Below are 112,050 nucleotides of genomic sequence, written 5' to 3' on the forward strand. Positions count from 1 at the left end.
GGCAGGGAGGCGTTCTGCGTGGCCCATTTCGTCTTCAGCCGGATGCCTACGGCAGCTGGACGTTGCTGGAGCAAGTTCCGCTTGAGCGTTATTTAGAGGGGGTGGTTCCCCACGAAATCGGCGCTGGATCCCCTAGGGCAGCACTTGAGGCTCAGGCGGTGTTGGCGAGAACCTGGGCCCTGGCGAATAGTCATCGGTTTGCAATCGATGGCTATCACCTCTGCAGTGATACGCAGTGCCAGGTGTACAGCGATCCCCGTCAAGCCAGTGCTGCGGTGCGTCAGGCGATTCGTGCGACGGCTGGACAGGTTTTGGCTTGGAATGGTGAGCCGATTCAAGCCTGGTATCACGCCAGTAACGGTGGGGTGATGGCTGGAGGAGACGAGGCCTGGGCGATGGACTCACTTCCATATGTTCAGGCTCGTGCCGATGGATCAAAAGCATGGATCAACGGAACGGTGTTGCCGCTGCAGGACGTCTCCTCCGTGCGTGGCTTGCTGGCGCGCGGCGAGGGTGCCTATGGCACGAATCACCCCCGTTTTCGTTGGTCGCGGACGTACAGCGCTGGCCAAGTGGCCCAGGCTCTACGGGCTGCTGGCTTGTCTAGTGGTGTCCCCAGTGCCCTAAGCGTGCAGAAGAGGGGAGCCAGTGGAAGGGTGCTGGCCCTCGACATCGAGATGGCGGCTGAAGGGCAGGCGGTCATGTTGCGACTGGATGGCATCCGTCGCACCCTGCGCCGCCTGCCCAGCACCTTGTTTGTGATTGAGACACTTGGGCCCGATCGATGGCGTTTTAACGGTGGAGGATTTGGCCATGGAGTGGGCCTCTCGCAAGCCGGCGCCATCGATTTGGCGGCTCGTGGTTGGAGCTTTGAACGGATCCTCAGTCACTACTATCCAGGTACAACACTGACTACGGTCCAGCCGTCTTCAAGCTCTGAACCTGGTCAGGCCCCTTAAAGTCCGATGAATTCGAACGGTGACAGGGTGTTAGCCGCAGGGACAGGCGATCGCCGACGCGGTAAGACAGCCCTGTTTTTGGTGGCTTGCGGTTGCGCTGGAGCAGCACCCCATTGGCTTGACCCCTCCAGGAGTCTCATCCCCTCACTCACGCTTGCGCTCGTGCTCGGTGGGTACTCGCTCAGCACAACGCTACGAGGATCTAACGCGAGCGCCATGCCCGCGAACAGCATCCCTTCAAAAGATGGGGATGGGACCTCAAGTCCTGAGGCGTCCCTGGCCGCCGACCCCGCCGTCATCGAGAGCCTTGCCTCTTGGCCCAATGTGGATGTGGTGGTGGCGGCTAGGGATGAAGAGGCCGTGGTGGCACGGTTGATGGAACGCCTGGGAGCGCTTCGCTATCCAGCTAACCAACTCACCACCTGGATCGTTGATGACGGCAGCGAAGACAAAACACCAGATCTGCTCGATGAACTGAAGCCTCAGTACCCCAACCTGAACGTGATTCGCCGGCAGCGCAATGCAGGCGGAGGGAAATCTGGTGCGTTGAATGCTGCTTTGGCTCAAAGCAGTGGGGAGTGGATTCTCGTGCTGGATGCCGATGGTCAGATCAGTGATGACCAGTTGGAACGCTTGATTCCTATTGCCGTGATGGGCGATTGGTCTGGGGTGCAGATGCGCAAAGCAGTGACAAACGCCGATACCAACCTGCTAACACGCGTCCAGGCGATGGAGATGGCATTTGATGCGCTGATTCAGCAGGGTCGCCTGTTGGGTGGAGGGGTGTCTGAACTTCGTGGCAACGGGCAGTTGCTGCGTCGTGATGTGCTGGAAGCCTGCGGTGGCTTCAACGAAGACACGGTTACGGACGACCTGGACCTTAGTTTTCGTTTTTTACTCCATGGTGCTCGCACAACGCTGCTATGGAATCCACCGGTGCGAGAAGAAGCGGTGGAGACCATTTCGGCGCTTTTGAAGCAGCGACAACGTTGGGCAGAAGGAGGGTTGCAGCGCTTCTTTGATTACTGGCCGGGGTTGCTATCCAATCGCTTAACGGTTGGTCAGCGCCGAGACCTGGCTTGTTTTTTCTTGCTTCAGTACGCCCTCCCTGTGCTCTCGTTTGCCGACTTGGTCACCAGTGCTTTAACGCGAACCTCACCGGTGTACTGGCCCTTGTCGATCGTGGCGTTTGGCGTGTCAGGGGTGGCGTATTGGAGAGGGTGCCGCCGCTGCAGTGAAGGCCCTGCCTTACCTCAACCCGATCCATTCTCATTGCTGTTGGGTATTGCCTACCTAAGCCATTGGTTCTTTGTGATTCCCTGGGTCACGCTGCGGATGGCGGTGCTTCCCAAGAGCTTGGTTTGGGCAAAAACCAGCCATCGTGGGACTGAGGAGACGGTCAAAGCCTGAGCGTTGATGGTTGAAATGGTCTAGTCATTGTCGAGTTCCACATCCAAGATCTGACCATTAAAAAAGTCGGCAAAGCGCTTCACCTTTTCATCCATGATCGAAGGCGGACTCACCTCCGCTGAAACGACGCTGGGCGGTTTCGAGCTTGCGGGATTTGAACTTGTTGTGGGCGCTGCCACCGGAGTGATGGGTGGTGTTTGCACATCAGCTATCACCACTGGCGATGGAGGTGCTGGCTTCGGTTGCGACGACGTCGGTAGAGACGGCGTTGGATCTGTGCTGGGGGTGGATGGTGTTGATTTCGGTGCGGGCGCGGCGGCTGGCGTTGAGGCCATCGGGGCTGCGCCACCGTGGTTTTCCAAAACCAGTTGTCGGTTCCCGCCGATGGAACGTTTGATGGCTTGCTCCAGCAAGCTGGCCCGGCTTTGCACCATCCCCATCCAGTTTCCAGCCACCTGCACCACAGCGCGATGGGGATCGAGTCGCACCAGTTGCGCCTGCTGTGACAGGAGCATGCGGGTGGAGGGGAGCTCGAGGCTGGCGAGAATTTGTTGCCACAGTTCAGGCAGGTTGTTGCTGTCAGGTGCAGGCTCTTGCGCTGATGGTGGCGTTGGAGCGGGTTCTGAGCTGACGACCGGTTGTGGACTCGTGTTGGGAAGGCTGACGGCTGGTGCTGGTGTTTCAGCGACTGGGGCTGGACCTGGAGCTGTGCTGGTGACCGCCGGTGTGCTGATGGCTGGTGCGCTGCTCAATGGCCTGCTGGCCGGTGCTGCAGAACTGGGTTTTGCAACGGCGATCTCGGCGTCAGCAAGGAGGCCAAGCAGCAATACTTCAAGCCACAACCTTGGTTGGACGCTTTGACGCAGTTGCTGTTCGCTGCCCTTCAGTTGTGCCTGCCAGTGCAGAAGTCGCTGACGGCCAAGGCGTTGCGCGAGTGGAGGCAACTGCTCTCGAAATTGTGGTGAGACCCCGGTGAGCTCTGGACGGTCCGGTGCAACGGCCATCAACACCAGGTCGCGCAAAATACCTGCCAAACCCTGCAGTACAGCACCGGGATCCCGGCCACGATCCAGCAGGCGTCGGCTCGCCTCGAGCAGCGTGAGCGGTTCTCCCTCTGCAAGCGCTTCAGCAAGATTGAGAAGTTCTTGCTCTGGAACCGCTCCTAACAGGTCCCAGACCGCATCCGCTTTGATCGGTCCCGGCAGGAGGCTGAGCTGATCGAGAAGGCTTTCCGCATCGCGCAACCCTCCTTGGGCGCGCTGGGCCACCACATGCAGCGCCTCTGGTTGGATTGGAATCGACTCCTGCTCGGCAATCCAGGCCAAGTGCGCGTTCAAAGCCTCGAGTGGAATGCGCCTGAAGTCAAAGCGCTGGCAGCGGCTCAGGATCGTGGGCAGCACCCGTTGGGGATCGGTCGTGGCTAACACGAACACCACCTGAGGCGGTGGCTCTTCCAGGGTTTTGAGCAGCGCGTTAAACGCGGCTGTGGAGAGCATGTGGCACTCATCCACCACATACACCTTCCAGCGCGCCTGCACAGGGGCAAACCGGGAGCGTTCGATTAGATCGCGAATGTTGTCGACACCGGTGTTGGAGGCGGCATCGATCTCGATGACATCGAGTGCGGTGCCTCGCGCAATCGTGGTGCAGAGCTCACAAGTCCCGCAGGGCTGGGGCGTTGGGCCGTCGTGGCTGAGGCAATTGAGTGAGCGCGCCAGGATCCTGGCGCTGGAGGTTTTGCCGGTTCCGCGCGGGCCGCTGAATAGATAGGCCGGGGCAATGCGTCCGGAGGTGAGGGCATGGCCGAGTGTGGCGGCAATCGCCTCCTGACCCACCAGCTGATCAAACCGTTGAGGACGGTATTTGTGATGCAGCGGCTGATAGGCCTGACTCATGCACTACCCGCAAGACCTTGAGGCTACTCAGCTTGATCGCTGATGGAACGCCCATGTTGCTCGTTGAGCAAATCGCTGATGCGCTGCTCGAGTTCTTCCACGGCTGCGAGTTCATCGGCGAGGCTTTGGCCCGCTTTGAGTAGTTTTCTGCCCTGTCCTCCGTAGCGATCGCTGGCGCCATTGTTTGGACCGCCGCGGATCCAGCCCTCTGCCTGTTCAAGCGTGCCTTCCAGTTGGTCGAGCAAGCTCTGGCGGAGTTTTTTTAGCTGCAAAAGGCCGCGGCGTGCGCGATCTCGGGATTGTTCATTCACCAAACCCCGCTTGAGGAGCAATCGCAGCCCTGTGAGAAGCGCTGCAGGCATCAGCTGGCCGATGGCCAAAGCGCCGAGGCTGGTGGTGTGCAGGAAGCTCTCCACTTGGCCGCTCTGATGCCGGCCGGTTTTGCACCAGCTGGCGAAATGTTCGCAGTTGTTGAACAGCAGGTTGTAGCGCTGTTCGCCGATGCGGCTCATCGCTCGCCGCAGCGTGACCCCTGCTGGAGATGGACGGTCATGTTCGACAACGCTGGTCTCTAACCCGCGTTTGAACTCCTCCAACGGACTGCGCAGAATCTCTCGTCCTTCGAGGTAATGGGCGATGGTGCCATCGCCCAGATCGATGCCGTGATGCAGAAACAGACCGTGCTGACGGGGGACTGAAAGATGGTCAGCGGCGGCCATTCAGGGTGACGCTCAAGCCGATTCCTTGTGCTGCTTGGTGTCGGGGAGGGGCAGCACTTTGCCACCGGTGTGTTCTTCCACCATGGCTTTGGTGATCGTGAAGGATGTCACGGTCTGATCGGAGGGCAGCTCATACATCAGATCAAGCATCAACTCCTCCACGATTCCGCGCAGGGCTCGAGCGCCGGTTTTGCGGCGATGCGCTTCTTTGGCAATCGCCTCAACGGCCTGGGCTTCGAAGTCCAGTTGCACGTTGTCCATGCTTAAGAGCGTGCTGAATTGCTTCACCAAGGCGTCGCGTGGCTCGGTGAGGATCGATTCGAGTGCGCTCTCGTCTAAGGGCTCGAGCACGGCGCTCACAGGCATGCGCCCAATGAACTCTGGGATGAGGCCGTACTTGACCAGATCATCGGGTTCGAGATGACGGAGCACCTGAGCGGCTTTGATATCGCGGGTGGCGCGGTTGCGGCCCCGGCCATCGTTCGGCACAAAGCCGATGGCATTGCGGCCCATGCGCTTCTGCACCACGTCATCCAGGCCGACGAAGGCTCCACCGCAAATGAACAGGATTTGGCTCGTATCGATCTGGATGCAGTCCTGATAGGGATGCTTGCGGCCGCCCTGAGGAGGCACGTTGGCCACGGTGCCCTCCAGCATTTTTAGAAGGGCCTGTTGAACGCCTTCCCCAGACACGTCACGCGTGATCGACGGGTTTTCGCTTTTGCGCGCAATTTTGTCGATTTCGTCGATGTAAATGATGCCCCGCTGGGCCTGCTCCACATCCATATCGGCTTTCTGGAGCAGCCTCAACAGGATGTTTTCAACGTCTTCTCCGACATAGCCAGCCTCCGTGAGGGTGGTGGCATCGGCAACGGCGAAGGGCACATCGAGCATTTCCGCCAGGGTCTGAGCCAGCAGTGTTTTGCCGCAGCCCGTTGGACCAATCAGCAGAATGTTGCTCTTGTGCAGGCGGGTGGCCGTTTGGGCGGCTTCTCCTTGGCCATCACCCTGCCATGCCAGGCGTTTGTAGTGGTTGTAAACGGCAACGGACATCACCTTCTTGGCCGCTTCTTGACCAACGACTTGTTCGTCTAAAAAGCCCTTGATTTCGTGAGGTTTGGGAATTGTGGCCAGCGTTGGAGCGGGCTTGCTGGTTTTGCGTGTGCCACCTACAGCAGTTTTTTTGGAGGGTTCGGCGCCGTGACGTGGATTGCCTTGAGCGTCGATCAGCTCTTCGTCAAGGATCTCGTTGCAGAGATCGATGCACTCATCACAGATGTAGACACCAGGCCCGGCGATCAGTTTGCGCACTTGCTCCTGGGACTTTCCGCAGAAAGAGCACTTCAGATGGGCGTCAAATTTGGCCATCGGGCTCTGGACACATCAAACGGAAAGGCAGAACCGGTCGGGGTGGGATCGGACTGGATACGTAGGATCGCGGGGGAAGTGGGCTGTGTCAGCCCCCCGTAATGATTCCTTCGCCTCCGAGGTTGTCCACAACGCGATCGATCAATCCGTATTCAACCGCTTCTGCTGGAGAAAGAAAGTAGTCCCGCTCGGTGTCTTCGGTGATTTTGGCGAGCGGCTGGCCGGTATGTTCCGCCATCAGACCGTTCAGGGTTTCCTTAAGAAATAAAATCTCCTGAGCCATGATTTCAATGTCCACGGCCTGACCTTGGGCCCCACCAAGAGGTTGGTGAATCATGATCCGGGCGTTGGGGAGAGCTAAGCGTTTGCCTTTGCAGCCTCCGCTCAGCAAAAAAGCTCCCATTGAGGCAGCGAGGCCGTAGCAGATGGTGACGACGTCTGGAGCCACCTGCTGCATGGTGTCGTAGATCGCCAAACCTGCCGTAATCGAGCCACCCGGTGAATTGATGTACACCTGAATGTCTTTTTCAGGGTCTTCCGCTTCTAGAAAAAGAAGTTGAGCAACCAGGGCATCCGCCACTTGGTCGTTCACGTCGGTGCCGAGAAAGATGATTCTCTCCCGGAGCAATCGGGAATAGATATCAAAGGAGCGTTCACCCCGCCCGGACTGCTCCACCACCGTGGGAACCCCTGGAGAGGCAAACGGGGTGTGAGCCGAGACGGGAAGAGTTCCTCGCCAGCGGTTTTCGATTGGGTGGTGGCTGCGGGCGTTGATCACGCGGCGGCGGGCGTTAGGACTAATGAATGCAATCTATGGGCGCCGCTCAGGCATCGGTGGCGCTCGGCTTGTCTTCCTCAGGTGCCTTTTCGCTCACGGTGCTGTTTTCTTCCAGCCAGCCGAGCAGTTTTTCTTGGAGGAGATCCTCGATCACCGCTTGACGCAGACGGTTGGGGTCGATGTCACGCTCACCAGAGAGTTGGGTTGTGACCTCCTTCACTTTGGCGTCAATCTCTGGGTCCTCAAGCTTGAGGCTTTCTGCTTCCGCAAGGGCCGAGAGGGCAAGACTGCGGCGCAAGCGCTCCTCCGCTTCCGGGCGTGAGGTCTCCATCAAGTTGCGGACGAGCTCAGGAGTGAACAGGGATTTCACATCCATCCCCTGTTGCGAGAATTGAGCTGCGGTTTGCTCCACCAGGTTGCGCACTTCCTGTTGAACCAAGGTTTCGGGGAGTTCCACCTCAAGTTGCTCAACGAGAGCAGCGAGCAGGGCATCGCGTCGATTGCTGGTGGTACGGCGTTCCGCGTCATCCTTCAAACGCTTTTCAAGGTCAGAGCGGAGCTCTGCCAACGTTTCCTGTTCGCTGGCTTGTTTGGCGAAGTCGTCATCCAAGTCGGGAAGTTCTCTGGTTTTGAGATCCTTCAGTTCGATCTCGAAGCTGGCCTTGCGTCCGCGTGCATCTTCCTTGGGGTAGTCGTCAGGAAAATTGCAGGCCACGGTTTTGCTGTCACCAACGGCCATGCCCACAACGCCTTCAATGAAGCCGGGGATCATGCGGCCATGCTCGAGGTCCACGTCCATCGACTCTGCGCTGCCGCCTTCGATCTCGCTGCCGTCGTCGCTGTAGGTGCCTTTAAAACCAACCACAGCGATGTCACCTTCTGTAGCCTTGCGGCCTTCCACCGGAACCACGGTGGCGAGCTGACGACGGGACTGCTCGAGCATGTCGTCCACTTTTGCGGCATCGAAGCTGACGCTCTCCGCTTCTGCTTTCAGCCCCTTGGTGGTTTTCAGGGTTGGGGTAGGAGCCACATCGGCTTCAAAGGTGACGGAAAGGGGCTTTCCGGGTTCAAAGGCCTCCAGCAAGGCTTCGTAGCCGCCATCCACTTCGGGTTGGCCTAGGGCTTCAATCGTTTCCTGCTTGATGGTGTCCCGCCAGATGCCATCCACGAGGTTCTCGAGTGCGGTTGCGCGAATGCGCAGTCCGCCAAGTTGTTGCACGAGAACGGAGCGAGGCACCTTGCCTTTGCGGAATCCAGGCAGATTCACGCTGCGGCTGAGCTGTGAGATCGCCGCTTCGTAACTGGCTTGGCTGCGTTCGGCTGGAATCGCTACTTCAACGGCCAGACGGCTGCCGGGGCGGGCTTTGGAGGTGACCTTCAGGCTGGCGGCACTCATCGGCGGCGTTTAAGAGCAGACCCATCACCTTAATTAAGTGCGAGTCCTTTGCCATCCGCGTAAGCTGATCGGAACGCTTTAGCAATTCCCTGCGGCGTCACAACGTCAGGGATCGATGCAGTGAGTGGCAAGTAGCCACGTTTAAAACCAGATTTTTGTTCCAGTTTCATTCGTTTGATTTCCGCCGCGCCATTCCCCAACCGTCCACTCACCGTTGCAGTGTTGGGTGCCAGTGGTGCCGTTGGTCAAGAGCTTCTCCAGCTTCTTGAGGAACGCAATTTTCCAGTTGCTGAACTGCGCCTTTTGGCGTCCACTCGCTCTGCTGGGAGTCGCTGTTCATGGAAGGGGCAGGATCTCGTGGTTCAAGAGACCACAGCCAAAGCCTTCCAGGGGGTTGATTTGGTGCTCGCTTCGGCAGGCGGCTCGGTGTCCAAGGCTTGGCGCGAGGCGATCGTGGCGTCGGGAGCCGTGATGGTGGACAACTCCAGCGCCTTCCGGATGGAAGACGGCGTGCCTCTTGTGGTTCCCGAGGTGAATCCAAATGCTGCGCAGCAGCATCAAGGCGTGATCGCGAATCCCAACTGCACCACCATCCTGTTGAGCTTGGCGTTAGCGCCGCTGGCGTCGCGCCGACCTTTGCGTCGCGTGGTGGTGAGCACCTATCAATCGGCCAGTGGTGCCGGTGCCCGAGCGATGGATGAGCTTCGTGATCTCTCCAGGGTGGTTCTTGATGGAGGCACCCCCACCAGCGAGGTGTTGCCCCATTCGCTTGCGTTCAATCTTTTTTTGCATAATTCACCGCTTCAGCCCAATGGGTACTGCGAAGAGGAGCTGAAGATGGTGCATGAAACCCGCAAAATCATGGGCCTCCCCAACTTGCGCTTTACAGCAACGTGCGTGCGGGTTCCTGTGTTGCGCGCTCATTCAGAAGCGGTCAATGTGGAATTCGATGAGCCGTTCCCTGTAGAGGAGGCTCGTTCACTCTTAGCTGCTGCTCCTGGTGTTGAGCTACTCGACGATTCCGCTCACAACCGTTTCCCCATGCCAACCGATGTAACCGGTCGTGATCCGGTGATGGTGGGGCGAATTCGTCAGGACATCAGTGAGCCAAACGCTCTTGAGTTTTGGCTATGCGGTGATCAGATTCGCAAAGGTGCCGCTCTGAATGCCATTCAAATTGCCGAACTGCTTCTCCCTTCTGTTTGATCCTTATGAGTACCGCTGCTGAACTTTCTCCCACCCCGTTTGGCCGACTGTTGACGGCAATGGTGACCCCCTTCGATGCTGAGGGCAGCGTGGATTTGGCCTTGGCAGGTCGTTTGGCCCGTCATCTCGTCGAGGAAGGTTCAGAGGGGCTTGTTGTTTGTGGCACCACGGGTGAATCACCAACCCTGAGCTGGCAGGAGCAAGTCAAGATGTTGGAAGCGGTCCGCCAAGCCGTTGGACCTGGTGTGAAGGTGCTTGCCGGTACTGGAAGCAACAGCACAAGTGAAGCGGTGAAGGCGACTCGAGAAGCGGCGGCGGCTGGCGCTGATGGTGCTCTTTTGGTTGTGCCTTATTACAACAAGCCTCCCCAAGAGGGCTTGGAAGCGCATTTTCGAGCGATTGCGACAGCGGCTCCCGAGCTACCACTGATGCTTTACAACGTGCCTGGACGCACTGGCACGAGCATGGCTCCGGCCACGGCAGCTCAACTCATGGATTGCGCCAACGTGGTGAGCTTCAAGGCAGCCAGCGGTTCGATTGAAGAAGTCACCGAGCTGCGTTTGGCCTGTGGACCTCGCCTCGCCGTGTACAGCGGTGATGACGGCTTGCTCTTGCCGATGTTGTCCGCTGGTGCTGTCGGTGTGGTGAGTGTGGCCAGTCATGTTGTGGGCAGGCGTTTGCGCCACATGATTGATGCATTCCTCAGCGGTCAGAACGCTGTTGCCCTTGGTCAACACGAGCAGTTAACGCCGCTCTTTCAGGCCCTCTTTGCCACCTCAAACCCCATCCCTGTGAAAGCTGCTCTCGAGCTGAGTGGATGGCCAGTGGGTGCTCCTCGTCTTCCTTTATTACCCCTTAATTCAGCCATGCGCGATTCCTTAGCCCACCTTCTTACTGCCCTGCGTCAGACCTGACGCTCCGGCTGCCGATTCAGATTTTTCGTTTTTTAACGTCCCTTGCGTTCTTATTCATGACATCCACTCTCTCTAAAACCAAGCAGGCCTGTCTCCGTGTGATTCCACTGGGTGGATTGCATGAGATCGGCAAGAACACCTGCGTGTTCGAGTACGGCGACGATCTGATGCTTGTGGATGCCGGTTTGGCATTCCCCAGTGACGGTATGCACGGGGTGAATGTGGTGATGCCCGACACCAGCTTCCTGCGTGAAAACCAGAGTCGGATCCGCGGCATGATCGTGACCCATGGTCATGAAGATCACATCGGTGGAATTGCACACCATCTCAAGAATTTCGACATCCCAGTGATTTATGGGCCTCGTTTGGCCTTGTCCATGCTCACTGGAAAAATGGACGAGGCTGGTGTTACTGACCGCACCACCCTCCAAACGGTGGGTCCCAGAGACGTTGTGAAGGTGGGTCAGCACTTCTCGGTGGAGTTCATTCGCAATACCCACTCGATGGCCGACAGCTTTTCGCTGGCGATCACGACCCCAGTGGGCACTGTGATTTTCACGGGTGATTTCAAGTTTGATCACACCCCTGTGGATGGTGAGCACTTCGACCTGGCCCGTCTTGCCCATTACGGCGATCAGGGTGTGCTGTGTCTATTCAGTGATTCCACGAATGCGGAGGTCCCTGGCTACTGCCCACCTGAACGTTCCGTGTTCCCCAACTTGGACCGACATATCGCTGAGGCGGAAGGACGGGTGATCATCACCACCTTTGCCAGCTCGATTCATCGTGTCTCGATGATTCTTGAGCTGGCGCTTAAAAACGGACGCAAGGTGGGTCTACTTGGGCGATCCATGCTGAATGTGATCGCTAAGGCCCGGGAACTCGGCTACATGCGTGCACCGGATGAGCTGTTTGTGCCGATCAAGCAGATCAATGATGTGCCAGACCGCGAGACGCTGTTGCTGATGACCGGCAGCCAGGGCGAGCCACTGGCAGCGTTGAGCCGGATCTCCCGTGGTGATCATCCTCAAGTGAGGGTGAAGAGCTCCGACACGATCATTTTCTCGGCAAGCCCGATTCCAGGAAACACCATTTCAGTGGTGAACACCATCGACAAATTGATGATCTTGGGAGCCAAGGTGGTGTACGGCAAGGGTGAAGGCATTCACGTGTCTGGCCACGGCTTCCAGGAAGATCAAAAGCTGATGCTGGCCCTCACGCGTCCGAAATACTTCGTGCCCGTGCACGGCGAGCACCGCATGCTCGTGAAGCATGCCCGCACCGGTCATTCGATGGGTGTGCCAGAAGACAACACGCTGATCATCAACAACGGTGATGTGGTTGAGCTCACTCCGGATTCAATGCGCAAAGGCGATCCCGTGAAGGCTGGCATTGAGCTGCTCGATCAGTCTCGCAACGGAATCGTGGATGCACGAGTGCTTAAGGAGCGTCAACAGCTTGCGGTTGACGGAATCGTGACGATCCTGGCTGCGATCAGCACCGATGGGGCGATGGTGGCTCCGCCTCGCGTGAATTTGCGCGGTGTGGTCACCACAGCGGATGCGCGCAAGATGTCGTTGTGGACGGAACGCGAAATCAAATGGGTGCTTGAAAATCGCTGGAAACAGCTCTGCCGCACTGTGGACGGGGCTTCTCCTGAAGTGGATTGGATGGGCGTCCAGCGCGAAGTGGAAGTGGGCTTAGGCCGGCGCATGCGCCGCGAGATGCAGGTGGAGCCCTTGATCCTTTGTTTGGTTCAGCCGGCCCCTGGTGGCACACCGGTCTATAAAGGCCGCGCTGATGCAGAGCCTGATACCCGTCCGGCAGCCCGTGGGCGTGGCGGTCGTCATGGTGGTCCCGGCCGCGACAGCGGGAATGGCCATGGTCGGCGTGATCCCAATGCGGCCCCGGCTCGGGTTGTGCCCTCGCGTGTGATTGGATCACCGGCCCCTGCAGCAGCAGTGGCTGCTCCAGTAGCAGCAGCGATGCCAGCGTCCACTCCAGCCCCGGTGAAAGAGCCTGTTGCAGCGACGGTGGTTGTGACCCGCGATCCGGAGCCGGAGATGCCAGCAGGACGCACCCGTCGTCGTCGTTCAGCGGCGGCGTAGGGAACGCCAGGCCAACGCCAATCGGTTCTGTAAGGACCTTGATGTTGGTTGGTCGCCATCAGCTGCCTGTGCTGATGGCGATCCGAGTTGGGACAGGTGCTTCAAGTTGACGCGCAGCAGGCCGGCCTCCAAGCGCTTGGGGTCGGTATCAAAGGTGCGTGCGAGCGATGGAGTGGACGCCTGCTCAGGAGCGTGATCCAAGTTCACTGGATGTTCAGCCTTTTCTTGAGAGCTGTTCAATTCTCTTGGCTGTTCCAATCCAACCTGCTGTTCCAATCCAAGCTCCTGTTGCGACACCTTGGGCTGATCCATCTCAGCCTTCAGCCAGGGCATGGCCGTTTCGATCGTTTCAGTTGCGGGATTGTCTGCTGCTGTGCGCTTGGCTTTCGCTGTGCGTGTTGAGGTGGCGTTCAAAAACGGATCACGGATGAGATCGCTACTGGCTGGCACGCTCGTCACCTTGCCAAATGGAATGGATGCCAGCTCTTCTGCAGCAGGGGCAGACACAGCAACATCAATGACAGGTGAGCGCTCCAGCGCTTCGCTGAGGCCTTGTTGAGCAAGTTCCCGCAGAGTGTCTGGCGGTTCGCTGGCGAGCACGAGCCGGTAAAACTCTGCGCTCTGGCTTGCATCATCCTTTCCATAGAGGTGGATGTGGCCGAGCAAGAGGGCTACAAAGGCTCTCCAGGCCAGCGTTGCGTCACGTTCCGCTCCTGAGGCGGGGAGGGGTTCCAGTTGTTCCAGCAGTGGACGCGCTAAATCGTCGGCTTTGTCGAACTCACTCGCGCTGTAGGCCTGCTCAGCGGCGACGTATTGCTCCTGAAAATCAGCGTCCAAGCGAGGTTGTTATGGCTTGCTCACTAGTTGTACCGAGTCGCGGGTCCATTGCAGAGTCTTTTGCTCTGGCAAGGAGCGGCTTCCGGGGGGGCGACCAGGGCCAATCGCCACACTCAGGCTGTCGAGTTGGCTGGCGGAGAGGGTGCCAACGCCTTGTTCTTGCAGCCAATGATGGAGCAACAGTCGACGGGCGGCTTCTGGTAAATCCTTGAGTGGGGTGCGTTGCAAGCCGCCTTCACAACGCAGTTGTTCAATGGCCAAGGTGGCAAGGGTGCGTTGGCTGTCCTCCACTTGAGACACCCGCTCGCTGAGTTGGGCGATGCGTTGGCTGCATCCTGGATGCAATGCTTCCAGCACCGGAAGCACCTCGTTGCGGATGCGGTTGCGGCTGAAGGCCGGAGTGGCATTCGACGGATCAAGCCAAATGGGCAGGTGTAAGTCCTGACAGATCTGGGCGGTGTTGTCTCGACTGAAGCTCAAAAGGGGGCGCACCAGCCGAGGGCCGGTTGGGTCATTGTTTTGTAGTGGTCTGATCGGCCGCAAGCTGCCAAGGCCAGCTAGATCCGTTCCTCGGGCCAACTGCAGAAGCAATGTTTCTGCCCGGTCGCTCGCGGTGTGAGCGGTCAGAACAGTGCGGCAGCACAGCTGCTGGCTCAGTACGGCCAGTTCTTGGTAACGCCAGGATCGAGCGCTGGCCTCTGTTCCTGTGTTTTCCCTCGTGGTGCGACTGATCTGAAGATCCAGCTTCTGGTCTTGGCACCACGCGTTGAGTTCGGAGGCAATGGTTGCTGATTGAACGTGCCAACCATGGTCGCCGTGCCAGAGCTGGAAATGCCAATGGTGTAGATGCTGAAGCCCCAGGAGCAGGCCGAGTAAGGCCATGGAGTCTTGACCGCCGGAGAGAGCGACCAGCAGTGTTGTCCCCTTGGGAAGCAGGTTCGGTTGCCTGAGCAGTTGGCGGTGCAGCGTGTCGTGCCAAGGCAACCAGGATTGGGAGGCTGCCATGGTTTGGCGAGCGAGTGGAACAACAGAGAATTGATCTTGCCTGTTCTCGGGCGGGATCACACCCGCGGTGTGAGAATGATGGAACCTGATTTCGCTGGGATGACCCGCCTTTCTCTGCTGCCCGCTGAGCTTCGCCGCAGCCTGGAGCAGCGAACCGCACTCAAGGTGATCGCCGGTTTGATGAACTTCGATCGCTCCAACGTGGCGATGGTGGCGGCTGCCGCGGGCCGCGGCGGTGCTGATTTGATCGATGTGGCCTGTGATTCAGAGCTGGTCACGTTGGCGATCGAGGCCTCCGCTGGTGTGCCTGTCTGTGTGTCTGCGGTGGATCCTGAGCTGTTTCCGGCCGCTGTGGCTGCCGGCGCGGCGATGGTGGAGATTGGCAATTACGACGCCTTTTATCCCCAAGGCCGGATCTTTGATGCCGCTGAAGTGTTGGCGATCACGCGCCAAACCCGCCAGCTGCTTCCCGATGTGGTGATGAGCGTCACGGTGCCTCACGTGCTGCCGCTGGATCAGCAAGAGCAGTTGGCTGTGGATTTGGTGGCAGCCGGTGCTGATCTGATTCAAACCGAAGGCGGCACCAGCGCAAAGCCGTTCAGCCCTGGAAGCCTTGGATTGATTGAGAAAGCAGCTCCTACTTTGGCCGCTTCCCACAGCATCAGCACTGCGCTACATCAGGCCGAGTGCGCTGTGCCCGTACTCTGTGCCTCTGGATTGTCTGCCGTCACCGTGCCGATGGCGATTGCGTCTGGCGCTGCTGGTGTGGGAGTGGGATCGGCGGTGAATCGCCTTAACGATGAACTGGCGATGATCGCTGTGGTGCGTGGGCTTCGTGAGGCTTTGGCTCGTCCAGTGATCAGCCGCGTCTGATTCCGCTGCCTAGCCCCATCGCTGGTTTGGGCGGTTTCGCTAAAGATTCCTAGCTTGCGATCAGTGATGGTTTGCCTGTGATGGGAACGCTTGGCTGGTTGCTGCAATGGCCGATTCGAGCCCTCGTGCTGCTTGTCGTGGCAGCGCTTCCGCTTGGTGTGGAACTGGCCAGCTTCGGTACGGCGCTGTGGGCAGCGGTGTTGATTGGCCTATTGGGCACGCTGCTGATCCTGCCGCTCAAAGTGGTGATGGGTCCGGTTTGGGCCATTACCTCGCTAGGCGGGTTGATTTCGCCGGTGTCGTTTCTCTTCAACTGGATGATTACGGTCATCTTGTTTGGCTTGGCCGCTTGGCTGATCCAAGGCTTTCGCCTCAAGAACGGTCTGATCAGTGCCATCTGTGGCGCAGTGGTGTACAGCGTGATCAGTGCCATGGTTCTGCGTGCCCTTGGCCTTGCCGATGTGGACTTCACCAGGGCCGCTCTGATCGGATCGTTGGCGTTTGGTGCTGAGTAAGACGCCGATGCTTTGGCAATCGCCGTAGCCTGATCAGCCTTCCTCCAGGCTCGACGCCACCGGATCATGCCCGCTTACGAGCTATCGGCGCCTTACACCCCGAAAGGAGATCAACCCACGGCGATCGCCAAATTGGTGGAGGGTGTGAATGGAGGAGAGCGTTATCAAACGCTTCTCGGAGCCACGGGTACGGGCAAGACGTTCACGATGGCGAATGTGATCGCCCAAACCGGACGTCCTGCTTTGGTGTTGGCCCACAACAAAACCCTGGCGGCCCAGCTTTGCAACGAGCTGCGGGAGTTTTTTCCGCACAACGCTGTGGAATATTTCATCTCCTATTACGACTATTACCAACCGGAAGCCTATGTGCCGGTAAGTGATACCTATATCGCTAAAACTGCATCAATTAACGAAGAAATTGATATGTTGCGTCACTCCGCGACGCGATCGTTGTTTGAGCGCCGTGATGTGATTGTGGTGGCCTCAATTAGTTGCATCTATGGGCTTGGAATTCCAAGTGAATACCTTAAAGCTGCTGTACCATTCAAGGTGGGTGAAACTTTAGATTTGCGTGGATCTTTACGCGATCTGGTGAACAATCAGTACAGCCGCAATGACACAGAGGCGGGGCGTGGACGTTTTCGTGTGAAGGGCGATGTTCTGGAGATCGGTCCTGCCTATGACGACCGGTTAGTGCGTGTTGAGCTCTTCGGTGATGACGTCGAAGCGATTCGCTATGTGGATCCAACCACTGGCGAAATCCTCCAAAGTTTGGACGCGATCAGCATCTATCCAGCCAAGCACTTTGTGACACCAAAAGAGCGTCTCAATGATGCCGTTAAGGAGATTCGTGCGGAGCTGAAAGATCGCCTTGAATTTTTGAATGGTGAAGGGAAGTTGCTTGAGGCGCAGCGTTTAGAGCAACGCGCTACCTATGACCTGGAGATGTTGCAACAAATTGGGTATTGCAATGGCGTAGAAAATTATGCGCGTCATCTGGCTGGTCGTGAGCCTGGATCGGCTCCGGAATGCCTGATTGATTACTTCCCAGATGATTGGTTGTTAATCGTGGATGAAAGCCATGTGACCTGCTCTCAGCTTTTGGCGATGTACAACGGCGATCAGGCCCGCAAAAAGGTGCTGATTGACCATGGCTTCCGTTTGCCGAGTGCTGCTGATAATCGACCGCTGAAGTCGGAGGAATTTTGGAACAAGGCCAAGCAGACCGTTTTCGTGAGCGCAACTCCTGGTAACTGGGAGATGGAGATTAGTGAAGGTCAGATTGCGGAACAGGTGATTCGTCCCACTGGGGTGCTGGATCCGATTGTTGAGGTGCGGCCCACCACCGGACAAGTGGATGACTTGTTGGGAGAGATTCGTGATCGTGCCTCCAAAAATCAGCGGGTGTTGGTGACCACGCTCACCAAGCGGATGGCAGAAGACCTCACGGATTACCTCGCGGAAAATAAAGTTCGTGTGCGCTACTTGCACTCCGAAATCCACTCCATTGAGCGGATCGAGATCATTCAGGATTTACGTCTGGGTGAATACGACGTGCTCGTTGGCGTGAATTTGTTGCGGGAAGGATTAGATCTGCCCGAGGTTTCGCTTGTGGCGATTCTTGATGCCGATAAGGAAGGTTTTCTGCGGGCCCAGCGCTCTTTAATTCAGACGATTGGACGTGCGGCACGGCATGTAGAAGGTAAGGCTTTGCTCTATGCCGAGAACATGACGGAGTCCATGGCCAAGGCGATTGAAGAAACCGAACGCAGGCGCAAGATCCAGCACACTTATAACGAAAAGCACGGCATCACGCCCACGCCTGCTGGCAAGAAGGCCACAAATTCAATTCTTAGTTTTCTCGAACTGTCTCGGAAACTCAAGGCCGATGGCCCCGATGCAGATCTGGTCAAAGTGGCTGGTAAAGCGGTTCAGGCTTTGGAGGAAGACAGCGCTGGATTGGCTCTCGATGCTCTGCCTGAACTCATCGATCAACTTGAGCTGAAGATGAAAGAGTCAGCCAAGAAGCTCGACTTTGAGGAGGCGGCCAACTTGCGTGATCGGATCAAGAAGTTGCGCCAGAAGCTGGTGGGAAGCAGCAGATGAGTGGGCTTTCGTGAGTTAAGCCTCAAGCGGTGACTCTGTGCCCTGCGCTTGATGGCATTCAGATCCACCGAGTTGGAAGCCAGCATGAACGGCCTCTAAGGCCTTGATGCCATCGGATTCGGCCACCACGCAGCTGGTCCGGATTTCGCTGGTGGCAATCAATTCGATGTTCACACCAGCTTCAGCGAGGAAGCGGAACATGCGCCCTGCCGTTCCTGCGGTGGCAGGCATCCCAGCGCCGATCGCGCTGACGCGGGCAATGGCAGGCCCATCTTCAAGAACGGCCCCAGGCCATTGGGCAAGGAGCGGCGCGAGGGCTTGATCCGAGGCTGCTCGGTCCTCGCGTTTCACGATGAAGCTGATGTCACGGCTGCCATCGCGGTGCTGCCGTTCGGATTGAACGATCGCATCAAGGCTGATGCCGGCGTCCGCGAGTGCTGAGCAGAGGGCCCCTGCCATCCCCGGTCGGTCGGGCACATGACGAACGCTCATTTGCGCTTGATCGCGATCGAGGGCGACGCCTCTCACCTCCGGTTCACCTTCTCCGCTGGCCGGAGGGTTGATGTGTTGCTGCTGTGTGCTCAGCTCAAAGGCCTGTTGCGCGGCTTGCAAAGCCTTGCCTCCCATGGAGGCGTCCACCACGCAGCTCACCTTCACTTCACTGGTGGCGATTAAACGCAGGTTGATTCCCTCTCTCGAGAGCGTGTCGAACAAGCCAGCGGCGATGCCAGGGCGGCCCATGATCCCAGCGCCCCTGATGCTCAGCTTGCTCATGCCGCCGTCTGAGCTGAGGTTGCCGCCAAGGCTGTCCACCAGCGTGGTGCAGATGCTGCGCGCCTGGTCGAGATCTGCTTCCGCCACGGTGAAGGTGATGTCGTTGCTGCTGCCCTCATGGGTGGCCTGAATGATCAGATCCACGTTCACGCCTCCTGCAGACAGGCTTTCGAACAAGCGGGCAGCAACCCCTGGCTGATCAGGCACGTGGGAGAGGGCCAGCACGGCTTGATCTTCGAGGAGTTCCACACCATCCACAGGACGGCCAAGTTCTAAGCCATCGCGGCCGATCGGTCTGGCATTGCGACTGGTGAGTGTGGTGCCTGGTGCATCGCTCCAGCTGGAGCGCACCACCATGTTCACGCCGTAGTTGCGGGCGATCTCAACGGCACGGGGGTGGAGGACCGCGGCGCCCAGGCTGGCGAGTTCGAGCATTTCATCGCAGCTCACTTGCGGCATCAGTTGGGCGTTAGCCACCTTGCGCGGATCGGTGGTGAGCACCCCTGGCACATCGGTATAAATCTCGCAGGCATCCGCACCTAGAGCTGCGGCTAAGGCAACGGCTGATGTGTCAGAACCTCCGCGGCCGAGGGTGGTGATTTCGGCGGTTCCGCCGCGGCTGAGGCTGGTGCCTTGGAAGCCAGCCACCACCACCACTTGCCCTTCTGCCAGCCGGGCGCGTAGCCGGTCGGTGCGCACATCGAGGATGCGGGCCCGGCCATGGGCGGATTCGGTCACGATCCCCACTTGGGCTCCGGTCATCGAAACAGCTGGCACGCCTAGTTCATGCAGGGCCATCGAGAGCAGGGCGATCGAGACCTGTTCGCCGGTGGAGAGCAGCATGTCCATCTCCCGCTGCGGCGGTGCGGCGCTGATCGCTTTGGCTTTGGCGGTGAGCTCGTCTGTGGTGTGACCCATCGCCGACACCACAATCACCAGATCATTGCCCTCTTCTTTGCAGTCGGCGATGCGCCTGGCGACGGCCTGCAGGCGTTCCACGCTGCCGACGGACGTGCCGCCGAACTTCTGCACCAGCAGGGCCATCAACGCCGTCCATTCAACATTTGATTATTTCAGCTCATCTGAGTTGTGCTTAGCCGAGTAGTCCATCGCGAAAAGCATCACCAGGTTGTGCTCCGCGTTTGAGGGCTGCTTCCACGTTCAGTAATCGGCCCAACAAGCTGAGGCAGCGCTGCGAGCTGCGGCCTTGCAATTGCTTGCGCATCACATAGATCCGTTTGGGATTACCGATGCCGGCCGCTTTGGCAATCACGGCCACATCGCGTTCTCCTTGCTGTTCAAGCAGCAGCACCCACAGCCAGCCACGGATTTGTCCGGTGAGGGTGGCAACGATGCGTAGGGCGGGTTCACCCGCATCGATCAGGGCATCGAGAAGACCAATGGCGCCGCCAGCATCGCCTTCCAGCAAGGCATCTCCCACAGCCAAGGCGTTGGTGGCTTGGCCTTCAGTCAGGGTGTGCACGGCTTCAGCGCTGATGCGCTCATGTCCATGGCTTTCGGCGTGGAGCGCCAGCTTTTGCAATTCCATGCTGAGGCGTGCACTGTCGTTGCCGATGGCATCCACAAGGGCGGAGACGGCCTCCGCTTCCATGCTCAGGTTGAGATCCGCAGCTGTCCGCTCCACCAGTTGGCGTTGGCCGGCTCCATCCCAGATCGCCGGAAGTTGGAACTTCTGTTCGCTGGCGAGCCCTTGCTTCACCCGTTTTTGTAGAGCTTTTGTGGTGCGTAAGCGTCCGTCTGGCTTGGCTGGGTTTGTGAGCACTAGCTGGGTGCTGTCGGGGATGAGCTCGAGCGCCGCTTCAAAGCGATCGGCCAGTTCGCTTGGGCAGGCATTGCAAAAGGGGGAGCGTTGCAGCAACACCACCCGCATCCCTGCCCCAAAGGGAGGGGTGCGTGCTTCCTCTAAGGCCTGTTGGGCTTGGCCGGCTTCATTGCCATCGAGGCGGCTGAGATTGATGCTGCTCCAGTTGGGATCAATCGCCTCCTCAATCAGGGTTGCGACGGCTCGGTCGCGGGCAGCACTGTCGTCTCCCCAGAGCAGATGGATTGGCATGGAGAAGCGGAGAGAACTGGGGGCGGCTTTGCGTCGATGATGCCGGAGTTGCGTCTTGATTCCTCTGAACCGCGATCATCCGATCTTTACCGAAAGCATTCGCCGCATTCGGGCCCTGCTGGGAGACACCGGTTTGGACCCCCTGTCACAAGACGTGCTGGAACGGCTGGTGCACAGCAGCGGGGATCCCTCTTTGGCGGTCCTGCTGCAGTTCAGCCCTGGTGCCTGTGATGCCGGACTTCAGGCCCTCAAGGCGGGAGCTCTGATTCTCACGGATACAGCGATGGCGGCAGCGGCGGTGCGGCCGATGGCGGCGCGCACCTCTGGGAATGAGGTGCGCTGCCTGCTCGATTGGGCCCCGGCTCAGTCGCCGCAAGGATCCACCCGGTCGGCGGCGGCGATGGTTCGCGCCTGGCCGGAGCTGATCGAGGCCGCTGAGGTTGCAAGTCAGCCCATGCCGCTGGTGCTCATCGGTAGTGCTCCAACGGCCTTGGAGCAACTCATGGATCAACTGGATGCGGGAGCACCCGCTCCAAGCCTGATTGTTGGCATGCCGGTGGGGTTTGTGGGTGTGCCGGAAAGCAAGCGTCGCTTGGCGCAAACCACCCTGGATCAGATCCGCTTGGACGGCACCCGTGGCGGGGCCGGTCTGGTGGCAGCAGCCGTGAACGCCTTGCTGCGTCAGGTGGCCAGTTGATCCAACACCTGGCGTGCGCGCTGCACCACGGAGGTTGGCACCCCCGCTAAGCGGGCGGCTTCGATGCCGTAGCTGCGGCTGGCGCCACCAGCAGCCACGCGATGGAGGAACACCAGATCGCTGCCAGTTTCTTCCACCAGCACCTGGCAGTTGGCCACGTTGGTGCGCTCGCCGGCCAGGGCATTCAGCTCGTGATAATGGGTGGCAAACACAGTGCGGGCCTGGAGATCACCGGCCAGATGTTCGCTTACGGCCCAAGCGATCGAGAGTCCATCAAAGGTGGCGGTACCGCGCCCGATTTCGTCGAGCAACACGAGTGAGCGGTCGCTGGCGTGATGCAGGATGTTGGCGGTCTCCGCCATCTCCACCATGAAGGTGGACTGGCCCGCGGCGAGGTCATCGACCGCGCCGACGCGCGTGAAAATGCGATCGGCGATTCCGACTCGTGCCGTTTGCGCTGGAACCCAGCTGCCGATCTGGGCCAGCAGCTGGATCAAGCCGATCTGACGCAGGTAGCAGCTTTTGCCGCTGGCATTCGGTCCGGTGAGCACCACCAAATCGATGCCTGTCCCTAAGTCGCTGTCATTTGGGGTGAAGGTCGTCTCCACGAGCAGTTGCTCAACCACTGGATGGCGGCCCTGTTCGATCACCAGGCTGCGATCCGCTGTGATCTCAGGAGCACACCAACCTCCCGTGGCCGCGGCTTCCGCCAGGCTGGTGAGGGCATCAAGGCCTGCGATCGCCCGGGCGGATCTGCGGATTGCTTCAGCGTGATGGCCGATCTCTGTTCGCAATGCACAGAACAATTCGTACTCGCGTTGGGCGGCACGGGCGCGCATCTGAAAGATCTGGCCTTCTCTGGCTTTGAGGTCGGGGGTGATGAAGCGTTCCTCATTCGCCAGGGTTTGGCGGCGAATCCAGTGGTCTGGTACGGCGCCTGAGCGGGCCCGGCTCACCGATAGGAAATAGCCAAAGGTGCGGTGATATTGCAGCTTGAGATTGTTGTTGTTGCTGCGCTGACGTTCGTGTTGCTCCTGTTCCGCCAGCCACTTGTCTTGGTCATCGAGCTGATTGCGTAAGCCATCTAAGAGTGGGTCGACCCCGTCGTGGATCAGCCCTCCCTCGCTGAGACTTAGCGGTGGGCTGTCCACGAGTTGACGCCGGATGCTCTCCCCGAGCGCGGCGAGGGCTGGATCCGGTTCCAGCACATCGGAGAGCCAAGAGGGGCCGCCCTTGAGCTGACTGGCGATCAGGTTGGCGAGCTGAGGTAGGCGCCCTAAGCCATCGGCGATGGCCACGAGATCTCGGGCTCCAGCGTGGCCTGCACCGGCCCGTCCGGCGAGTCGTTCCAGGTCACCCATGGGCCGCAGCAAGCGCCGCAGGGCTTGCCGCAATGGTCGCTTGCTTACCAATTGGCTCACGCTTGCTTGGCGGGTGCGAATGCTGGAGGGGTCCATCAGTGGGGCCTCAATCCAGCGGCGCAGACAACGGGCGCCCATGGCGGTGAGTGTGCGATCGATCGCCCAGAGCAGCGAGCCCTGGAATTGGTTGTCACGCTGGGTGGCGGTGAGCTCGAGATTGCGGCGGGTTTGGGCATCGAGCACCAGCGCGTCCCCTGGGAAGCAGGTGATCGGTCGCTCCAAGGGCGGCGGTGTGATGCCGTCGTCGTCTAAGGGGCAGGTCTCGCCGAGATAGGCGAGCAGTGCGCCGGCGGCGCGCATGGCGAGCGGAACGTTTTGCAGCCCAAGCCCGTCGAGAGATTGTAAGTGGAACCGCTCCAAGAGCAGTGCTTCTGCTTCCGGTTGGCTGAAGGCTGTGTTGCCGATGTCGCAGCGTTGCAGGCGCTCTGGGCACCAGCTGGGTGCCATGTTGTTGTGGCTGTGGTGGATCAGTTCCGCTGGATCGAGCCGCGCGAGCTCTTGATGCAGCGCAGCGCTGTTGTCTTGTTCGCGGACGAGGAATTCGCCCGTGCTCACATCGGCGCAGGCCAGCCCCCAGCGAAAGGGCTGCCGGCCTTGCGCGGGTTCAACCATTACCGCCGCCAGCCAGTTATTGCGGCGCGCGCTGAGCAGGCCTTCTTCCAGAACCGTGCCCGGAGTCAGCACCCTGGTGATGTCTCGGCGCAGCAAGGTTCCTTTGGCGGATCCACTGGCAGGGGCGGCTTCCAGTTGGTCGCAGAGTGCCACGCTGAGGCCGCGGCGAATCAGCTCGGAGCAGTAGCGCTCAGCGGCGTGATGGGGAATGCCAGCCATCGGCACCCGTCCAATCTGTTTGCCTGCCTCTTTCCCGGTGAGGGTGAGTTCGAGCAGGCGAGACAAGTTGATGGCGTCTTCGAAGAAGCATTCAAAAAAGTCACCGAGCCGATAGAGCAACACCCGCTCGGGATGGGCGGCTTTGAGTTCCACGTAGTGGCGGAGCATCGGGGTGAGCTGCTCCGGGGTGACCTGGCTGTGGTGCGACCAGGGCGGGAGATCGTCGTCGCTGTTGTTGTGGTCGTTGTCTGCGGCCTCGCTCTGGCTGCTCGTGGAGAGCTCGGAATGCTGTTGTTGGCCTTGGCCTTGGCGCTGAAGTTGGCGTTGACGGGGGCGCTGTTTGGCATCTTGCGTGAGCTCGAGATCATCGAGCTGATCGAGCGCACCTTCTTTTTGCTGATCCTTGTTTGGCGGCGAACTGGCCGGTTCCGCATCCCCAAAAAGGTTGCCCTGCAGGGCCAGGTCCGGTTGGGGCACGGGTGGCGTAGCGATCCATGGATCGTAAGACTCACAGCAGTGGACGAGGTCTTTCGATCACCACAAGCTGTGAAGCTTGATTCCAAGGTGGGCCAGGGTTCCAGGTGCATGTGAGAATCTTTCGCACCGCTCTGGCGTCGACAAAACTCCATGCAGATCCTCAACACCCTCACCGTGCTGGCCCTGGTGGTGATGTCGTTTGCCCTCATCGTGGCGGTTCCTGTGCTGTATGCCTCGAATGAGGACAGCGGACGTTCCAACCGCTTGATCCTGCTGGGTGGGATCGCCTGGGTGGCCCTGGTGCTGCTCAACTGGGGCGTGAGCTACTTCGTGGTCTGAAGCCCACTTCAGACCGGGTTACGCCTTGATGGGAGCATGGTCTTACTTGCTCCTGCCTTTTCATGGCCACGTTTGAAGGACGTTTCACTGATTTAGGCCAGGTTCGTATCGCCGTTGTGGTGGCCCGTTTCAACGATTTGGTGACGGCAAAGCTGCTGAGCGGTTGCTTGGATTGTCTGTCTCGCCATGGAGTGGATACGACTGCTGAGAGTGCCCAGCTCGATGTGGCCTGGGTGCCGGGGTCGTTTGAGCTGCCTGTGGTGTCTCAAAATCTGGCCCGCAGTGGGCGCTACCAGGTGGTGATCACCCTGGGTGCGGTGATTCGCGGTGATACCCCACATTTCGATGTGGTGGTCGCGGAAGCGAGCAAGGGAATTGCCGCTGTGGCGCGTGACACGGGCGTGCCCGTGATCTTCGGGGTGTTGACCACCGACACGATGCAGCAGGCCCTGGAGCGTGCCGGGATCAAGAGCAATCTCGGCTGGAGCTACGGCTTGGAGGCTTTAGAGATGGCTTCCTTGATGAAGGCACTGCCGGGGCATTGACCAACGGCCCCTTTGTGTTGCATGCTGCCCAGGTCGTAGCGAACCCAGCGTTCAACACGGCTTTGCGGATGTAGCTCAGTGGTAGAGCATCTCCTTGCCAAGGAGAGGGTCGAGAGTTCGAATCTCTTCATCCGCTTTTCGTTTAGGCGGGCTTTCAGTGAGCAGCCAACCTTTTAAGCACACCTTTGTTGAAAGTCTTCGGTCTTCAAAGAGGTTTGAAATCCAGTTTTTTTTTGATTTTTCTGATTTATTGGTTGCGAATGAGCAATTGCTGAGGGCTGGCCGGTTCAAACCCCAGCTGTTGGTAGAACCCAGAGCTGTTGGTGGTCATCAGATATACCCGCTCAGCGTTGCGAATCGCCTTGGCGCTGAGTAGGGCCTCCACCACACGTCGCCCGAGTCCGCGGCCTTGAAGGTCTCCGGCAACGACCACATCCCAAAGCACGGCGCGGTGGATTCCATCGCTGGTGGCCCGTCCGAACCCCACCATCCGCTTGCCGCGCCAAAGGCTCACGACAACCGTGCTGCCGGCCAGCATCCGTTTGAGATCTGCTGTGTTGCGCTGTTGGGCCCAAAACGCGTGTTTGTGCAGCAAGCGACGCAGCTTGAGCAGGCCGCGGCTCGGCTTGAGATCAGGGCCGAGTCCAAACCAGCGCAGGCCTGGGGCGCCAGGAGCATGTTGAACGAGTCGGATGCGGGCCATGGCGGGTTGATTAGGACTCCATCATCGACACGTGTGGAACAGCAAGAGACCTGCGCTTGGCTGAGATGATGAAAAAAACGTTCTAATCCCGTGAACGCTGCGATTCCTGGTCGTTTGTCTGCTCATGATCAGGTTGGTGGGTGATGGACTCTCCTGCTCAACTCATGCGCGAATGGCCTCCAGGCTATGGAGGCGTGGAGAGGGTGGCCCATGCATTAGCGAGTGAGTGGGGTGCAACGGTGTTCAGCTTTGATGCGCAATCTCGTAGCGCTGATGAGCTAGATGCCTTGCCGGTTTCCTATCCCCGTGTGGTGTTGCCAGCCAGTCCACCCCTCGGCCGTTTGTTGCTTCCCTTGCCATCTCGTGCGCTTTGGAGCCTCTTGCTCTCACGCCGACCTCTTTATGGGCATTTGCCATCGCCAGGGGTGCTGTTGGTTTTGCTACTAGCGCGTCTTCTGCATCCCCGTCGGCCAGTGTTCGCCCATTGGCACTGCTTTGTTGCTCCGGAGCCAGGCTCGAAGAATCGGCTTTTTGCTGCATATCAGTGGCTGGCCCTTCGTGTCGTCCCACATTTAACCAAAGTCATTACGACCTCTCCCGTACTGGCGAAAGAGTTGATTCGTTGTGGATGCCAGCCCGCTCGTGTGGCTGTTCTGCCCTGTTGTCTGAATCCAGAGCAAGAAAAGGCGCTATTGGAGTTGCCCTCGCGTTCAGCAAAAGCAATGCCCTTGCGGGTGTTGTTTATTGGAAGGCTTGATAGTTACAAGCGCTTGGACTGGTTGTTGGAAGCTCTTGCCTTAGTGAAGGAGCCTTGGTCATTAACGGTCGTCGGAGATGGCCCACGCCGGCGTGCCTTTGAAGCGCTCAGTACGACGTTGTTTGGCGCGAGCTCTGCTGTGACTTTTCTGGGCTGTTTAGATGAGGCGGAGAAGTTGGCAGAACTCGCCCTTGCAGACGTTTTGGTGCTTCCTTCGGATCGCTCCACAGAAGCCTTCGGGATCGTGCAGTTAGAGGCAATGGCGGCAGGGATTCCGTCACTCGCTTTTCAAAACAAGCGCTCTGGGATGGGCTGGGTGGGACAACTGTCTGGATTGTCTTGGTCCCAACAGCCTGAAGAGTTGTCGTTGGTTCTCCATCAGTTGGCGACTTCGCCTGCACTACGAAAGGCGCTAAGCCTTGAAGCGCGGGACAGATATCTCGATTTGTTTGCTCGCAAGGTTTGGTTGCAAGTTCTTGATTCGCTTTTTTCCTGATGGTGAGGATCGAGCGATTACACAGCCTGAATTTCTCCTCGTTATTGCCATGCCATCCAGTGGGCCTCAGTAGGCTGTTGCGCAGTCGATTTGGCGATTTCCATGCTCAAGCTCCTGCTGGGTGACCCCAACGCCCGCAAGCTGAAGCGTTATCAGCCGATCGTTTCAGACATCAATCTGCTCGAGGAGGAGATTGCGCCGCTAAGCGACGACGACCTGCGCCGTCGCACGGCTGAGTTTCGCCAGCGCTTAGAGGCTGCTGGGTCTTTAGAGAAACAAAGACCCGTATTGGACGACTTGTTGCCAGACGCCTTCGCGGTGGTCCGTGAAGCCGGCAAGCGGGTGCTGGGCATGCGCCATTTCGACGTGCAAATGATCGGTGGCATGGTGCTGCACGAGGGCCAGATCGCCGAGATGAAAACCGGTGAGGGCAAAACGCTTGTGGCTACCCTCCCCAGCTATCTCAATGCGCTTACCGGCCGTGGAGTGCACGTGGTCACGGTGAACGACTATTTGGCGCGCCGCGATGCGGAATGGATGGGTCAGGTGCATCGCTTCCTCGGTCTTTCGGTGGGCTTGATTCAGCAGGACATGTCGCCGGCTGAACGCCGGATTAATTACGGCTGCGATATCACCTATGCCACCAATTCAGAGCTTGGATTTGATTATCTGCGCGACAACATGGCTGCTGACATCAATGAGGTAGTGCAGCGCGAGTTTCAGTTTTGCGTGATCGACGAAGTCGACTCCATCCTGATTGATGAAGCACGCACGCCTTTGATCATTTCCGGGCAGGTGGAACGCCCTCAAGAGAAATATGAGAAGGCCGTAGAGGTGGCGAATGCCCTGGAGCGGGCCGCCGAAATGGGCAAAGACGGCATCGACCCTGAAGGTGATTACGAGGTGGATGAAAAGCAGCGCAGTTCCACACTCACCGATGAGGGATTCGCCAAGGCGGAGGCCTTAATTGGTGTTGAAGATCTCTACAACCCACAGGATCCTTGGGCGCATTACATCACCAACGCCCTCAAGGCCAAAGAGCTGTTTGTGCGTGATGTGAACTACATCGTTCGCGATGGTGAGGCGGTGATCGTGGATGAGTTCACGGGCCGGGTGATGCCAGGCAGGCGTTGGAGTGATGGACAGCACCAGGCGATTGAGGCCAAAGAGGGCTTGGCGATTCAGCCAGAAACGCAAACCTTGGCGTCGATTACCTATCAGAATTTCTTTCTGCTCTATCCCCGTTTGGCCGGGATGACCGGTACGGCCAAAACAGAGGAAGTGGAATTCGAAAAGACTTACTCCTTGCAAACCGCCATCGTGCCGACGAACCGGGTGCGCGCCCGCCAAGACTGGGTGGATCAGGTGTACAAAACCGAAACAGCGAAATGGCGAGCGGTGGCCAAAGAAACCGCTGAGGTGCACAAGCAGGGTCGCCCCGTTTTGGTGGGCACCACCAGCGTGGAGAAAAGTGAGCTGCTCAGTGCCTTGCTTGCGGAGGAAAACATCCCCCACAACCTGCTCAACGCCAAACCAGAAAACGTGGAGCGGGAGGCAGAAATCGTTGCTCAGGCCGGTCGGGCCGGCTCGGTGACCATCGCCACCAACATGGCGGGCCGTGGCACCGACATCATCCTTGGCGGAAACAGCGATTACATGGCTCGCCTCAAGTTGCGTGAGGTGTTGCTTCCCCGGTTGGTGCGTCCAGAGGATGGTCATCGCCCCCCCGTGCCTCTTCAGCGCAGTGAGGAAGGCGGTGGTGGTTTCTCGGCGCCAGCCCCTAGTGGTCCCCACGGCAATGCGCCGAGTGAAGCCAAGGCAATTGGCAACTTGTATCCCTGCCAGCTCACAGAAGACACGGATCAGGCGCTGGTGGAGCTGGCCAAGCAGTTGGTCAAGGCTTGGGGTGATCGCGCTCTGAGTGTGATCGAGCTGGAAGACCGCATTGCGACGGCAGCAGAAAAAGCTCCCACAGAGGATCCTGAGATTGCCCAATTGCGTGCTGCCATTGCCCAGGTGAAAGGCGAATACGACGCCGTGGTGAAACAGGAGGAGATGGGCGTGCGTGAGGCTGGAGGCCTGCACGTGATTGGCACGGAGCGTCACGAGTCACGCCGCGTTGATAACCAGCTGCGCGGCCGTGCTGGCCGTCAGGGTGACCCTGGCAGCACAAGGTTCTTCTTGTCGTTGGGCGACAACCTTCTGCGCATCTTTGGTGGTGAGCGTGTGGCGGGCTTGATGAATGCCTTCCGGGTGGAGGAGGACATGCCGATTGAATCGGGCATGCTCACCCGCTCACTCGAGGGCGCCCAAAAGAAGGTGGAAACGTATTACTACGACATCCGTAAGCAGGTGTTTGAGTACGACGAAGTGATGAACAATCAACGCAGAGCGGTGTATACCGAGAGACGGCGTGTGCTCGATGGCCGTGAACTCAAAAAGCAGGTGATTGGCTATGGCGAGCGCACCATGAATGAGATCGTTGAGGCGTATGTGAACCCAGATCTTCCACCCGAGGAATGGGACGTGTCGCAATTAGTGAGCAAGGTGAAAGAGTTTGTTTATTTGCTGGATGATCTGCAGCCCGATCAACTCCAGGGCCTCTCAATGGATGATCTCAAGGCTTTCCTCCAAGAGCAATTGCGCAATGCCTATGACCTTAAAGAAGGCCAGATTGAGGAGTTGCGTCCAGGGCTAATGCGCGAGGCTGAACGCTTCTTCATCCTTCAGCAGATTGATACGCTCTGGCGTGAACATCTTCAGGCGATGGATGCCCTGCGCGAGTCGGTGGGACTGCGAGGTTATGGACAGAAAGATCCGCTGATTGAATATAAAAATGAGGGCTACGATATGTTCCTGGAGATGATGACGAATATGCGCCGCAATGTGATTTATTCGATGTTTATGTTCCAGCCCGCCCCGCCTGCTGGGCAAACAGCTGCTTAGTTGATGTCCCTGCAAGTGATATTGAGTGATTGTGCAAGACTGTCATTTGATATTTGATGCAGATGGAATCCATCCCGCGTAAAGGAATCATCCTTGCCGGTGGCAGTGGTACCCGTTTGCATCCAATGACGCAGGCGGTCAGCAAGCAGCTGCTTCCTGTTTATGACAAGCCGATGATTTATTACCCGCTCAGCACTTTGATGCTGGCGGGAATTCGTGAGGTGTTGATTATCACCACACCTCAAGACCAGCAATCCTTTGAGCGCTTGCTGGGGGATGGCAGTCGTTGGGGCATGATCATTGAATATGCCGTTCAACCCTCTCCAGACGGATTGGCACAAGCATTTTTGATTGGGGCTGACTTCCTGTGTGGAGCCCCTGCAGCTCTTGTGTTGGGAGACAACTTGTTTCACGGTCATGACTTAGTGCCGCAACTGCTGGGGAGCAATGAAAATCAAACTGGTGCGACCGTGTTTGCCTATCCGGTGAGTGATCCGGAGCGCTATGGAGTAGCGGAGTTTGATGCGACTGGCAAGGTGTTGTCTCTTGAGGAAAAACCTCAGCACCCGAAAAGTCGTTATGCCGTGACGGGGCTTTACTTTTACGACAACACAGTTGTGGAGAGGGCTCGAAGGGTGAAACCTTCCTCCCGCGGTGAGCTGGAGATCACGGATCTCAACCAGATGTATCTCGATGAGGGGCTGTTAAGGGTTGAATTGATGGGTCGAGGAATGGCATGGCTGGATACCGGAACGTGCGACTCTTTGCATGAGGCTTGTGGATACATCCGAACGCTGGAGCATCGCCAGGGCCTAAAGGTGGGATGTCCAGAGGAAGTGGCCTGGCGCCAGGGCTGGATTGACAACAATCAGCTGCAGCATTTGGCGCATCCCTTGCTCAAAAGTGGCTACGGCATTTATCTGAATCAGTTGCTGCAAGAGTCGGTTTCTGATCATTCCGCTTTGCAACGCACTCTCGAGGTGAACCATGCAAGTTGAACAGCTCGTTTCAACCAGAGGTGGCGGTTTGGTTCAAGGCCCATTGCTGTTAAAGCCTCGGGTTTTTGGTGACGATCGTGGTTTTTTCTTTGAAAGCTGGAATCAGCGGGCTTTTGTTGCAGCACTTGTGGAGGGTGGTTGGAGCGAAGCTGATGCCAAACAGGTTGAGTTCCGTCAGGACAATCATTCACGCTCCAGTCGCGGCGTGTTGCGCGGTCTTCACTACCAGCTGGAACCAGAGCCCCAAGGGAAGCTTGTGCGCTGCACCGTTGGTGCGATTTTTGATGTAGCCGTTGATTTACGGCGCAGTTCAGACACCTTCGGGCATTGGGTGGCGGCGGAGCTCACTGCTGAAAATCATCAGCAGCTTTGGGTTCCTGTTGGTTTTGGGCATGGTTTCCTCACCCTGAGTGATCAGGCTGAAGTGCTTTATAAGGCCAGCGGCTTTTGGAACCGCGATTGTGAGAGGAGTCTGCGCTGGGATGCCCCGCAGCTAGCCATCGATTGGCCGCTTGAGAGCGCTTGTGTGAAGCAGCCTCTTCTGGCCCAGAAGGATGCCGCAGCTCCGTCGCTTTCAGTTGCTGAATCCATGGGAGACCTGTTCTGATGAAGGTGCTGCTCACAGGTGCAAAGGGCCAGTTGGGTCAAGCGCTTTTGGCCTCCAAGTCGAAGGAGCTTGAAGTGATTGCCACCAGTCGGAGCGGTGGCGAGGGAATCCAAGCGCTCGACCTTGCTGATCATCAGGCTTGCCGCGAAGCTGTGCTGTTTCACAGGCCTGATTGGGTCTTGAATGCCGGTGCCTATACAGCTGTGGATCGCGCTGAAAGCGAATCGGAATTAGCTCATGCGGTGAATGCTGGAGCACCGAGGGCTTTCGCTGAAGCGTTGCTTGAAACAGGCGGTTCATTGCTCCAGCTGAGCACTGATTTTGTCTTTAGTGGGCAGCAAGGTTTTCCCTACCGCGTTGATCAACAGAGAGATCCACTTGGCGTCTACGGCAGCAGCAAGGCAGAAGGAGAACAGGCCGTGGAGCAGGTTCTTGCTGCCGAGGGTCGGGGCATTGTGTTGCGCACGAGTTGGGTCTACGGACCGGTGGGTCGCAACTTCATGCTCACCATGCTCAGGTTGCATCGGGAGCTGGAACAGCTGAACGTGGTTGCCGATCAAGTGGGTTGCCCAACGAGTACCAGAACCCTCGCAGCTGTCTGCTGGGCCGTGATTGATCTTCAGCAAAAGGAAAAGCTTCCGCCTGTTTTGCACTGGAGTGATGCCGGTGCGGCGAGTTGGTATGACTTCGCAGTGGCGATCGGTGAGCTAGCCGTATTAAAGGGTTTGCTGGCGCGGGCAGCGCTGGTCAATCCGATACTCGCAGCTGAGTACCCCACTCCTGCACAGCGGCCCAGCTACTCCTTGCTGGATTGCACAGAAACCCGGGAAGTGCTCGGATTAGGGGCTTGCCACTGGCGTTCGGCGTTGGATCAGGTGATGGCAGATGTGGATAGCTAGTCCACGCAGGCTGCTGCTGATTGCTGCCATGTTGGATGTTGTGGGCCAACTGCTTCTATTTTTTGTTCTTGTTTGTTTTCCGATCCTTACAGGGCTATCTCTTGTTGAACTGAGCGTTGAAGGCCAGTGGGGTTGGCTAATAGGATCAGTAATTCTGTATTTAATGTTTAGTTGGTTATTGGGAAGTTATACGGTTTTGCATTGGCGTCGCGTGCCATTAGTCCATCTTTTTCAGCGTGTTCTTTTGGCGATTTTGGCCACGGTTGCTGCTCTGGCGGTTTGCAGATGGTTGCTGAATCCGGATGAGGAGATTTGGTTGGTTTTTAGACGCGTTCAATTGGCCTGGATGGTCCCACTAGCCCTTTGGTCGGTTTTCGTACGAGTTGGTTTGCGAAAAGGTTTGCTAATCCCTGAGTTGCCTGCTCTCCTGGTGGTTGGTTCGGAATTAGAAACTTGCTCTGTTTTGAAGGCCTGGGAAGCAGTTGCTGTACGCCAGCGATTGCAGGTGGTGACTATGTCTGCTCTGTGGCAGCGCTTGCGAGTTGATAACAACCAGCAAATTGTTTTGGCGATGACGCTATCTCAGCGGATTGCTGCTCAGTCAGCGGACCTGATCGAGCGGCTCGAATCTTGCGATCCACGAAAGATCTCCTTGATATCTCCCCTGCGTTTGATTGAGCTTCATCAAGAGCGTTTGCCGACAGACTTATTACCAGACTCTTGGCTGAGTTATGGAGAGATCCCTTGGACCTCGGCGTTCAATGTTCAGTCGCAATTGAAGCGCGCAGCTGATCTTTTGGCAGCAGCCTTGTTGCTCATCATTACTGCGCCCTTTCTTTTGCTAGCTGCTTTGTTGATCTGGCTTCAGGATCGTGGACCTGTGATGTACGTTCAGAAACGTAGTGGTTGGCTTGGACAGCCTTTTTTGGTGTACAAGTTGCGCACCATGAATGTTGGTTTGGCTAGCGATCAGGCCCGGTGGACCGAAGTAGGTGATCAGAGAATCACGCCGATTGGCTGGTGGTTACGCCGCGTTCGCCTCGATGAACTCCCTCAGCTCTGGAATGTACTCAATGGCAGCATGAGTTTAATTGGTCCGCGCCCGGAGAGGCCCGAGCACGAGCATGAGCTTGAGACTCGAATCCCGCATTACCGCAAGCGACATTGGATGCGCCCTGGGCTTAGCGGTTGGGCGCAAGTGAATGCGCCCTATGCCGCCAGTGTGGAAGATTCCGAGTTGAAGCTTTCTTATGACCTCTATTACCTCAAGCACTTCAGCACTTGGCTTGACCTCTTGATCTTGATGAAAACGATCAAAACGGTGCTCAAGGCGGGAGGGCGTTAAGGCTTGACTTAAAATAATGACTTAAATGAGTCAATCTGTGACGTCAGCTCTCCTGCCTGAAGGGATCAATAGGGTTCTTGTTACTGGTGGAGCTGGCTTCATCGGTAGTGCGCTGGTACGGCGTTTGCTGGTTGAAAGTGAGGCTGAGGTTTTTAATCTAGACAAGTTTGGTTATGCAAGCGATCTAACGAGTGTTGGTGAGCATCCCCGTCATCATTTTTTGAAGACAGATCTTGTTGATGCTGCGGCTACCGCTGAAGCTGTTGGCATGGCGGATCCAGATCTTGTCATGCATCTAGCGGCCGAAAGCCATGTGGATCGATCAATTGATGGGCCTGGTGCCTTTATTGAAAGCAATGTGAGTGGAACATTTCATCTCTTGCAGGCGGTGCGGTGTCATTGGGAGAAGCTGCCTGATGAACGCAGGGACCATTTTCGCTTCCATCACATCAGTACCGATGAAGTATTTGGCTCCCTCGGTACTAAGGGTCGCTTTTCTGAAACAACTCCCTATGACCCTCGATCACCCTATTCAGCGAGTAAAGCTGCAAGTGATCATCTTGTGAGTGCGTGGCATCACACCTATGGCTTACCTGTCGTGCTCACAAACTGTTCGAATAATTATGGCCCTTGGCAATTCCCTGAGAAGCTGATCCCAGTTGTGATTCTCAAGGCGGTGGAAGGAGATCCGATTCCTCTATATGGAGACGGCGCCAATGTGAGGGATTGGCTTTATGTGGAAGATCATGTAGAGGCGCTGCTCTTGGCAGCGACTCGAGGAAAGCTAGGTGAGAGCTATTGCGTGGGAGGTGCTGGCGATCATGGCTGCCCCAGTGAGCGGACGAATCGAGATGTAGTTGAGTCGATCTGCAGGTTGATGGATGAGTTTCATCCGATCAGTTCTCCTCACTCACATTTGATTACCCGGGTAGGTGATCGCCCGGGCCACGATCGTCGTTACGCGATTGATGCAGGCAAGATCACAGAGGAGCTGGGATGGAGGCCGCGCCATAGTTTTGAGGAGGGATTGGAGGCAACGGTTCGCTGGTATTTAGGCCATCTTGATTGGTGTCAATCCGTGCGCAGTAATGCCGGCTATAAGGGTGAGCGAATTGGTGTTTCGGGTGAGACAAGGTAGGGGTGGGATTGACAATCTTAAATAAAAAAATCTGATGCCTGAAACTCAAATTAAGCGCGATCTAGTACTTTTGCTTGTTTCTTATCATACTCCAATCCGTGAGGTTGACAAACTAGAGGCCTGTCTTGCTCTTTTGCCGGAAAATATTGGATTTGCAGTTGTGGTTAATGATCATCGGTTTGGAGAGCCTATTGAGCGGCTATCTAAAAAAGCTGATTGTTTCTTGTTTAATTCTGACAATCCAGGTTATGGAGTTGCTGCCAACCGACTTGTGGGTGAGTTAAAAGACTTGCCGAATTATATTGGTATTCTTAATACCGATTTGTCTTGGAAGCCTGGAACTTTTAATACCCTCTTTAGATGGCTTTCACTTAACAAAGACGTTGTGTTGGCTGTTCCGCAAATTCTAAATCTAAGTGGAGAGATTCAATTTTTATGCAAACAGAATCCGACAGTATTGGGACTCTTTAGTCGAAGATTCATTCCTGAACGTATCAAGCCTGAGTTTTTGAGACGTTATGATAAATGGTATGTAATGGCTAATAGGAATTATCAGGAACCATTTGAGGTTGATTATTTGAGTGGATGCTGTATGTTAATACGCACTGATTCGTTTGTAAAAATAGGTGGGTTTGATTCCGGCTTTTTTCTTTATCTGGAGGATGCAGACATCACTCGATCCTTGGCCAAGGAGGGACGCTGCATTCATTTGCCAATCGCATCAGTAATTCATAATTGGGGAAAAGGAAATTATGCACGGATTGGCCTCATTATTGTTAATCTAGCAAGTGCTTGGCACTATTTTTGGAAGTGGGGATGGTCCTTATGGTGAAAGATATTAATACCAATATCTCACCAGTAATAGATGTTGTTCTTGCTTCTTTTAATGGGGTACACTATTTGTCTGACCAGGTTAAATCGATTTTTAATCAAACTCTTAGGCCGCGAAATCTTATTGTTAGAGACGATGGCTCGATTGATGGAACAGTTGCTTTAATAGAAAAGCTTTCGCGCCAATATGGCGACTGGCTGATAGTAGTTCCATCTGATAAGTGTCTAGGCTGCAATAAAAATTTCGAGACTCTCCTTCAGTGTACGAATGCAGATTATGTAGCATTGTCAGATCAAGATGATGAGTGGATGCCTGATAAGTTGATGGTATCTTTGATGCTTATTCGGAAGCTCGAGGCTATTCATGGAGAAGATAATCCGGTGACAATGTTTTCAGATCTCGCGTTGATTGATGGATTTGGTAAATTAATTGGCCCTTCCTTTTTGCGTCATCAATGCCTGGATCCTTCGAGAACAAATGTAGATGATCTTTCGCTGCAGAATGTGGCAACAGGTTGCACCATGCTTTTAAATAGAGCCTTGATTAATTCTGCATTGCCTTTCCCTGATGATATGATTCAGCATGATTGGTGGTTAGCTCTTGTAGCCGCAAGGCTTGGTGTGATTGCATTCGAGCCTAAATCTCTGGTTTTGTATAGGCAGCATTCGAATAATGTAATTGGTGCTAAGGGAATTGGGTTCATTTATTTTGTAGACCGCTTTGGAAAGTTTATCGTTCAATCGCTAAAGGGTGAATTTGAAGGAGGCTCGTGTTATCGACAATCGTATGCACTCTATAAAAGATTTTCTGGCAGGCCATCTGGTTTGGTTGAATTTGCAGATTCGATGCCGCTGCAGCGTTTGCGGTTGATCTTTGGAGGAAGACTTAAGAAGCATGGTTTTTTGCGACAGATGTTCTTTGTTGTTTTGATGGTGCCACGAGTACTAGTAGGCTTTGGGAAACGTCCTCTTCCAGCAGAAGTTCCGAGTTCTTCTAAATAAGATCAAATATGCCTAGCATCAACGACTCCTCTAGTCAGCATGAATTAGAGCTACTGCAAGCAGCTCTGGATTTTGCGGAAGAAGAAAATGATATTACCAGCGAGATGTTAGCTCTTGCCGAAGAAGAGAATGAAATGTATAGAGAAACGCTTAGCTGGAAGGCCACTGCTCCATTAAGAAGGGCTAAAACTATTTCAAGCCTGGCTTCTTATTGTGTTAGTGAAAGTACTCATTCCATTTTAAGTAGAAAAGGTATACGGAGCACTTTTCAGGATCTGATGCAATTGATTAGTCAGGAGTTGAAGACTGGCTTTGAGGGGGTTGCGCTTGCATCAAAGCAATCAGGAGTGTCTCGTGAAACTTCTTATATGGATTGGTGGAGGTTGTATGGCAACGACCAGCCTGAAGATCTTTCGGCAGCTTCTGCAAATCTTCATTCTTTCAGACATCAACCACTAATTTCAGTTGTCGTGCCTTGCTACAACCCAAAACCATTATGGCTGCAAGCCGCAATCGATTCTGTTAGGAGTCAGGTCTACCCAAATTGGCAACTGTGTATAGCCGACGATGCATCTACCGATAGCGCAGTTATTGAACTTCTTCGTTCGACACAGAGTGAATCCAGGGGTGCCATCGATGTTGTGTTTAAGGAGACAAACGAGCATATAAGTGCAACATCAAATTGTGCACTTAAGCTTGCTAAAGGTGAATGGATTGTTCTCTTAGACCATGACGATGTCTTGCATCCCCTAGCGCTTTATTATTTAGTTGAATTGATTAATAACAGGCCTGATGCTCAGCTTGTTTATAGCGATGAAGATAAAATTGATTCCAAAGGTAGGCTGTTTGACCCATACTTTAAGCCTGCTTGGAATCAAGAATTGATACGATCTCAGAACTTTTTTTCTCATCTAGGTTGTTATAGGCGTGAATTAGTCTCTCAAGTTGGTGGTTTTAGAGAGGGTTATGAGGGCTCTCAAGATTATGATTTGCTTTTGCGTTGTTGGGATGTTGTAGGGGATAAAGCCATCGCTCACATTCCACGTGTGCTTTATCATTGGCGAGCACATTCTCAAAGCACTGCAGCTGCTGCTTCTTCCAAGCCCTATGCCCTTAATGCAGCTTTAAAAGCACTCGAGGATCATCTTGAACGTAAGGGAGTGATCGCAAATGTTCACTCTGGCTCTCATGGATATCACATTATTAATTACGCTATACCCGTACATCCTCCTCTTGTTTCTATTGTTGTACCAACCAGGGACTCTCCAGATCTTCTGAGAAAGTGCTTGGCCACTGTTATCAATGAAACTAAGTATCCCAATTGGGAAATGCTGATAGTAGACAATGGGACGATTAATGCTGATGCTCTCGATATTCTTAGGTCTTTTTCGGATGATCCTCGTATATGTGTAATCAATGAGCCTGGTGAATTTAATTATTCTGCACTTAACAATAAGGCTGTTAATAAGGCGAAAGGAGAATGGCTATGCCTTTTGAATAATGATATTGAGGTTTTGGATGAAGACTGGCTCAATAAAATGGTCTCTTCTGCGGTACAGCCTGGTGTTTCAGCTGTCGGTGCAAGACTCTTGTATCCGAATAAGACTATTCAGCATGTTGGAGTTATTCTTGGCTTAGGTGGCGTGGCAGGGCATTGCCATACAGGGTTATCTCTGAATTCAGGAGGATACTTTTGTCGCTCACTTGTTGCTCATGATGTTGAAGCGTCAACCGCTGCTTGTCTACTTGTTAATGCCGATTCTTATCGTCAAGTCGGTGGTTTTGATGATGAATACTTGAAAGTAGCCTTTAATGATGTTGATTTGTGTATAAAGCTGCGTCAACTTGGTGGACGTATCGTTTTGAATCCGAATGTCTCGTTAATTCATCATGAATCTGCCAGTCGAGGTTCTGATTTAAGCCCTGATAAAAAGCGTCGTTTTCGTAGAGAAGTTGCTGTGATGAAGCACCGCTGGAGAAACCGTCTTCTTAATGACCACTCTTATAATCCAAACCTGAGCCTTTCCAATGACTTCCAACTTTCATCGCCACCTAGGGATAGGACTTGTCGCTAATTTGTATATTAACTGACTGAAATTTAATCCCTACAAGTCCCCAGCGTACCTTGTCGGAGTGGAAGTTGAGAATTAGGGCTTCGTGGAGGTATTCGTGTTGTATATGGTCGTTTAAGCTTCCGTTTGCTACTGAAATTGTGACCGCATACTCTCCATTAGGGAGCATAGGCATCTTAAATTGAAAAGATGCAGTAATGAACTCCCCTTTTTTTGCCGTATTCTCTGCGAGTTTTTCAATCGTGTTGAGAGTATTCTCCCCAAACAAATCTTGTCCTAGTCTATCCCTAACCATAAAACCAAGAATTGGATTCCTTAACTCTGCATTAGCAACAGCCGTGATCTCCAATTTAACATCTTCTCCTCCTTCGAGGCCTGATAGTTGAGCTCCTGCTGGGTCAAGTAGTACTGCATCGACAATTGTTGCTTGGTCTGTAGTCCATCCAGATGATCTAGATATATTATTCTTAATATGATCTTTATCCTCCCTTTGCTGCAGACTAGAATATTGATTCCCTTGAACTTTTCTTAACTTTATCTTTTCACCATAGATGTTTTGAAGGGTGGATTGCAAATAGTTCCGGCATACATCGCGAGAATTTCCATCCTCTTTAATAGTGCCATTCTCGAGCCAAATGGCTCGTTTGCATAAATTCTGTACCATTGCAGGATCGTGACTTACGAACAACAGTGTTCCTCTTTTACTAAACTCTCTGATGAATCGCATGCATTTTTGCGTGAAAACAGCATCTCCTACAGCGAGTGCTTCATCAACAACTAAAATGTCAGCATCAACATGGGCTATGACTGCAAAAGCCAGGCGGAGCTGCATCCCACTTGAATAGGTTTTTGTTGGCTGATCTATAAAGTCTCCTATGTCGGCAAATGCAAGAATCTTGTTCATTCTTTCCATTACGTCCCTTCTACTTAGCCCATAGATTGCAGCATTCAGGAGTACATTCTCCCTACCGGTGAATTCGGGATTAAAGCCACTTCCTAGTTCCAAAAGAGCTGCAATTTTCCCATTAATCGCTACTGATCCTTCTGTTGGCTGAAGAATTTTGCTTATGAGCTGTAGAAGAGTACTTTTTCCTGAGCCATTACGACCAATTAAAGCCAATGATTCACCCACCTCAATATTAGCATTGATATCTTTCAGTGCAAAAAACTTTTTATGAAATGATCTTTGATTATAGAAAATAATGTCTTTAATTCGATCTAACGGATTTGAGTAGATCTTAAAGGTCTTGCTCGCATTAACGATCGTAATTGAGTTGTTCTTCATAATACGTCCGCGAAATTCGGCTTGCATCGAAGGAAGAATCTGAGAGATAGCTCTGCTACTACTAGGGATAATAATGGAGCTATAAGTATATATATTGAGTTTGGCATTTGATGATTAATGATCACGAGTCTTGTTTGATCTACAATTGCGGCAAGTGGATTGAGCCCTAATACTGCCTGTAACTTCGAAGGTAATACCGATATCGGATAAAACACTGGCGTTACAAAGAGTAGGATTGATAAGAACAGAGAAATGATTTGCCCTATGTCCCGAATGAATACTCCAACCGATGAGATAAGCCAGGAGGCGCCTGCACTTAAAAGAATCAATGGAAGCCAAATCCACGGGAGCCAGAGTACTTGAGCTGAGAACCCTAAAGTTAGCCATGAGGCAATAATCAGAATTGTCATACCTGCACATGCATTGATAGTAGCAGTGCTAACAACTGAAATTGGAAGTATCTCAACAGGAAAAATTACTTTCTTAACGTAGTTGGTGTTGCTAATGATGAGGTCAGATGACCTGCTTATTGATTCGCCGAATAAGTTTACGACTAGCAGGCCTGCGAATAAATTTAAGGCAAAAAAGTATATATTATCTTGTTGCGCATTTATACTTGTGCCCCATCTTGCTTTAAATACCACTGAAAAAATAAATGTATAGACAGCAAGCATAGACAATGGCTGAAGAAGACTCCAAATTAGTCCCAATGTGGAGCCTCGATAGCGCCGTTTAAGATCTCGCTCACAGAATGGGAGGATTAGATTTAAGTTTTTAGTCAATGCTATTAAGTTGCTTTTCATCGAATAATTTGTGTGAATACAAGAAGATTGGGAGTTGATATGATATTAGTGAATCCTGCTCTTTTGAGGTTGTGCTCGTTTAGCTTTGCCAATGATAGATCTTGGTAAGAGGATACCAGGTCTGCTTGCCACTGTCTGCTATTTAATCCGATTTCACTTGTATAGTTTTGATGAGATTTCCTCAATACTATTGTCCCAATCGATTTATCTTCCAGCCATTGTTTTAAACTACTTTCATCAGCCATGGCCTCTTTTAGCCCTGCGTAATACATGCTCTCTGCCGATTCTAGGCTCAGAGAAGTATAGTTTCTGTTGGCCAATGGCCTTGGACATTCTGATCTATAGGTCAGAATCTCTCCTATGAATGGATCCGATAAGGTAAAACTATTCGGAGACAGTTTTTTGCATAATCTATTTAAAAGGTTTAAGTCACGTTGTATCAAACTGCCATCTGCCATTGATGATGTTTCTAATGGGCTTAGTAGGTGAGGGACTTTGGAGTTCAAAATGTTTGACTCCAGACCGTTGTGTATTGGTATTCCTAATGCAACCAAAAAAATTGCAAGAGAAGCTTTCAAATAATTATTAATATTGACAAATCTTGATTCTAGGAATTTGCTAATTGCTTGGAGCAAAACTGGAATTGATATCCAGAAAAGGGTTGTCCATGCAATGCGGTACGCAACTTCGGGGCTTATCAGTTTAAATGTTAAATCATTAATGCCAGGTACCACCCATTCAGCCAGAACAATAAATGGGAGAATGCTTAGTGCAAGGGAGCTATTTTTCACCGCTCCTTCGCTTATGTATTTGCAGTATATCACTACAATCGAAAGGACTATGCATGCTATAAATGTAATTTCAATAGTAGAGTTAGGGAGGGCAGGCCAAAAAATCTGAAAGTCGTATTTTAAAAACTTAAATCTATGAACAATTTTCATGTATTCCGGATATTTGGCAACACTCACGAAATTTGGGTGTAATTCCATTTTGTTAAGAACTGCTAGCCCGGCAGCGCTGAGTATCAGTGAAAGCCCTCGCATTATCCTTTTTTTGTTAAAGGTGAAACATGTTACTGTCCATGATGCGATTAATATATTTGCTGTAAAATACGCGGTTACTGCATGTGCTTTGTAACTGATTGTGCCCGCACATATGAGTAGTAATGATCCTAATACTATGTCTTTTTGTTTGGAATCTGATTTGTTTAATGAGAGAAGTAATGGTGTTGCTGAAGCAAGGATTGCTGCTATTCCTATAAGGGTTCCATTTAATGAAATTTGGTGCGCAAAGCTAAAGTTTTGGTGTCCAAAGCCGATAAGGAAGAGTAGTGTGCACAGCCATGAAAGCTCCCATCGCTTAGTTAATGCCCAGGTAAGGTTCGCGCTTGCTAGTAGAGCTGTGAATGCATTTAACGCGGCTATTTTGCCAGAAGTGTTTATTGAGTATGTATTTTGTAGATTCCATAGAAAGTGTTGCATTGAGTAATGCCAGTTGAATCTACTGTTGTATAAAAATTCCCTTCCTGCCTGGGATAGTAGTTGGTCCTGGGATAAATTTCTATTATGGTAAATGAACATGTCTGTGGGGAATTCAATGTTTGCTCCTCTCAGTGCAAGGAATAAGCCTGCTGTAAGCGATGGCGCCAATACTGCACAATGCCACTTTAAGGCTAATTTATTTTTCGAGAATTTGCAACCTTTGAATACAAATAAGCATATCGCACAGAAGGCGACAATGCTTTCGACTAATAGAACGAGGCTGAATGCTTGTTTTATACTTATGAGGTCACTATTTCTTGCTGCCCAATCGGCTATTCCCCACGGAAGGATCCCAATCATGATCATTGACCATGCTGGAATGCTAAACCCCATTCCTATTAACCATGGGCAGATGATGGCCAGTATCAGCTTTGCGCTCATTCTTCAGCTTTCCTATTGATTGTTAGACGTTATCATGTGAATATAACTGCCTGCATTTTTTGTCGCATTGTTTGTTGCGAGTGTAGTGTTTGTATTGCTCTGGAATAAATTTTTTGTTAGGTTGTTTTTGTAATGACTTTATATTGATGCATTGATTAGTCACCGAGAAATTCAATGATTTCGCGATCTTTGAGGCTCTGCGATTCGCCAGAGTTTACTGAGGGATTGAATTTTATATTACTTGTTGATTCCATTAGTTTTTGGATAATCCTTAGTTGATCTTCCAGTTGATCAATCCGCTCCATCAGGTTGCGGATCACATTCGCTTCTGCATCCGGTAAGGCCGAGTGCGCCAAGGGATTGATGCGCACGCCGCTCTGGTGAATCACCCGCCCGGGGATCCCCACAACCGTGCAGTTCTGCTCAACGCTGCGCACGACCACGGAGCCAGCACCAATTCTGGTGTTAGCGCCCACCTCAATGGCCCCCAGCACCTTGGCGCCGGCTCCCACCACCACGTTGTTGGCGAGCGTTGGGTGACGCTTGCCGCTGTCTTTGCCCGTACCGCCCAGGGTGACGCCTTGATAGAGCAGGCAGCGATCACCAATTTCGCTGGTTTCACCAATCACCACCCCCATGCCGTGATCGATGAACACGCTGCGGCCGATTGTGGCGCCGGGGTGGATCTCGATCCCGGTAATTCCTCGCCCCAGCTGGCTGAGCAGGCGTGCCGGCAGTTTCAGGGGTAGGCGCGAACGCCAGAGCCGATGGCTCAGCCTGTGCAGGCTGATCGCTTGAAAGCCCGGATAGCAGAGCAGGATCTCGAGAGGCCCGCGCGCTGCGGGATCCCGTTCGCGGATGATCGCAAAGTCGGCCCGAATTTGATCAAGCATGGCCTAGCTGCTAACCAAGCCAATTTCCTTGCGGAGGAGCTCGATCGTGTCACCACTGAGGTAGCTCTCGGCGCAGTGCACTTGGGGCATGCGCATTAGTTGGGAGCGGTTTTGACGCAGGCTTTGCTCTACCAGCGGCATGCTGGGGCGATCACACAGCACGTGGCTAGAGGCGCGCAGAAGGGCCAGCAGCCTGCTGCCGATGTCTGGAGTTGCCGTCATCAGCAGCAGGTCATTGCCGCGCATGCTGTGCAGGATCACCTCGGCAGCGCGCAGGATGCCAGGGCTGATGCTCACCAGGCCAACGCAGCTGCCTTGGCGGAGCTCTTTGAGCATCCCCAATTCCGCCTTGAAGTCATTGAGATCCACCGCCACAGCGCGCACACCGTGCTTTTTGGCCAGTTCTTCGATGGGTTGAAGGAAGTACCTGCTGGTGACCACCGTTCCATTGCTGGCGTTCTCAAGCACGCTCTCGAGCTCTTCCATTGGCACCACTTCCACGGGAACGTTGATGTTGGGTTCGAGTTCTTCTGCGATCAGCATCGAAGCGCCAATGTCTTCTCGCGGGGTGCTCACGAGCACCCGGGCGCCGCAGCGCAGGCGCCAATCGATTTCACGCGTGAGTAGTTCTCGCGTTTGCTGCAGGGTGCAACCCGCGTTGAGCAGTCCATCCACGCATTTGCGCACCTCTCGATCGAGATCGGTGACGCCACGATTGCGGATATGGGGCGGCGTTCGGATTTCCCGTGGCTTCTGTTGATCGCGGACATAGATCCCTGAACCTGCCATCGCTTCCACCACCCCATCGGTTTCGAGCTGGCGGTACACCTTGCTGATGGTGTTGCGATGCAAGCCGGTCTGCATCGCCAGCTGTCTCGTACTCGGAAGACGATGACCAGGCGGGTAGTGCCTGGCGGCAATAGCGAAACAGATCTGGTTGTAGAGCTGGGTCGATGCCGGTATGTCGCTTTCCTGTTGGATGTGGAATCGCACGCCGGTGGACCGGATTGATGTGGCCACCTTAAGGACTGGACGGCTTGGTGACAATTGCTGAGCTGATCCTTGCCTCGATCTAGGGACTTATCTTCACGCGCTGATGTCTAATTCCTCCCTTTTTCCGCCCGTGCTTCCTGAGATCTTTGGCCTTAATGCTTGGGTGCGGGGTGTGGCCGATCGCCTTTCGGCGGCTGGCGTTCCGGCTTTGGCGATGCCGCTGTTTGCGCGCACGGCCCCAGAGCTGGAGTTGGGGTATGACCCTGAGTCCACCAAGGAAGGTCGGCGCCATAAGGAGGCCACGAGCACCGAGGGGATCATGGCGGACGTTCAAGCCTCGATTGATTGGTTGCGGGAGGCGCTTGAAACCCGTGATCAGCCCCTGCGCATCACGGTGGTGGGGTTCTGTTTTGGCGGGCATGCCGCTCTTCTGGCCGCCACCCTCACTGACGTAGTTGTGAGCTTGGATTTTTATGGGGCTGGGGTGAGCCGTGGGAGGCCCGGTGGAGGAGCCCCCAGCTTGGAGCTGCTGCCCGGAGTGCAAGGAGAGCTGCATTGCTTGTGCGGCAGCATCGATCCCCTGATTCCAAGCTCAGAGCAACAGGCGATTCAGGCTGCACTGCAAAGGGTGGATCCCACAGGCCTGCGCTTGCGCTACAGCGCCTTTGAGGGCGCTGATCACGGCTTTATGTGCGAAGCCCGTGATCAGTATCACCAGGCCTCAGCGCAGGAGGGCTGGAGGCTGCTTCTAGAAGCAGCTCACTCCTGAGTGATGATCCGACGCGCCGGTGAAGGAATCGTGCGCACCGCGTTGTTCCCCGCACCCTCTTCCTTGTCTTTCTTCAACAGAGGAGCTTTGCGGGGTGTGAGAAACATGATCATGTTGCGGCCTTCGCGCTTCGGAGGCTGTTGCACCTCGGCGGGCTCTTCCAGGTCTTTGGCCATCCGGCGCAGCAACACCTCGGCCAAGGCGGTGTGCTGAATTTCCCGGCCTCGGAAAATCACCGTGCACTTCACCTTGTCGCCGGCTTTAAGGAAGCGCTGTGCTTGACCAATACGAACGTCGTAATCGTGAGAATCGATTTTGTAACGCATCTTGACCTCCTTGACTTCGGTCTGATGCGACTTCTTCTTGGCTTCCTTGGCTTTCTTTTCTTGCTCGAATTTGAATTTGCCGTAGTCCATGATCCGGCAAACCGGCGGATCGGCTTTCTCGCTCACCAGTACGAGATCGAGCTCGCGTTCACGCGCAACTTCTAGTGCTTTTTCCCGGTCGATCACCCCCAGCTGCTCTCCGTCTGCGTCAACAACCCTGAGCTGTGGGTAGCTGATGCGGTCATTGATGTTGGGGAGCTCCCGGACGGGGGCGCGACGGTCAAAGCGAGGACGTGGGGGCATTCAGTGTTGTGAAGGGCTGCTGATTGAAAGCGGTGCTCAGCAGAGATTGCTCTTCAGTCTAGACACGCTTCGATCAGGCCTATCGCTTCGCTAAGCGCAGCCTGACCTGTGAGCCAGTGGGGGCTGTGTTGACGGCGGAACCAGGTGCGTTGTCGCTTGGCGAACTGCTGGGTGCGCCTGGTGGTGGTGGCGATGGCCTGCGCTTCGCTTCGCTCTCCCTGCAGTACCTCGAGCGCTTCGCCGTAGCCGATCGTTTTCAGCATGGGGAGGTCAGATCCATAGCGCTGGCTCAGTTGCCGCGTTTCTTCAAGCAACCCTTCCCGGTAAATCTGCTGAGTGCGTTGGGCGATGCGTGAGCGCAGCTCCACGGGATTGAGTCCGAGCTCCAGCACGCGCCAGGGCGGAGGATTGGCCGATTGTTGCTCACTCATCGGTTTTCCGCTGGAGTACAGCACCTCAAGCGCGCGTTGGGTGCGAACTGCGTCTGCAGGGGCGATCTTGGCGGCCGCTAGGGGATCGGCCTGTTGGAGCAGTTGATGGCAGTTCGCTTGACCAAGAGTGCTCAGTTGGCGGCGTAGCTCGGCTTGAGGAGGTACCGCCGGAGGCTGCAATCCTTGGGTGAGGGCTTTGAGGTAGAGGCCGCTGCCTCCGGCCAAAAAAGCCACACCTCGGACCTTGAGCACCTGGCTCACGGCTGCAGCGGCTTCTTGCTGAAATTCCTGAAGCGTGATCGGTTGATCAGGGGAGCGCAGGTCGAGGAGGTGATGGGTGACGCGCTGTTGTTGCTCGGGCGTGGGTTTGGCCGTGCCGATATCCATCTCTCGGTAGAGCTGGCGAGAATCGATGTTGAGGATCTCCAACTGGAAGTGCTCAGCAAGCTCAAGCGCAAGCGCGGTTTTGCCACTCGCCGTCGGGCCCACCAGTGCCACCACAAGGGGCGCCTCTGCATCGGGTTTTGCCTTGGCTGTGGTCCCGAATTCAGGGCTGATCTGATTCATCGAAGAAACGATGGGGTGCATCCCCTTTAAAAATGACGCGTCAGAGGGTTCTACGGGCGCCTCTGGGATACCGGTGGTAAGTTGTAGACGAAAAGGGCTGGGCCGACGACGAGCGCATGAGCGAAGCCTCAAAAGTTCAAGCCGCCTACGGTGCCGAACAGATTCAAGTCCTTGAAGGACTCGAACCGGTGCGCAAGCGCCCGGGGATGTACATCGGTACAACCGGGCCTCGTGGCCTCCACCATCTCGTTTACGAGGTGGTGGACAATGCCGTGGATGAGGCCCTGGCTGGGCATTGCAACGAGATTACGGTTGTTCTCGGAGAAGACGGCTCCGCGTTTGTGAGTGATAACGGCCGCGGCATCCCAACGGATGTGCATCCCCGTACGGGCAAAAGCGCCCTGGAAACGGTGCTCACGGTGTTGCACGCTGGCGGCAAGTTTGGAGCTGGTGGCTACAAGGTTTCGGGTGGTTTGCACGGCGTTGGTGTTTCCGTCGTGAACGCCTTGAGTGAGTGGGTGGAAGTCACCGTTCGCCGTCAAGGCCAGGTGCATCGCCAGCGCTTTGAACGCGGTGCTGCGATCGGCAGCCTTGCTTCAGAGCCGCAGCCCGCGGAGGAGAATGGGCTTACTGGCACCAGCGTTTGCTTTAAGCCCGATCATCAGATTTTCACGGTTGGAATTGAGTTTGATTACGCCACGCTTTCCGCCCGTTTGCGAGAGCTGGCTTATCTGAATGGTGGTGTGCGCATCGTGTTCCGCGATGAGCGAGAGGCTGCCCGGGATAAAGAGGGCCAGCCCCGCGAGGAGCTGTATTTCTATGAAGGTGGCATCAAGGAATACGTTGCCTATATGAATGCGGAGAAAGATCCTCTGCATCCAGAAATTATCTATGTAAATGCTGAAAAAGATGGCGTGACCGTGGAAGCGGCATTGCAGTGGTGCGTTGATGCCTATTCCGACAGCATTCTTGGCTTTGCTAACAACATCCGCACGGTGGATGGTGGCACTCATATTGAAGGCTTGAAAACGGTTTTGACCCGTACCCTTAATACGTTTGCGAAGAAACGAGGCAAACGCAAGGAGGCTGATTCAAATTTGGCGGGCGAAAACATTCGCGAAGGCCTTACCGCCGTGCTTTCGGTGAAAGTTCCTGAGCCAGAATTTGAAGGTCAAACAAAAACGAAGCTTGGTAATACCGAGGTTCGCGGCATTGTTGACAACTTGGTTGGAGAATCACTCAGCCAATACCTGGAGTTCAATCCAGGGGTGATCGACATGATCCTGGAGAAGGCGATCCAGGCCTTTAACGCTGCGGAAGCAGCTCGCCGGGCGCGCGAGTTGGTGCGCCGCAAAAGCGTGCTGGAAAGTTCAACACTGCCTGGCAAGTTGGCTGATTGCAGCACCAGAGATCCCTCAGAATCTGAGATCTACATCGTGGAGGGAGACTCCGCTGGAGGCTCCGCCAAGCAAGGACGCGATCGTCGTTTTCAAGCGATTCTTCCTTTGCGCGGAAAAATTCTCAACATCGAGAAAACCGACGACGCCAAGATTTATAAAAACACTGAGATCCAAGCGCTGATTACGGCCCTTGGCTTGGGGATTAAAGGAGAGGATTTCAATGTTAAAAATCTCCGTTATCACCGTGTGGTGATCATGACGGATGCGGACGTGGATGGTGCGCACATTCGGACGCTGATTCTTACCTTCTTCTATCGCTATCAGAAAGAATTGGTTGAAGGTGGATATATCTACATCGCTTGTCCGCCGCTTTACAAGGTTGAGCGCGGAAAAAATCACACCTATTGCTACAACGAGCAGCAATTGCAAAAAACCTTGGCTGGATTTGGCGAGAAAGCCAACTACAACATTCAGCGATTTAAGGGTCTCGGTGAAATGATGCCCAAGCAGTTGTGGGAAACCACCATGGATCCCTCTACGCGCATGATGAAACGGGTGGAAGTGCAGGATGCGCTGGAGGCTGATCGCATCTTCACGATCCTGATGGGCGACAAAGTGGCGCCACGGCGGGAATTCATCGAAACCCACAGCGCCGACCTGGACATGGCGTCTCTCGACATCTGATGCGGATGTCAACTGGGGTTGTGTTGCGTTGGGGCTGGCTTCTTGGTGTGGCCTTGATGGCACCAGCGGCACTTCCCGCTGGTGGTGCTCAGCGACGGCTTCCCCCCTTGCGCCGGCAGGAGGGCAAAAGCCCATTGCTCAGTGGTGAGTGCTGTGTCTTGCGCTCCAGCCCGCTGGTTGAGGCCCCTGCCCTACGCCGCTTGGAGTTAGGCACTCCACTCCAGATGTTGCGTCATTGGCGTGGAGACGATGGCCGCGACTGGATTCAAGTGCAGGTGTCTTCAGGCCAGGGCTTGCCAGCGAGCTTTCAGTCTGTGCGTGGTTGGGTGAATGGCTGATTCCTTCACGGCTGGTCAGGTCGTGCTGGTAGGGATTGGTGCCATTCCTGGAGCCTGGCTTCGGCTGCGGATCGTGAATCACTTCGAGCCGATGGTTCCCCGCAAGCATTGGGGAACCTTTGCGGTCAATCTCGTTGCCGCCTTTGCCCTCGGTCTGGTGCTTGGCCTCCAAAACAATGATCCCTGCACAACATCTCAAGCTCTTTCGGGGCTGACCTTGTTGATAGCTGTGGGCTTTTTTGGCAGCCTCAGTACGTTTTCTACGTTTGCCGTTGAGTTGCTCAACACCCTGAAGCAAAGGAATTGGCGTGAATCGCTGCTCCTAAGCGTGGGCTCGATCCTCGGTGGCTTGGTTGCGGCTGGTTTGGGCTACGGGCTTGGCTTGGCCGAGGGGATCGCCTGATGCCGCAGTCTTCTTCCACTGCAAACCAGTTCAGCCTTCGTCAAGACCTGAGCGAATTGGCTCTTGTGGCGCTTGGTGCTGTTCCTGGCGCTGTGATGCGTTGGCAAATAGGGTCCCATCTGCATGACAACAACGTGATTGTGAACGTGCTCGGCGCGTTCGTTTTGGGCTGGTTGGTGGGTCTTCCCCTCCGTCCGAAACGTCAGTTGCTGGTTGGGATTGGTTTCTGTGGTTCGCTCACCACATTCAGCAGCTGGATGGTGGACTGCGTGACCTTCATCGCTCAAGGCGACTGGCTGGCTGCCTTGGGGTTAATCGGCCTCACCCTGGGGCTGGGGCTGGGTGCCGCAGCCCTGGGTGTTGTCGTGGGCCGGAGCTTGGTTAAGCGTTAAGAGCAGACTCAATCGCAGTCTTCAGCTCATCGGAGTCGGGCTCAACGCCGCTTTTGAAGCGTGCGATCACCGTGCCGTCTTTGCCCACGAGGAACTTCTCAAAGTTCCAAGCCACATCGCCGGAAGGCTCTGTTGTGTTGAGGGTGGTGTAAGGCTCCGTGGTGCTTCCAGTGGCATGCACTTTGTCGAACAGCTCAAAGCTGGCGTTGTAGGTGGTGGAACAGAAGCTTTTGATCTCCTCCAAAGAGCCTGGCTCCTGGCCGCCAAAGTCGTTGCAGGGGAAGCCCAAAACCTGAAGACCTTGAGCGCCGTAGCTGTCTTGTAGCGCTTGCAAGCCGCTGTACTGACGCGTGAAGCCGCAGCGGCTCGCCACGTTCACGATTAACAGCACCTTGCCTGAGTAAGAGCCGAGTGATTTGTTGGCGCCGTCGGGGGTGTTGACGGACACGCTGCTGATGTTGGGGGCCATAACTATTGGAAGTGCAATCGGCGCTGACGATAACCGGCGACCGCCCCACTTACACTGGAAGGGGCCGGGCGGAGAGCATGGAAGAAGCCCACGGCCGCAGCGGTGTGAGCGTCACGAATGATCTGGTCGCTGAGGTTGTTGCTCAGCAATTGGAATCGATGTTGTCGGTTGGCAATTACGACGGTGTCAAGTTGCTCTTGGCGCCGGTTCAGCCTGTGGATGTGGCGGAAGCGGTGGGTTGCCTTCCGCGAACTCTTCAGGCCCTTGCCTTTCGCTTGCTCGGCAAGGACGAAGCGATTGAGGTGTACGAATACCTTGAGCCAGCCATTCAGCAAAGCTTGTTGGAACGGCTGCGCTCCAGTGAAGTGTTGGAGCTTGTGGAAGAGATGTCGCCCGATGACCGGGTGCGCCTGCTCGATGAACTCCCGGCCAAAGTGGTGCGCCGTCTTTTGGTGGAGCTCAGTCCTTCCGAGCGGCGGGTGACCGCACAATTACTCGGTTATGCCCCCGAAACGGCTGGCCGTTTGATGACAACGGAATACATCGATCTCAAGGAATTTCATAGTGCTGCACAAGCTCTCACCATCGTTCGCCGGCGCGCAAGAGAGACCGAAACGATTTACAGCCTTTATGTAACAGATGGGCAGCGCCATCTCACCGGCATCTTGTCTTTGCGTGATTTGGTCACGGCCGACCCCAGCGATTGCATTGGTGATGTGATGACGCGAGAGGTTGTGAGCGTTGGCACCGATACCGATCAGGAGGAGGTGGCCCGTGCGATTCAGCGCTACGACTTTCTTGCTGTGCCTGTTGTGGACCGGGAACGTCGTCTTGTCGGGATCGTTACGGTGGACGACGTGATCGACGTGATCGAGCAGGAAGCCACCCGTGACCTTTATGCCGCTGGTGCGGTGGAGGCTGGTGATGAGGATGACTACTTCCAGAGCAATCTGTTCACCGTTGCGCGCCGCCGCGTGGTGTGGCTTTCGGTGTTGGTGGTTGCCAATGGCTTCACCACCCAGGTGATCGCGATGAACGATGCCGTGCTGCGTGAGGTTGTGATGCTTGCCGCATTCATTCCTTTGTTGATTGGCACTGGTGGAAATGTGGGTGCGCAGAGTTCCACGGTGGTGATTCGTGGATTGAGCACCCAGCGCATCCAACCTTTGGGCCCCTGGCGTGCTGTTGTCCGAGAGTCGCTCGCCGGCGCTCTATTGGGCGTGCTGATGCTTTTTGTTGTGGTGCCATTTGCTTGGTGGCGTGGTGACGGCCCACTTGTAGGGATGGCGGTCGGGATCAGTTTGCTTGCGATTACCACCCTGGCCGCCACGGCGGGTGCTGCGTTGCCCTTGCTGTTTAACCGCATGGGCCTCGATCCAGCCCTGATGTCAGCGCCCTTTATCACCACCGCTACAGACGTGGCGGGCGTGTTCATCTATCTGAAAACGGCGGAGTGGTTGCTGCTGCATGCGCCCCAGCTGCTCGAGACCACGAGTATTTCTACTCATCTAGCCACTTCTTTCGCTTTCTGAGAGTTCGTTTACGTTTCTTAGGGTTACTCTTTACACAACTCAATGAAGCGTCATGGCTCCTGCTGCTGCTGTTGCTTCCCGCCCCGCATCTGCCTCCACCGGTCGCGCCTCTGGCGCTGAAGTCGATTTAGTACGTTCGTACCTGCGAGACATCGGCCGTGTGCCGTTGTTGAGTCACCAACAGGAGATCACGCTAGGCCGTCAGGTTCAGGAGTTGATGGATTTAGAGGCGCTAGAAGCAGAACTCAAGGATCAGCGCGGCGGAGAAGAGGTCGCCAGGGAAGAATGGGCCAAAGCTGCTGGTGTGAGTGCAGCGCAACTGAAGCGCAAGCTGCAGGCAGGTCGCCGCGCCAAGGAGCGCATGGTTGCTGCCAACTTGCGGTTGGTGGTGAGCGTCGCCAAGAAATACACCAAGCGGAATATGGAACTGCTGGATTTAATCCAGGAGGGAACGATCGGTTTGGTGCGTGGTGTGGAGAAATTTGATCCCACCCGAGGCTACAAATTCAGTACCTATGCGTACTGGTGGATTCGCCAAGGGATTACCCGTGCGATTGCGGAAAAGAGCCGCACGATTCGCCTACCGATTCACATCACCGAGATGTTGAACAAGCTGAAAAAGGGTCAACGGGAATTAAGCCAAGAGCTGGGCCGCACCCCATCGGTGACGGAATTGGCGTCATTTGTGGAGCTACCAGAAGATGAGGTGAAGGATTTGATGTGCCGGGCTCGCCAGCCTGTGAGCTTGGAGATGAAGGTGGGCGATGGAGATGACACCGAACTGCTGGAGCTGCTAGCTGGTGATGGAGAGCTGCCATCCGAACAGGTGGAAGGGGAATGCCTGAAGGGAGACCTGCGCGATCTGCTGAGCCAGCTGCCTGAATTGCAGGGGAAAGTGTTGAGGATGCGCTATGGGATGGACGGAGAGGAGCCGATGAGCCTCACGGGTATTGGCCGCATCATTGGTATCAGCCGTGATCGTGTGCGCAATCTCGAGCGAGATGGCTTAGCTGGTTTGCGTCGCCTGAGTGATCAGGTTGAGGCCTACGTTGCCTGCTGATTGAGGATCAGCAGTAAACGTTCGTTAACAGCCTTTGGAGATTCGTCGTGTGGGCAATGTCCTGCACGGGGAATCACCAAGATTGATTGAATGCAATCAAATTCCAGTTGCCAGTTTTTGGCTTCCTTAACGGGTTCCCAGGGATCATCTTCCCCCCAAATTAGATGCACTGGTTGTTTAAGCTCCGCGAGCAGGTTGGGAGCTAAATGGTCATTGAACAAGTTGATAAAGCCGCGAAAGGCTTCTGCAGCTCCTTTGCGTTGACTTGGCCCTAAGAGAAGGGCAACCAAGTCATCATCCACATTGCATCCACTGGGGTAGGCCTGTTTGAGCACGCTCCGAATTAATGCTGGCCGCGCCGCATTGCGGAACAAGGCTGTACTCAGCCAGCGCTGACTGACCAGGGTTTTGAGGAGAGGGCGGATCCAAGCCATCCAGGCTGGCTGGGTTGCCAATTGTTTGTCATCCATTAGCCGCTGCGCGCAGTCGATCAGCACCACTCCCTCACAGGGAATCCTCTGGCTTTGCTCTTTTAAAAGTTGTGCAGCTCTTAGGGCTACAACGCCACCGATTGAGTTGCCAACAAGCACCACGGGACGATCAATCACGTTGATGCAAAAATCGACAACCTGTTGAGCCCATAGATCAAAACAATAGTGAACTGATTTGTTTGTGCTGGGTTCATCTTTGAGCTGTGCTTGTGGCTGATCACTCCTGCCGAAACCCAGCAGATCGATGGCATAGGTGGGAACGTGCTCGGCGAGGACGGGTTGGTTGAAGCGCCAATGATTCGTATTCGCTCCGAAGCCATGAATCAGTAGAACCGCTGTTGGTGCCGTTTGATCCCCCATGACGGACCAGCCAATCTCATGGGATTTCCAGGTCCAAGGCGCCTGGATTGGAGCAAAAGAAGCGTTCATTTGCTGGGTGACATGAGTCTGCTTTCAAGGTCCTTAACAAGCACATAAACAGGGGGGACAACCCCTATGGAGAGAACGGTGGCAACGATTAATCCACCAAAAATGACAGTTCCAAGAGATTGTTGTGCACTCGCTCCTGCACCGTTGGCGACTACGAGAGGCAAGAAACCGGCAAGCGCGGCCGTCGCTGTCATCAGGATGGGACGAAGCCGCGATTCGGCTGATTCGATCACGGCGATCACGCTACTTTTCCCCTCCTTGAGTTTTTGTTCGGCGACCTCCACGATCAAAATTCCATTCTTGGCTGCTAAACCGATCAAGGTAACCAGGCCAATTTGTGCATAGATGTTCAAATCGATGGAGCGAATCGCAAGAAAGGCGAGGGCACCAAGCATGGCCAGCGGCACCGTTGCCAGGATGATGATTGGTGTGATGTAACTCTCATATTGGGCTGAGAGCACCAGATACACAATCAGCACCCCAAGTCCAAACACCAGGATGCTCGCGTTCCCCGCGGAGAGCTGCAGCGCTGCCAGACCGGTAAAGGCAGAACCAATGTTGGTGTAAGTCTCAGCTTTAAACAATTGCTGGATTTTGCTCAGGGCCTGACCGCTGCTTTTTCCGATCGCTTCCGCGCCCTGAATCAGCACGGTGCGGCTCAAGTTGTAGTGGCTGATCACAGGCGGAGCACTGCTGAGCTCGGCTTCAGCAAATTGCGACACCTGGACTAGTTCGCCATCGTTTGATCGAACGTAATAACTAAGGATGTCATCGATAGTTTCCCGTTGATTTGGCGTTCCCTGCACGTAGATGCTGCGGACTTGGCCGCTCTCGTAGGTGAGTCCGGAGTAGCTACTGCCAGCTAGCGCAGAAATCGTGTCCATCGCCTCTTTGAAGTCGACGTTGAGAGCCCCCATCACCTCGCGATTGAGGTTGAGGCCGATCGCTGGAGCGCTTGGGGTGAACTGCGTGTAAACGCTGGAAAAGTCTCCGCTTGCATCAGCCTTCTTGATCAGTTGGCCCGCCAAATCGGAGAGTTCGTTGAAGCTGTAGGCACCGTTGCTGAGGTCGTTGAATTGGAAGTAGAACCCTCCTTGGGCGGAGAAGCCAGGCACCGCTGGTGGGCCTGAAGCCCTAGCGAGGCCGTCGCTTAATGCGATCAACTTGGCATTCAGCCGCTTGACGATGGCATCGGAACTGTGTTCAGCGCCTTTGCGTTCTTCCAAGGGCTGGAGGCCAAAGAAAAAGACACCTTGATCGGGACTGGAGCCATTGAAGCCATAGCCGTTGATGATTGAGGCATTGGCGACATCGTCTTCTTCACTGAGGACCTTGGCGATTTGGTTGCCAAGCTTTTTGGTTTCCACCAGGGAAGCCCCATTTTGAAGTTGGAAAATTCCCACTCCATAGCCTTGGTCTTCATCGGGGATGAAGGCTGTTGGCAGGGTCGTGAAAGCGAAGCCTGTCGCCACGATTCCAATAACCAATCCAGCCAGCACGATCCGGCGGGCTTGGATCATCCGTTTGAGAAGCCTGGAGTAGGTGTTTTCAAGACGCTCGAAATTGCGGTTGAATACCTTGAAGATCAGCGGCAGGTTCGATCCAGCGAGGGCACCGATCACGATGCCGGCGATGTAAGTCCAGTTGCCAAAGGAAGCAGCACTGAAGCGGCCAAAGGCCAAGCCCACGATCACGCCCACCACAATCCAACTGCGACCCTTCGCTTCCGGTGGTTTTTTCTGAGAAAGGATCAAACCCGAGAGCATCGGTGAAAACGTCAGTGCATTAAATGCAGAGATGGCAACCGAAAAGGCGATCGTGAGTGCGAACTGTTTGTAGATGATCCCGATCCCACCTGGATAAAAGGCAACGGGAACAAACACCGCCATCAGTACGAGGGCGGTGGCAAGCAGCGCGCCGAAGAGCTCGCCCATGCAAGCGAGTGCTGCTTCGCGAGGCTTCATTCCTTGGTCGATGTTGGTGGAGACCGCTTCGATCACAACGATGGCGTCATCCACAACAAGGCCTGTAGCCAGCACAAGGCCCAGCAATGTGAGTTGATTGATCGAAAACCCGAAGACGTTGAGGAAGGCGAATGTTCCCACCAGAGAAATCGGAATCGCCAGGCTGGGCACCACGGTGGCGCGCCAGTTCTGGAGAAAAAGAAACAGGATGATTAAGACCAATACGATCGCCAGTCCGAGCGCGTCGATGACGCCATTAACGGAGGATTCGATGAACTGGCCGATGTCATAAATCTGATTAATCGTGACGCCAGGAGGCACTGTGCTTTTGAACTGGTTGATTTGATCAATAACGCCTTCTGATACATCGAGAGCATTGCTCGAAGGAGTTTGGAAAACAGCAATCGTGAGCGCTTCCATTTCGTTTTTATCTACGACCTGTATTGAGTAGGAGTTGCTGCCGTAGCGGACTTCGCCAACATCCTTCAGTTTGAGCAGATTGCCGGAGGGCGAGCGGCTGAGGATCAGGTTGTTGAAGTCATCGATCGAGATCAGGTTGCCGTTGTTCTCCACCACAATCGGATAGGTGTAGGCCTGGTCGCCTGAGGCTGGAGGTCCTCCAACAAGGCCACCAACAGCCACGCTGTTTTGAGACTGCACTGCATTGAGTACGTCTTCTGAAGTGAGTTTGTTGGCGGCAAGTTTGCTTGGATCAACAAACAGCCAGAAGGCAGGATTGGCACCTCCCAAGATCGTGACGTTGGCAACGCCTTCCACCCGCGAAAGCGGGTAATAGAGCTGTTCGTAGACGAGTCCGTTTAAAAAAGCAGCATCAAATTGCCCTTCGCTGGAACTGATCTCATAGGCAAGAAGGATGGAGGGGTTGCTTTGCGTTACGGAAACCCCTGTTTCTTTCACCTGGTCTGGGAGTTGGGGATTGGCCAGAGACACACGGTTCTGAACATTCACCTGATCGATATCAATGTCTGTTGTTTGGTCGAAATAGACATTGATGGTGCTGTTGCCCGTCATGTCGGTGTTCGAGGAGATGTAGCTCACTCCGGGAACGCCATTGATCTGTTGCTCCAAGGGATTGGTCACCGCTTGCTCGGTAACCTCCGCGTTGGCGCCTCCATAGGTTGCACTGACCAGGATCAGAGGATTGGCAATGTTTGGCAGGTTGGCAATGGGCAGAATCGGGATCGAGATCAGCCCGACGAGCACAATCAAAATGCTGCAGACCGTGGTCAGGACCGGTCGCTTGATGAAATTGTCGGAGAAAGCCATCGGCTTAGTTGGCTCCTGCTGAAACGTTCACAGGCATGCCACTGCGCAGCCGACTTGTGTTGCTAATCGCCACTTTGGCCCCGGCTTTGAGTCCGGAGATCACGGGATAGAGGTTGTTTTCCAGATCCCCAAGTTGCACCTTCGTTTGCAGCACGATCGGGGTGTTGCCTGGGAGCTTTTCCAGTTTTTTCAACGCTTTGGCTGTTGTATTAGGTGAGCGTTTGATGGTCGGTAGCGCCTTGCTGATGGGTACGACTTCATAAACGAACGGCTGCTGCGCTTGCATCATCACGGCCTGCACCGGTACCGCTAACTGCTCACTCGATTCGGTAATGATTTCGGAGGAAACATATTGACCTGTTTTTAATTGTCCAGTGAGGTTGGGGAACACCGCCTTCACCATTAACGTGTTTGGAGGATTGCCGGCTTTTGGAATCGCATAGTAAGGCGATACAAAGGTGATTGTTCCTTCACCAGTAACCGGTGGGGTGGATTGAGATGCAAGCTGCACAGGTTGCCCCACTTTGACCTGGGATCCCTGCGATGCTGGAATTTCCATCAAGGTCCAGAGAGTGGAGTTGTCCACAATTCCTGTAATGACATCCCCAGTTTTGACGTAATCACCGATCTTTACGGTGTCTAAATCACCAATTACTCCATTGATTGGAGAGCGCACAAACTTATAGTTAAGGTTGGCTTTGTCGGCGATGGCTTGATCTCTTGATGTGATCGCTTTTGTTGCGTAGGCATCACGACGTTTCGCTGATGCGGCTCCTTGTTCGTAAAGAAATTGGTATCTTTCAGCATTAACTTTGTCATAACGAGCTTGTGATTTAGAGGCGTCGAGCTGGGCGCTCTGTTGCGTGTTGTCGAGCACAAGAATCACCTGGCCTGCTTGAACTTGATCTCCTTCTTTGACAAGTTTTTTGATCACCCGGCCATCTGTTTCAGGGCTGAGCGTCACGTTGGTGGTGGATTCAAGCGGGCTAATCGCTTTGATGCTGGGTTTGAAGCTGCCCTGGGAGATTGTTGCGGTGTTGATGGATAAAAAGATCGTGCCGGATGTCTTGCTCTGCCCGCATGCTGCAAGGGCAACGGTGAGAGTCAGTCCAACAGCAAGGGGGGCCCGCACAATGCAACCGATGAGTTGCGCGGACCATACCTGTTATTGACCACGATGACGCCTTGAACTCTCATTCAGCTTGGATGGTGCGCAGATCGGCGAAGTATGGGCGGATGCTTTCTGCTTGCCCTGAGATCCTGTGCGCTGATCAACGCGGGAACTCAGTGCTTTGACACCTGAACTGAGCGGCCCCTTGTTGTCTTGGTGGGAGGTGCATGGTCGCAGGGATCCTGAGCAGAAACCATGGATGTTCACTGCGGATCGAGCCTGGCCACAGCCTGACGACGTGTTGTCGCCCTTCGGTATTTGGATTGCCGAGGTGATGTTGCAGCAAACCCAGTTGCAGGTGGTGTTGCCGTACTGGGAGCGCTGGATGGAGGTTTTCCCCACGCTGGAGCGACTGGCTGAGGCGCGAGAACACGATGTGTTGCTGCTTTGGCAGGGGCTTGGTTATTACTCGCGAGCCCGCCGTCTTCTGGCAGGAGCCAAGCAACTGATGGGTCAGATCGCTCCTGCCTCAAGCACGACGCTGTCCGCTTGGCCAATGGATCTGGACTGTTGGCTGCTCCTCCCTGGGATTGGCCGCACCACCGCTGGGGGCATCCTCTCGTCTGCCTTCAACAGCCCGCTGGCGATTCTTGATGGCAATGTGCGCCGGGTCTTGGCTCGGCTTCAAGCTCATCCCAAACCTCCAGCGCGTGATCAAGCCTTGTGTTGGCAATGGAGTGAGGCTCTTGTTGCGGCTGCGCCTGGCCGTGCTCGTGATCTCAATCAGGCCCTGATGGACCTCGGTGCCACCGTCTGCACTCCCCGTTCACCGAATTGCGCGTGCTGTCCTTGGCAGATGCATTGCGCTGCTTACGCTGCTGGCGATGTGGAGCGCTACCCCGTGAAAGACACCCCTCGAGCTGTGCCCTTTCAAGTGATTGGTGTGGGAGTGGTGCTGAATGAAGCTGGAGAGGTGTTGATTGATCAACGCCTGAATGAGGGGTTGTTGGGCGGGCTATGGGAATTTCCAGGCGGGAAGCAGGAGCCGGGCGAGGCCATTGTTCAGACCATCGCTCGCGAATTGCAGGAAGAATTGGCGATTGAAGTGTCTGTGGGAGAGGAGCTGATCAGCCTTGACCATGCCTACAGCCACAAAAAGCTGCGTTTTGTGGTGCACCTTTGCCAATGGCAAAAGGGCGAACCGCAGCCATTGGCGAGCCAGCAGGTGCGCTGGGTGCGTCCGGAGTCGTTGGCCGACTATCCCTTCCCTGCTGCCAATGCGCGCATCATTGCTGCGTTGTTGGACCACGTTTCCTGAATTGGGGCACGTTGGTTGGCATCAGGCTCAGCCGCAGCCAGCCTTAAGGCATCCGACTTGCTGTCATGGCCGATCTGTCTGCGTTGGCTCCTCGCGTGTTGTGCCTGGGTGAGGCCTTGGTGGATCGGCTTGGCCCGCTTGGAGGGGATCCCGCTACTGCTGCGCTCGATTCTTGTGATGACCGCTTGGGTGGTGCACCCGCCAACGTGGCCTGTGCTCTCGCTCGGCTTGGCACACCCGTTGGACTCGTTGGTCGACTTGGTGAAGATGCCATCGGTGCTGCATTCCTCGAGCTTTTCAAGGGCCGGGGTGTTGATGTGCGGGCGCTTCAACGTGATGCAAGTCACCCGAGTCGGGTGGTGTTGGTTCGCCGCCATGCCAATGGGGAACGCGTGTTTCAGGGATTTGCTGGAGATCACATCCTGGGTTTCGCGGATCAACTGCTGGATCGTGGCTGTTTGGAAGCGGTCTGGCCGGGCTTGGCCGAGCAGGCTCGCTGGCTCTTAGTCGGCACGATTCCCTTGGCCTCGATGGCTTCTGCCGGCGCTTTGCAATGGGTGTTGGCTCAGGCCAAGGCTGCTGGTCTTGCCTTGGCTGTGGATGTGAACTGGCGCCCCACCTTCTGGAATCCCGAGGCAGACCCAGTGGCGGGTCCTACCGCTGATGCATTGGCGGTGATCAAGCCTGTGTTGGAGCAGGCCTCCCTGATCAAATTGGCCCGAGAGGAGGCGTTGTGGTTTTTCGGAAGTGATGATCCTGCTGCTATCGCGGCGGAGTTGCCGCAGCAGCCCGATGTGGTGGTGACCGATGGAGCCGCGCCCGTTCGCTGGTTCATCGCCAAGGAAGCCGGGAGTATGCCGGTGTTTCCGCCCGCTCAGGTGATCGACACCACAGGGGCAGGGGATGCCTTCACCGCCGGTCTGTTGCACTGTTGGGATCGCCCTGTCACGGAGCGGGTGCGCTTCGCATCAGCTTGCGGTGCCCTGGTTTGTGGCGGAGCTGGAGCGATCGACCCACAGCCACGAGAGCAAGACGTATCAGCTTTCCTCAAGGAGTGCACTTAATGGGTGTGATGCCACGTCGCTGGCCCTGGTTGGCCGTGTTCGCTGCCGTTGTTTTGGCCTTAGTGGTGCATGGTCAGGCGGAATCGGCCTTGCCGTTTTGGTTTGGTCTGCCTGTTTGGGTGTTGGTGTTCATCGGCCTGCAGGCAGTACTCACCTTTGCCGCTGCTTGGATCGCCCGCCCATGAGCACCACTCTGATTTCAGCGTTCCTCGCTCTCGTTGTTTACCTGCTGGCGTTGCTCTGGCTCGGGACTCAGAGTCTCGGGGGCCAAACCAACAGCGCCGACTCCTATTTCCTGGCCGATCGAAGGCTGCGTGCCGGCGTGCTGTTCTTCACGCTGATCGCGACCAACTTCAGCGCCTTCTTTTTTCTTGGTTTTGCGGGTGCGGGCTATCGCATCGGGATTGCCTATTACCCAATGATGGCGTTTGGAACAGGGTTGGCTGCCCTCAGTTTCGGCAGCCTGGGCTGCCGGGTCCGCAGGCTCAGTGCTGACCACGGCCTCATCACTCCGTCTGAATTGATCGGCCATCTCTTGCCAGGGGAGGGACTGCGCCTGTTGGTGCTTGCGGTGATGGTGCTGTTCACCCTTCCTTATTTGGCCCTGCAACCTCTTGGTGCCGGTTATTTGCTCGAGAGCCTCACGGGAGGAGCGGTTCCTTTTGAGGTTGGAGCTGTCCTGCTCACCGTCGTGATCGTGCTGTACGTGGTGGGCGGCGGCATGCGAGCTGTGGCGCGAACCGACGTGCTTCAGGGGGTGCTGATGTTTTCGCTGATGCTGATGGCCTTTGTGGCGGTCGCCAAAGGTGTCGGTGGCGTCGAGATGGCCAATCGCACCCTGTTTGTCCAACGTCCTGAGCTGTTCAGTGCGGCAGGACTGGGCAATTTTTTTACGCCGCGAATGCTGGCCAGCTATCTGCTGCTTTGGCCGTTGTGCCTGCCGATGTTTCCGCAGATGCTGATGCGTTTTTTTGCTGCCGGGGATGACCGCTCGTTGAAGCAGTCGATGGTGCTTTACCCAGTCGTAGCGGGAGTGCTGTTCATTTGTCCTGTGATGATCGGGATGTGGGGGCATCTGGCCTTCCCTGATCTTTTGGGTCGCGCGTCCGATCAGATCATGCCGTTGATGTTGGGGCGCTACAGCCCGGAATGGTTGACGGGAATCGTGATGGTGGGGGCCTTGGCTGCTTTTATGTCCACCCTGGATTCGCAGCTGTTGGCCCTGTCTTCGATGCTCACTCGCGACCTCTATAGAAGGTATTGGCGACCGCAGGCTTCTTTGGCTGAGCAAGTGCGTGTTGGGCAGCTCGTGGTGATCGCTCTTGCAGTCGCTGGTCTTGCCATCGCCCTGCGTCCGCCGGAGGCCATTCTGTCGCTTGCAACCCATGCCTTTTCGGGTCTCGCACTGCTGTTCCCGATGCTGGTGGGGGCGGTCTATGGCCTGCGCTGGTCCGTTGTTGGCGCCATGTTGTCGGTGATCGCAGGGGAAGCCGTTCTGCTGGGTTTCGCCATGGGCGTGATTCCGGAGGCTTTTCAGGGGGGCTGTCTGCCTTTGATCCCTGCACTCGTTGTGGCCTGCACGGTTTTGGGAGTGGATCAGCTCATCGCTCGCTGGTCGTCGTCAGGTTTGCGGGCCTGACGTTTGGCGGCTGGAGCGAGACGGTGCGTCCGCTGGCAACTGCATAGTTGAGATCCAAGAGCCAGGCGTCTGGAAGAGAGAGGCTGAGCCGCTCCGGCCACTCCACTACGAGCAAAGCCCCCATGGCGTTTGCCTCTTCCTCCTCTTGAAGGAAAAGGTCATCAGCTGCGATGGCTTGCTCGAGCCGGTACAGGTCGAGATGGACGAGAGGGGGGGTCCCTTCCGGGTAGTGCTGAGCGAGCGCGAAGGTTGGGCTGGTGATCGGTTCTTGGATTCCTAGGGCGTCAGCCAGCCCTTGGACGAGAGAGGTTTTGCCTGCACCGAGCGGTCCTCGTAGTAGCAGGATGTCGTGCGCTTTGAGGCGCGCTGCCAACATCCGGCCAAGCTCTTTTGTGGCCTCGAGATCGTCAAGGATCCTTGTCTCATCTGTAGATTGGCTGTCAAGGGAGCCCGAAGCCTCGGCGTCTCCGAAGTATTTATCGTTCACATCCTCCCCAGGGAGCTTTTCAATATGGTGGCAACAGCCGCGGCAACGACCGAACTTCAGGTCGCAAAGGAATACGTCATTGCGGATATCGGTTTAGCCGATTTTGGACGCAAGGAACTCAATATTGCTGAGACCGAGATGCCCGGTCTGATGGCATTGCGTGCCAAGTACGGCAAGGAGAAGCCCTTGAAAGGGGCCCGGATCGCCGGCTCTTTGCACATGACGATTCAGACCGCTGTTCTGATCGAAACCCTGATCGAGCTTGGTGCCGATGTGCGCTGGGCCTCCTGCAACATTTTCTCCACCCAAGACCACGCCGCCGCTTCGATGGCTGCTGCTGGAGTTCCCGTCTTTGCTGTTAAGGGTGAAACCCTTGAGGAGTACTGGGATTACACCCACAGCATTCTCGAATGGGGCGATGGTGGAGCGCCCAACATGATCCTGGACGACGGTGGCGATGCCACCGGTCTGGTGATGTTGGGTAGCAAGGCTGAGCAGGACATCACCGTGCTCGACAACCCTTCCAACGAAGAGGAGACCTTCCTGTTCGCCTCGATCAAGAAGAAACTGGCGACGGATTCCAGCTTCTATAGCCGCATCAAGGCTGAGATTCAGGGCGTCACTGAGGAGACCACCACTGGAGTGGCACGTCTCTACAAAATGCAGAAGAGCGGAGAGCTTCCCTTCCCTGCGATCAACGTGAACGACTCGGTCACCAAGAGCAAGTTCGACAACCTCTATGGCTGTCGTGAATCGCTGGTGGACAGCATCAAGCGCGCAACCGACGTGATGGTGGCTGGCAAGCAGGCCCTCGTGGTTGGCTACGGCGATGTGGGCAAAGGTTCAGCCCAGTCATTGCGTGGTCTTGGCGCCACCGTCTGCATTGCTGAAGTGGATCCCATTTGCGCCTTGCAGGCTGCGATGGAGGGTTACCGGGTGGTCCGCCTCGAGGATGTGGTGGATCAGATGGACATCTTTGTGACCGCCACCGGTAACTACCAGGTGATCCGCAATGAGCATCTGGTGAAGATGAAGGACGAAGCGATCGTCTGCAACATCGGACACTTCGATAACGAGATCGATGTGGCTTCGCTCAAGTCCTATGAGTGGGACAACATCAAGCCTCAGGTGGATCACATCACCTTGCCAAGTGGCAACAAGATCATTCTTCTTGCCGAGGGTCGTCTCGTGAATCTGGGTTGCGCCACCGGTCACCCCAGTTTCGTGATGAGCAATTCGTTCACGAACCAGGTGTTGGCTCAGATTGAGTTGTTCACCAAGGGCAGCGAATATGGCAAAGAGGTCTATGTGCTGCCTAAGCATCTCGATGAGATGGTGGCTCGCCTCCATCTTGAGAAGATCGGTTGCAAACTCACCGAGTTGAGCAAAGATCAAGCTGATTACATCAACGTTCCTGTAGAAGGTCCCTACAAGCCTGATCACTACCGTTATTGATCGCTTTTTAGGTTGATTGAGGGCTGCTAACGCAGCCCTTTTTTTATGGCCTTGTTGCTTTTAAAGATTGCCTTGCAATCAATGAACTGTTCTCAGTCCCCTTGGTTTTTGTTTTGAAGAATGGTTCCCATGTCTACTTTTGTATAACATAAATTTTTTGCTGCTCTTTTGCAATTGAGCTTGTCGGGATTTAATGGCTTTAGGCATTGATTCTTTGCGAATTAAGTATCGTGTCGCTTTTCTGAGTAGAAAATACTTGCAATGTGATTGTAAATCTTATTTTTCTTGCGAGAAAAGCTAAAACAGTACTGTTTCGTCTCGTGGGTTGCCCTTGCTCGAGAGTTTGGCAGTGGCTCAGACTTTGCGTTTCAAATGATTCTTTTCTGGCTCTGCGGCATAAATATTTCTGCTTTTCCAAAGGCTGATTCTGCTGTGTGAATCGCCTCCTTGACGAGGATGCCGCTTGACCAAACAGTATGAAACACTAGCTATTCATTGTCATCGTTGTTGATGGGTCTGTCTGAACTGATTACCCAGCTTCCAGAGCTGATTGGACAGGCCGTCGAGGCGAATCAGTGGTTGGGGTATGGCGCCATTTTTGCGGCCATGTTTCTGGAAAATTTGTTTCCGCCCATCCCCTCAGAGCTGATCATGCCTTTGGGTGGTTTTTATGTGCAGCAAGGGCAATTGCAATTCATCCCGGTTGTTCTTGCCGGTTTGATCGGAACGGTATTGGGGGCGTTGCCTTGGTATGGCATCGGCCGCTTGATCAATGAACAACGCATTGAGCAATGGCTGGAAAAGCATGGCCGATGGATCGGTATCAGTCCTGAGGAGCTCGCGCGAAGTCGCCGTTGGTTCAGCCGCTACGGCACAGCTCTCGTGTTTTGGGGACGGTTGGTGCCAGGCATTCGCACCTTGATTTCGGTTCCTGCGGGAATCGAGCTGATGCCGATGGCGCCATTCTTGATTTGGACCACGGCTGGCAGCCTGATCTGGACGCTGTTGCTCACCATCGCTGGCATGGTGCTGGGTGAGGGCTACAACAACGTGGAGGTCTGGATCGACCCCGTTTCCAAAGTGATCAAGGTGGGCTTGGTCGTTGCCGTTTTGGCTGGTGGGATCTGGCTTGCCCTCAGGATTTGGCGTCGCCGTCAGTCGTCTGACTAACCAGAACCAGCTGATACAAGCCAGCAACCGGCTGTTGTGAGCCCCTCAATCAAAGGGAGCAGCCGGTCGCTACAGCGGGCCTGATTCAGAAGGGAACTTCTTCGTCGCTCGGGCTCCCTCCCCCGAATCCGCCTGATCCAGCTTCGCTGTCGCGTTTGGAACCCAGGAGTTCGAGGCGATCAACGCGAACAACAGGCTTGCTGCGCTCTTCGCCGCTATTGCGATCGGTCCAGCGATCCAATTTGAAGCTGCCGATGATGCCGAGAAGTGATCCTTTTTTCACGTAATCGGCTGCAACCTGGGCCTGTTTGCCCCAGATCTCAAGGTTGAACCAATCCGGTTCATCGTCGCGGCTGCGGCGATTCACGGCAATGGTGAGGTTGGCCACCATGCTTCCCGATTCGAAGTAACGAACTTCGGGATCTCGGCCGGCTCGGCCGACCAGGGTTACGGAGTTGACACCCATAAAGGATTAGTTCTGCGTGGATCAATGATGCGCCACGGTTGTCGTGGCTGCTTTTAAGGAGTTCCACCCTCAGCGCTGGATGTATCAGCCGGTGCATGACGCCCCACCTAAGATTTGGCGACTTGTGCCACAACCAGTGCTTTTTCGTCGATTTCAGCTCTCCCGTGACATCGGTATCGACCTCGGCACTGCCAACACCCTGATTTACGTCTCCGGCAAGGGAATTGTGTTGCAAGAGCCTTCAGTGGTGGCGATTGATCTGGAGAGGGGGGTGCCCCTGGCGGTCGGTGATGAAGCGAAGCTGATGCTCGGCCGTACGCCAGGGAACATTCGTGCGGTGCGTCCCCTGCGCGATGGCGTGATCGCTGATTTTGATGCGGCTGAGCAGATGCTCAAAAGCTTCATTCAAAAAGGCAATGAGGGGCGCGGAATCATTGCCCCACGTTTAGTGGTTGGGATCCCCAGCGGTGTGACCGGTGTGGAGCGCCGCGCCGTGCGTGAGGCTGGCCTTGCCGGTGCCAGGGAAGTGCATCTCATCGATGAGCCCGTGGCCGCGGCGATTGGTGCTGGTTTGCCGGTCACGGAGCCCGTTGGCACGATGATTGTGGATATCGGCGGTGGAACCACCGAAGTGGCGGTGCTCAGTCTTGGTGGCACTGTGCTGAGTGAATCCGTTCGCGTTGCCGGTGATGAAATCAGCGATTCGATCGGTGTCCATCTCAAAAAGGTTCACAACCTGGTGGTGGGTGAGCGCACCGCAGAAGACATCAAGATTCGAATCGGTTCCGCATTCCCAGACAACGACTTCGATCAGACGGTGATGGATGTGCGTGGCTTGCACCTGCTGTCTGGTTTGCCGCGCACGATTCAGCTCCAAGCCGGGGATCTTCGTGAGGCCATCGCTGAGCCCCTCAACGTGATTGTTGAGGCGGTGAAGCGCACGCTCGAACGCACCCCCCCCGAACTGGCAGCCGACATCGTTGATCGCGGCATCATGCTGGCCGGCGGTGGGGCCTTGGTGAGGGGGATTAGCGACCTCATTAGCCATGAAACGGGAATCTTCACCCACGTTGCGGAAGATCCGCTCCTGTGCGTGGTGAATGGCTGTGGTCAGGTGCTCGAGGATTACAAACGCCTGCAGCGCGTGCTGGATACCCCCGAATTTGTTCGTTCTGCTTCGAGCCTGTAATCGCGATGGGCTCCTCGCCGTGGCCGCAGGGAACGCGTTCCCGGAGCCTGAAACGAATCTGGCCTTGGCTGGCTCTTCTTGGAGTGCTGGGGATGGTGCGTTGGAGCAAGGGCGCAGGCTTTGCCGATGCCTATGCCTTGCTCACGCGTCCGTTTTGGCCTGGTTCAGCTCAGAAACAGTGGATCCAGTCAGCGCAGCAGCAGAACGATGCCACGCGTTTGCAGCTGCTCGAGGTGGATAACGCCCGTTTGAGAGGGTTGCTTTCGCTGGATGGTCAAGGGGCCAACAACGCGATTTCTGCTGCTGTGATCTCCCGAACGCCTGAGGGCTGGTGGCAGCAGATTGTGCTTGGGAAGGGAGTGCTGGATGGCATCCAACAAGGTGATGCGGTGATCGGTCCAGGAGGATTGATTGGCCGCGTTCAAAGTGCCACGCCAGCGACAAGCCTGGTGCGTTTGCTCACCGCCCCGGGAAGTCGCGTCGGCGTTTGGGTGCCGCGCACCCGTCAACATGCCCTGCTGGTGGGAATGGGAACATCCCGTCCTGAATTGAAATTCATCGATAAAGACGTGAAGGTCCGACCTGGTGATTTGGTGAGCACCTCCCCAGCCAGCACCCTGCTGCCTGCCAACTTGCCGGTGGCCGTTGTGCAGTCCTTGAACTCCAGGGCGGTGCCCGCTCCTACGGCTTTGGTTCAGTTGATTGCGCCTCCGGATGCGATCGATTGGGTGCAGGTGAGTAGGCGCTGATCGATGGCTCGTCTTCATCGCCAACCGATCTGCGTTGCCTCTGGATTGTTGGTGCCCTTGATCAGCTTGGCTGCACCGTCATGGCTGAGCTTGGGCGGTGTCTTGCCGAGCTGGGCCGTGTTGTGGCTGCTGCCTTGGGCCCTGGTGGATGGACCGGTATCAGGCGTGATGGCAGGTGCGGCGATGGGGCTGATCCTGGATGGTCTCAATGTGGGAGATGCCAGCCAGGTGCCCGCTTTGATGCTGTTGGGCTGGTGGTGGGGACGGCTTGGGCGGCGGGGACGACCGATTCAACGCAGTCTCAATTTGGGGTTGCTGGCTTGGATCGGCACGATGCTGCTTGGCCTGAGTCTTTGGGCGCAGCTGTTGGTTCTGGGTGTGGATGCTCCTCTGGCCCAAGCCTTTGCATTGCAGACCTGTTTGGCTCAAGGGCTGATCACGGGCCTGATGGCCCCGATGATTGGGTCTTGGCAACTTCTGATCTGGCGACGGCGCACTCCCGCATGATTCAGCACACTTCCCATCGCGATCGATCCTTTCGCCGCAGATGGCTCGCTTTGGCTCTTGTCAGCACGTCGTTGCTGATCGGGGGATGCCGGCGTGCCGCAGCTCCAGAGGGTGCTCTCCAGCTTTGGACGCTGCAATTAGCGCCCAAGTTCAACTCCTATATGGAACAGGTGATTGATCGCTGGGACGCTGACCATCCCGATGCACCAGTGCGTTGGACCGATTTGCCTTGGGGCTCGGTGGAGCGGAAGCTCCTGGCTGCAGTGTTTGCGCGAACCGCTCCGGATGTGGTGAATCTCAATCCCCCCTTTGCGGCCAACTTGGCAAGCAAGGGTGGGTTGACGGATCTCAGGCCGCTGTTGCCGCCCGATGCCGCTCAGCGCTATTTGCCTTCGGTGTGGCGTGCGGCAGGCGATCCAAAGGCAGGCCAGATTGCCGTTCCTTGGTATCTCACGGTGCGCCTCAGCTTGGTGAACCAGCAGTTGCTTCAACAGGCTGGCGTCAGCTCGCCCCCCCGTCGTTGGGAGGATGTGCCTGCCTTTGCCCGTCAAGTGCGAGAGCGAACAGGGCGTTATGGCTTGTTTGTTACGGCCGTGCCCGACGATTCCGCCGAATTGCTGGAGTCGATGGTGCAGATGGGGGTCGTGTTGCTGGATGACAAACAGCGAGCGGGTTTCGATTCGCCCGAGGGGCGCAAGGCGTTTGCGTTTTGGACCGATTTGTATCGGGAGGGGCTTCTCCCTCGAGAAGTGGTCAGTCAGGGGCAACGCCGGGCGATTGAGCTCTACCAAAGCGGTGAGCTCGCCCTGCTGGCCAGTGGGGCTGAATTTTTACGCAGTATCCAGACCAATGCCCCTGGAGTGGCGTCCGTGACCTCCCCGCAACCGCCGCTCACCGGCGGCGATGGCACCGCCAACGTGGCTTTGATGACGCTCGCAGTCCCTCGCCAGAGTGAGCGACCGCGAGAAGCGTTGTCGTTTGCACTGGATCTCACGAACGGGCCGAACCAGGCGCGCTTTGCGCGCGAGGCCAGGGTGTTGCCCTCCTCCTTGGAGGCTCTCAGGCAGGTGCGCGCTGAGCTTGAAGCCGAGCGACCTGCAACCTCCGAGCAAGCTCAAATTCGAGAGGCAAGACTCCTCTCTGCCAAGACGCTTGAGCGGGCGAGGGTGCTTGTGCCTGCAACGCCCGGGGTGAAGCGTCTTCAAAGCATCGTGTACACCCAACTTCAGCGGGCGATGTTGGGTCAGATCAGCAGTGAGGAGGCGGTGCGTACGGCGGCTGAGCAATGGAACCGTTATTCAGAGGCGCGATGGCCCTAAGCAGCCAATCACGGCGTTTATGACTCGCGTTGAAGTGAAAACATAAAAACAATCGAAAGCCTGAGTTCTTAGCTTTTAGTTGCTCACGAACTGTTCACGCTGACCGGTAGAGTTGTTTCTCTTCACAATGTGTTGCGATGCCCACAGATGGGCCTTCTGTAAAAGGAACCATTCTTGTGGTGGACGACGAGCCAGCAGTTAGGCGGGTTCTGTTGATGCGTCTGCAATTAGCTGGTTACAACGTCGTCTCCGCTGAAGATGGCGAGGAAGCGCTGGAAAAATTTCACAGCGAATCACCGGATCTCGTCGTTCTCGACGTGATGCTTCCAAAGATGGATGGTTTTGCTGTCTGCCGGCGCTTACGCGCAGAATCTTGCGTTCCAATCATTTTTCTTTCGGCCCTGGAGTCCATCTCTGAGCGGGTGGCTGGCCTTGACCTGGGGGCTGACGACTATCTTCCGAAGCCCTTTAGCCCGAAGGAGCTTGAAGCCCGCATTTCCACGATCCTGAGACGGGTTGGGTCCGGTGCTGCCACTGTTGAGCCCCGCGAAATTCCCAGTGGCCAAGGGGTGATGCGGGTTGGAGATTTAGTGGTGGATACCAATCGCCGACAGGTGAATCGTGGGACGGAGCGGATCGCCCTTACTTACACAGAATTCAGCCTTCTTGAATTGCTATTTCGCGATCCAGGACATGTGGTCCCGAGGGCCGAAATCCTTGAGCAGCTATGGGGTTATCCGCCTCGGCGTGCGGCTGATCTGAGGGTTGTTGATGTGTACGTTGCCCGCCTTAGAGGCAAGCTCGAGCCTGACCCCCGTAACCCTGAGCTGATTCTCACGGTGAGAGGCATTGGCTACGCGTCCCAACGCATGGGCGAGCCCGCAGGAACACCTGCAGCGGTTTGATGAATCTCTGGTGATCTGTGCGCTCTCGTGCCCTCCGCGGGGCAGGATGGCGCCCGACTGCTTCTTCTCTCTTGTCTGAACTTCGTGAGACCCGCTTGGAGAAGGCGAATGCTCTCAAGGAGCAGGGCCAAGAACCATACGCGTTGCGTTTTGATCTCAGCGATCGCATGGCTCGCTTGCAAGCCGATCATGCTGATCTTGCGAACGGCACCGAGCGAGACCTGAAGGTTTCGGTTGCTGGTCGGGTGATGACGCGGCGGGTGATGGGCAAGCTTGCCTTTTTCACGCTGGCGGACGAAACGGGAACGATCCAGTTGTTCCTCGAGAAAGCAACGCTGGGAGACAGCTTTGCTCAACTCAGTTCCTTGGTGGATGCAGGCGACCTCATCGGGGTTCATGGCATCTTGCGTCGCACCGATCGGGGTGAATTGTCTGTGAAGGTGAGCGAATGGCAGATGCTCACCAAATCACTGCAGCCTCTCCCAGATAAATGGCATGGCCTGGCGGATGTGGAGAAGCGCTACCGCCAGCGCTATCTCGATTTGATCGTCACACCGCAGTCGCGTGAAACGTTCCGGCGTCGGGCGATGGCCGTGAGTGCGATCCGCCGTTGGTTGGATGAACGCGACTTTCTAGAGATCGAAACACCGGTCCTGCAGTCCGAAGCCGGTGGTGCTGAGGCGCGACCGTTCATCACGCATCACAACACCCTCGATCTGCCTCTCTACTTGCGGATTGCCACAGAGCTCCATCTCAAACGGCTCGTGGTGGGTGGATTTGAACGGGTGTATGAGCTCGGGCGGATTTTTCGCAACGAAGGGGTGAGCACGCGCCACAACCCTGAATTCACGTCGGTGGAGGTGTATCAGGCCTATGCCGATTACAACGACATGATGACGCTCACCGAACAGCTGATCGCTTCGGTGTGTGAGCAGGTGTGCGGCACAACCCGCATCAGCTATCAGGGCGTGGATGTGGACCTGACGCCGTCCTGGAGGCGCGCCACGATGCATGAACTCGTGCAGGAGTCCACTGGCCTTGATTTCAGCTCGTTCCAGACCCGTGAGGCGGCTGTGGAGGCGATGCGAGCCGCCAATCTGCCAACACCGGATAAGGCCGACACCGTTGGTCGGCTCTTGAACGAAGCGTTTGAGCATGCTGTGGAACCGAATCTGATCCAGCCCACCTTTGTGCTCGATTACCCGCAGGAAATTTCACCCCTGGCCCGTAAACATCGCAGCAAGCCAGGGCTTGTGGAGCGGTTTGAGTTGTTCATCGTGGGCCGTGAAACGGCCAATGCCTTTAGTGAGCTCACCGATCCCTTGGATCAACGAGGCCGCATGGAGCTTCAGCAGGAACGTCGTGCTGCTGGAGATGTGGAAGCCAGCGGAGTGGATGAGGATTTCATTCAGGCCCTAGAAGTGGGGATGCCCCCCACTGGTGGCCTGGGAATCGGGATTGACCGCTTGGTGATGTTGCTCACCGATAGCCCCTCCATTCGCGATGTCATTGCCTTTCCATTGATGCGACCAGAGGGGTGACCTGTCAGCATGGATAATTAAACCCAGTGGCAGGGTCCAATTCCCATGAGTGGTGAGCGCGTAGGTTTCCGCTTCAAACACGCCGATGCGGTGGTCAAGCGCAATCCGCAGGGACGTTCCCGTCGCGGATGGGTGATGGAGCCCGTGGAGCAGACCACGAGCCGAGGCACCAAGATGCCCGCCTATCGCATCCGCTGGCGTGACAGTGAGCGTCCTGAGATTGTGCTTCAGCACATGCTGATCGCTGATCCAGACCCCACCCCTCCGCCTGAAAATGTGAGCCTCGAGCCACCCGCACCGAAGGCTTGATCGAGAGCGATCTCAAGCTTGATTAGCTGAGGCCTTTGTCGCGTCGCAGCTCTTCCAACTCTTGTTGTGCTTCAAATAGGGCCCAATCCTCATCAAGGCTTCGCCTGGATGAGGATTGCTGCTCTTGCGTTTTAAGGCTGTTGAGCTGCTCTTCGAGTTCGGCGAACTGAAGACCGAGGGCTTCGAACTCCTCCCAGAGTTTGCGACCTTGCTGCATCAGACCAGCAACATGCTGATCCGCCCGTTGCGCCAGTTCAAGGGCACCAGCCCTACGTGCTTTCTCGCCCCGTTTTGTCCAGGCCTGGACCTGTTCGGCGAGCGTGAGCAGTTGGCGGCGTAATTCCCTCGCTTGAAGTTGCTGCTGCCCGCGACGAGTGTGAAGATCCCTTTGGCGGTCTTGAAGATGCTGTTCCCGCAGCAGTTGATCTTGGCTGGGATTGCTGCTTAAAAACTGTTCAAGCCGTTCTTCCAGGCTGCGTTCGAGGTTGTCCAGCCAGGTGGGGCTCATGGGATTGGATCCGGTGCGCGTGTGATTAATGGAGCTTCGATTTCTTGCTCGAGCGGATTGATGGCACCTTCCCGTGAACGGAGCAACAGTTGGGTGAGACGAGCCACTGATCCCTCTCCGAGCTCAAGGGCACCCAAGCGATCGAAGGCGTTGCGGTACACCGTTTCCAGCTCTTCGATCAGGGTTTCTCGTTGTAGGCGGACGGTGGCCCGTTGCTCGTCGCGACTCATGGCTCAGCGGGGTTGAAGGTCTGGATCTCAGTCTGTGGGCTCTAAGAGATGCAAGGAGAGATCATCCTCTGGATCATGCCAGCGACGCAGCCAGCGCCACCCGGCCCGTTGCGCTAACGCAACAGCGCGTTCAGGGCTGTACTTGAGGCTGTATTCGGTGATCAGTGGCTCATCGCACTTGAAGGTCCAACGGTTATCCGCGATTCTGACCACTTGGTCGCAGCTGCTGATCAAGGCCATCTGCACCCGCTGTTGTTCGTCTTGCCAACGCGCTTGGTATTGAAAGCATTGGGGGTCAAAATTCGCTCCCAAATCGGCATTGAGGCGATGCAGCAAGTTGCGTGCAAAGGCAGCTGAGATGCCAGCGGCATCGTTGTAGGCCGCTTCGAGGCGGACCTTGCTCTTGGGTTGGTCCAGACCAAGAAGCAGAGGTCCTCCCTTCAGCAACTGCTTGAACTGGCGCAGCACGCGGACGGCATCGTCCTGTTCAAAATTGCCGAGCGAGCTGCCAGGAAAGAAACCGATGCGGCGTTGGTTGCTCAGCAATGGGTGCTCAGGCACTGTCGTCAGTGTGCTGTGATCGCAGCAAATCCCAAGCATCGGCACCTCCGGATGGCGTTGCTGCAGAGCTGCGGTGGCCTTGCCTAGATGCTCCGCACTGATGTCGAGGGCTACGTAGGCGGCGGGATGGATCGCGTTGAGAAGGGGCCCTACTTTTTGGGCGCTGCCAGCCCCGAATTCAACGATCACACCTCCACCGATGGCTGACGCAATCTCGGGGGCAGCCAACTCGAGCAGAGCAATTTCGGTGCGCGTGAGGCTGTATTCGGGTTGCTCACAGATGCGATCGAACAGGCGTGAGCCCTCCTCGTCATAGAGAAACCAAGCCGGGAGTTGGCGGGGACAACGGTTGAGCCCGATCCGCACGAGCTGCTCCATATCCGCTGCTGGCGGATGGAGGTCGATCAGTTCGGGTTTTTGATCGGTCTGGTGAAAGGTCTGTTGAGAGGTGGTGGTCATCGGGCCAAGCGCAGGCCAGCCGCCATCCAGCGGCTAGAGGGAGCAAAAAAATTGCGGTAGGTGTTGCGGGCATGTCCCTCTGGAGTGAGGTGGCTGCTGCCCCGCAACACGAATTGGGAGGTCATGAACTTGCCGTTGTACTCGCCAACGGCTCCTTGGGCAGGCTGAAATCCGGGATAAGGCCGGTAGGGACTGGCGGTCCATTGCCAAAGCTCAGCATGACTTTGCTTGAGCTGCAGCCCCTGCTCCTGGGCGGCCATCTCCCATTCGGCCTCCGTTGGTAAGCGGGCTTCAGCCCAGCGTGCATAGGCATCGGCTTCAAACCAGCTGAGATGACGCACCGGGCGATGGTCGTCTAACGGGCAGCGTCCGGCAAGGGTGAACTCCCAAGCCCAAGCTTGCTGTTCACCACTCTGTGCTTGGCGCCAGTAACGCGGGGCTTTCCACTGCCGCTCTGTGCGCATGGCCCAGCCTTCACTCATCCAAAGTTCGGGGCGCGCGTATCCGCCGTTCTCGATAAAAGCTCTGTAGTCGCCGTTGCTCACCAAGCGATCGGCCAGGGCATAGGATTCGAGCCACACGCGATGCCGTGGTTCCTCATTGTCGAAATGGAAGGGATGGGTGTGGTTGGTGCCGCCGTGCTGTTGCGTGTCTTGGCCGATCTCCACCAGGCCTCCCGCACACGGCAGCCAAACTGGAGGTGTCCCGTCATGGGAAGCCGCTTCGGGCTCCTGCCAATCCGTTCGATACGCCGGTTCCAAGGGCTGACGGCTGAAGGCATCGAGGAGATCCATCAACATCAACTCCTGATGCTGTTGCTCGTGCTGAAGACCCAGTTCCACGAGTTCCACCCAGGGGGATTCGCCATTGCCTTGGAGCAGGTCTGCCAGGGCCTGGGTCACCTTGTGCCGCCAAGCGATCACCTCCGCTATCGATGGCCTGCTCAGTAAGCCCCGTTGCGGTCTGGGTTGCCGCGGGCCAACCGCGTCGTAATAGGAGTTGAACAGATAGGTCCAACGGGGATCCGCCCCTTCGTAACCAGGGCAATGGGGGATCAGAACAAAGGTTTCAAAAAACCAGGTGGTATGGGCGAGATGCCATTTAGGGGGGCTCGCATCAGCCATGCCCTGGAGGCAGAGATCTTCGGCTTCCAGCGGCTCAATTAAAACTTCGCTGCGGCGGCGCACGTCCATCAGCCGGCTGAGCAGCGTGCCGGAGTCCATGGAAGGTTGAAGCTCGGGACAGTGACCTTAGTGAGGCCAAGCTGTAGGTGCTTTCCAACAAGTCCCCCTAGCATCAGCCCATTTAGGCAATGCCCTTGTGATCGGCACGCTGCTGGCTGAGCGCTACCGCTTGGATCAATGTCTGACGGCAGACACCTCCGCACCCCAGGGGCAGCTTTGGCGTGGCACCGATGTGTTGGCCTCCGATGCGCCAGTGGCACTGCGGCAGCTTCAAGATCCTGAGGCGCAAGAGCGGTTTCGCCAGCTGTGGCCGGCGATGCAATCGGTGCTTCACCCGCTGATCCCACGCTTCGGAGGCCTGCTGGAGGAATTGGATTCGCTTTGGCTGGTGAGGGAGTGGCAGGAAGGATCCAGCTTTGGGCAGATTCAGCAGCAGCGGCGCGAGCGTCAGCTGGTGTTTGGTGGCGGCGAAGTGCTGCTGTTGTTGCGTCAGCTCCTCCCCGTGTTGGGCGTTCTCCATGGCAAGGGACTGGTCCATGGCGATATCAACCCGAGCAATCTTCTGCGCCGTGATCAGGATGGATTGCCGGTTTTGCTGGATTTTGGCCTGCTGCAAAAACTCGGCACCGCCCCGCTCCTCGGAGCCACGGCTAGTTATGCCCCGAGGGGACAAGGCCGGGGCGAGATGGCCGCGCCATGGATGGATTTGCATGCTCTGGGTGTGACGGCCTTGACATTGCTGAGCGGACGGGCACCGGAGGCCTTGCTGCCGGCCGATGCCAGCGAATGGCCATGTCCCTCAGGCCTCGAGATCCATGAAGGCTTCCGCGAGGTGCTGGAACGCTTGCTCAGTGAGCTTCCAGGTCGCCGTTTTGAGCAGGCCGGGGAGGTTTTGCAGGCCTTGAAAGCGGTTCCCATGCCTGAATCGACCGGACCGATGCCGAGTTCAGAGCGCACGGTCGTGCTCGCGCCTGCCGTGCTGGCCTCCGCTGAACTCCCTGCCGCCCTTCCGCAGGCTGTTGTCTCGCCTTCCCCTCAGCCTCGCCGGCGTCAGCGCGCCGATGAGCGCCAAGTGGCGGCGGAAGGCCGGTTATGGCCCGTGGCGATTGCCCTGTTGTTATCAGCGGTCGTAGGTACGGCGATTGGCTGGTTCCTGCTCAGCCGCGGCAATGCTCCAGCTGGTGTGCCTTCCACGGATCGAGATGTGGTGGGTCGCTCGCCGACGGCCAGCCTTCCGCCCGCAGAGGTGGATCAGCGTCAACAACTGCTCAGTCGATTAAGGGCTCTGCAGGTCGACCGCAGCTGGTTCTTGGAGCTCGTGGATGCCAGCTTGTTGGCCCAATTCCCGGAGCGAAGTGGTCGTTTGCCCAGTGATTCCCTGGAGGATGCGCCCCTGCGCCAGGTTTGGAACGAGCTAGCCAATGAGTGGTTGGCAAGGGTGGAGCAGTTGCCTCCAGGCTTGCGTCGCCGACTGGGGTCACTGGATCCCAAGGATTGGCAGACCCAGCGTGAGGCCCTTGTCGGACAAGGGGTGAATGACAGGGTGGTGGAGCAGCTGGTCTCCGTGGCTGCCAACACCCTGTTGCCGGGGGTGGCCTCAGGAACCAAGCCACCCGAACCGTTCCGGCAGCTTTGGTTTGCGGCTGCCTTGCGCAGTCTGGAAGAGGTCAAGATTGAAAAAGTGAAGGCCGGAGCTGAGATGGCCACCGTGTTGTCCAGTCGGGTACCCGCCGATAGCGCCCGTTTGATTTCGATTCAGGTTCCGGCCAATCGCCGGTTGGTGCTCGGCATTAATGGAACGCCGTTAATGCAGATGACTGTCTACGCCGCTGACGGCTCCATTGCTGCCGAACGGGGCCCTTTGCGAGTGGTCACCCTGGCGGCTGATGTGGGCACGCCTGTGCAGGTGCTCGTGACCAATGAAGGTGTCGCTTCCGGTTTGCTGACCCTGTCTTGTCGCGCTGACCTGCAGATCACCAATCCTGCACCAAAAGCACTGTCAAAACCGCTGCCAAGGGTGGATCGCAATCCGATTGCCGATCCGGCGACGGGAGCGCAGGGACCGGTGGAGGCGCTGCCAGAACCCCCTGGCCCGAAGCCAGCAGGCGTGAAAGAGGACGTCTCCCCGGAGCCAGCGGCCCAAGAGCCGTCCGCTGAGCCAGAAGCGGGTCTGCTGAATCAATAGCGGGCGATCGCGTCCCGGGTTTCTTTTTTGACCTGCTTGTCTTTTGCAGCGGCCCGCTTGTCATGGAGCTTGCGTCCCTTGCCCAGGCCGATGGTCACCTTGATCCATGACCCCTGCAGGTGCAGGTTGAGGGGAATCAGGGTGAGCCCTTTTTGTTCCAGATGACCCCGTAATTTGTCGATTTCTCGGCGATGGGCGAGGAGCCGCCTCACTCGCAGTGGCTCGTGATTGAAATAGCGACTGGCGTGGGTGTGCGGGGAGATGTGAACGTTGTGGAGGTGCAGTTCTCCGCGCCTGATCAGGCAGAAGCCATCGCGAAGATTGGCTTGCCCCGCGCGCACCGATTTCACCTCGGTCCCCAGGAGTTCGATTCCCGTTTCTAGGGTTTCAAGGATTTCGTACTGGTGTCTTGCCAGTCGATTGTCGGCCAGCAGGCGATTGGCCGCTGCTCTTGCCGCTGCACTCTTCTTGCCGCCTCCCTTGCCCATCTCGCGTCAGGCCCCACGGCCGATCGGTCTCCCGACCTTATCCAGCTATCGGTACCCTGCGACCATGGCGATTGTCTCTTCCAACGCTGGATCCTCCAAGGGAGCTCCCCGACCGAAGCCGTCGCGGGTGGTGGATGCAACGCGTCAACAGGATGAATCCGCCGAGCTGAGCCCCACGAAGGAAGACGGTCTTAGGCCGCGGCGTCTCGACGATTACATCGGTCAGCGCGAACTCAAACAGGTGTTGGGGATTGCGATTCAGGCGGCGATGGGTCGGGGTGAGGCCCTCGACCATGTGTTGCTCTATGGCCCTCCCGGCCTGGGTAAAACCACCATGGCCATGGTGCTTGCTGAAGAATTAGGGGTCACCTGCCGGATCACCAGCGCCCCGGCCCTGGAGCGCCCTCGCGACATTGTTGGCTTGCTCGTGAATTTGCAGCCCAAGGAGGTGCTTTTCATTGATGAGATTCATCGACTCACCCGCGTTGCCGAAGAGCTGCTTTATCCGGCGATGGAAGACCGGCGCCTTGATCTCACCGTTGGCAAGGGCAGTACGGCGCGAACGCGAGCCCTGGAATTGCCGCCCTTCACCCTGGTGGGCGCCACCACAAGAGCCGGTGCACTGAGTTCTCCCCTGCGCGATCGCTTTGGATTGATTCAGCGCCTGGAGTTTTACGGCCAAGACGATCTACAAGCGATCGTGATGCGGGCGGCGGGTCTGCTGAAGCTGCAGCTTTCGCCTGAGGCATGCGCCGAGATTGCCCGCCGCTGTCGGGGCACCCCCAGGATTGCCAATCGGCTGTTGCGCCGGGTGCGGGATGTGGCCTGCGTGCGTGAGGTTTCGGGCTGCATTGATGTGCAATTGGTGGATGAAGCACTCACGCTGCATCGTGTGGATGGCAAGGGCCTTGATGCCAGTGACCGTCGCCTGTTGGAGCTGTTGCTTCAGTCCCATGGAGGCGGTCCGGTTGGTCTCGATACGTTGGCCGCGGCGCTTGGCGAGGATCCCACCACCCTGGAAGCCGTGGTGGAGCCCTATTTGCTTCAGCTCGGGTTTCTGCAGCGCACCCCCCGTGGACGGGTTGTTACCCCCGCTGGCCGAGGCCACCTGGGCTGGCCTGCGGATGAGGGAGATGCGGCATGAACGTTGATTTCAAGCGTTGGTTCTCCGTCTTGTTGGTTGCCTTCGGGGTTGTGGTGTTGCTTGGGGCTGATCCAGCTTTTGCTGAATCGCTTCCCAAGGATCAGCACCGTCAATTGTTTGAACAGGCCCTGCGCTTCAGCCGTCAGGGCGACCCGCAGCAGGCCCTCGAGGGATGGGATCAGGTGCTGGAGCTGGCTCCCGATGATGCGGCGGCCTGGAGCAACCGCGGCAATGTGCGTTTGGTCTTAGGCGATACCGAGGGGGCGATCGCCGATCAAACCAAGGCGATTGAGCTCGCTCCAGAGGAAGCTGATCCCCACCTCAATCGGGGTACGGCTGAGGAGGCCTTGCAGGATTGGACGGCAGCCGAGCAGGATTACAACTGGATTTTGAAGCGGGATCCACAAGATGCTTCGGCGCTCTACAACCTCGGCAACGTGCGCGGTTCGGAAGGTGATTGGGAATCCGCTGAAGCCCTCTATGGGCGCGCTTCTGAAGCCCGTCCTGGGTTTGCAATGGCGCGCTCCAGCCGGGCTTTGGCCCTTTACCAACTCGAAGCTTTTGACGAAGCTGAGCGGGAGATGCGCAACTTGATCCGTCGTTATCCGATGTTTGCTGATGCGCGGGCTGGATTAAGTGCTTTGCTTTGGATCCGCGGTTCTAAGGGCGAGGCCGAAAGCAACTGGGCCGCGGCTTCTGGTTTGGATCCCAGTTATCGCGAAGCGGATTGGTTGCTCCAGGTGCGTCGCTGGCCGCCCCGCCCTGTGGCTGATTTACAGCGTTTGCTGGCTCTGGAGAGCTCATGACCACCACCACTCCCTCTCTTCAGCAGCGGCTTGAGGCGATCTTGCCCGAGTTGATCGAGCTTCGTCGCCATCTTCATGCCCATCCGGAACTGAGTGGGGAAGAGCACCAGACCGCGGCCCTGATTTCCGGAGAGTTGCGTCAGTGCGGCTGGCGTGTTCGTGAAGGGGTGGGGCGCACCGGAGTGATGGCGGAGCTTGGGCCTCAGAGCGGGCCCCAGGTGGGGCTGCGCGTGGATATGGATGCGTTACCGGTGGAGGAGCGCACGGGTTTGCCCTATGCCTCCCTGCGCCAAGGGGTGATGCACGCCTGCGGCCACGACTTGCACAGTTGTATCGGCTTGGGGGTGGCGCGCTTGTTGGCGCAGGAGCCGTCCTTGCCAGTGGGGATGCGCCTGCTGTTTCAGCCTGCTGAGGAGCTTGCCCAAGGTGCCCGCTGGATGCGTGCTGACGGCGCCACCGATGGTCTCAGCGCTCTATTTGGCGTGCATGTGTTTCCTTCGTTGCCGGTGGGCACGATCGGGGTGCGCAGCGGCAGTTTGACGGCTGCTGCTGGTGAATTGGAAATCGAAGTGATCGGTGAAGGCGGTCATGGCGCGCGGCCCCATCAATCTGTTGATGCGATTTGGATTGCAGCCCGGGTGGTGTCGGGATTGCAGGAGGCGATTAGTCGTCGCTTGGATGCCCTGCATCCGGTGGTGGTGAGCTTTGGAAAAATCGAAGGGGGCAAGGCTTTCAACGTGATTGCCGATCGGGTCACCTTGCTGGGCACGGTTCGCTGCCTCTGCGCCGACCTCCATGAACGCTTGCCAGCTTGGATTGAGGAGACGGTGCAAGCCATTTGCGGGAGCTTTGGTGCCAGCGCCCGGGTTCGCTATCGCTGCATTGCACCTCCCGTTCGCAATGATCCCGCCCTTACCGCCTTGCTAGAGCGCAGTGCCGTTGAACAACTTGGGGCAGATCAAGTGCAACGCCTAGAGCAGCCCTCGCTTGGTGCTGAGGATTTTGCTGAACTGTTGCAGGACGTTCCAGGCAGCATGTTCCGCCTGGGGGTGGCCGGTGCTGATGGATGTGCAGCGCTTCACAACGGTCATTTCAACCCTGAGGAAGGGGCTTTGGGTGTGGGCGTGCAGGTCTTGACGGCTGCGATGTTGGCTTGGAGTCAAACGCCATGAGCCGTCAAACCCGCACCAGGATCCATATTGTGTTGTCTCTGGCGGCACCGCTGATGGTGCTGCTCGGGGTGTCGGCGATGCTGCAGCGCGAAGGGCCCGACCGCTGGCAAGCTCTTCCTGCCATCCTTGTGGGATCTGGATTGGTGGTCCATGCCGTGGTGGGCCGTCGTCATCGCCGCCATCAGCTGTTGATCGCCTTGCGCACCACCCGTTCTCAGGAGGATTGAGATGGCCAGCACCCCCGAACAGACCGCACCCAACCCTGAGGAGCTGCGCGCAGCGATCGCGTCGGGTGACCCGGTGCAAGCGATGCCAGCGCTTGCCAAATTGCGAGCGCTGCCCGATTCAGACAACGACAGTGTGGTGATTCCCCTGCTGATCCTGGGCAGTAATCAACAGGCGTTTTTAGTGCGCTCCCTGAGCTGCAGTGGCCTGGGATACCGGCGCAATGAACAGGCTTGGCAGGTGCTGACGCGTCTGGTCTCGACAGACGACGATCCCAATGTGCGCGCTGAAGCGGCGAATGCTCTAGCGAGCTACGGGGTGGAGCGGGCCTGGCCCCTGTTGCGTGAAAGCTTCGCGAAGGATGGCGCTTGGCTGGTGCGTTGCAGCATTCTTTCCGCTCTCGCAGAGCAGCCCGATATCAACCCGGAGTGGTTGCTGGATCTCGGCAGGCAAGCGATCGCCGATGCAGACGGCACCGTGCGGGTGAGTGGAGCGGAAATCTTGGCCCGGGTTGTGCGTGAGCAGTCCGGAGATGCAAATGGATCAGAAGCCAGGGCGTTGCTTCAGCCGTTGCAGCAGGACGCGGATCACCGTGTGGTGGCGGCTGCCTTGAATGGCTTGCAGCCCTAAATGCAGATGTGGGTCAGACCGGAAAAGCGTTGCTAGCTTTCAAAGACCACTAGGGGTGCCCCGGCTTTCTTTGCGATCGCTGGGGCTGAGATCACACCCTCTGAACTTGATCCGGGTCATGCCGGCGCAGGGAAGTGAATGATGTGATCTTCGGCTGTTTGGCTGGCTCCTGGCAATTCCGCTGCTGCCAAGACCATGCGTACTGAATGGGTTTCCGCTCGTAAGGGCCAGGCCAATGTGTCTCAGATGCATTACGCCCGTAAGGGTGTGGTGACGGAGGAGATGGCCTATGTGGCCACGATCGAGAACCTTCCGGAATCGCTTGTGATGGAAGAGGTGGCGCGGGGTCGGATGATCATTCCCGCCAATGTGAATCACACCAATCTGGAGCCGATGGCGATTGGCATCGCCAGCAAATGCAAGGTGAACGCCAACATTGGTGCGTCTCCCAATGCATCGGATGCAGCGGAGGAGGTGAACAAGCTGAAGTTGGCCGTGAAATATGGCGCTGACACCGTGATGGATTTGTCCACTGGTGGCGTGAACCTGGATGAGGTAAGGACGTCGATTATTGGTGCCTCATCGGTTCCGATTGGCACGGTGCCTGTGTATCAGGCCTTGGAAAGTGTGCATGGCTCGATCGAGAAACTCGATGAAGATGACTTCCTGCACATCATCGAGAAGCATTGCCAACAGGGCGTTGATTACCAGACGATTCACGCTGGCCTGTTGATTGAACATCTCCCCAAAGTGAAGGGACGTCTCACTGGAATTGTGAGCCGCGGCGGCGGGATTTTGGCCCAGTGGATGTTGTATCACCACCGTCAAAATCCTTTGTTCACGCGTTTTGACGATATTTGCGAGATTTTTAAGCGCTACGACTGCACCTTCTCCCTAGGAGATTCCCTGCGTCCCGGCTGTCAGCACGATGCCTCCGATGCGGCCCAGCTTGCTGAACTGAAAACGCTTGGAGAACTCACCCGCCGGGCTTGGAAGCATGACGTGCAAGTGATGGTGGAGGGTCCAGGCCATGTGCCGCTGGATCAAATTGAATTCAACGTGAAAAAGCAGATGGAAGAGTGCAATGAGGCGCCCTTCTATGTGCTCGGCCCGTTGGTGACCGATATTGCTCCTGGCTATGACCACATCACTTCAGCAATTGGTGCGGCAATGGCCGGTTGGCACGGCACAGCGATGCTTTGCTACGTGACGCCAAAAGAGCACCTGGGTCTTCCCAATGCAGAGGATGTGCGCGAAGGGCTGATTGCATACAAGATTGCAGCCCACGCTGCTGATATTGCCCGTCATCGTCCTGGTGCCCGTGACCGTGATGATGAGTTGAGTAAGGCTCGTTACAACTTCGACTGGAACAAGCAGTTTGAATTGTCCTTAGACCCTGAGCGTGCGAAGGAGTATCACGATGAAACCCTGCCAGCAGATATCTATAAGCAAGCTGAGTTCTGTTCGATGTGTGGTCCCAAGCATTGCCCGATGCAAACCAAGATCACGGATGAGGATCTTGCTGGCCTTGAGGACGTTCTCAAGGCCAAAGGTGGTGCAGGTGAACTGGCTGGAGTGAAGTTGGATAAAGAGTTTTGAACAACTATGACTGAAACTAAGCGGCGATTCGTTTCAATATTTAATTTTATATGAGGCTTCTGTTGGGATTATGTGTAGAAAGCAAGCTTGAGCAGTTCTCTTGTGAGAATTGCAGAGGGCTTTCGTTTAATAATTGTAATTTGATTTGCTCTTTTCGGATCAAAGAGCTCATTGCCTCTTCAGCTCTAAGGGTTAGAGGCGTTCTTATATTGATTGAAAAATTTCCTTTAATATGTCCGAAATGCCTCTAGCCTTCGAAAAGATGAGCTGACCAGTGGCAGGATGAAATCTGGCTCAAACAACAGATTGAATGGTTACTAGGCCCAAAACTGGCTTATGAGTATAGTAACTACTGGTAAAGCAAAAAGATGTTTTTGTTTTGGGGTAGGGGGTTGAAGGCTCTATCGTCTTGGCTCAGGCCTGATGGCCTGCGTCTTGACAGCAAACAAATTCACGTGTGTAGATGAAAGCAGTAATTCTTGCGGGAGGTCTTGGCACTCGTATTAGCGAGGAGACAAGCATTAAGCCAAAGCCAATGGTTGAAATTGGTGGTCGCCCAATACTATGGCATATTTTAAAAATATTCAGTTCGTATGGTATTAATGAATTTATTATTTGTTGTGGCTACAAGGGGTATGTGATTAAAGAGTACTTTGCAAATTATTTTCTGCATATGAGTGATGTAACCATAGATATGCGAGTAAATTCCATGAAAGTTCATCATAGAAAAGCAGAGCCCTGGGAGGTGACACTTGTTGATACAGGTGACCAAAGTATGACGGGTGGAAGATTGAAGCGTGTAAGAGACTATGTATTGGGCGAAACATTTTGCTTTACTTATGGGGATGGAGTGGCAGATGTAGATATCACTTCTCTTGTTACTTTTCACAAATCACAGCACCGACAGGCCACTGTTACAGCTGTTCAACCACCAGGTAGGTTTGGTGTTTTGCAGATCGAAGCAAATAACTCTGTTAGTGGATTTCAGGAAAAGCCAGTTGGTGAAGGGGGCTGGATTAATGGTGGATTTTTTGTTCTCGAACCTGAAGTTATTAATCTCATCGAGGGAGACTCCACTGTTTGGGAAAAGGAGCCATTGCGCCACCTAGCTGAAGCAGGCCAATTGAGTGCATACCATCACAATGGTTTTTGGCAGCCAATGGATACTCTCAGGGATAAAAATTATCTCGAGCATTTATGGGCCCAATCAAATGCTCCGTGGAAGATTTGGTGATGTTGAATAACGAGTTCTGGCGAGGCAGGCGCGTCCTGATTACAGGCCATACTGGTTTCAAAGGCAGTTGGCTTTTGCTATGGTTGCATCATCTTGGTGCTGAAGTGTGGGGATATTCATTGGCTCCTAAATCAGATCCGAATCTATTTAATCAACTGGCTAAGGACATTTTTCCCGGAAATAGATGGCACCATTGTATTGGAGATGTAGCTGATTTGGATGCCCTAAATAAGCTAATTAAAGACGCTCAGCCTGAGGTGGTTTTTCATTTAGCAGCTCAACCATTGGTTCGTGAGAGTTATTTAGATCCAATTGGAACATGGTCGACTAATGTTATTGGTAGTTTGCATCTGTTGGAATCGCTTCGCCAGCTACAGCACAAATGTGCAGTTGTAATGGTGACGACAGATAAAGTTTATGAAAATCGAGAATGGTCATATGGTTATCGCGAGACTGATAATTTAGGTGGCCATGATCCTTACAGCTCGAGTAAAGCTGCTGCTGAGATTGGAATAGCCAGCTGGCGTTCAAGCTTTTGTGGGCCTCACCAGCATCAAACCCCATATCTACTAATTGCTACCGCGAGAGCCGGTAATGTTATAGGTGGGGGTGATTGGGCTGCTGACAGAATATTTCCTGATGCAATGCGGTCACTATCCAATCATCAACCGATTCCTATTCGCAATGCTCTTGCTACGAGGCCTTGGCAGCATGTTATCGAGCCATTATCTGGATATCTGCGATTAGCCGAGGAGTTAATGCTTTCGCTAAATCCACCATGCGAAGCATTTAATTTTGGCCCAACGTTGTCTAGTAATCGCACTGTTGGCGAATTAGTTAGCACAATACTTGATCATTGGCCAGGTACTTGGATTGATAATACTGATCCGAGTGCACCGCACGAAGCAACCCTGCTTCATTTACAGATTGATAAAGCCTATCGTCTTTTAGGATGGTCCCCTCGCTGGAGCTACACAACTACAGTAAAACGTACAGTAGATTGGTACCGATCTAATCATGATGGAAGAAGCGCTTTTGAATGTTGCCATGAAGACTTAAGTGCTTTCTCTCAAAATTAGGAATTTTTTTATTTGAAATCATGCCATGAGTGACATTAAAGCCCTAAAGGATGAAATATTGAGACTTACTCGTGAGTACTCAAGGCAAGTCCATTCTTGCTTCAGGCCTGCGGACGACCCCATTCGTGAACCTTGGAAGTCGGGTTCTCCTATTCCATATGCTGGGCGCGTTTTTACAGAAGATGAGGTTGCAGCAGCAGTAGGAAGTACGCTTGATTTTTGGTTGACATTGGGGAATGAAGGTGAATCTTTCCAGAATGAGTTAGCGGAATTCATGGGAGTTCGCAAATCCCTCCTCGTCAACTCTGGCTCTAGTGCCAATTTGGTTGCTATTTCAGCGCTCACTTCTTATAAGCTTCCAGAAAATCGAAGAATCAAGCCTGGAGACGAAGTGATTACTGTGGCAGCTGGTTTCCCAACCACAGTCGCTCCTATTGTTCAGATTGGCGCAGTCCCAGTCTTTATTGATGCTGATCCGATTACTGGTAATGCACAATGTGACCAACTGCAATCTGCGTATACGCCTGGCGTGACCAAAGCAGTAATGATGGCCCATGCCTTAGGTAATCCTTTTGATTTGGCAACTACATTATCCTTCTGTCGTAAGTATGATCTTTGGCTGATTGAGGATAATTGTGATGCATTAGGTTGCAGCTATTCGATGCCACGACCGCAAGCAGAAAGCTTGGGCTTTTCTCAAAATAGTCCAGGTTTAGATGAAGGACCTGATAGAGTTATTAGATGGACGGGTACATGGGGTGATATAAGTACGCAAAGTTTTTATCCTCCTCATCATCTAACGATGGGAGAGGGCGGTGCTGTGAATATAGTTTCTGATCAAAAGCTCAAAGTTATTGCTGAAAGTTTTAGAGACTGGGGACGTGATTGTTGGTGCCCAAGCGGAATAGACAATACCTGCAATAAGAGATTTGATTGGCAACTTGGCGAACTTCCGGCTGGTTATGATCATAAGTATACATATAGTCACCTTGGGTATAACCTTAAGCCGCTTGATCCGCAGGCTGCAATTGGTCGTATTCAGTTAAATCGTCTTCCTGAATTCATAGAAGCCAGAAAGAAAAATTGGGAAACTCTCCGTAAAGGTTTGTCTGGGAGTAGTGAATTCATTGAATTTTCTTTGCCTACTCATGCAACTGACTGGAGCGAAAGTTGTGGGTTCTCGTGGGATAAAAGTGGTTGTCGTACTGATTGCTCTTGGTTTGGATTTAAAATTGCAGTCAGAGAATCTGCAGATTTTAGTCGTACTGATTTAGCCCGTGAACTTGACGAGCACAAAATTGGGAATAGGATGCTGTTTGGGGGCAACTTATTGCGGCAACCGGCATTTGTTCAGCTTCGTAGCGATCGTCCTGAGTCAATTCGTGTTGTTGGAGATATGTGCGGCTCAGATGAAATCATGAACACTACCTTGTTTCTTGGTACTTTCCCAGGGCTTACATCTACTCAGCTTAAATTTGAGATTGATGTTATTAACAACTTTATTTCGGAGAGGAGGATTGAGAAATGAAGAAAGTGGCAATACTGGGCTCTGGAAATATTGGTTGTGATTTACTGGTTAAGTGCCAAGAAGCAAAAGGACTCGAAGTCGTGTCCTTCGCTGGTCGGCACCCATATTCTAAGGGTCTAGAGTTTGCTAGAAATCGTGGGGTCTTTATCACCGATAGAAGCATTGAGGGAGTTCTGGAACATCCGGAAAAACCAGACATTTTGATAGATTGTACAAGTGCTTCACATCATCATTACAACTATTCACTTTGTAAGAAAAATAATATTCGTGTTATTGATATGACTCCTGCAATGCTTGGAGTTGCCTGTTGTCCTGTTGTTAACCTAGACCACTGTCTTGATTCAGATAATATAAATATGATCTCCTGTGGAGGGCAAGCATCTATGCCCATATGTTTCGCATTAAAAGAAGCAAATCCTGAGATTAAATACCTTGAGATTGTCTCTACGATATCCTCAGCATCAGCTGGTCCCGGCACACGTAAAAATATTTCTCAATACATCAGCACAACGCAAAAGTCAATTAGTGATATGCTTGACATAGAGAAAGTTAAAGTAATTATCAACATTACACCTGCCGTACCGCCTATTCACATGAAAACTTCAGTATTAATCCAGTCTGACCATATCAAAAACTTTTCTGATACTCAAGAAACCATTCGTAAGATTGTATCGATGACTTCTTGCTATGTGCCAGGCTATTGCTTGTCTGTAGATCTTAAGCAGCTTGGGGCTAAATCAATGTGTCAAGTGCAAGTGACTGGAAGTGGCCATTATCTTCCCCCTTTCGCTGGTAATCTTGATATCATAAATTGTGCCGCACTTGAAGTTGTTAAGCGACTATGACACATCCTCTTGTTTATGACGTCACACTTAGGGACGGCTCTCATGCAAATAAGCATTCATTTTCTTCAGGTTTTTGTGCTAGTTATATAGATCAAGCGTATCAATCAGGATTGCGTCATATTGAGATTGGTCACGGAAATGGTTTAGGTGGAAGCAGCTTACACATTGGTCTATTAGATGAGCCTAATCTTCTGGATGTTGCTTACGAAAAACTTACCATATACAAAGACCTGAAGATAGGTGTTCATGTTATTCCCGGTTTGGCCACTTTTGGCGATGTCGATTATGCCGTTCATAGGGGAGTTTCTATTTTTCGTGTTGCCAGTCATTGTACTGAGGCAGATACAACAGAGACTTATATTAATCATGTGGCACAATCTGGACGAGATGTATGGGGTCTTCTAATGATGTGTCATATGGTAAAACCTGATTACTTGGCACGTGAAGCAAAGAAAATGGAAAGTTATGGGGCATCTCGTATTGTTTTTCTGGATTCAGCGGGTGCATTGACTCCGACAATGGTTAGTTCTATCACGCAGGAACTTCGAGCTGTTGTTGATTTACCAATTGGTTTTCATGCACATAATAATCTTCATGCAGCTATAGCTAATTCTCTTGCGGCACTTTCATCTGGTTGTGATTCAGTCGATGCTTGTACCAGAGGTTATGGTGCTGGTGCTGGCAACCTATCACTAGAGTCTCTTGTTGCATTGTTAGAAAGAGATCACAATCATACTGGGCTTAATTTGGATAAACTGATTTCACTTTCTCAGTTTGTAGAGTCAAATTTCTCAAACAGTCTCCCTATAGTTGACAGCCTTTCTACAGCAACTGGTTTTTATGGTGTATTCTCAGGTTTCAAACCAAAGATTTTAGAAGCTGCACGAATCTTTGATGTTGATCCTCAGGATATAATCAAGGAATTAGGCAGAATGCAAGTGATTGCTGGGCAAGAAGATCAAATAATCGCAACCGCTTCTTCTCTTTCATGCAATGGTGTTTCTAAGTGATGAAAATTGTATTGCATCTATTAGGTGGTGCTGGACGAATTGGAACCGCCCTTATTCAATCACTAGTTGATAATCCGATTAGTAATTTGGATTCAATATATGTCTATTGCGATTCTACGAAGGCTAACGGGGTGGAACGGCTTTATGCTAATACCAAGGCTCCTTTTGTAAGGGCTTTGGGTTACTCGGGCTTTGTTGAGTTTTTCGGGTCTGAAGAGCATAGTATTTTTTCTAGTGAAAATACTCGACATGTAGTCTTTAATTTGCGGGGAATTAATAAGAAGCAACAATGGTTGAATCAACCACTTGATTCTATGGGAGTGCAGATTAATTCGTGTAGGACTATTGTTGATGCAAATCTATGGCTCCAATCGAATGTTGAAATCATTCATTTTAGCTCTCTGCTTTGTGATTTAATCGAGAGCTCCCTTTCTTTGGATCAAATCTGTGAAGGACAGGAAAGTTATCGTCGTCCATATATGGTCAGTAGGCTTCATCAAGAAACAATGCTTGCTGCTAATGCATTTCAGCATTCTATTTCTACCTGCTTTCTTAGGCTCCCGGCAGTTTATGGTTTTTCCGATGACGCCCAGAGTCCTTGGGTCCTAAATGTTTTTTGTAAGTGCCGCAAGAAAAAAGAACTTGTTTTATCACGCAATCCATTTCAAAAAGTTTATCTTACTCATTGTGCTTTTTTAATCCAAGCTCTTCGCTTGCTTATCTCTTCAAATTATGATGTGCGATCTAGCAAAACAGTTAGTTATATGCGTCCACCAATGTTAGGCATGCCAGTTGGTGCACTCGCTAATATTGTCGAGAACTATCCCATTGATAGCGCTGACATGCAATGGAGTGATCTTGGAATTGAATTTTTAGATGAATCTAACCTCGGGCGCGGTGATAATATTGATGCTCATATGCTGCAGCTATTGTCTGCGATCGATACCCTCATTAAGCCATGAGTAAGTTGAAGCTTTCTGTCGCCATTGCCAATTTACTTGCTTCGCAAGGAATACGCCAAGTATTTGGGATTATCGGTTCAGCTAATGCGCACTTGTTTGATGCTGTTTATCAACACCCTGAAATTCAGTTAACCTGCTTGCATCATGAGCAAGCTTGTGTAATGGCTGCTCACGGGTATTACATGCAATCTGGCCAAATAGCAGCCGTATTTGTTACCGCTGGAGCTGGAATTACGAATGCTCTTACAGGTGTTGTGGGTGCATGGGCAGATAGTGTACCTGTTTTAATTCTTAGTGGTCAGGAGGCTACTAAGCAGTTCGCTAGTAATAATCTTTCTCGTATGATCGGGATTCAAGGTGTTTATACAGAGTCGATTTATGAATCCTGTACAAAAAGTGTTGTCACATGCAAGGATTCAGAGAGCGTTGTAATTGCTATTGCTAGTGCTGTGAGACTAGCCAGGGAAGGTCGTCCGGGTCCTTGCATTGTGGATATACCAATTGATTTACAATCTAACGAAATGGAAATTAATAAAATTAATGCATTGATAAATGAGAATCTTGTAATAAAGGGGTTTCAAAGCTTTGGTCTGTCAGATCAGGATTTATCTCATTTATTAATTTCGCTTAAGTCTGCAAATGCACCATTGCTATGGTTAGGCAATGGATTAAGAAAATATAGCTCTTCAGTGATTTCCTCGATTGTTCGTGATCTTGGTATTCCTTATCTTACGTCTTGGACAGCAACGGATCTGTTTGAGCCTATTGATGATCTTTATGCTGGACATGCTGGTACTTACGGCGGAAGAGCTGGCAATTTAATATTGCAATCTTGCGATGTGCTTTTAACTTTAGGCACTCGCTTGGCGATACCTCAAAAGGGTTATGTCGATCATCAACTGGCTAGGCGAGCAAAAATATTTGTGATTGATTGTGATCAGATCGAGCTAGATAAATTAAGCGAACGTTTTGATAATAAATACTTGGCAGATGCTTCTGTTGCGCTTTCGCAAATACATCAATCGTTGGGAAATACACTGCATTCTAGTATGAATGAATGGCTTAGCCATGTAGGTCTTATTCGTAATGAATTCTCGCTTGTAGAACCTTGTCATCTTAAAAAAGATGCAGTTGACTCATATCAATTTATTTCCGATCTCGGTAAGTTGTCGTCCTCTAATACTACTTTTGTGACTGATATGGGGACAGCTCTGATTAGTGGTTTTCAAGTTCTTGAACCGAAAAATGGTCAACGTTTATTCACTAGTCAAGGGCTTGGTGAAATGGGTTATGGACTTCCTGGCGCCATTGGTGCTTGGTTCGCAGATCCGACTCGGCAGGTGATCTGTTTAAATTGCGATGGTGGCTTGATGATGAATTTGCAGGATCTTCATTCTGTAATTAGCCATCAAATCCCCCTTAAACTAGTGATATTTAATAATGATGGATATTTAATGATTAAGCACACTCAAAATGCAATTGTTGGTGGAAGACGTGCCGGTACTGATAGAGCTAGCGGTTTGACTTGCCCTGAGTATAAACCACTTGTAAAAGCCCTAGGCTTTGACTATTTTTCCCTTTCATATCTTGATCAGCAAGATCAGGTTATTACAGAATTTCTTGAACATGACGGAGCTTCTGTATTGGAGGTCTTTATGGCTGCTGATCAATTGTTAGTTCCTAAGCTTTCAGTTAGTGTTTCCGCAGATGGAACGTTGGTTTCTCCCCCTCTTGAAGATCTCAGCCCATTAATACCCCTAGAGCAAATAGAACGGCTTATGCTTGTGGATGTTCATCCGAATTCTATTTCATTGGAAAGGGATGAAGTCGTTGCTAAGGGTGATGCTATTTATTGATTCCAATGGCTCAAACAATCTTTTTTGAAAATCAGATTTTTCTTGATGATATTAGTTCGTTGGTTTCGACATTCAAGGATTGGGAGTTTTTTAGAGATCAATCGGTCTTAGTGACTGGTGGTGCGGGCTTAGTCCCTTCTTATCTTGTGAATACCCTTTTGTATGCCAACCATGTGTTAAGCCTGAACCTGAATATTACCTGCTTAGTACGCTCGGAACAAAGCAATTTATTTCGTCTTGCTTCATGGATAAATAACAGCTCACTCCATTTAATCTATGGAACTGCTGAGGAATATCCATACTCTTTACTTGAGCCACACTCAATTATTGTGCATGCTGCTAGTGCAGCCAGTCCTAAAATTTATGCTCAGGATCCTGTTGGCGTTATTTTGCCAAATAGCACAGGAACGATGCGGCTTTGTGATCAAGGTCGTTTATGGCAGATCAAACGTCTATTATATTTTAGTACAGGTGAAGTATATGGTATTAATAGCAAGGAATACTTCAATGAACTTGATTTTGGTTATTTAGATCCTAATTCTCTCAGAAGCTGTTACGCTGAAAGCAAAAGAGTTGGAGAATCGATTTGTAAGGCGTATTCGCATCAATATTCCTTGCCAGCCACCAGTGCACGAATATTCCATACATATGGTCCACAAATGTTGCTTGATGATGGGAGAGTCTTTGCTGATTTTGTAAGAGATGCTCTTAATCGGAAGCCCATTGTGCTTGCAAGCTCTGGTAGCGCACGTCGTTGTTTTTGCTATTTGAAGGATGCTACAAGTGCTTTCCTTACCCTTTTGGTTAATGGTCTCAGTGGAGAGGCTTATAATTTAGCCAATCCAAATGCCGAAATCTCCATTCTTGAACTTGCTCACCTGGTGGCAAATCTAGTAGATCCTAAACTCGAGGTTAGTATTCAAGACTCATTCGCTAAGAAGCCTGGTTATGTTCCCAGCGCTGTTCCGCGATCTTTGCCCTCTGTGTTAAAGTTGGAGGCTTTGGGCTGGAGAGCTAGTATAGGGCTAGAGGAAGGCTTTTCTAGGACCTTACTTTCTTATTCTAATTTTCACCATGCATAACCGTCTAGAACACCTTAAACAGGATTTTACTTCTGGAAATGTTAGCAAGCATGACTTTATAAATCGAGCCCACGCAGAATTCCACTCTGTCTTACATGAGTTTTCTTCTACACTGTCAAATACAGATATTTCAAAAATAGAAATTCTTGATAATAAGGTCTTAATGACGAATAAGTCCGATGGGATTGTTGTTGAAGTTGATTCCTGTGATGAACGAACTGCACCTGTAGAAGCTTTCAACTTCGGTTCTTACGAACCAGGCGAATCTTCAGTTATTAGAAAGCTCGCAGCATCTATTGATACAATGTTGGATATTGGTTCTAATATTGGTTGGTATTCACTTGTGGTAGCCAAGCTTAATCCTTCAGCAAAAATTCTTGCTTTTGAGCCAATTCCGCAAACTTTTGCTAAATTGAAAAATAATTGCAAACTCAATCGTCTTTCTAATATAGATTATAGGAATTATGCTCTATCTGATTCTGAGGGTTCCTTTCCTTTTTATTTTTATCCCGAAGGCAGTGGAAATGCTTCTATGAAAAATTTAGCACTAAGAGATGATGTACTTGAGATTGAATGTCATCTTCGTACTTTAGATAGTCATGAGGATGAGATCTTAGACTCTCAAACAATAGATTTCGTTAAAATTGATGTTGAAGGCGCAGAACTTTTTTCTGTGAGGGGTGGAATTAATTTACTTCAAAAGCATAAGCCAATATTGTTAGTCGAATTGCTCAGAAAGTGGTCTGCACCATTTGGTTATCATCCCAATGAAGTCATTGAGATACTTGCCTCTATAGGGTATGTAGCTTATACGCTCTCAAATGAGTATAAGCTTTCAAGATTCACCCTCATTGATAGTGAAACTGTGGACACTAACTTCTTCTTTGTCCATCCTAATTCTCGGCTATTTTCTGAACTTACATTTCATTAAGTACATGATTATTGATATTCTTGTCCCTGCTTATAACGAAGCAGCTTCTCTGCCAGAGCTGATTGATAGAATAATAGTTTCAATATCTTTAGCTCAATCTGATTCTGGGATTTTAGATAAATCGCTAGATTTTGATTATAAGATTTACATAGGTGACAACTATAGCTCTGATAACACCTTGGAAGTTGTTCAGATGCTTCAATCAAAATATCCTGGCAAAATATATCTTGTTCAGAATCATAGAAACTATGGTTACGAACATTCCGCCTGGAATCTTTTTAGGTTATCTAGAGGTAATGCTGCTGTTCATATTCTGTCTGATCTTGAGGATCCTCCAGAGCTTGTTGGTGAGCTTATTGTTGGTTGGTTACTCCGTGATGTCTCAATAGATTCAATCTTTGCATCTAAACTGACTAATAAAACTGAATTGTATTTTTATCAATTCTTTAGACGACTTTTCTATCTGCTTTCTCGAATATTTTTACGTATTAAGTTACCTGTCGGTTATCATGGCGTTGGTATTTATAGTGATTTTGTGATTAAGGATGCTGTTTGGCTTTTTAGTCGTTCCTCACTTAATATTAGATCTTGCTTAGTAAGCTGTTCGGATTCTTTTGCTTCTATACATTATAAGAAAATGCTAAGAAAGCATGGTAAATCATCTTTGAACTTTCGACGAAATGCAGCAATCGCAGTTGAAAGTATTTTCAAGCAAGATCGCTCTTATCATACTTTAATTGCCATTATGTGCATCTTTAGCTTTATCTTTTTCCTTTTTTGTACAATTTTCGCACTCTTCAACCAAATATTATTTAAGGTCTACCCAAGTGGTACTTTGACGCTATCTACTATCATTGGTGCATTTGCGATTACCACAAGTCTTTCAATTTATTTGTTGTCTTCTCAGATTTCTTCTATACCTAAAACAAGGAGAACACTTAAAGTCCGTTACACTATTAAATAACAATATTTTTTATTATGCCCTTTTCATTCTTTAAGTCTGCAGGGAGACGTCTTACTCTGCCTGTTGTCTACGCTTTGTCGGGTGTTTTTTTCACTCTTTTTGGTGCGACGATATATTGGACTCTTTACCCCCTTGGTCCATTTCTATCGATCTTAATTACTGAAGCTACAGTTCATACAGTTAGATATCTTACTTTTAGATATCTAGTTTTTACTAGTTATAGAGGCTTTGTTGTGAATCCATTTAGATATATTATTGTGGTTATGCCTGCATCTTTGGTAGCTTTTATTTCTGTAATTCTTTTTTCGCCTCTTCTTGGAAGAGCTGCATCTACTGTTTTTGTTGTATCTATTTCTTTTGTTGTTGGATTTTTCTGGGGCAAAAGAGTGTTTACTGATAGCCAATAAATAGTACCTTCCCTTCCATCTCGGACATGCTTTTATGTTGTATTGGTTGGTTCCCACTACTTCTATATTGGATGCACTTTTAATGCTTATATCCTCATGTTACCTAGCAGTAGTTTCCTTAGTATTTATACCTTGATTATTCTCTGGTTGTCTTGTTTTTTATTTTGTTCGATCAAAAACTTTTTCTTTCTATTTCATAGAGGCATCTTGGTTGATTGCATTCTGTGACTATGTGGTGAATTTCTCTTATGGGTAAGAAGTATTGATTTCAGAGTCCCTTATATTTGCTTATGAAATTTTCAAAGTTTTAACAGGTTTTACTACTGCTCTATTATCTTAAATTGTTTGTTTCTGACTTGTTATGTCCTGGAATCTATATACTGAGTTATCGTTTGTCTCTGTCTCCTGATTTGCTCCTACTCTTCCAAGTTGCAACTTTTCCATTGATGTTTCCCTTTGATTCACTTAATACATAAATTGCTATCTTTTGGCTTTCTTGATTGTTGCTACCTGGTGTTTCGTCGTTAATTAATATTCTATATTTTTTTCCCGATTTGAGCCTGCCTAGTCCCTTTATTTGAATTGTCTTTATTGTGTTGTCTTTAATATTTTCTTTTGCTATCTTGCCTGAACAATATCTTTTGTTTTCTTTGATAATACATATTTGAATGTTACCTTTATTCTCTCTATTATAAGTGGCTAATGTTACCGATATGCTGTCCAAGTCGCTTTCTTCCTTTGTCTGAATTGTTGAGGTTGTTCTTTTATTAGTTCGTATTGGTAATGGCTTGAGATCGTCGCTTTTTATGGCTAAACCTTTGTTCCAATTCTCTTTCACGGTCAGGTGAGTGTATTCCTGTTTTGAACTTACTTGCATTACTTCTTTGATATGCTCCTTTAACACGTATATTCCTGATACTGGATTTAAATACTTTTTGTTTTGTTTTTCTATCAAGCATTGTCCATAGATGTTGGAATCTGTGCCTGCTATGATCCATCTTCTATATAAGATTATGTCTGGATCCTTTATATTTGGATTGTTGCATATATGATACTTCTTTAAATTTTCATCTTTTTCGACTGCCTCCATGTACCAAATATATCCAGTCACTGGATATGAAGATGTTCTGTTATGCCAGGTATTCTTGAATGGTAAAAATGGCCAAACAAATAGTTCTACCTTTCTTCCATTCTTTGTCTCTATGTTTCTTATCAGATCTTCAGTAAACGTATCAACATCTGAGCTGTTTTGCCCAAGAAATTTTGAGACCGTTAAATGAAGCTCTTTATTTACCTTAATTCCAATCTTTCCAGCAGTTCTTGTTTGTTGCACTATTATGCCCGGCGCAATTGCAAGTATTGCTGCAGAAGTTCCTAGCGCAATACGCATAATTTTGCTTACTTTTTTGTCAGAAAGTACTACTTTCGCGTAATCCGTGCTGGAGACAATGCATAAGAGGCAGGCTGGTATTATGTAAGGTAATGAATGAAAATCGTTTAGTGAGGTGAGTCCTGTTCGGTATCCAAGGCTCAAAACTGACGCTGACATTGTTAAGCTTGCGCATGCATTTCTCCAGCTATATAGTCCTTTTTGATGCATTAGTGTTAATGGCATAATGATTACTCCCGCTGCAAGTAATAAATTTATTACTTGATAAGTATTCCCTGGTTTGCTTAATACTGTAATGCCACCTTTCATACCTCCAAATATCTCTAAGTTGAAGTAGATATGGCCTAGGTAAATTGCTTCTATTGTTATTACTCCTGCCAATGCGGAAAGTGCTAAAAGCACCACTGGTGAAATGGCTACTGTTTCAGCCACATATCTATAGAAACTCGTTTTTTTTTGGTTTCCCAGTTCGCTTTTTATGATTTTTCCTTTCTGGTCATTCTTTGTGTTTGTTGACGTTATTAGCCAGGAAGCTGCTGATAATATGATGAATGGTACAAATGTTGCTGATGTTGTCAAAAGTAGCCCTGATAGGCATACAAGTGTTATTAGTGACCTGTTCCGTGCTTTTTCGCCTGAGATTCGTGGATATGTTATTGCGAATATAATTATGCTTGAGACTAATCCGCCTACCCCATGATAAATCCCCATCCTTATGGTTCCGTCGGACCAGATAGTTGCTATAAATATGCTTGCTGCTAAAGCTTGTACTGAATTTAATGGTTTCTCTCTGTTATCGCTCAGATTTTGTATGCACCAGATTAGAGTCAATGCGCATAGCAAAGGAGTAATTCTGAGCGCTATAAAGCTCGTAAAAGTTCCGTTAATTGCGTAGCCAGCTATGGCTATAAAGTACATTAATGGTCCATGATTTACTAATACGTCCTTGTATGGCAGCATGCCCTGGCTTGAAAAAATAGCCGCTGTTATTTTTTCTTCTTCGTCTACAAAATGTCCATAAGGTAGATGCGATACTAAGATGACCCCAAGTATGCATATCATTATTATATCTAATAGCTTCCGATTGCCTAAACGGGTTTGTATTATGGATTTAAGCCTGTTCATCTTTTTTGATTTGGAATAATAGCTTTATATTTTATTTGCCCCATAGACGTTTGTAGTGTCTATGGAGGCTTCTTGCTTTTTATTCAGCCTAGTAAGATGGCTCTGGATTTTTTTATAACATTTTCAACCGTAAAGCCAAATTTCTCCATACAGGTTCCGCCTGGAGCTGATGCTCCGAAGCGATTCATGGTGATGCTGTCGCCATCGAGACCAATGAAACGGTGCCAACCGAATGTTTCAGCGGCTTCCACCACGATGCGTTTGCGAACAGCGTTCGGAAGCACCTCTTCTTTGTAAGCATCACTCTGCTCGTCGAACAGTTCAACGCAAGGCATCGACACCACTCGCACTTTTTTACCCTCTGAGGTCAGCTGTTTGGCAGCTTGAACGCAGAGATCAAGTTCGGTGCCAGTCCCGATCAGAATCAGATCGGGCGTACCAGCACAATCGTCTAATACGTAACCGCCAAAGGCGACTTTGTTGATCGAGGAGTTGGCCTGATTTGCCATTCCCTGGCGGCTGAGGCACATGGCGCTTGGGCGGTTGCGATTCTCGATCGCAACTTTGTAGGCACCACTGGTTTCGTTGCCGTCACCAGGGCGGAACACCAGCATCCCTGGCATGGCGCGCAGTGAGGGGATGGTTTCGATCGGTTGGTGGGTGGGGCCGTCTTCACCGACGCCGATCGAATCGTGAGTCAGCACGTAAATCACACCAAGCATGCTCAGTGCTGACAAGCGCATGGAACCACGCATGTAATCGGCAAACACCAGGAAGGTGCCGCCGTAGGGGATCAAGCCGCTGTTGTGATAAGCGATGCCATTGAGCACGGCCGCCATCGCGTGCTCGCGCACACCAAAGTGCAAGTAGCGCTTTTCTGGAGTTTCAGGCTGGTAGGAGCCTGTTTCTCCGGCGATGTCGGTGTAGTTGGAGTGGGTCAGGTCAGCGGAGCCGCCAATCAATTCGGGAATGGTGGCGCCCAGGGCTCCGAGACAAATCTGGGAATGCTTGCGTGTGGCCAGACCTTTGTCGTCTGCGGTGTAGGTGGGCAGGTTCTTGTCCCAGCCCTGGGGAAGCTCGCCGCGCAGCATGCGCTCGAATTCAGCGGCTTCTGTGGGGTACTTGCTGCGGTAGGTCGCCAAAGCCTGATTCCACTCAGCTTCCTGTGAAGCGCCACGTTCCACCGCTTGGCGGTACTGGTCGTAGGCCTCTTGAGGGATTTCGAATGGCCCATGGGTCCAGCCCAGCTGTTTGCGTGTGAGCTCAGCTTCCTCTTCGCCAAGAGGGGCGCCATGGACACCGGCTGTATCACTCTTGTTGGGTGAGCCGTAACCAATGGTGGTGGTCACCTTGATGATCGAGGGCTTGTTGGTGACGGCTTTCGCCGCCTCAATCGCCTTGGCGATCGCGTTCACATCGGTGTCGCCCTCGGCAACGTGCTGCACGTGCCAGCCATAGGCTTCGTAACGCTTGAGAACGTCCTCGGTGAAGGACACATCTGTGCGTCCATCAATCGTGATGTGATTGTCGTCGTAGAGGGCAATCAATTTGCCCAGCTTGAGGTGACCAGCCAGGGAGGCAGCTTCTGAAGCCACGCCCTCCTGATTGCAGCCATCACCCATGATCACGTAGGTGAAGTGGTCCACAACCTTGGCGTCAGCCTTGTTGAATTTGGCGCCTAGGTGGGATTCGGCGATCGCGAGGCCCACGGCATTCGAGATGCCTGCTCCAAGCGGGCCGGTGGTGACTTCAATGCCAGGGGTTTCAAATGTTTCCGGGTGGCCTGGCGTTTTCGAGCCCCACTGACGGAATTGCTTGATGTCGTCGATGGTCACCGAGTCGTAGCCGGTGAGGTGCAGGAGGGCGTACTGCAGCATGCAGCCATGACCGGCCGAAAGTACAAACCGATCGCGGTTAAACCACTTGGGGTTTTTGGGGTTGTGCTTTAGAAACTTGTCCCACAACGCATACCCCATCGGTGCGCAGCCCATGGGCAAACCGGGGTGACCGCTATTGGATTTATTGACGGCATCAACGGCCAGCATGCGGATGCTGTTGACGCAGAGCGTGTCGAGAGAAGCGGTTGCGGCAGCCATGGAGTGAAGAAGAGGGGGGAGGAGTTAGGGATTGGACTGAGCTTGGACTTAGCTCATGCGTCGGAAGGCGAGGCAGACGTTGTGACCGCCGAAGCCGAAGGAATTGGAGAGCACTGTTCCCAGTGTTAGTTCACGAGCCGTGTTCGGCACAACATCTAGATCACATTCTGGGTCCGGATTGTTGTAGTTAATTGTCGGTGGCACTACACCGTTGCGCAGTGCGAGCACACAGGCCACAGCTTCGATGCCGCCTGAGCCCCCGAGCAGGTGGCCCGTCATCGACTTCGTTGAGCTCACCGGAATGTCGCTGGCATGACTGCCTAGAGCACTCTTAATGGCTGCGGTTTCGTTGCTGTCGTTGGCTGGAGTGCTGGTGCCGTGGGCGTTGACGTAGTCCACGCTGTCAGCGGCGATTCCGCCATCTTCGAGGGCCAGGCGCATCGCAGCAGCGCCACCGACGCCGCCTGGCGTTGGAGAGGTGATGTGGTGGGCATCGCAGGTGGTGCCGTAACCCACGATTTCGGCCAAAATCGTGGCGCCTCGGGCTTCGGCGTGGGCAAGGGTTTCAAGGACCAAAATCCCTGAGCCTTCTCCAATCACGAATCCATCTCTGGTTTTGTCGAAAGGTCGACTCGCCGTGGAGGGATCGTCGTTGCGGAACGAGAGCGCCTTGGCACTGGCGAATCCGGCAACCCCCAGGGGCGTGATCGCTGACTCGGCACCGCCGCAAATCATGGCGTCGGCTTTACCCAGCTGCAGAAGCTGGAAGGCATCACCGATGGCATTGGAGCCTGCGGCACAGGCGGTGGCCACAGCGGAGCTTGGACCTTTGGCGCCCAGGGCGATCGCGGCCAGCCCGGTGGCCATATTCGGAATCATCATCGGCACCGTGAAGGGACTGACGCGACCCGGGGCCTTGTCTTTCAAGACATGGGCCTGGGTTTCCATGGTGAGCAGCCCGCCCACACCCGATCCGATGCTCACGCCAATGCGATGGGCATTGTCTGGGGTGATCGTGAGGCCGGAGTCGGCGAGAGCTTGCTTGGCAGCCACCACACCGAATTTGCAGAAGCGATCCCAGCGTTTGGCGTCTTTGGGCTCAATGAAGCCACTGGGATCAAAATTCTTGACTTCAGCAGCGAAGCGACAGGCGTGCTGCGCTGCATCAAACAAGGTGATCGCTTCGACGCCGTTCTTTGCGGAGGTCAAGCCCTCCCAATAGTCAGCGACGGTATTGCCGATCGGTGTAACAGCACCGAGGCCCGTGACCACGACGCGCTGGAGACCCTCCACCATGCAGATCCTCAGGCTTGCTTGTCTTCGATGTATTTGACGGCATCGCCAACCGTGGCAATCCCTTCGGCGGCTTCATCGGGAATTTCGATGTCGAAGGCTTCCTCAAGAGCCATCACCAACTCGACGGTGTCGAGTGAGTCAGCTCCCAGATCGTTCTGAAAGTTGGACTCAGGTTTGACTTCGCCGGCATCGACGCTGAGCTGCTCCGTGACGATCGAACGGACTTTTTCGAGGATCGATTCCTGGGACATGGCCGTGCAGACGTGACGCCGCATCTTACGGGCTTGGCCCATGCGCCACCCCGTGGCGTTAACAACGGTGACGGCAGGCCGGCATGAATGGCTCAGTGGCGCCGGCGACGGGTACCTTGATTTCAAGTCATCCGCATCGGAATCGGGCATATGTCCCACGCCGTCAAGATCTACGACACCTGCATCGGTTGCACACAGTGTGTGCGCGCTTGCCCCCTCGACGTCCTCGAAATGGTGCCCTGGGACGGCTGCAAGGCGGGCCAAATCGCCTCATCTCCTCGCACAGAGGATTGTGTGGGCTGCAAGCGCTGCGAAACCGCTTGCCCCACAGACTTCCTCAGTATCCGGGTTTATCTCGGGGACGAAACCAGTCGAAGCATGGGCTTGGCCTACTGAATTTGGTTCAATACCCATACGACCAGCCCGGCTAAGCCGGGTTTTTTTATATGTGCGGCATCGTTGCGGTGATTGGTTCGCGAGACGCGGCACCGCTGCTGCTTGAAGGACTTCGCCAGCTGGAGTACCGCGGCTATGACTCCGCCGGCATCGCCACGCTGCAGGGCAAGGATTTGCACTGCCTGCGCGCCAAAGGCAAGCTCAACAATCTCATCGTTCGTGTGGACCGTGACGGTGCGCCAGGGCTTTGCGGGATCGGCCATACCCGCTGGGCAACCCATGGCAAGCCGGAAGAGCACAACGCTCACCCCCACCGTGACGGCAGCGGCAGGGTGGCGGTGGTTCAGAATGGGATCATCGAAAATCACCGGGCCTTGCGCGAGGAGCTCACGGCCGCTGGTGTGAGCTTTCAGTCGGAAACCGACACTGAGGTGATTCCCCATCTGATTGCCGCGCAATTGCAGTTGATGGGGGTTGGTGAGGGAGCTGGAAACGGCCAAATTCTTCTAGAAGCTGTGCAGGCGGTGTTGCCCCGGCTGCAAGGGGCTTATGCCTTGGCGGTGTTGTGGGCCGATGCACCCGGTGCCCTGGTGGTGGCACGCAAAGCGGCACCGCTGCTGATTGGGCTTGGGGAAGGGGAGTTCCTGTGTGCCAGTGATACGCCAGCTTTGGCGGGTTTCACGCGCACGATTCTTCCGATGGAAGACGGCGAGGTGGCGCTGCTGAGTCCACTGGGGATCGAGCTGTATGACGCAGAAGGTGCGCGGCAACAGCGCACACCAACCATGCTCAGTGGGTCGGATCACATTGCCGACAAGCGCCATTTCCGCCACTTCATGTTGAAGGAAATCCACGAGCAGCCTGAAACGGCTCGGCTCTGGGTGGACCGGCATCTTCCGGTGGGGCTGCCCGCCAGCAATCCGGTGGCGCTTCCTTTTGATGAATTCTTCTACGAAGGCGTGGAACGCATCCAAATTCTGGCGTGTGGCACAAGTCGCCACGCCGCTTTGGTGGGGGCGTATTTGCTTGAGCAATTCGCCGGACTGCCCACCACGGTGTTTTATGCCAGTGAGTTTCGTTATGCCCCACCACCGCTGGCGCCCCACACCCTCACGATTGGGGTGACGCAATCTGGAGAAACGGCAGACACCCTTGCCGCTCTCAGCATGGATGCCAAGCGTCGGCAGGCCTATGGCCAGCCCGACTACGCACCAAAGCAGCTGGGCGTGACCAATCGCACGGAGAGCTCATTGGCCCGGCAGGTGCCTTACATCCTGGATATTGGTGCTGGGATTGAGGTGGGTGTTGCTGCCACCAAAACCTTCCTTGGACAGTTGTTGGCTTTCTATGCCCTTGCGGTTGCTTTCGCGGCAAGGCGGGGACATCGCTCGGAGGCTGAGATCAGCGGCTTACTGGAAGAACTGCGAGCCTTGCCGGAGCAGTTAGAGCGCCTGGTGGAACATCACGACAAGGGTTCAGAAGCCTTGGCTCCCCGCTTTGCTGAAACCCAGGATGTGATTTTCCTAGGCCGAGGGATCAACTATCCGATTGCCCTTGAGGGCGCTCTCAAGCTCAAGGAAATCAGTTACATCCATGCTGAAGGCTATCCAGCTGGGGAGATGAAGCACGGGCCGATCGCCCTGCTCGATTCGCACGTGCCAGTTGTGTCGATTGCGATGCCTGGCCCGGTCTTCGAAAAGGTGTTGAGCAATGCCCAGGAGGCCAAAGCGCGCGACGCACAAATGATCGGTGTGGCGCCGGAAGGCCCAGACACCGAGTTGTTTGATGCGCTCTTGCCTGTGCCTGAAGTGAGCGAGTGGGTGAGCCCCTTGCTCACCGTGGTGCCGATGCAATTGCTCAGTTATCACATTGCGGCCTATCGCGGCCTCGATGTGGATCAGCCACGCAATTTGGCCAAGAGCGTGACTGTGGAGTGATGGCTAAGAGTTTTTTTGACTCCATGCCTGGTAATGAGCGCTGGCATTAAAGACGAATGCGGCCAAAAGGTTCATGCCTCAAGCAGCAACTCCTTGAAGTAAGTAATCGTGGGCTCAAGCCCTTTATCAAGTGCTACCGATGGCGCCCATCCCAATTCCTTCTGGGCAAGATCAATGATGGGCTGCCGTTGCAGCGGATCATCTTGAGGCAACGGTTTGCAGACTAATTCCAATTCTGGATTGATCTTCTCCCGCACCAGATCTGCAAGCTGCCGGATCGTGAATTCCGTTGGGTTGCCGATGTTGATCGGCCCGGTGTGTGATCCGTTCATCAAGCGAATCATCCCCTCGATCAGATCATCCACAAAACAAAAGCTACGGGTCTGACTGCCATCGCCATACAGCGTGAGTGCTTCCCCTTTAAGGGCCTGAACAATGAAATTGCTCACCACCCGGCCGTCATCAGGAAGCATGCGCGGACCGTAGGTGTTGAAAATCCGCATCACCCGGATTTCCAGCTGATGCATGCGCTGGTAATCGAAGCAGAGCGTTTCCGCAATGCGCTTGCCTTCGTCGTAGCAGCTGCGGATGCCAATCGTATTCACGCAACCTCGGTAGCTCTCGGGTTGGGGATGCACCTCAGGATCGCCATACACCTCACTAGTGCTGGCCAGAAGCAGCCGTGCCCCAACCCGCCTGGCTAGGCCGAGCATGTTGTAGGTCCCGATAAAGCTCGTTTTCGCCGTTTTCACCGGGTTGAACTGGTAGTGCACTGGTGAGGCCGGGCAGGCCAAATGCCAGATTCGGTCCACCTCAAGCTTGATCGGCTCGGTCACGTCATGGCGGATTAACTCAAAGCGGGGATGGCCCATCCACTGCGCAATATTCGCCTTACGGCCCGTGAAGTAATTGTCAAGACAGATCACCTCTTCTCCGGCTTCCATCAAGCGATCGCAGAGATGGGAGCCCAGAAAACCAGCACCACCGGTCACCAAATTGCGAATGAGAGAAGCAGGCATCAGCTAGTTAGAAACCGAAGAAAGCAGAGCCATGAGATGGTTCGAATTGGTTTTGTTAAAGCTATGCACTGGAATGAATGACCTCTTTGAAAAATTTACTGACGCAGATTAGTGAGAGTGTGTAAATCTTTTTGGGCTAGGTAAGCGATCGCAAGGCTCTGCTTTACACATCGCTGCGCCCGTAGCGGTCCTCAAAGCGCACAATGTCGTCTTCCCCGAGGTACTCGCCGCTCTGAACCTCGATCATGACCACTGGGATTCTGCCGGGGTTGCTGAGTCGGTGCTTGCAGCCAATGGGGATGTAAGTGCTCTGGTTTTCGCCGATCAGTTGCTCTTCGCCATCACGCTCTACGAGGGCGGTTCCGTGCACCACCACCCAGTGTTCGGCTCTGTGATGGTGCATCTGCAGCGACAGGCTGGCGCCAGGTTTGACGGAGATGCGCTTGACCTGCCAGCGCGTTCCTTCCACTACGCCGGTGTAAGCACCCCACGGGCGGTAAATCTTGCGATGGGCTTTGCCTTCGGGGCTGCCTTCTGCTTCCAGCTGCTTCACTACCGTTTTGACGTTTTGCGCTTGGCTGCGATCAGCGATCAGCACGGCGTCATCGGTTTCAACCACCACCAGATTTTCCACACCAAGGCCCACCACTAGCCTGTGCTCGCTGCGTAAATAACAGTTTTTGCTGCCTTCGCTGATCACCCGCCCGCGCAACACATTGCCGTTTTCATCGCGATCAGCGGTGTCCCAGAGGGCGCTCCAGCTGCCCACATCACTCCAGCCGGCATCGAGCGGAAGCACGGTGCCGAGCTTGGTTTGCTCCATCACGGCCACATCAATCGCCACGTTGGGGCATTTGGCAAAGGCGTCTTGATCCAGGCGGAGAAAGTCGAGGTCTGCCATGTCTTGCTCGAGGGCCGCGCGGCAGCAGCTCACCACTTCAGGGGCGAGTCGCTCGAGTTCAGCGAGCATTGCGCTTGCTTTAAACAGGAACATGCCGCTGTTCCAGGTGAAGCGCCCACTAGCGAGGAATTGTTCGGCTGTGGCTTGATCGGGCTTCTCCACAAAGCGGGCGATCGGCACAGGCGTCAGTGCTCCAGGCTGAAGAGGTTCAGCGGCTTCGATGTAGCCGTAGCCCGTTTCAGGCGCGGTGGGCACGATCCCAAAAGCCACCAGGCGGCCGGCTTCGGCTTCTTTGCGCCCAGCTGCAATGGCCGCTTGAAAATGTTTCCCATCGCGAATCACGTGGTCTGCTGCCAAAACGAGCAACAGGGGGTCGTCGCCTTTGGCTGTTGCTTGAAGTGCAGCGACGGCAACTGCAGGTGCGGTGTTGCGACCCATCGGCTCCAGCAGGATCGCGCCAGGTTCCACATCGATCTGGCGCATCTGTTCCGCCACGATGAAGCGGTGATCCTCATTGCAGATCAGTAGTGGCTTCCCAAGCGCTTCAATTCCGTTTAATCGCTTCTGGGTTTGTTGCAGCAAAGTGTCATCGCCGCTGCCTCCGAGGGGCCAATACTGCTTGGGATAGCTTGCCCGAGAAAGAGGCCAGAGGCGTGTGCCAGTGCCACCGCACAGGATCACAGGTAGAAGCGGGGTGATCACTGGAGCGCTGTTATCAATGCCTTTCAGTCTCGCGCAGCCTGGGAGTGTGATTCAAGGGTTATGGGTTATGGGTTATGGGCCAAGCCCAGATGACGTTCGCATTGGCTTTTTGTTTTTGACTTGAGTGTTGCGCCTCTTGTGAAAGCTACTGCGCTGCAGTGCTTTTATTAGGCCTCCCGGGTTGTTGGATTGAAGTTGTGGATTTACAAAAAAAAAGTCTGTAGGGCAAAATACTTCCAGTGCTATGGAACGGATGACAATTAACAACCCCGAAGTGAGTTCTCTGTTGCCTGATGATGAAATTGATCTAAGGGAGGTGCTGGCAGCTTTTCGGCGTCGCTGGATTTGGGTTGCAAGTGGAGGATTGCTAGGGCTAGGGATTGCTGCCGGAGTTTCAATTTCAAGGCCTGCTGAAGAGCCTTCTAAGACAATTAGAATGGTAATCGATACCACCCAAAGTCCTTGCGCTTGGACGCAACGAAAATTTCAAAAACTTGAGCCAGGCGAGATTCTTAATATTCAATGCACAGGCGAGTTTTTGACCACTCGTAAAGTTCTAACTACTCTCGCTTTAGATGCGTTTGGATCTGATCAGCAGTTTTTAGCAAGGGTCCGCCCTTTGACATTTGGGACTAAAAAAGACAAAGATTTTGCTCAAAGCAATACTCAGCTTGAGTTAGCAATTGAGGCAAGCCCAGATAAGCTTGATGGCGTAAAAGCTAGTCTTGAAAATATTAAAAATGTGCTTACAAAAAGGGAAATAGATAAGATAGAGATGTTGTCGCCTGATGTGCAAGTTGGCGAAGACTGGATTTCTATTGAGGAGGTATCTAATAACGAAAAAGAGCCTGAATCTAATTCTTCAAGTAGATCCTTAGCTCTCGGCTTGCTAGGAGGTTTGGTTGCTGGAAGCGGTGCTGCGTTGATTGCGGATCGCAGGTCTAATCGGGTGTTTAGTCGTTCAAAGCTTCTGGGGCAGCTTGGTTATCCCCTATGGCTTGCTTTGCCGACGCTCCCTTGGTCTGATCAAGTAGCAGGTTCTCTGGTCGGTCAGCTGGCCGCCCGGCTTGATCGCTCTCTTGATTGGCGCGTATTAAGTATTGCTCGGGAGCATGAGGCGGTTGGGTCTTTGGCGCAAGCCCTAAGTCGTCAGAACGAGCCTGAATTGAGTTGCAAAGCTGTTGCGCCGCTGCTGAATTCGATCATCCGGCTTGGCTCTAATTCTCGTCCTATTGGCTTGCTGGTCGTAGTGGAGTCAGGCTTTAACTCTTCTCAGGCTCTTGATGATGCGCGTTTGCTTTTAAGTCAATTGTCCTGTGTGCAGTCGATTGGGGTTGTATTGGCTGGCGTGCCTCTTCCGAGTGAGCTAACAGAGGCGGAAAAGGCTTGATCGTGAGCGCCACTTTCTCTTTGCAAGATTTTAAAGTAAAGCGTTGGTATTCAGTTTTTGGCTTTGCTTGAAATTGAGATTTGATCGTTTATATATTTTATCTATAAATCAATGTCTAGCAATAAAGTCTTTTGCTTTGCCTGCATTTTGCGACGGTAGCTTTGGTAGTTACAGCGGATGCCGCCTGGTAATAAATAGCGCCTTGCGTTTGACAAGCGAGCTTTGGAGCAATTGGACGCTTTGTTGACGACTGAGCTCAATGGGCGGGAGCGGGAAGGCCTGATGAAGGCATTTGAGTTCAGCTTCGAATTGGCTTGGCACACACTTGATGCCTTCGCTGCGTGGCGCCGATGCCTTGCACCTGGCTTATGAGGGATCCCATGCCTCGTGCTTTGAAAAGACTGCGCTGACGACGTTTCGATGACTTATCTGCTCAGCAAGCTTCTCCCCCTGGCCCTGTTGCCTCTTGGCCTCTCTCTGATCCTGTTACTAGTGGGGTTGATCGGTCGTTGGCGATGGCCTGTGATTGCAGCGCTTGTGCTGCTCTGGGTTTGTTCGCTGGGGCTGGTGAGCCATACCCTGTGGCGCTGGCTGGAAGCACCCTGGCAACGCACCAGTGCTGCTGAAGCTCCTTCTGCTGAAGCGATCGTGGTGCTCAGCGGCGGTCGTCACCCCGCTCCCGGTGCGGCTCGAGTGAGCGAGTGGCATGACCCAGACCGCTTTCTGGCTGGCCTCGATCTTTATCGCGCCGGCAAGGCCCCGCGGTTGCTGTTTACCGGTGGGGCGAGTCCGTTCCGGCCTGGCCAACCTCCCGAGGGGCAGCGCTACCTAAGGGAAGCGCAACAGCTTGGAATCCCCGCTGGTGTCATGGCGAGCACCCCCCCTGTGGTGAACACCGCAGAAGAAGCGGTTGCGATTCGTCGATTTCTGGAGGCATCTGGGAATGGATCAGTTCCATCCCCTCGCATCCTGCTAGTCACCAGTGCCTTTCATATGCGCCGTGCGCAGCGCCTGTTTGAGCGCCAGGGTCTCGTGGTGGAACCATTCCCCGTTGATTTTCAGGCCCGCGGCGCTTGGGCGGGTCCTCTGTGGCGTGACCCAACCCAGTGGTTTCCTTCTGCGGCGGCTCTAGATGGCAGCTCCCGTGCCTTACGCGAGCTATTGGGTCGCTTGATCTATCGGGCTTGGTGAGCGCTTTGGCTTAGTCCCGTTTCAACACTTGGAGTGGCTTGTGGACGATGACGGTTCGATTCGAGTGGTGCCTCTGGTGGCATCTCCCATGCAGGCCTTTCGCGGACTGGGCCATAGGGGTGGAGCAACGGCGAGGCTTATGGCGGAAGGCATTAGCGACGCGTGTGTGCAGTGAGCGCGTCTTAATAAAGAGCCAGCCAGTCTCTGAGCGCCAGATCAAGCTCTGCCATCGCTGTTGTCTCCAGGCAGCCAATCGAGCTGCCGATGTCGCCGGTTGGAACCGTGAAGAGCTTGTCGACCATCAGCTGGGATCGTTTGCGTAGCCCATTGATGGCGCTGGGCTCAACAATGATTCGCACTAGAGGTGCCTCGATAAGGGTGCTGGTGAGTGGACACAGCGTGATGCTGGGATGGGCCCCTAGCCAACGATTCGCCTGCACAACAACAGCTGGTCTGGGTTTGCCGGAGTGCGCACCAGGGCTGGCGACAGTGATGACTTGGCCTCTTTGGATCTGGAGAGAACTCATGCTGTCCAGTCGTCCCAGTCGGGGAGTGGTTCGCTCCAAGGCTGAGTGCTGCTGGCTGCGATCAAGCTGGATTGGCGCTTTGCCTCTTCGTCTCCATCAAAGCGCGCTAAATAATTGGCAATGGCCTCCCTCACGCAAGCGCTGCGCGTTTTGCCCAGGCTTTGCGCCAGGCGATCAAGCTGCTTTTCGAGTTCTGGCTCCAGCCGTATACCAATCGCCATACCAAAAGATGTTGAACGATTTGTTTAACAGCTTAGTGGTTAGGTGTTGGGTTGACGCATTGAAAGGCTTGAGATTCCAGGCTTAGTTGATCTCCTGATGTGGTGGCGGTTGGCTTGCTGCTCATGGCTCGATCAGGTCAAAGAGCTCTGGGTTGTTTGTGGTGCTGGAATAAAAGCAAAGGCAGCCCTCAACCTTTGGAAGTTGGCTGGTGGATCGAAATGGTCCTGCGGTTTCCTGTAGTGGCTTTCTCTCGCGAAGGCTTCCAAGTCCCTCATCTCATCGATCGACTCGGGTTGATCAGTATCAGCGCTCACCGCGCAGAAGCGTTGGGGGTCTTACGATAGTAAGGAGGTAAGGAAGTAAGCGATGGACTTGGCGACGTTGACGGCAAAGGGGCAAGTCACGATCCCCAAGGGTGTAAGGGACGCTCTCGGGCTGAAGCGTGGCGATCTTGTGAGTTGGGAGCTTGAGGGCGAGTCGGTTCGTCTCAGGGTGGTGTCTCCGATCGACCTGGGCTATTTGCGGGGAGTTCAGGCTGGGCTAACGGAATGGGGCAGTGATGAGGATGAAGTTGCCTTTGCAGACCTGTGACAGCGTTTCCACCGTTCGCTTTGGTACGGGTTCCGTTTCCATTCACAGAGCGTCAGGCCATCAAGCGGAGGCCCGCGTTGGTTCTCTCTAAGCCTGCATTTCAAGAGCAAAGTGGTCATCTCCTGTTGGCGATGGTGACCAGTGCTCGCAACAGCCAATGGCCAACGGATTGGCAGATCAAGGATCTCCAAGCTGCTGGATTACTTCAGCCTTGTGTTGTTCGCTTCAAGGTGTTCACCCTGGATAAGAGTTTGTTGATTGGTTCCTTTGGGGCGTTGTCAGAAGCAGATCGGCGAGGTGTCCAGAGCAGATGGATTGAAGTGGTAGCCCTCAGCCCTGCTGATCCAAAGCCTTGAGGATGCTCAACACCTCACGGGCCGTTGCTATGGCTTGATCGGTTTCGTCTGAGTCGAACAGCTCAGAAGGCGGGGTGGCATCCACGGGGTAGCGGGATTGGATCGCCATCCGGCTGAGGCTGCGCAGAGGTAGTGCCTCTAAATCCTTGGTCTCCAAGCCTGTTTCCTTCAGCCGCCTTGTTAAATCGTTGAGCACATGCGGGTGCGGAGGCTCAAGTCCCAATTCCAGAAGTGCGCTTTTCAAACCCTTTTCGGCTGCTTGTGAGGCGTAAAAGCAGGCTTGCGCCAAGTAGCCGTTGTCTCGTGCCAGTTGAGCGAGCTCGAGGTCGTTGTGGGCTTGGCGTAGCCACGCATCCGGCCGAGCATTCATGGCCTCTCCGCCAGTAACGGAATAGCGACTTTGGCAGCGTTGCGCCAAACCACTGAGTTGCTCTGTGGCAAGTGAGCCCAGGCCTCACGGTCGAGTGCGATCACATCCTCAGCGAGGCCGGAATCGAGCACTTGATCGGCCCATGTGTCGGCCAGATGTTTGTTGGCTGCCACCACGAGTAGATCAGTAT

106 protein-coding genes, 1 tRNA gene and 1 riboswitch (2 of these 108 only partly in view) are annotated in these 112,050 nt (G+C 54.0%); of the genes, 67 read left to right on the top strand and 40 right to left on the bottom strand.

The window, feature by feature from the left end:
* A protein-coding gene (locus SynMVIR181_RS00300) for a SpoIID/LytB domain-containing protein (protein WP_186589577.1) crosses the window boundary here: on the top strand, positions 1-959 show its 3' portion. 655 nt of this gene lie to the left of the window's left edge; the window shows 959 of its 1,614 coding nt (coding positions 656-1,614); its start codon lies off the left edge, out of view; its stop codon occupies positions 957-959.
* A gap of 6 nt (positions 960-965) precedes the next feature.
* On the top strand, positions 966-2,369 hold the full coding sequence (locus tag SynMVIR181_RS00305) for a glycosyltransferase family 2 protein (RefSeq protein WP_186589578.1): 1,404 nt from the start codon (positions 966-968) through the stop codon (positions 2,367-2,369).
* 20 nt (positions 2,370-2,389) lie between these two features.
* Here the strand turns inward: SynMVIR181_RS00305 and SynMVIR181_RS00310 are convergent, their stop codons facing one another.
* From SynMVIR181_RS00310 to tig, 5 genes are all read right to left on the bottom strand, one after another.
* The gene (locus tag SynMVIR181_RS00310) at positions 2,390-4,264 is read right to left on the bottom strand and encodes a DNA polymerase III subunit gamma/tau (protein WP_186589579.1); all 1,875 of its coding nucleotides are present in this window, start codon (positions 4,262-4,264) and stop codon (positions 2,390-2,392) included.
* A gap of 23 nt (positions 4,265-4,287) precedes the next feature.
* On the bottom strand, positions 4,288-4,983 hold the full coding sequence (locus SynMVIR181_RS00315; RefSeq protein WP_186524263.1) for a lecithin retinol acyltransferase family protein: 696 nt from the start codon (positions 4,981-4,983) through the stop codon (positions 4,288-4,290).
* A 12-nt stretch (positions 4,984-4,995) separates the two neighbouring features.
* A complete protein-coding gene (clpX, locus tag SynMVIR181_RS00320) occupies positions 4,996-6,351 on the bottom strand; it encodes an ATP-dependent protease ATP-binding subunit ClpX (RefSeq protein WP_186589580.1) in 1,356 nt (451 codons plus the stop codon).
* Positions 6,352-6,439: 88 nt separating this feature from the next.
* On the bottom strand, positions 6,440-7,129 hold the full coding sequence (gene clpP, locus SynMVIR181_RS00325) for an ATP-dependent Clp endopeptidase proteolytic subunit ClpP (protein ID WP_186589581.1): 690 nt from the start codon (positions 7,127-7,129) through the stop codon (positions 6,440-6,442).
* A gap of 46 nt (positions 7,130-7,175) precedes the next feature.
* Positions 7,176-8,525, bottom strand: a complete 1,350-nt coding sequence (tig, locus tag SynMVIR181_RS00330) for a trigger factor (RefSeq protein WP_186589582.1) — start codon at positions 8,523-8,525, stop codon at positions 7,176-7,178.
* 174 nt (positions 8,526-8,699) lie between these two features.
* On the opposite strand from tig, the gene SynMVIR181_RS00335 reads away from it, so the two are divergent.
* The 3 genes from SynMVIR181_RS00335 to SynMVIR181_RS00345 are packed head-to-tail and all read left to right on the top strand — an operon-like array spanning position 8,700 to position 12,753.
* A complete protein-coding gene (locus SynMVIR181_RS00335; protein WP_186589583.1) occupies positions 8,700-9,731 on the top strand; it encodes an aspartate-semialdehyde dehydrogenase in 1,032 nt (343 codons plus the stop codon).
* 5 nt (positions 9,732-9,736) lie between these two features.
* A complete protein-coding gene (gene dapA, locus SynMVIR181_RS00340; RefSeq protein ID WP_186524268.1) occupies positions 9,737-10,645 on the top strand; it encodes a 4-hydroxy-tetrahydrodipicolinate synthase in 909 nt (302 codons plus the stop codon).
* A gap of 56 nt (positions 10,646-10,701) precedes the next feature.
* A complete protein-coding gene (locus tag SynMVIR181_RS00345; RefSeq protein WP_186524269.1) occupies positions 10,702-12,753 on the top strand; it encodes a ribonuclease J in 2,052 nt (683 codons plus the stop codon).
* On the opposite strand, the gene SynMVIR181_RS00350 is transcribed toward SynMVIR181_RS00345, so the two are convergent.
* The gene (locus SynMVIR181_RS00350) at positions 12,739-13,590 is read right to left on the bottom strand and encodes a hypothetical protein (protein ID WP_186589584.1); all 852 of its coding nucleotides are present in this window, start codon (positions 13,588-13,590) and stop codon (positions 12,739-12,741) included. The two genes, SynMVIR181_RS00345 and SynMVIR181_RS00350, sit on opposite strands and share 15 nt — an antisense overlap.
* Positions 13,591-13,599: 9 nt before the next feature.
* Positions 13,600-14,595 (bottom strand): tRNA lysidine(34) synthetase TilS, encoded by a 996-nt coding sequence (tilS, locus tag SynMVIR181_RS00355; RefSeq protein WP_186589585.1) that lies wholly within the window; start codon positions 14,593-14,595, stop codon positions 13,600-13,602.
* Between the two features lie 99 nt (positions 14,596-14,694).
* Between tilS and SynMVIR181_RS00360 the strand changes: the two genes are divergently transcribed.
* The 3 genes from SynMVIR181_RS00360 (at position 14,695) to uvrB (ending at position 18,089) form a co-directional block, all read left to right on the top strand.
* The gene (locus tag SynMVIR181_RS00360; RefSeq protein ID WP_186590409.1) at positions 14,695-15,468 is read left to right on the top strand and encodes a DUF561 domain-containing protein; all 774 of its coding nucleotides are present in this window, start codon (positions 14,695-14,697) and stop codon (positions 15,466-15,468) included.
* 80 nt (positions 15,469-15,548) lie between these two features.
* Positions 15,549-15,983: a phage holin family protein gene (locus SynMVIR181_RS00365; RefSeq protein WP_186517418.1), complete on the top strand. Its 435-nt coding sequence runs from the start codon at positions 15,549-15,551 to the stop codon at positions 15,981-15,983.
* Positions 15,984-16,049: 66 nt separating this feature from the next.
* Positions 16,050-18,089, top strand: coding sequence for an excinuclease ABC subunit UvrB (gene uvrB, locus SynMVIR181_RS00370; RefSeq protein ID WP_186524272.1), 2,040 nt, complete (start codon positions 16,050-16,052; stop codon positions 18,087-18,089).
* 15 nt (positions 18,090-18,104) lie between these two features.
* On the opposite strand, the gene SynMVIR181_RS00375 is transcribed toward uvrB, so the two are convergent.
* On the bottom strand, positions 18,105-19,907 hold the full coding sequence (locus tag SynMVIR181_RS00375; protein ID WP_186525343.1) for an aspartate kinase: 1,803 nt from the start codon (positions 19,905-19,907) through the stop codon (positions 18,105-18,107).
* Positions 19,908-19,956: 49 nt separating this feature from the next.
* Positions 19,957-20,937, bottom strand: a complete 981-nt coding sequence (holA, locus tag SynMVIR181_RS00380; RefSeq protein WP_186589586.1) for a DNA polymerase III subunit delta — start codon at positions 20,935-20,937, stop codon at positions 19,957-19,959.
* Between the two features lie 55 nt (positions 20,938-20,992).
* On the opposite strand from holA, the gene SynMVIR181_RS00385 reads away from it, so the two are divergent.
* A complete protein-coding gene (locus tag SynMVIR181_RS00385; protein WP_186589587.1) occupies positions 20,993-21,634 on the top strand; it encodes a precorrin-8X methylmutase in 642 nt (213 codons plus the stop codon).
* Here SynMVIR181_RS00385 and mutS read toward each other — a convergent pair.
* Entirely contained in the window at positions 21,619-24,363 is a 2,745-nt protein-coding gene (gene mutS, locus SynMVIR181_RS00390) for a DNA mismatch repair protein MutS (RefSeq protein WP_255444337.1), read from the bottom strand. The genes SynMVIR181_RS00385 and mutS overlap by 16 nt on opposite strands.
* A gap of 150 nt (positions 24,364-24,513) precedes the next feature.
* On the opposite strand from mutS, the gene psbZ reads away from it, so the two are divergent.
* From psbZ to SynMVIR181_RS00405, 3 genes are all read left to right on the top strand, one after another.
* The gene (gene psbZ, locus SynMVIR181_RS00395) at positions 24,514-24,702 is read left to right on the top strand and encodes a photosystem II reaction center protein PsbZ (RefSeq protein WP_006855033.1); all 189 of its coding nucleotides are present in this window, start codon (positions 24,514-24,516) and stop codon (positions 24,700-24,702) included.
* A gap of 62 nt (positions 24,703-24,764) precedes the next feature.
* A complete protein-coding gene (gene ribH / locus SynMVIR181_RS00400) occupies positions 24,765-25,247 on the top strand; it encodes a 6,7-dimethyl-8-ribityllumazine synthase (protein WP_186517426.1) in 483 nt (160 codons plus the stop codon).
* Positions 25,248-25,311: 64 nt separating this feature from the next.
* Positions 25,312-25,383 (top strand) — tRNA-Gly (locus tag SynMVIR181_RS00405).
* Positions 25,384-25,494: 111 nt separating this feature from the next.
* Here SynMVIR181_RS00405 and SynMVIR181_RS00410 read toward each other — a convergent pair.
* Positions 25,495-25,950 carry a GNAT family N-acetyltransferase gene (locus tag SynMVIR181_RS00410; protein ID WP_186589588.1) on the bottom strand — a complete coding sequence of 152 codons (456 nt, stop codon included), beginning with the start codon at positions 25,948-25,950 and terminating at the stop codon, positions 25,495-25,497.
* A 143-nt stretch (positions 25,951-26,093) separates the two neighbouring features.
* On the opposite strand from SynMVIR181_RS00410, the gene SynMVIR181_RS00415 reads away from it, so the two are divergent.
* The 10 genes from SynMVIR181_RS00415 to SynMVIR181_RS00460 all read left to right on the top strand — a co-directional run bounded on the left by SynMVIR181_RS00415 (position 26,094) and on the right by SynMVIR181_RS00460 (position 39,044).
* Positions 26,094-27,203 (top strand): glycosyltransferase family 4 protein, encoded by a 1,110-nt coding sequence (locus SynMVIR181_RS00415; protein WP_255444338.1) that lies wholly within the window; start codon positions 26,094-26,096, stop codon positions 27,201-27,203.
* Positions 27,204-27,305: 102 nt separating this feature from the next.
* Positions 27,306-30,149, top strand: a complete 2,844-nt coding sequence (secA, locus tag SynMVIR181_RS00420) for a preprotein translocase subunit SecA (RefSeq protein ID WP_186590411.1) — start codon at positions 27,306-27,308, stop codon at positions 30,147-30,149.
* 62 nt (positions 30,150-30,211) lie between these two features.
* Positions 30,212-31,147 carry a glucose-1-phosphate thymidylyltransferase RfbA gene (gene rfbA / locus SynMVIR181_RS00425; RefSeq protein ID WP_186589590.1) on the top strand — a complete coding sequence of 312 codons (936 nt, stop codon included), beginning with the start codon at positions 30,212-30,214 and terminating at the stop codon, positions 31,145-31,147.
* On the top strand, positions 31,137-31,754 hold the full coding sequence (gene rfbC / locus SynMVIR181_RS00430; RefSeq protein WP_186589591.1) for a dTDP-4-dehydrorhamnose 3,5-epimerase: 618 nt from the start codon (positions 31,137-31,139) through the stop codon (positions 31,752-31,754). Before rfbA ends, rfbC begins: the two co-directional genes overlap by 11 nt.
* A complete protein-coding gene (rfbD, locus tag SynMVIR181_RS00435; protein WP_186589592.1) occupies positions 31,754-32,653 on the top strand; it encodes a dTDP-4-dehydrorhamnose reductase in 900 nt (299 codons plus the stop codon). Before rfbC ends, rfbD begins: the two co-directional genes overlap by 1 nt.
* Positions 32,640-33,998 (top strand): sugar transferase, encoded by a 1,359-nt coding sequence (locus SynMVIR181_RS00440; RefSeq protein WP_186589593.1) that lies wholly within the window; start codon positions 32,640-32,642, stop codon positions 33,996-33,998. The genes rfbD and SynMVIR181_RS00440 overlap by 14 nt, the downstream gene beginning before the upstream one ends.
* Positions 33,999-34,023: 25 nt before the next feature.
* Positions 34,024-35,136, top strand: coding sequence for a dTDP-glucose 4,6-dehydratase (rfbB, locus tag SynMVIR181_RS00445; RefSeq protein ID WP_186589594.1), 1,113 nt, complete (start codon positions 34,024-34,026; stop codon positions 35,134-35,136).
* 34 nt (positions 35,137-35,170) lie between these two features.
* Positions 35,171-35,968, top strand: a complete 798-nt coding sequence (locus tag SynMVIR181_RS00450; protein WP_255444339.1) for a glycosyltransferase family 2 protein — start codon at positions 35,171-35,173, stop codon at positions 35,966-35,968.
* Positions 35,929-36,969 (top strand): glycosyltransferase family 2 protein, encoded by a 1,041-nt coding sequence (locus SynMVIR181_RS00455; protein WP_186589595.1) that lies wholly within the window; start codon positions 35,929-35,931, stop codon positions 36,967-36,969. The genes SynMVIR181_RS00450 and SynMVIR181_RS00455 overlap by 40 nt, the downstream gene beginning before the upstream one ends.
* Before the next feature lie 8 nt (positions 36,970-36,977).
* Positions 36,978-39,044, top strand: a complete 2,067-nt coding sequence (locus SynMVIR181_RS00460; protein WP_186589596.1) for a glycosyltransferase — start codon at positions 36,978-36,980, stop codon at positions 39,042-39,044.
* Here SynMVIR181_RS00460 and SynMVIR181_RS00465 read toward each other — a convergent pair.
* The 5 genes from SynMVIR181_RS00465 to SynMVIR181_RS00485 form a co-directional block, all read right to left on the bottom strand.
* Positions 39,022-40,353 carry an ABC transporter ATP-binding protein gene (locus tag SynMVIR181_RS00465; protein ID WP_222929416.1) on the bottom strand — a complete coding sequence of 444 codons (1,332 nt, stop codon included), beginning with the start codon at positions 40,351-40,353 and terminating at the stop codon, positions 39,022-39,024. The genes SynMVIR181_RS00460 and SynMVIR181_RS00465 overlap by 23 nt on opposite strands.
* On the bottom strand, positions 40,323-41,129 hold the full coding sequence (locus tag SynMVIR181_RS00470) for an ABC transporter permease (protein ID WP_186589597.1): 807 nt from the start codon (positions 41,127-41,129) through the stop codon (positions 40,323-40,325). The genes SynMVIR181_RS00465 and SynMVIR181_RS00470 overlap by 31 nt, the downstream gene beginning before the upstream one ends.
* Positions 41,126-43,051 (bottom strand): hypothetical protein, encoded by a 1,926-nt coding sequence (locus SynMVIR181_RS00475; RefSeq protein ID WP_186589598.1) that lies wholly within the window; start codon positions 43,049-43,051, stop codon positions 41,126-41,128. Before SynMVIR181_RS00475 ends, SynMVIR181_RS00470 begins: the two co-directional genes overlap by 4 nt.
* A gap of 155 nt (positions 43,052-43,206) precedes the next feature.
* Complete coding sequence (gene epsC, locus SynMVIR181_RS00480) at positions 43,207-43,944, bottom strand: serine O-acetyltransferase EpsC (protein ID WP_186589599.1); 738 nt, start codon at positions 43,942-43,944, stop codon at positions 43,207-43,209.
* A gap of 3 nt (positions 43,945-43,947) precedes the next feature.
* Positions 43,948-44,937: a GntR family transcriptional regulator gene (locus tag SynMVIR181_RS00485; RefSeq protein ID WP_186590414.1), complete on the bottom strand. Its 990-nt coding sequence runs from the start codon at positions 44,935-44,937 to the stop codon at positions 43,948-43,950.
* Positions 44,938-45,040: 103 nt separating this feature from the next.
* Between SynMVIR181_RS00485 and SynMVIR181_RS00490 the strand changes: the two genes are divergently transcribed.
* Entirely contained in the window at positions 45,041-45,706 is a 666-nt protein-coding gene (locus tag SynMVIR181_RS00490) for a dienelactone hydrolase family protein (protein ID WP_186589600.1), read from the top strand.
* Here SynMVIR181_RS00490 and infC read toward each other — a convergent pair.
* Positions 45,697-46,335: a translation initiation factor IF-3 gene (gene infC, locus SynMVIR181_RS00495; RefSeq protein WP_186589601.1), complete on the bottom strand. Its 639-nt coding sequence runs from the start codon at positions 46,333-46,335 to the stop codon at positions 45,697-45,699. The two genes, SynMVIR181_RS00490 and infC, sit on opposite strands and share 10 nt — an antisense overlap.
* A gap of 53 nt (positions 46,336-46,388) precedes the next feature.
* On the bottom strand, positions 46,389-47,333 hold the full coding sequence (gene miaA, locus SynMVIR181_RS00500; RefSeq protein WP_186590415.1) for a tRNA (adenosine(37)-N6)-dimethylallyltransferase MiaA: 945 nt from the start codon (positions 47,331-47,333) through the stop codon (positions 46,389-46,391).
* Between the two features lie 116 nt (positions 47,334-47,449).
* On the opposite strand from miaA, the gene gyrB reads away from it, so the two are divergent.
* The 4 genes from gyrB to SynMVIR181_RS00520 are packed head-to-tail and all read left to right on the top strand — an operon-like array spanning position 47,450 to position 50,550.
* A complete protein-coding gene (gene gyrB / locus SynMVIR181_RS00505) occupies positions 47,450-49,417 on the top strand; it encodes a DNA topoisomerase (ATP-hydrolyzing) subunit B (protein ID WP_186589602.1) in 1,968 nt (655 codons plus the stop codon).
* Complete coding sequence (locus SynMVIR181_RS00510; RefSeq protein WP_186524296.1) at positions 49,417-49,755, top strand: SH3 domain-containing protein; 339 nt, start codon at positions 49,417-49,419, stop codon at positions 49,753-49,755. The genes gyrB and SynMVIR181_RS00510 overlap by 1 nt, the downstream gene beginning before the upstream one ends.
* Entirely contained in the window at positions 49,748-50,158 is a 411-nt protein-coding gene (locus SynMVIR181_RS00515; protein ID WP_186589603.1) for a CrcB family protein, read from the top strand. The genes SynMVIR181_RS00510 and SynMVIR181_RS00515 overlap by 8 nt, the downstream gene beginning before the upstream one ends.
* The gene (locus SynMVIR181_RS00520; protein WP_186589604.1) at positions 50,158-50,550 is read left to right on the top strand and encodes a CrcB family protein; all 393 of its coding nucleotides are present in this window, start codon (positions 50,158-50,160) and stop codon (positions 50,548-50,550) included. Before SynMVIR181_RS00515 ends, SynMVIR181_RS00520 begins: the two co-directional genes overlap by 1 nt.
* Here SynMVIR181_RS00520 and SynMVIR181_RS00525 read toward each other — a convergent pair.
* The gene (locus tag SynMVIR181_RS00525) at positions 50,540-51,019 is read right to left on the bottom strand and encodes a glutathione peroxidase (protein ID WP_186517446.1); all 480 of its coding nucleotides are present in this window, start codon (positions 51,017-51,019) and stop codon (positions 50,540-50,542) included. The two genes, SynMVIR181_RS00520 and SynMVIR181_RS00525, sit on opposite strands and share 11 nt — an antisense overlap.
* Positions 51,020-51,096: 77 nt before the next feature.
* On the opposite strand from SynMVIR181_RS00525, the gene mgtE reads away from it, so the two are divergent.
* Entirely contained in the window at positions 51,097-52,551 is a 1,455-nt protein-coding gene (gene mgtE / locus SynMVIR181_RS00530) for a magnesium transporter (RefSeq protein WP_186589605.1), read from the top strand.
* Positions 52,552-52,603: 52 nt separating this feature from the next.
* On the top strand, positions 52,604-53,611 hold the full coding sequence (locus SynMVIR181_RS00535; RefSeq protein WP_186589606.1) for an RpoD/SigA family RNA polymerase sigma factor: 1,008 nt from the start codon (positions 52,604-52,606) through the stop codon (positions 53,609-53,611).
* On the opposite strand, the gene SynMVIR181_RS00540 is transcribed toward SynMVIR181_RS00535, so the two are convergent.
* From SynMVIR181_RS00540 to SynMVIR181_RS00550, 3 genes are read right to left on the bottom strand one after another with little or no spacing between them, the layout of a single operon-like run.
* A complete protein-coding gene (locus SynMVIR181_RS00540; protein WP_186589607.1) occupies positions 53,596-54,531 on the bottom strand; it encodes an alpha/beta fold hydrolase in 936 nt (311 codons plus the stop codon). The genes SynMVIR181_RS00535 and SynMVIR181_RS00540 overlap by 16 nt on opposite strands.
* Positions 54,528-57,782 carry an efflux RND transporter permease subunit gene (locus SynMVIR181_RS00545; RefSeq protein ID WP_186589608.1) on the bottom strand — a complete coding sequence of 1,085 codons (3,255 nt, stop codon included), beginning with the start codon at positions 57,780-57,782 and terminating at the stop codon, positions 54,528-54,530. The genes SynMVIR181_RS00540 and SynMVIR181_RS00545 overlap by 4 nt, the downstream gene beginning before the upstream one ends.
* 4 nt (positions 57,783-57,786) lie before the next feature.
* Positions 57,787-58,914 (bottom strand): efflux RND transporter periplasmic adaptor subunit, encoded by a 1,128-nt coding sequence (locus SynMVIR181_RS00550; RefSeq protein ID WP_186589609.1) that lies wholly within the window; start codon positions 58,912-58,914, stop codon positions 57,787-57,789.
* Between the two features lie 160 nt (positions 58,915-59,074).
* Here SynMVIR181_RS00550 and mutT point away from each other — a divergent pair, with 160 nt between their 5' ends.
* From mutT to SynMVIR181_RS00570, 4 genes are all read left to right on the top strand, one after another.
* A complete protein-coding gene (gene mutT, locus SynMVIR181_RS00555) occupies positions 59,075-60,211 on the top strand; it encodes an 8-oxo-dGTP diphosphatase MutT (RefSeq protein ID WP_186589610.1) in 1,137 nt (378 codons plus the stop codon).
* Positions 60,212-60,276: 65 nt separating this feature from the next.
* Positions 60,277-61,275: a carbohydrate kinase gene (locus tag SynMVIR181_RS00560; protein WP_186589611.1), complete on the top strand. Its 999-nt coding sequence runs from the start codon at positions 60,277-60,279 to the stop codon at positions 61,273-61,275.
* Positions 61,276-61,283: 8 nt separating this feature from the next.
* The gene (locus SynMVIR181_RS00565; RefSeq protein ID WP_186589612.1) at positions 61,284-61,460 is read left to right on the top strand and encodes a hypothetical protein; all 177 of its coding nucleotides are present in this window, start codon (positions 61,284-61,286) and stop codon (positions 61,458-61,460) included.
* Positions 61,457-62,914, top strand: coding sequence for a sodium:solute symporter family protein (locus SynMVIR181_RS00570; protein ID WP_186589613.1), 1,458 nt, complete (start codon positions 61,457-61,459; stop codon positions 62,912-62,914). Before SynMVIR181_RS00565 ends, SynMVIR181_RS00570 begins: the two co-directional genes overlap by 4 nt.
* Here the strand turns inward: SynMVIR181_RS00570 and tsaE are convergent.
* On the bottom strand, positions 62,877-63,401 hold the full coding sequence (gene tsaE, locus SynMVIR181_RS00575) for a tRNA (adenosine(37)-N6)-threonylcarbamoyltransferase complex ATPase subunit type 1 TsaE (RefSeq protein ID WP_186589614.1): 525 nt from the start codon (positions 63,399-63,401) through the stop codon (positions 62,877-62,879). The genes SynMVIR181_RS00570 and tsaE overlap by 38 nt on opposite strands.
* Before the next feature lie 24 nt (positions 63,402-63,425).
* Between tsaE and ahcY the strand changes: the two genes are divergently transcribed.
* Both ahcY and SynMVIR181_RS00585 read left to right on the top strand, forming a co-directional pair.
* Positions 63,426-64,856: an adenosylhomocysteinase gene (gene ahcY, locus SynMVIR181_RS00580; RefSeq protein WP_186589615.1), complete on the top strand. Its 1,431-nt coding sequence runs from the start codon at positions 63,426-63,428 to the stop codon at positions 64,854-64,856.
* Positions 64,857-65,366: 510 nt separating this feature from the next.
* A complete protein-coding gene (locus SynMVIR181_RS00585) occupies positions 65,367-66,026 on the top strand; it encodes a DedA family protein (RefSeq protein ID WP_186589616.1) in 660 nt (219 codons plus the stop codon).
* A gap of 85 nt (positions 66,027-66,111) precedes the next feature.
* Here the strand turns inward: SynMVIR181_RS00585 and SynMVIR181_RS00590 are convergent, their stop codons facing one another.
* Positions 66,112-66,492 (bottom strand): single-stranded DNA-binding protein, encoded by a 381-nt coding sequence (locus tag SynMVIR181_RS00590; protein ID WP_115070391.1) that lies wholly within the window; start codon positions 66,490-66,492, stop codon positions 66,112-66,114.
* Positions 66,493-66,628: 136 nt separating this feature from the next.
* On the opposite strand from SynMVIR181_RS00590, the gene SynMVIR181_RS00595 reads away from it, so the two are divergent.
* The 7 genes from SynMVIR181_RS00595 (at position 66,629) to SynMVIR181_RS00625 (ending at position 73,011) form a co-directional block, all read left to right on the top strand.
* The gene (locus SynMVIR181_RS00595) at positions 66,629-67,681 is read left to right on the top strand and encodes a rod shape-determining protein (RefSeq protein WP_038014152.1); all 1,053 of its coding nucleotides are present in this window, start codon (positions 66,629-66,631) and stop codon (positions 67,679-67,681) included.
* 5 nt (positions 67,682-67,686) lie between these two features.
* A complete protein-coding gene (gene mreC / locus SynMVIR181_RS00600; RefSeq protein WP_186589617.1) occupies positions 67,687-68,430 on the top strand; it encodes a rod shape-determining protein MreC in 744 nt (247 codons plus the stop codon).
* Between the two features lie 3 nt (positions 68,431-68,433).
* Complete coding sequence (locus SynMVIR181_RS00605) at positions 68,434-68,937, top strand: rod shape-determining protein MreD (protein WP_186589618.1); 504 nt, start codon at positions 68,434-68,436, stop codon at positions 68,935-68,937.
* The gene (locus SynMVIR181_RS00610; RefSeq protein WP_186590417.1) at positions 68,934-70,256 is read left to right on the top strand and encodes a sugar ABC transporter substrate-binding protein; all 1,323 of its coding nucleotides are present in this window, start codon (positions 68,934-68,936) and stop codon (positions 70,254-70,256) included. The genes SynMVIR181_RS00605 and SynMVIR181_RS00610 overlap by 4 nt, the downstream gene beginning before the upstream one ends.
* 137 nt (positions 70,257-70,393) lie before the next feature.
* A complete protein-coding gene (rpaB, locus tag SynMVIR181_RS00615; RefSeq protein WP_186524327.1) occupies positions 70,394-71,161 on the top strand; it encodes a response regulator transcription factor RpaB in 768 nt (255 codons plus the stop codon).
* A gap of 71 nt (positions 71,162-71,232) precedes the next feature.
* On the top strand, positions 71,233-72,702 hold the full coding sequence (lysS, locus tag SynMVIR181_RS00620; protein WP_186589619.1) for a lysine--tRNA ligase: 1,470 nt from the start codon (positions 71,233-71,235) through the stop codon (positions 72,700-72,702).
* 45 nt (positions 72,703-72,747) lie between these two features.
* Entirely contained in the window at positions 72,748-73,011 is a 264-nt protein-coding gene (locus SynMVIR181_RS00625) for a hypothetical protein (RefSeq protein ID WP_006042532.1), read from the top strand.
* Positions 73,012-73,033: 22 nt separating this feature from the next.
* On the opposite strand, the gene SynMVIR181_RS00630 is transcribed toward SynMVIR181_RS00625, so the two are convergent.
* Genes SynMVIR181_RS00630 through egtB form a run of 4 tightly spaced genes read right to left on the bottom strand, consistent with a single transcriptional unit; the run spans position 73,034 to position 75,992 of the window.
* Positions 73,034-73,519 (bottom strand): hercynine metabolism protein, encoded by a 486-nt coding sequence (locus SynMVIR181_RS00630; protein ID WP_186589620.1) that lies wholly within the window; start codon positions 73,517-73,519, stop codon positions 73,034-73,036.
* A complete protein-coding gene (locus SynMVIR181_RS00635; protein ID WP_186524330.1) occupies positions 73,516-73,749 on the bottom strand; it encodes a hercynine metabolism small protein in 234 nt (77 codons plus the stop codon). Before SynMVIR181_RS00635 ends, SynMVIR181_RS00630 begins: the two co-directional genes overlap by 4 nt.
* A gap of 27 nt (positions 73,750-73,776) precedes the next feature.
* Positions 73,777-74,769, bottom strand: a complete 993-nt coding sequence (gene egtD / locus SynMVIR181_RS00640; RefSeq protein WP_186589621.1) for an L-histidine N(alpha)-methyltransferase — start codon at positions 74,767-74,769, stop codon at positions 73,777-73,779.
* Positions 74,766-75,992, bottom strand: coding sequence for an ergothioneine biosynthesis protein EgtB (egtB, locus tag SynMVIR181_RS00645; RefSeq protein WP_186589622.1), 1,227 nt, complete (start codon positions 75,990-75,992; stop codon positions 74,766-74,768). The genes egtD and egtB overlap by 4 nt, the downstream gene beginning before the upstream one ends.
* A 97-nt stretch (positions 75,993-76,089) precedes the next feature.
* Here egtB and SynMVIR181_RS00650 point away from each other — a divergent pair, with 97 nt between their 5' ends.
* On the top strand, positions 76,090-78,138 hold the full coding sequence (locus SynMVIR181_RS00650) for a serine/threonine protein kinase (protein WP_186589623.1): 2,049 nt from the start codon (positions 76,090-76,092) through the stop codon (positions 78,136-78,138).
* Here SynMVIR181_RS00650 and smpB read toward each other — a convergent pair.
* Positions 78,132-78,626, bottom strand: a complete 495-nt coding sequence (gene smpB, locus SynMVIR181_RS00655) for an SsrA-binding protein SmpB (RefSeq protein ID WP_186524334.1) — start codon at positions 78,624-78,626, stop codon at positions 78,132-78,134. The genes SynMVIR181_RS00650 and smpB overlap by 7 nt on opposite strands.
* Before the next feature lie 64 nt (positions 78,627-78,690).
* Here smpB and ruvB point away from each other — a divergent pair, with 64 nt between their 5' ends.
* From ruvB to SynMVIR181_RS00735, 16 genes are all read left to right on the top strand, one after another.
* A complete protein-coding gene (gene ruvB, locus SynMVIR181_RS00660) occupies positions 78,691-79,770 on the top strand; it encodes a Holliday junction branch migration DNA helicase RuvB (RefSeq protein WP_186589624.1) in 1,080 nt (359 codons plus the stop codon).
* Entirely contained in the window at positions 79,767-80,576 is an 810-nt protein-coding gene (locus SynMVIR181_RS00665; protein WP_186589625.1) for a tetratricopeptide repeat protein, read from the top strand. The genes ruvB and SynMVIR181_RS00665 overlap by 4 nt, the downstream gene beginning before the upstream one ends.
* A complete protein-coding gene (locus tag SynMVIR181_RS00670) occupies positions 80,573-81,748 on the top strand; it encodes an amidohydrolase (protein WP_186589626.1) in 1,176 nt (391 codons plus the stop codon). The genes SynMVIR181_RS00665 and SynMVIR181_RS00670 overlap by 4 nt, the downstream gene beginning before the upstream one ends.
* On the top strand, positions 81,745-81,975 hold the full coding sequence (locus SynMVIR181_RS00675) for a DUF3188 domain-containing protein (RefSeq protein WP_186589627.1): 231 nt from the start codon (positions 81,745-81,747) through the stop codon (positions 81,973-81,975). The genes SynMVIR181_RS00670 and SynMVIR181_RS00675 overlap by 4 nt, the downstream gene beginning before the upstream one ends.
* A 1-nt stretch (position 81,976) precedes the next feature.
* The gene (locus tag SynMVIR181_RS00680) at positions 81,977-82,603 is read left to right on the top strand and encodes a HEAT repeat domain-containing protein (RefSeq protein WP_186589628.1); all 627 of its coding nucleotides are present in this window, start codon (positions 81,977-81,979) and stop codon (positions 82,601-82,603) included.
* A gap of 41 nt (positions 82,604-82,644) precedes the next feature.
* Positions 82,645-82,753: riboswitch (TPP riboswitch) on the top strand.
* A 45-nt stretch (positions 82,754-82,798) separates the two neighbouring features.
* Positions 82,799-84,202, top strand: coding sequence for a phosphomethylpyrimidine synthase ThiC (thiC, locus tag SynMVIR181_RS00685; protein ID WP_186589629.1), 1,404 nt, complete (start codon positions 82,799-82,801; stop codon positions 84,200-84,202).
* Positions 84,203-84,665: 463 nt separating this feature from the next.
* Complete coding sequence (gene rfbF / locus SynMVIR181_RS00690) at positions 84,666-85,436, top strand: glucose-1-phosphate cytidylyltransferase (protein WP_186589630.1); 771 nt, start codon at positions 84,666-84,668, stop codon at positions 85,434-85,436.
* A complete protein-coding gene (gene rfbG, locus SynMVIR181_RS00695; RefSeq protein WP_186590418.1) occupies positions 85,436-86,515 on the top strand; it encodes a CDP-glucose 4,6-dehydratase in 1,080 nt (359 codons plus the stop codon). The genes rfbF and rfbG overlap by 1 nt, the downstream gene beginning before the upstream one ends.
* A 25-nt stretch (positions 86,516-86,540) precedes the next feature.
* A complete protein-coding gene (rfbH, locus tag SynMVIR181_RS00700; protein WP_186589631.1) occupies positions 86,541-88,043 on the top strand; it encodes a lipopolysaccharide biosynthesis protein RfbH in 1,503 nt (500 codons plus the stop codon).
* On the top strand, positions 88,040-88,888 hold the full coding sequence (locus SynMVIR181_RS00705) for an acetaldehyde dehydrogenase (acetylating) (protein WP_186589632.1): 849 nt from the start codon (positions 88,040-88,042) through the stop codon (positions 88,886-88,888). Before rfbH ends, SynMVIR181_RS00705 begins: the two co-directional genes overlap by 4 nt.
* Positions 88,885-89,898 carry a 4-hydroxy-2-oxovalerate aldolase gene (gene dmpG / locus SynMVIR181_RS00710; protein ID WP_186589633.1) on the top strand — a complete coding sequence of 338 codons (1,014 nt, stop codon included), beginning with the start codon at positions 88,885-88,887 and terminating at the stop codon, positions 89,896-89,898. Before SynMVIR181_RS00705 ends, dmpG begins: the two co-directional genes overlap by 4 nt.
* The gene (locus SynMVIR181_RS00715; protein ID WP_186589634.1) at positions 89,898-90,860 is read left to right on the top strand and encodes an NAD-dependent epimerase/dehydratase family protein; all 963 of its coding nucleotides are present in this window, start codon (positions 89,898-89,900) and stop codon (positions 90,858-90,860) included. Before dmpG ends, SynMVIR181_RS00715 begins: the two co-directional genes overlap by 1 nt.
* The gene (locus SynMVIR181_RS00720; RefSeq protein WP_186589635.1) at positions 90,857-92,716 is read left to right on the top strand and encodes a thiamine pyrophosphate-binding protein; all 1,860 of its coding nucleotides are present in this window, start codon (positions 90,857-90,859) and stop codon (positions 92,714-92,716) included. The genes SynMVIR181_RS00715 and SynMVIR181_RS00720 overlap by 4 nt, the downstream gene beginning before the upstream one ends.
* A gap of 5 nt (positions 92,717-92,721) precedes the next feature.
* Complete coding sequence (locus SynMVIR181_RS00725) at positions 92,722-93,798, top strand: NAD-dependent epimerase/dehydratase family protein (RefSeq protein ID WP_186589636.1); 1,077 nt, start codon at positions 92,722-92,724, stop codon at positions 93,796-93,798.
* Positions 93,791-94,729, top strand: a complete 939-nt coding sequence (locus tag SynMVIR181_RS00730; protein ID WP_186589637.1) for an FkbM family methyltransferase — start codon at positions 93,791-93,793, stop codon at positions 94,727-94,729. The genes SynMVIR181_RS00725 and SynMVIR181_RS00730 overlap by 8 nt, the downstream gene beginning before the upstream one ends.
* A gap of 4 nt (positions 94,730-94,733) precedes the next feature.
* The gene (locus SynMVIR181_RS00735; RefSeq protein WP_186589638.1) at positions 94,734-95,693 is read left to right on the top strand and encodes a glycosyltransferase; all 960 of its coding nucleotides are present in this window, start codon (positions 94,734-94,736) and stop codon (positions 95,691-95,693) included.
* Positions 95,694-95,910: 217 nt separating this feature from the next.
* On the opposite strand, the gene SynMVIR181_RS00740 is transcribed toward SynMVIR181_RS00735, so the two are convergent.
* From SynMVIR181_RS00740 to acpP, 5 genes are all read right to left on the bottom strand, one after another.
* On the bottom strand, positions 95,911-96,075 hold the full coding sequence (locus SynMVIR181_RS00740) for a hypothetical protein (protein ID WP_186589639.1): 165 nt from the start codon (positions 96,073-96,075) through the stop codon (positions 95,911-95,913).
* A gap of 410 nt (positions 96,076-96,485) precedes the next feature.
* Positions 96,486-98,615, bottom strand: coding sequence for a hypothetical protein (locus tag SynMVIR181_RS00745; protein WP_186589640.1), 2,130 nt, complete (start codon positions 98,613-98,615; stop codon positions 96,486-96,488).
* Positions 98,616-98,698: 83 nt separating this feature from the next.
* On the bottom strand, positions 98,699-100,711 hold the full coding sequence (gene tkt, locus SynMVIR181_RS00750; protein WP_186589641.1) for a transketolase: 2,013 nt from the start codon (positions 100,709-100,711) through the stop codon (positions 98,699-98,701).
* Between the two features lie 48 nt (positions 100,712-100,759).
* Positions 100,760-102,007, bottom strand: a complete 1,248-nt coding sequence (fabF, locus tag SynMVIR181_RS00755) for a beta-ketoacyl-ACP synthase II (RefSeq protein WP_186589642.1) — start codon at positions 102,005-102,007, stop codon at positions 100,760-100,762.
* An 8-nt stretch (positions 102,008-102,015) separates the two neighbouring features.
* Positions 102,016-102,258: an acyl carrier protein gene (acpP, locus tag SynMVIR181_RS00760; RefSeq protein WP_038014040.1), complete on the bottom strand. Its 243-nt coding sequence runs from the start codon at positions 102,256-102,258 to the stop codon at positions 102,016-102,018.
* Positions 102,259-102,408: 150 nt separating this feature from the next.
* Between acpP and psaC the strand changes: the two genes are divergently transcribed.
* Both psaC and glmS read left to right on the top strand, forming a co-directional pair.
* Positions 102,409-102,654 carry a photosystem I iron-sulfur center protein PsaC gene (gene psaC, locus SynMVIR181_RS00765; protein ID WP_007099573.1) on the top strand — a complete coding sequence of 82 codons (246 nt, stop codon included), beginning with the start codon at positions 102,409-102,411 and terminating at the stop codon, positions 102,652-102,654.
* Positions 102,655-102,704: 50 nt separating this feature from the next.
* Positions 102,705-104,591, top strand: a complete 1,887-nt coding sequence (gene glmS / locus SynMVIR181_RS00770) for a glutamine--fructose-6-phosphate transaminase (isomerizing) (protein WP_186589643.1) — start codon at positions 102,705-102,707, stop codon at positions 104,589-104,591.
* A gap of 71 nt (positions 104,592-104,662) precedes the next feature.
* Here the strand turns inward: glmS and SynMVIR181_RS00775 are convergent, their stop codons facing one another.
* Together SynMVIR181_RS00775 and SynMVIR181_RS00780 are read right to left on the bottom strand one after the other, a co-directional pair.
* Positions 104,663-105,610, bottom strand: a complete 948-nt coding sequence (locus tag SynMVIR181_RS00775) for a UDP-glucuronic acid decarboxylase family protein (protein WP_186589644.1) — start codon at positions 105,608-105,610, stop codon at positions 104,663-104,665.
* Positions 105,611-105,773: 163 nt separating this feature from the next.
* The gene (locus tag SynMVIR181_RS00780) at positions 105,774-107,213 is read right to left on the bottom strand and encodes a mannose-1-phosphate guanylyltransferase/mannose-6-phosphate isomerase (RefSeq protein WP_186589645.1); all 1,440 of its coding nucleotides are present in this window, start codon (positions 107,211-107,213) and stop codon (positions 105,774-105,776) included.
* A 253-nt stretch (positions 107,214-107,466) separates the two neighbouring features.
* Between SynMVIR181_RS00780 and SynMVIR181_RS00785 the strand changes: the two genes are divergently transcribed.
* The 3 genes from SynMVIR181_RS00785 (at position 107,467) to SynMVIR181_RS00795 (ending at position 109,969) form a co-directional block, all read left to right on the top strand.
* On the top strand, positions 107,467-108,603 hold the full coding sequence (locus tag SynMVIR181_RS00785) for a hypothetical protein (RefSeq protein WP_186589646.1): 1,137 nt from the start codon (positions 107,467-107,469) through the stop codon (positions 108,601-108,603).
* Between the two features lie 420 nt (positions 108,604-109,023).
* The gene (locus SynMVIR181_RS00790) at positions 109,024-109,794 is read left to right on the top strand and encodes a YdcF family protein (protein ID WP_186589647.1); all 771 of its coding nucleotides are present in this window, start codon (positions 109,024-109,026) and stop codon (positions 109,792-109,794) included.
* 28 nt (positions 109,795-109,822) lie between these two features.
* Positions 109,823-109,969: an AbrB/MazE/SpoVT family DNA-binding domain-containing protein gene (locus tag SynMVIR181_RS00795; RefSeq protein WP_255444341.1), complete on the top strand. Its 147-nt coding sequence runs from the start codon at positions 109,823-109,825 to the stop codon at positions 109,967-109,969.
* Positions 109,970-109,976: 7 nt separating this feature from the next.
* Here the strand turns inward: SynMVIR181_RS00795 and SynMVIR181_RS00800 are convergent, their stop codons facing one another.
* Positions 109,977-110,321 (bottom strand): type II toxin-antitoxin system PemK/MazF family toxin, encoded by a 345-nt coding sequence (locus SynMVIR181_RS00800; protein WP_255444342.1) that lies wholly within the window; start codon positions 110,319-110,321, stop codon positions 109,977-109,979.
* Positions 110,318-110,542 carry a ribbon-helix-helix protein, CopG family gene (locus tag SynMVIR181_RS00805; RefSeq protein WP_186589648.1) on the bottom strand — a complete coding sequence of 75 codons (225 nt, stop codon included), beginning with the start codon at positions 110,540-110,542 and terminating at the stop codon, positions 110,318-110,320. Before SynMVIR181_RS00805 ends, SynMVIR181_RS00800 begins: the two co-directional genes overlap by 4 nt.
* Before the next feature lie 102 nt (positions 110,543-110,644).
* Here SynMVIR181_RS00805 and SynMVIR181_RS00810 point away from each other — a divergent pair, with 102 nt between their 5' ends.
* From SynMVIR181_RS00810 to SynMVIR181_RS00820, 3 genes are read left to right on the top strand one after another with little or no spacing between them, the layout of a single operon-like run.
* Positions 110,645-110,887: a hypothetical protein gene (locus SynMVIR181_RS00810; protein ID WP_186589649.1), complete on the top strand. Its 243-nt coding sequence runs from the start codon at positions 110,645-110,647 to the stop codon at positions 110,885-110,887.
* A 22-nt stretch (positions 110,888-110,909) separates the two neighbouring features.
* Positions 110,910-111,134, top strand: coding sequence for an AbrB/MazE/SpoVT family DNA-binding domain-containing protein (locus tag SynMVIR181_RS00815; RefSeq protein WP_186589650.1), 225 nt, complete (start codon positions 110,910-110,912; stop codon positions 111,132-111,134).
* Positions 111,131-111,490 (top strand): type II toxin-antitoxin system PemK/MazF family toxin, encoded by a 360-nt coding sequence (locus tag SynMVIR181_RS00820; RefSeq protein ID WP_186589651.1) that lies wholly within the window; start codon positions 111,131-111,133, stop codon positions 111,488-111,490. Before SynMVIR181_RS00815 ends, SynMVIR181_RS00820 begins: the two co-directional genes overlap by 4 nt.
* Here SynMVIR181_RS00820 and SynMVIR181_RS00825 read toward each other — a convergent pair.
* Together SynMVIR181_RS00825 and SynMVIR181_RS00830 are read right to left on the bottom strand one after the other, a co-directional pair.
* Entirely contained in the window at positions 111,465-111,908 is a 444-nt protein-coding gene (locus SynMVIR181_RS00825) for a HEPN domain-containing protein (protein ID WP_255444343.1), read from the bottom strand. The two genes, SynMVIR181_RS00820 and SynMVIR181_RS00825, sit on opposite strands and share 26 nt — an antisense overlap.
* Positions 111,857-112,050 carry the 3' portion of a nucleotidyltransferase domain-containing protein gene (locus SynMVIR181_RS00830; protein WP_186589652.1) on the bottom strand. It continues 178 nt past the right edge of the window, so only the last 194 of its 372 coding nucleotides appear in the window; its start codon lies off the right edge, out of view; its stop codon occupies positions 111,857-111,859. Before SynMVIR181_RS00830 ends, SynMVIR181_RS00825 begins: the two co-directional genes overlap by 52 nt.

Source organism: Synechococcus sp. MVIR-18-1 (genome assembly GCF_014279835.1).
Lineage (GTDB): Bacteria > Cyanobacteriota > Cyanobacteriia > PCC-6307 > Cyanobiaceae > Synechococcus_C.

Bases quoted from the DNA above. Each gene is read 5' to 3' on its own strand.
- SynMVIR181_RS00305 (WP_186589578.1), top strand. From the start codon at position 966: ATGAATTCGAACGGTGACAGGGTGTTAGCCGCAGGGACAGGCGATCGC.
- SynMVIR181_RS00310 (WP_186589579.1), bottom strand. From the start codon at position 4,264: ATGAGTCAGGCCTATCAGCCGCTGCATCACAAATACCGTCCTCAACGG.
- SynMVIR181_RS00315 (WP_186524263.1), bottom strand. From the start codon at position 4,983: ATGGCCGCCGCTGACCATCTTTCAGTCCCCCGTCAGCACGGTCTGTTT.
- clpX (WP_186589580.1), bottom strand. From the start codon at position 6,351: ATGGCCAAATTTGACGCCCATCTGAAGTGCTCTTTCTGCGGAAAGTCC.
- tig (WP_186589582.1), bottom strand. From the start codon at position 8,525: ATGAGTGCCGCCAGCCTGAAGGTCACCTCCAAAGCCCGCCCCGGCAGC.
- dapA (WP_186524268.1), top strand. From the start codon at position 9,737: ATGAGTACCGCTGCTGAACTTTCTCCCACCCCGTTTGGCCGACTGTTG.
- SynMVIR181_RS00345 (WP_186524269.1), top strand. From the start codon at position 10,702: ATGACATCCACTCTCTCTAAAACCAAGCAGGCCTGTCTCCGTGTGATT.
- tilS (WP_186589585.1), bottom strand. From the start codon at position 14,595: ATGGCAGCCTCCCAATCCTGGTTGCCTTGGCACGACACGCTGCACCGC.
- SynMVIR181_RS00360 (WP_186590409.1), top strand. From the start codon at position 14,695: ATGACCCGCCTTTCTCTGCTGCCCGCTGAGCTTCGCCGCAGCCTGGAG.
- SynMVIR181_RS00365 (WP_186517418.1), top strand. From the start codon at position 15,549: ATGGGAACGCTTGGCTGGTTGCTGCAATGGCCGATTCGAGCCCTCGTG.
- uvrB (WP_186524272.1), top strand. From the start codon at position 16,050: ATGCCCGCTTACGAGCTATCGGCGCCTTACACCCCGAAAGGAGATCAA.
- SynMVIR181_RS00375 (WP_186525343.1), bottom strand. From the start codon at position 19,907: ATGGCCCTGCTGGTGCAGAAGTTCGGCGGCACGTCCGTCGGCAGCGTG.
- holA (WP_186589586.1), bottom strand. From the start codon at position 20,937: ATGCCAATCCATCTGCTCTGGGGAGACGACAGTGCTGCCCGCGACCGA.
- psbZ (WP_006855033.1), top strand. From the start codon at position 24,514: ATGCAGATCCTCAACACCCTCACCGTGCTGGCCCTGGTGGTGATGTCG.
- ribH (WP_186517426.1), top strand. From the start codon at position 24,765: ATGGCCACGTTTGAAGGACGTTTCACTGATTTAGGCCAGGTTCGTATC.
- SynMVIR181_RS00410 (WP_186589588.1), bottom strand. From the start codon at position 25,950: ATGGCCCGCATCCGACTCGTTCAACATGCTCCTGGCGCCCCAGGCCTG.
- SynMVIR181_RS00415 (WP_255444338.1), top strand. From the start codon at position 26,094: ATGGACTCTCCTGCTCAACTCATGCGCGAATGGCCTCCAGGCTATGGA.
- secA (WP_186590411.1), top strand. From the start codon at position 27,306: ATGCTCAAGCTCCTGCTGGGTGACCCCAACGCCCGCAAGCTGAAGCGT.
- rfbA (WP_186589590.1), top strand. From the start codon at position 30,212: ATGGAATCCATCCCGCGTAAAGGAATCATCCTTGCCGGTGGCAGTGGT.
- rfbC (WP_186589591.1), top strand. From the start codon at position 31,137: ATGCAAGTTGAACAGCTCGTTTCAACCAGAGGTGGCGGTTTGGTTCAA.
- rfbD (WP_186589592.1), top strand. From the start codon at position 31,754: ATGAAGGTGCTGCTCACAGGTGCAAAGGGCCAGTTGGGTCAAGCGCTT.
- SynMVIR181_RS00440 (WP_186589593.1), top strand. From the start codon at position 32,640: ATGTGGATAGCTAGTCCACGCAGGCTGCTGCTGATTGCTGCCATGTTG.
- rfbB (WP_186589594.1), top strand. From the start codon at position 34,024: ATGAGTCAATCTGTGACGTCAGCTCTCCTGCCTGAAGGGATCAATAGG.
- SynMVIR181_RS00450 (WP_255444339.1), top strand. From the start codon at position 35,171: ATGCCTGAAACTCAAATTAAGCGCGATCTAGTACTTTTGCTTGTTTCT.
- SynMVIR181_RS00460 (WP_186589596.1), top strand. From the start codon at position 36,978: ATGCCTAGCATCAACGACTCCTCTAGTCAGCATGAATTAGAGCTACTG.
- SynMVIR181_RS00465 (WP_222929416.1), bottom strand. From the start codon at position 40,353: ATGCAAGCCGAATTTCGCGGACGTATTATGAAGAACAACTCAATTACG.
- SynMVIR181_RS00470 (WP_186589597.1), bottom strand. From the start codon at position 41,129: ATGAAAAGCAACTTAATAGCATTGACTAAAAACTTAAATCTAATCCTC.
- SynMVIR181_RS00475 (WP_186589598.1), bottom strand. From the start codon at position 43,051: ATGAGCGCAAAGCTGATACTGGCCATCATCTGCCCATGGTTAATAGGA.
- epsC (WP_186589599.1), bottom strand. From the start codon at position 43,944: ATGCTTGATCAAATTCGGGCCGACTTTGCGATCATCCGCGAACGGGAT.
- SynMVIR181_RS00490 (WP_186589600.1), top strand. From the start codon at position 45,041: ATGTCTAATTCCTCCCTTTTTCCGCCCGTGCTTCCTGAGATCTTTGGC.
- infC (WP_186589601.1), bottom strand. From the start codon at position 46,335: ATGCCCCCACGTCCTCGCTTTGACCGTCGCGCCCCCGTCCGGGAGCTC.
- miaA (WP_186590415.1), bottom strand. From the start codon at position 47,333: ATGAATCAGATCAGCCCTGAATTCGGGACCACAGCCAAGGCAAAACCC.
- gyrB (WP_186589602.1), top strand. From the start codon at position 47,450: ATGAGCGAAGCCTCAAAAGTTCAAGCCGCCTACGGTGCCGAACAGATT.
- SynMVIR181_RS00510 (WP_186524296.1), top strand. From the start codon at position 49,417: ATGCGGATGTCAACTGGGGTTGTGTTGCGTTGGGGCTGGCTTCTTGGT.
- SynMVIR181_RS00515 (WP_186589603.1), top strand. From the start codon at position 49,748: ATGGCTGATTCCTTCACGGCTGGTCAGGTCGTGCTGGTAGGGATTGGT.
- SynMVIR181_RS00520 (WP_186589604.1), top strand. From the start codon at position 50,158: ATGCCGCAGTCTTCTTCCACTGCAAACCAGTTCAGCCTTCGTCAAGAC.
- SynMVIR181_RS00525 (WP_186517446.1), bottom strand. From the start codon at position 51,019: ATGGCCCCCAACATCAGCAGCGTGTCCGTCAACACCCCCGACGGCGCC.
- mgtE (WP_186589605.1), top strand. From the start codon at position 51,097: ATGGAAGAAGCCCACGGCCGCAGCGGTGTGAGCGTCACGAATGATCTG.
- SynMVIR181_RS00535 (WP_186589606.1), top strand. From the start codon at position 52,604: ATGGCTCCTGCTGCTGCTGTTGCTTCCCGCCCCGCATCTGCCTCCACC.
- SynMVIR181_RS00540 (WP_186589607.1), bottom strand. From the start codon at position 54,531: ATGAACGCTTCTTTTGCTCCAATCCAGGCGCCTTGGACCTGGAAATCC.
- SynMVIR181_RS00545 (WP_186589608.1), bottom strand. From the start codon at position 57,782: ATGGCTTTCTCCGACAATTTCATCAAGCGACCGGTCCTGACCACGGTC.
- SynMVIR181_RS00560 (WP_186589611.1), top strand. From the start codon at position 60,277: ATGGCCGATCTGTCTGCGTTGGCTCCTCGCGTGTTGTGCCTGGGTGAG.
- SynMVIR181_RS00565 (WP_186589612.1), top strand. From the start codon at position 61,284: ATGCCACGTCGCTGGCCCTGGTTGGCCGTGTTCGCTGCCGTTGTTTTG.
- SynMVIR181_RS00570 (WP_186589613.1), top strand. From the start codon at position 61,457: ATGAGCACCACTCTGATTTCAGCGTTCCTCGCTCTCGTTGTTTACCTG.
- ahcY (WP_186589615.1), top strand. From the start codon at position 63,426: ATGGTGGCAACAGCCGCGGCAACGACCGAACTTCAGGTCGCAAAGGAA.
- SynMVIR181_RS00585 (WP_186589616.1), top strand. From the start codon at position 65,367: ATGGGTCTGTCTGAACTGATTACCCAGCTTCCAGAGCTGATTGGACAG.
- SynMVIR181_RS00590 (WP_115070391.1), bottom strand. From the start codon at position 66,492: ATGGGTGTCAACTCCGTAACCCTGGTCGGCCGAGCCGGCCGAGATCCC.
- mreC (WP_186589617.1), top strand. From the start codon at position 67,687: ATGGGCTCCTCGCCGTGGCCGCAGGGAACGCGTTCCCGGAGCCTGAAA.
- SynMVIR181_RS00605 (WP_186589618.1), top strand. From the start codon at position 68,434: ATGGCTCGTCTTCATCGCCAACCGATCTGCGTTGCCTCTGGATTGTTG.
- SynMVIR181_RS00610 (WP_186590417.1), top strand. From the start codon at position 68,934: ATGATTCAGCACACTTCCCATCGCGATCGATCCTTTCGCCGCAGATGG.
- rpaB (WP_186524327.1), top strand. From the start codon at position 70,394: ATGCCCACAGATGGGCCTTCTGTAAAAGGAACCATTCTTGTGGTGGAC.
- SynMVIR181_RS00625 (WP_006042532.1), top strand. From the start codon at position 72,748: ATGAGTGGTGAGCGCGTAGGTTTCCGCTTCAAACACGCCGATGCGGTG.
- SynMVIR181_RS00630 (WP_186589620.1), bottom strand. From the start codon at position 73,519: ATGAGCCCCACCTGGCTGGACAACCTCGAACGCAGCCTGGAAGAACGG.
- SynMVIR181_RS00635 (WP_186524330.1), bottom strand. From the start codon at position 73,749: ATGAGTCGCGACGAGCAACGGGCCACCGTCCGCCTACAACGAGAAACC.
- egtD (WP_186589621.1), bottom strand. From the start codon at position 74,769: ATGACCACCACCTCTCAACAGACCTTTCACCAGACCGATCAAAAACCC.
- egtB (WP_186589622.1), bottom strand. From the start codon at position 75,992: ATGGACTCCGGCACGCTGCTCAGCCGGCTGATGGACGTGCGCCGCCGC.
- smpB (WP_186524334.1), bottom strand. From the start codon at position 78,626: ATGGGCAAGGGAGGCGGCAAGAAGAGTGCAGCGGCAAGAGCAGCGGCC.
- ruvB (WP_186589624.1), top strand. From the start codon at position 78,691: ATGGCGATTGTCTCTTCCAACGCTGGATCCTCCAAGGGAGCTCCCCGA.
- SynMVIR181_RS00665 (WP_186589625.1), top strand. From the start codon at position 79,767: ATGAACGTTGATTTCAAGCGTTGGTTCTCCGTCTTGTTGGTTGCCTTC.
- SynMVIR181_RS00670 (WP_186589626.1), top strand. From the start codon at position 80,573: ATGACCACCACCACTCCCTCTCTTCAGCAGCGGCTTGAGGCGATCTTG.
- SynMVIR181_RS00675 (WP_186589627.1), top strand. From the start codon at position 81,745: ATGAGCCGTCAAACCCGCACCAGGATCCATATTGTGTTGTCTCTGGCG.
- SynMVIR181_RS00680 (WP_186589628.1), top strand. From the start codon at position 81,977: ATGGCCAGCACCCCCGAACAGACCGCACCCAACCCTGAGGAGCTGCGC.
- thiC (WP_186589629.1), top strand. From the start codon at position 82,799: ATGCGTACTGAATGGGTTTCCGCTCGTAAGGGCCAGGCCAATGTGTCT.
- rfbF (WP_186589630.1), top strand. From the start codon at position 84,666: ATGAAAGCAGTAATTCTTGCGGGAGGTCTTGGCACTCGTATTAGCGAG.
- rfbG (WP_186590418.1), top strand. From the start codon at position 85,436: ATGTTGAATAACGAGTTCTGGCGAGGCAGGCGCGTCCTGATTACAGGC.
- rfbH (WP_186589631.1), top strand. From the start codon at position 86,541: ATGAGTGACATTAAAGCCCTAAAGGATGAAATATTGAGACTTACTCGT.
- SynMVIR181_RS00705 (WP_186589632.1), top strand. From the start codon at position 88,040: ATGAAGAAAGTGGCAATACTGGGCTCTGGAAATATTGGTTGTGATTTA.
- dmpG (WP_186589633.1), top strand. From the start codon at position 88,885: ATGACACATCCTCTTGTTTATGACGTCACACTTAGGGACGGCTCTCAT.
- SynMVIR181_RS00715 (WP_186589634.1), top strand. From the start codon at position 89,898: ATGAAAATTGTATTGCATCTATTAGGTGGTGCTGGACGAATTGGAACC.
- SynMVIR181_RS00720 (WP_186589635.1), top strand. From the start codon at position 90,857: ATGAGTAAGTTGAAGCTTTCTGTCGCCATTGCCAATTTACTTGCTTCG.
- SynMVIR181_RS00725 (WP_186589636.1), top strand. From the start codon at position 92,722: ATGGCTCAAACAATCTTTTTTGAAAATCAGATTTTTCTTGATGATATT.
- SynMVIR181_RS00730 (WP_186589637.1), top strand. From the start codon at position 93,791: ATGCATAACCGTCTAGAACACCTTAAACAGGATTTTACTTCTGGAAAT.
- SynMVIR181_RS00735 (WP_186589638.1), top strand. From the start codon at position 94,734: ATGATTATTGATATTCTTGTCCCTGCTTATAACGAAGCAGCTTCTCTG.
- SynMVIR181_RS00745 (WP_186589640.1), bottom strand. From the start codon at position 98,615: ATGAACAGGCTTAAATCCATAATACAAACCCGTTTAGGCAATCGGAAG.
- tkt (WP_186589641.1), bottom strand. From the start codon at position 100,711: ATGGCTGCCGCAACCGCTTCTCTCGACACGCTCTGCGTCAACAGCATC.
- fabF (WP_186589642.1), bottom strand. From the start codon at position 102,007: ATGGTGGAGGGTCTCCAGCGCGTCGTGGTCACGGGCCTCGGTGCTGTT.
- acpP (WP_038014040.1), bottom strand. From the start codon at position 102,258: ATGTCCCAGGAATCGATCCTCGAAAAAGTCCGTTCGATCGTCACGGAG.
- psaC (WP_007099573.1), top strand. From the start codon at position 102,409: ATGTCCCACGCCGTCAAGATCTACGACACCTGCATCGGTTGCACACAG.
- glmS (WP_186589643.1), top strand. From the start codon at position 102,705: ATGTGCGGCATCGTTGCGGTGATTGGTTCGCGAGACGCGGCACCGCTG.
- SynMVIR181_RS00775 (WP_186589644.1), bottom strand. From the start codon at position 105,610: ATGCCTGCTTCTCTCATTCGCAATTTGGTGACCGGTGGTGCTGGTTTT.
- SynMVIR181_RS00785 (WP_186589646.1), top strand. From the start codon at position 107,467: ATGACAATTAACAACCCCGAAGTGAGTTCTCTGTTGCCTGATGATGAA.
- SynMVIR181_RS00790 (WP_186589647.1), top strand. From the start codon at position 109,024: ATGACTTATCTGCTCAGCAAGCTTCTCCCCCTGGCCCTGTTGCCTCTT.
- SynMVIR181_RS00800 (WP_255444342.1), bottom strand. From the start codon at position 110,321: ATGAGTTCTCTCCAGATCCAAAGAGGCCAAGTCATCACTGTCGCCAGC.
- SynMVIR181_RS00805 (WP_186589648.1), bottom strand. From the start codon at position 110,542: ATGGCGATTGGTATACGGCTGGAGCCAGAACTCGAAAAGCAGCTTGAT.
- SynMVIR181_RS00815 (WP_186589650.1), top strand. From the start codon at position 110,910: ATGGACTTGGCGACGTTGACGGCAAAGGGGCAAGTCACGATCCCCAAG.